The 114,118-nt window shown below is 62.1% G+C and carries 86 protein-coding genes, 1 tRNA gene, 1 pseudogene and 2 riboswitches (1 of these 90 only partly in view); of the genes and pseudogenes, 47 read left to right on the top strand and 41 right to left on the bottom strand.

Annotated elements, in window-relative coordinates:
• Positions 1-124 precede the first annotated feature (124 nt).
• Positions 125-801 (bottom strand): annotated as a pseudogene (locus KQ659_RS20490) (IS1595 family transposase).
• A 218-nt stretch (positions 802-1,019) separates the two neighbouring features.
• On the opposite strand from KQ659_RS20490, the gene KQ659_RS20485 reads away from it, so the two are divergent.
• The gene (locus tag KQ659_RS20485) at positions 1,020-1,592 is read left to right on the top strand and encodes a fasciclin domain-containing protein (protein WP_216690804.1); all 573 of its coding nucleotides are present in this window, start codon (positions 1,020-1,022) and stop codon (positions 1,590-1,592) included.
• Between the two features lie 82 nt (positions 1,593-1,674).
• On the opposite strand, the gene KQ659_RS20480 is transcribed toward KQ659_RS20485, so the two are convergent.
• Complete coding sequence (locus KQ659_RS20480; protein ID WP_216679380.1) at positions 1,675-2,829, bottom strand: DnaJ domain-containing protein; 1,155 nt, start codon at positions 2,827-2,829, stop codon at positions 1,675-1,677.
• A gap of 132 nt (positions 2,830-2,961) precedes the next feature.
• Between KQ659_RS20480 and KQ659_RS20475 the strand changes: the two genes are divergently transcribed.
• The 3 genes from KQ659_RS20475 to KQ659_RS20465 are packed head-to-tail and all read left to right on the top strand — an operon-like array spanning position 2,962 to position 4,963.
• Positions 2,962-3,339, top strand: a complete 378-nt coding sequence (locus tag KQ659_RS20475; protein ID WP_216690483.1) for a phage holin family protein — start codon at positions 2,962-2,964, stop codon at positions 3,337-3,339.
• Positions 3,340-3,351: 12 nt separating this feature from the next.
• Entirely contained in the window at positions 3,352-4,206 is an 855-nt protein-coding gene (locus KQ659_RS20470; protein WP_216690484.1) for a hypothetical protein, read from the top strand.
• Positions 4,178-4,963, top strand: coding sequence for a geranylgeranylglyceryl/heptaprenylglyceryl phosphate synthase (locus KQ659_RS20465; RefSeq protein ID WP_216679383.1), 786 nt, complete (start codon positions 4,178-4,180; stop codon positions 4,961-4,963). Before KQ659_RS20470 ends, KQ659_RS20465 begins: the two co-directional genes overlap by 29 nt.
• A gap of 72 nt (positions 4,964-5,035) precedes the next feature.
• On the opposite strand, the gene KQ659_RS20460 is transcribed toward KQ659_RS20465, so the two are convergent.
• Positions 5,036-5,111, bottom strand: a tRNA-Thr gene (locus tag KQ659_RS20460).
• A gap of 304 nt (positions 5,112-5,415) precedes the next feature.
• Here KQ659_RS20460 and KQ659_RS20455 point away from each other — a divergent pair.
• The 3 genes from KQ659_RS20455 (at position 5,416) to KQ659_RS20445 (ending at position 9,353) form a co-directional block, all read left to right on the top strand.
• Positions 5,416-5,682 (top strand): DUF4834 family protein, encoded by a 267-nt coding sequence (locus KQ659_RS20455; protein ID WP_216679384.1) that lies wholly within the window; start codon positions 5,416-5,418, stop codon positions 5,680-5,682.
• A 126-nt stretch (positions 5,683-5,808) separates the two neighbouring features.
• Entirely contained in the window at positions 5,809-8,349 is a 2,541-nt protein-coding gene (locus KQ659_RS20450; RefSeq protein WP_216690485.1) for a YfhO family protein, read from the top strand.
• 83 nt (positions 8,350-8,432) lie between these two features.
• Entirely contained in the window at positions 8,433-9,353 is a 921-nt protein-coding gene (locus KQ659_RS20445) for a 1-aminocyclopropane-1-carboxylate deaminase/D-cysteine desulfhydrase (protein ID WP_216690486.1), read from the top strand.
• On the opposite strand, the gene KQ659_RS20440 is transcribed toward KQ659_RS20445, so the two are convergent.
• Positions 9,350-10,600, bottom strand: a complete 1,251-nt coding sequence (locus KQ659_RS20440; protein ID WP_216690487.1) for a hypothetical protein — start codon at positions 10,598-10,600, stop codon at positions 9,350-9,352. The two genes, KQ659_RS20445 and KQ659_RS20440, sit on opposite strands and share 4 nt — an antisense overlap.
• A gap of 106 nt (positions 10,601-10,706) precedes the next feature.
• On the opposite strand from KQ659_RS20440, the gene KQ659_RS20435 reads away from it, so the two are divergent.
• Positions 10,707-11,324: a DUF4230 domain-containing protein gene (locus tag KQ659_RS20435; protein ID WP_226915707.1), complete on the top strand. Its 618-nt coding sequence runs from the start codon at positions 10,707-10,709 to the stop codon at positions 11,322-11,324.
• A gap of 126 nt (positions 11,325-11,450) precedes the next feature.
• Here the strand turns inward: KQ659_RS20435 and KQ659_RS20430 are convergent, their stop codons facing one another.
• Positions 11,451-11,957, bottom strand: coding sequence for a regulatory protein RecX (locus KQ659_RS20430; RefSeq protein ID WP_216679388.1), 507 nt, complete (start codon positions 11,955-11,957; stop codon positions 11,451-11,453).
• A 191-nt stretch (positions 11,958-12,148) separates the two neighbouring features.
• On the opposite strand from KQ659_RS20430, the gene KQ659_RS20425 reads away from it, so the two are divergent.
• Positions 12,149-14,797 (top strand): DUF5686 and carboxypeptidase regulatory-like domain-containing protein, encoded by a 2,649-nt coding sequence (locus tag KQ659_RS20425; protein ID WP_216690488.1) that lies wholly within the window; start codon positions 12,149-12,151, stop codon positions 14,795-14,797.
• Between the two features lie 181 nt (positions 14,798-14,978).
• On the opposite strand, the gene KQ659_RS20420 is transcribed toward KQ659_RS20425, so the two are convergent.
• Together KQ659_RS20420 and KQ659_RS20415 are read right to left on the bottom strand one after the other, a co-directional pair.
• Complete coding sequence (locus KQ659_RS20420; RefSeq protein ID WP_216690489.1) at positions 14,979-16,418, bottom strand: amidohydrolase family protein; 1,440 nt, start codon at positions 16,416-16,418, stop codon at positions 14,979-14,981.
• Between the two features lie 29 nt (positions 16,419-16,447).
• On the bottom strand, positions 16,448-16,966 hold the full coding sequence (locus KQ659_RS20415) for a sensor histidine kinase (protein ID WP_216690490.1): 519 nt from the start codon (positions 16,964-16,966) through the stop codon (positions 16,448-16,450).
• 29 nt (positions 16,967-16,995) lie between these two features.
• On the opposite strand from KQ659_RS20415, the gene KQ659_RS20410 reads away from it, so the two are divergent.
• On the top strand, positions 16,996-17,340 hold the full coding sequence (locus tag KQ659_RS20410) for a hypothetical protein (protein ID WP_216690491.1): 345 nt from the start codon (positions 16,996-16,998) through the stop codon (positions 17,338-17,340).
• On the opposite strand, the gene KQ659_RS20405 is transcribed toward KQ659_RS20410, so the two are convergent.
• The 5 genes from KQ659_RS20405 to KQ659_RS20385 form a co-directional block, all read right to left on the bottom strand.
• Positions 17,258-17,791, bottom strand: a complete 534-nt coding sequence (locus tag KQ659_RS20405; protein ID WP_216690492.1) for a hypothetical protein — start codon at positions 17,789-17,791, stop codon at positions 17,258-17,260. The genes KQ659_RS20410 and KQ659_RS20405 overlap by 83 nt on opposite strands.
• Positions 17,792-17,952: 161 nt before the next feature.
• Entirely contained in the window at positions 17,953-18,237 is a 285-nt protein-coding gene (locus KQ659_RS20400) for a tetratricopeptide repeat protein (RefSeq protein ID WP_216690493.1), read from the bottom strand.
• A 376-nt stretch (positions 18,238-18,613) separates the two neighbouring features.
• A complete protein-coding gene (locus KQ659_RS20395) occupies positions 18,614-19,540 on the bottom strand; it encodes a hydrogen peroxide-inducible genes activator (protein WP_216679394.1) in 927 nt (308 codons plus the stop codon).
• A gap of 295 nt (positions 19,541-19,835) precedes the next feature.
• A complete protein-coding gene (locus KQ659_RS20390; protein WP_216679395.1) occupies positions 19,836-21,293 on the bottom strand; it encodes a M16 family metallopeptidase in 1,458 nt (485 codons plus the stop codon).
• A 22-nt stretch (positions 21,294-21,315) separates the two neighbouring features.
• The gene (locus KQ659_RS20385) at positions 21,316-22,758 is read right to left on the bottom strand and encodes a M16 family metallopeptidase (RefSeq protein WP_216679396.1); all 1,443 of its coding nucleotides are present in this window, start codon (positions 22,756-22,758) and stop codon (positions 21,316-21,318) included.
• Positions 22,759-23,001: 243 nt separating this feature from the next.
• On the opposite strand from KQ659_RS20385, the gene alr reads away from it, so the two are divergent.
• Positions 23,002-25,632: an alanine racemase gene (gene alr, locus KQ659_RS20380; RefSeq protein WP_216679397.1), complete on the top strand. Its 2,631-nt coding sequence runs from the start codon at positions 23,002-23,004 to the stop codon at positions 25,630-25,632.
• Positions 25,633-25,906: 274 nt separating this feature from the next.
• Entirely contained in the window at positions 25,907-27,277 is a 1,371-nt protein-coding gene (locus KQ659_RS20375; RefSeq protein WP_216679398.1) for an alpha/beta hydrolase family protein, read from the top strand.
• 326 nt (positions 27,278-27,603) lie between these two features.
• On the opposite strand, the gene KQ659_RS20370 is transcribed toward KQ659_RS20375, so the two are convergent.
• Positions 27,604-28,503 (bottom strand): carboxypeptidase-like regulatory domain-containing protein, encoded by a 900-nt coding sequence (locus KQ659_RS20370; RefSeq protein WP_216679399.1) that lies wholly within the window; start codon positions 28,501-28,503, stop codon positions 27,604-27,606.
• A gap of 300 nt (positions 28,504-28,803) precedes the next feature.
• On the opposite strand from KQ659_RS20370, the gene KQ659_RS20365 reads away from it, so the two are divergent.
• Both KQ659_RS20365 and KQ659_RS20360 read left to right on the top strand, forming a co-directional pair.
• Positions 28,804-29,421, top strand: a complete 618-nt coding sequence (locus KQ659_RS20365) for an OmpA family protein (protein WP_216679400.1) — start codon at positions 28,804-28,806, stop codon at positions 29,419-29,421.
• Positions 29,422-30,156: 735 nt separating this feature from the next.
• Entirely contained in the window at positions 30,157-31,395 is a 1,239-nt protein-coding gene (locus KQ659_RS20360; RefSeq protein WP_216690494.1) for an alpha/beta hydrolase family protein, read from the top strand.
• 164 nt (positions 31,396-31,559) lie between these two features.
• Here the strand turns inward: KQ659_RS20360 and KQ659_RS20355 are convergent, their stop codons facing one another.
• Entirely contained in the window at positions 31,560-32,459 is a 900-nt protein-coding gene (locus KQ659_RS20355) for a carboxypeptidase-like regulatory domain-containing protein (protein ID WP_216679402.1), read from the bottom strand.
• Positions 32,460-32,680: 221 nt separating this feature from the next.
• Between KQ659_RS20355 and KQ659_RS20350 the strand changes: the two genes are divergently transcribed.
• The 6 genes from KQ659_RS20350 (at position 32,681) to KQ659_RS20325 (ending at position 38,227) form a co-directional block, all read left to right on the top strand.
• The gene (locus tag KQ659_RS20350) at positions 32,681-32,959 is read left to right on the top strand and encodes a FeoA family protein (RefSeq protein WP_226915708.1); all 279 of its coding nucleotides are present in this window, start codon (positions 32,681-32,683) and stop codon (positions 32,957-32,959) included.
• Between the two features lie 10 nt (positions 32,960-32,969).
• Entirely contained in the window at positions 32,970-35,129 is a 2,160-nt protein-coding gene (gene feoB / locus KQ659_RS20345) for a ferrous iron transport protein B (RefSeq protein ID WP_216685675.1), read from the top strand.
• Positions 35,130-35,204: 75 nt separating this feature from the next.
• Positions 35,205-35,393, top strand: coding sequence for a hypothetical protein (locus KQ659_RS20340; protein ID WP_216679404.1), 189 nt, complete (start codon positions 35,205-35,207; stop codon positions 35,391-35,393).
• Between the two features lie 229 nt (positions 35,394-35,622).
• Positions 35,623-36,072 (top strand): IS5 family transposase, encoded by a 450-nt coding sequence (locus KQ659_RS20335; RefSeq protein ID WP_216690495.1) that lies wholly within the window; start codon positions 35,623-35,625, stop codon positions 36,070-36,072.
• Positions 36,073-36,325: 253 nt separating this feature from the next.
• Positions 36,326-36,739: an ATP-binding protein gene (locus KQ659_RS20330; protein ID WP_216679406.1), complete on the top strand. Its 414-nt coding sequence runs from the start codon at positions 36,326-36,328 to the stop codon at positions 36,737-36,739.
• A 126-nt stretch (positions 36,740-36,865) separates the two neighbouring features.
• Entirely contained in the window at positions 36,866-38,227 is a 1,362-nt protein-coding gene (locus tag KQ659_RS20325; protein ID WP_216679407.1) for an ammonium transporter, read from the top strand.
• A 117-nt stretch (positions 38,228-38,344) separates the two neighbouring features.
• Here KQ659_RS20325 and KQ659_RS20320 read toward each other — a convergent pair whose 3' ends face one another.
• Positions 38,345-39,055 carry an SAM-dependent methyltransferase gene (locus tag KQ659_RS20320; RefSeq protein ID WP_216685678.1) on the bottom strand — a complete coding sequence of 237 codons (711 nt, stop codon included), beginning with the start codon at positions 39,053-39,055 and terminating at the stop codon, positions 38,345-38,347.
• 133 nt (positions 39,056-39,188) lie between these two features.
• Entirely contained in the window at positions 39,189-39,971 is a 783-nt protein-coding gene (locus tag KQ659_RS20315; protein WP_216679409.1) for an alpha/beta fold hydrolase, read from the bottom strand.
• Between the two features lie 72 nt (positions 39,972-40,043).
• Between KQ659_RS20315 and KQ659_RS20310 the strand changes: the two genes are divergently transcribed.
• The 4 genes from KQ659_RS20310 (at position 40,044) to arfB (ending at position 43,997) form a co-directional block, all read left to right on the top strand.
• A complete protein-coding gene (locus tag KQ659_RS20310) occupies positions 40,044-41,528 on the top strand; it encodes a carbohydrate porin (protein ID WP_226930070.1) in 1,485 nt (494 codons plus the stop codon).
• 117 nt (positions 41,529-41,645) lie between these two features.
• On the top strand, positions 41,646-42,377 hold the full coding sequence (locus KQ659_RS20305) for a head GIN domain-containing protein (protein ID WP_216679410.1): 732 nt from the start codon (positions 41,646-41,648) through the stop codon (positions 42,375-42,377).
• A 183-nt stretch (positions 42,378-42,560) separates the two neighbouring features.
• Positions 42,561-43,511 (top strand): 3-oxoacyl-ACP synthase III family protein, encoded by a 951-nt coding sequence (locus tag KQ659_RS20300; protein ID WP_168672644.1) that lies wholly within the window; start codon positions 42,561-42,563, stop codon positions 43,509-43,511.
• 81 nt (positions 43,512-43,592) lie between these two features.
• Positions 43,593-43,997, top strand: coding sequence for an alternative ribosome rescue aminoacyl-tRNA hydrolase ArfB (gene arfB, locus KQ659_RS20295; protein ID WP_216679411.1), 405 nt, complete (start codon positions 43,593-43,595; stop codon positions 43,995-43,997).
• A gap of 107 nt (positions 43,998-44,104) precedes the next feature.
• On the opposite strand, the gene mgtE is transcribed toward arfB, so the two are convergent.
• Entirely contained in the window at positions 44,105-45,481 is a 1,377-nt protein-coding gene (mgtE, locus tag KQ659_RS20290; RefSeq protein WP_168672642.1) for a magnesium transporter, read from the bottom strand.
• A gap of 288 nt (positions 45,482-45,769) precedes the next feature.
• Here mgtE and KQ659_RS20285 point away from each other — a divergent pair, with 288 nt between their 5' ends.
• Positions 45,770-46,594 carry a cyanophycinase gene (locus KQ659_RS20285; protein WP_216690496.1) on the top strand — a complete coding sequence of 275 codons (825 nt, stop codon included), beginning with the start codon at positions 45,770-45,772 and terminating at the stop codon, positions 46,592-46,594.
• Positions 46,595-46,677: 83 nt separating this feature from the next.
• Here the strand turns inward: KQ659_RS20285 and KQ659_RS21960 are convergent, their stop codons facing one another.
• Together KQ659_RS21960 and KQ659_RS20275 are read right to left on the bottom strand one after the other, a co-directional pair.
• The gene (locus tag KQ659_RS21960) at positions 46,678-47,697 is read right to left on the bottom strand and encodes a T9SS type B sorting domain-containing protein (RefSeq protein ID WP_216690497.1); all 1,020 of its coding nucleotides are present in this window, start codon (positions 47,695-47,697) and stop codon (positions 46,678-46,680) included.
• Entirely contained in the window at positions 47,673-50,207 is a 2,535-nt protein-coding gene (locus KQ659_RS20275) for a DUF7948 domain-containing protein (RefSeq protein ID WP_216690498.1), read from the bottom strand. Before KQ659_RS20275 ends, KQ659_RS21960 begins: the two co-directional genes overlap by 25 nt.
• Positions 50,208-50,416: 209 nt before the next feature.
• Here KQ659_RS20275 and KQ659_RS20270 point away from each other — a divergent pair, with 209 nt between their 5' ends.
• The 3 genes from KQ659_RS20270 (at position 50,417) to KQ659_RS20260 (ending at position 54,356) form a co-directional block, all read left to right on the top strand.
• On the top strand, positions 50,417-51,634 hold the full coding sequence (locus KQ659_RS20270) for an endonuclease/exonuclease/phosphatase family protein (protein WP_216690499.1): 1,218 nt from the start codon (positions 50,417-50,419) through the stop codon (positions 51,632-51,634).
• A 57-nt stretch (positions 51,635-51,691) separates the two neighbouring features.
• Positions 51,692-53,212 carry a cysteine--tRNA ligase gene (gene cysS, locus KQ659_RS20265; RefSeq protein ID WP_216690500.1) on the top strand — a complete coding sequence of 507 codons (1,521 nt, stop codon included), beginning with the start codon at positions 51,692-51,694 and terminating at the stop codon, positions 53,210-53,212.
• Positions 53,213-53,330: 118 nt separating this feature from the next.
• Positions 53,331-54,356 carry a M28 family peptidase gene (locus KQ659_RS20260; protein ID WP_216690501.1) on the top strand — a complete coding sequence of 342 codons (1,026 nt, stop codon included), beginning with the start codon at positions 53,331-53,333 and terminating at the stop codon, positions 54,354-54,356.
• 106 nt (positions 54,357-54,462) lie between these two features.
• Here KQ659_RS20260 and KQ659_RS20255 read toward each other — a convergent pair whose 3' ends face one another.
• On the bottom strand, positions 54,463-55,374 hold the full coding sequence (locus KQ659_RS20255; protein WP_216690502.1) for a S66 peptidase family protein: 912 nt from the start codon (positions 55,372-55,374) through the stop codon (positions 54,463-54,465).
• Positions 55,375-55,528: 154 nt separating this feature from the next.
• Here KQ659_RS20255 and KQ659_RS20250 point away from each other — a divergent pair, with 154 nt between their 5' ends.
• The gene (locus tag KQ659_RS20250) at positions 55,529-56,773 is read left to right on the top strand and encodes an alpha/beta hydrolase (protein ID WP_216685689.1); all 1,245 of its coding nucleotides are present in this window, start codon (positions 55,529-55,531) and stop codon (positions 56,771-56,773) included.
• Positions 56,774-56,877: 104 nt separating this feature from the next.
• Here KQ659_RS20250 and KQ659_RS20245 read toward each other — a convergent pair whose 3' ends face one another.
• The 5 genes from KQ659_RS20245 to KQ659_RS20225 form a co-directional block, all read right to left on the bottom strand.
• Positions 56,878-58,146, bottom strand: coding sequence for a homoserine dehydrogenase (locus KQ659_RS20245; protein ID WP_216679422.1), 1,269 nt, complete (start codon positions 58,144-58,146; stop codon positions 56,878-56,880).
• A 146-nt stretch (positions 58,147-58,292) separates the two neighbouring features.
• Positions 58,293-59,321, bottom strand: coding sequence for a homoserine O-acetyltransferase family protein (locus KQ659_RS20240; protein ID WP_216685691.1), 1,029 nt, complete (start codon positions 59,319-59,321; stop codon positions 58,293-58,295).
• Between the two features lie 143 nt (positions 59,322-59,464).
• A complete protein-coding gene (locus KQ659_RS20235) occupies positions 59,465-60,844 on the bottom strand; it encodes an O-acetylhomoserine aminocarboxypropyltransferase/cysteine synthase family protein (RefSeq protein ID WP_216690503.1) in 1,380 nt (459 codons plus the stop codon).
• 52 nt (positions 60,845-60,896) lie between these two features.
• On the bottom strand, positions 60,897-61,562 hold the full coding sequence (locus KQ659_RS20230; protein WP_216690504.1) for a peroxiredoxin-like family protein: 666 nt from the start codon (positions 61,560-61,562) through the stop codon (positions 60,897-60,899).
• Positions 61,563-61,931: 369 nt separating this feature from the next.
• Positions 61,932-62,047: riboswitch (SAM riboswitch) on the bottom strand.
• Between the two features lie 267 nt (positions 62,048-62,314).
• Entirely contained in the window at positions 62,315-62,596 is a 282-nt protein-coding gene (locus tag KQ659_RS20225; RefSeq protein ID WP_216679426.1) for a LysM peptidoglycan-binding domain-containing protein, read from the bottom strand.
• Positions 62,597-62,796: 200 nt separating this feature from the next.
• On the opposite strand from KQ659_RS20225, the gene KQ659_RS20220 reads away from it, so the two are divergent.
• Positions 62,797-63,216, top strand: coding sequence for a hypothetical protein (locus tag KQ659_RS20220; protein ID WP_216679427.1), 420 nt, complete (start codon positions 62,797-62,799; stop codon positions 63,214-63,216).
• A 175-nt stretch (positions 63,217-63,391) separates the two neighbouring features.
• On the opposite strand, the gene KQ659_RS20215 is transcribed toward KQ659_RS20220, so the two are convergent.
• Together KQ659_RS20215 and KQ659_RS20210 are read right to left on the bottom strand one after the other, a co-directional pair.
• Positions 63,392-64,471 carry a lysylphosphatidylglycerol synthase transmembrane domain-containing protein gene (locus tag KQ659_RS20215; protein ID WP_216679428.1) on the bottom strand — a complete coding sequence of 360 codons (1,080 nt, stop codon included), beginning with the start codon at positions 64,469-64,471 and terminating at the stop codon, positions 63,392-63,394.
• Positions 64,472-64,612: 141 nt separating this feature from the next.
• A complete protein-coding gene (locus KQ659_RS20210; RefSeq protein WP_216690505.1) occupies positions 64,613-67,561 on the bottom strand; it encodes a TonB-dependent receptor domain-containing protein in 2,949 nt (982 codons plus the stop codon).
• A gap of 313 nt (positions 67,562-67,874) precedes the next feature.
• On the opposite strand from KQ659_RS20210, the gene dxs reads away from it, so the two are divergent.
• Positions 67,875-69,821, top strand: a complete 1,947-nt coding sequence (gene dxs / locus KQ659_RS20205) for a 1-deoxy-D-xylulose-5-phosphate synthase (protein WP_216690506.1) — start codon at positions 67,875-67,877, stop codon at positions 69,819-69,821.
• 61 nt (positions 69,822-69,882) lie between these two features.
• Here dxs and KQ659_RS20200 read toward each other — a convergent pair whose 3' ends face one another.
• From KQ659_RS20200 to KQ659_RS20190, 3 genes are all read right to left on the bottom strand, one after another.
• A complete protein-coding gene (locus KQ659_RS20200; RefSeq protein WP_226930068.1) occupies positions 69,883-70,422 on the bottom strand; it encodes a hypothetical protein in 540 nt (179 codons plus the stop codon).
• Positions 70,419-71,660, bottom strand: a complete 1,242-nt coding sequence (locus KQ659_RS20195; RefSeq protein WP_216690508.1) for an AAA family ATPase — start codon at positions 71,658-71,660, stop codon at positions 70,419-70,421. Before KQ659_RS20195 ends, KQ659_RS20200 begins: the two co-directional genes overlap by 4 nt.
• A gap of 98 nt (positions 71,661-71,758) precedes the next feature.
• On the bottom strand, positions 71,759-74,581 hold the full coding sequence (locus KQ659_RS20190; protein WP_216690509.1) for a bifunctional transaldolase/phosoglucose isomerase: 2,823 nt from the start codon (positions 74,579-74,581) through the stop codon (positions 71,759-71,761).
• A 260-nt stretch (positions 74,582-74,841) separates the two neighbouring features.
• Between KQ659_RS20190 and KQ659_RS20185 the strand changes: the two genes are divergently transcribed.
• Entirely contained in the window at positions 74,842-75,861 is a 1,020-nt protein-coding gene (locus KQ659_RS20185; protein ID WP_216685700.1) for a LacI family DNA-binding transcriptional regulator, read from the top strand.
• A gap of 40 nt (positions 75,862-75,901) precedes the next feature.
• The gene (locus KQ659_RS20180; protein WP_216690510.1) at positions 75,902-76,669 is read left to right on the top strand and encodes an alpha/beta fold hydrolase; all 768 of its coding nucleotides are present in this window, start codon (positions 75,902-75,904) and stop codon (positions 76,667-76,669) included.
• A gap of 3 nt (positions 76,670-76,672) precedes the next feature.
• Here the strand turns inward: KQ659_RS20180 and KQ659_RS21955 are convergent, their stop codons facing one another.
• On the bottom strand, positions 76,673-77,488 hold the full coding sequence (locus tag KQ659_RS21955) for an energy transducer TonB (protein ID WP_216690511.1): 816 nt from the start codon (positions 77,486-77,488) through the stop codon (positions 76,673-76,675).
• 201 nt (positions 77,489-77,689) lie between these two features.
• Here KQ659_RS21955 and KQ659_RS20170 point away from each other — a divergent pair, with 201 nt between their 5' ends.
• Entirely contained in the window at positions 77,690-78,544 is an 855-nt protein-coding gene (locus KQ659_RS20170) for a hypothetical protein (RefSeq protein WP_226930067.1), read from the top strand.
• A gap of 60 nt (positions 78,545-78,604) precedes the next feature.
• On the opposite strand, the gene KQ659_RS20165 is transcribed toward KQ659_RS20170, so the two are convergent.
• Positions 78,605-79,822, bottom strand: a complete 1,218-nt coding sequence (locus tag KQ659_RS20165; RefSeq protein WP_216690512.1) for a DUF1501 domain-containing protein — start codon at positions 79,820-79,822, stop codon at positions 78,605-78,607.
• 204 nt (positions 79,823-80,026) lie between these two features.
• A complete protein-coding gene (locus KQ659_RS20160; RefSeq protein WP_216690513.1) occupies positions 80,027-81,598 on the bottom strand; it encodes a DUF1800 domain-containing protein in 1,572 nt (523 codons plus the stop codon).
• 143 nt (positions 81,599-81,741) lie between these two features.
• Between KQ659_RS20160 and KQ659_RS20155 the strand changes: the two genes are divergently transcribed.
• Positions 81,742-82,986, top strand: coding sequence for an aspartyl protease family protein (locus tag KQ659_RS20155; RefSeq protein WP_216690514.1), 1,245 nt, complete (start codon positions 81,742-81,744; stop codon positions 82,984-82,986).
• A 134-nt stretch (positions 82,987-83,120) separates the two neighbouring features.
• Here the strand turns inward: KQ659_RS20155 and KQ659_RS20150 are convergent, their stop codons facing one another.
• Positions 83,121-85,718, bottom strand: coding sequence for a lamin tail domain-containing protein (locus KQ659_RS20150; protein ID WP_216690515.1), 2,598 nt, complete (start codon positions 85,716-85,718; stop codon positions 83,121-83,123).
• A gap of 120 nt (positions 85,719-85,838) precedes the next feature.
• Between KQ659_RS20150 and KQ659_RS20145 the strand changes: the two genes are divergently transcribed.
• From KQ659_RS20145 to KQ659_RS20135, 3 genes are all read left to right on the top strand, one after another.
• A complete protein-coding gene (locus KQ659_RS20145) occupies positions 85,839-86,837 on the top strand; it encodes an aspartate-semialdehyde dehydrogenase (RefSeq protein ID WP_216690516.1) in 999 nt (332 codons plus the stop codon).
• Positions 86,838-86,956: 119 nt separating this feature from the next.
• The gene (locus tag KQ659_RS20140) at positions 86,957-88,909 is read left to right on the top strand and encodes a carboxypeptidase-like regulatory domain-containing protein (protein ID WP_216690517.1); all 1,953 of its coding nucleotides are present in this window, start codon (positions 86,957-86,959) and stop codon (positions 88,907-88,909) included.
• 59 nt (positions 88,910-88,968) lie between these two features.
• Positions 88,969-89,577, top strand: a complete 609-nt coding sequence (locus KQ659_RS20135; protein ID WP_216679443.1) for a DNA-3-methyladenine glycosylase — start codon at positions 88,969-88,971, stop codon at positions 89,575-89,577.
• A 4-nt stretch (positions 89,578-89,581) separates the two neighbouring features.
• Here the strand turns inward: KQ659_RS20135 and KQ659_RS20130 are convergent, their stop codons facing one another.
• Positions 89,582-90,040: a GNAT family N-acetyltransferase gene (locus KQ659_RS20130; RefSeq protein ID WP_216685707.1), complete on the bottom strand. Its 459-nt coding sequence runs from the start codon at positions 90,038-90,040 to the stop codon at positions 89,582-89,584.
• A gap of 136 nt (positions 90,041-90,176) precedes the next feature.
• On the opposite strand from KQ659_RS20130, the gene KQ659_RS20125 reads away from it, so the two are divergent.
• Entirely contained in the window at positions 90,177-91,580 is a 1,404-nt protein-coding gene (locus KQ659_RS20125) for a PQQ-dependent sugar dehydrogenase (protein WP_216690518.1), read from the top strand.
• Positions 91,581-91,875: 295 nt separating this feature from the next.
• Here the strand turns inward: KQ659_RS20125 and KQ659_RS20120 are convergent, their stop codons facing one another.
• Positions 91,876-96,609 (bottom strand): beta strand repeat-containing protein, encoded by a 4,734-nt coding sequence (locus KQ659_RS20120; RefSeq protein ID WP_216690519.1) that lies wholly within the window; start codon positions 96,607-96,609, stop codon positions 91,876-91,878.
• 904 nt (positions 96,610-97,513) lie between these two features.
• Between KQ659_RS20120 and KQ659_RS20115 the strand changes: the two genes are divergently transcribed.
• Positions 97,514-100,132: a gliding motility-associated C-terminal domain-containing protein gene (locus tag KQ659_RS20115; protein WP_216679447.1), complete on the top strand. Its 2,619-nt coding sequence runs from the start codon at positions 97,514-97,516 to the stop codon at positions 100,130-100,132.
• 102 nt (positions 100,133-100,234) lie between these two features.
• On the opposite strand, the gene KQ659_RS20110 is transcribed toward KQ659_RS20115, so the two are convergent.
• Positions 100,235-101,230 (bottom strand): cation diffusion facilitator family transporter, encoded by a 996-nt coding sequence (locus tag KQ659_RS20110; protein WP_216679448.1) that lies wholly within the window; start codon positions 101,228-101,230, stop codon positions 100,235-100,237.
• Positions 101,231-101,504: 274 nt separating this feature from the next.
• Between KQ659_RS20110 and KQ659_RS20105 the strand changes: the two genes are divergently transcribed.
• The 4 genes from KQ659_RS20105 (at position 101,505) to KQ659_RS20090 (ending at position 107,527) form a co-directional block, all read left to right on the top strand.
• Positions 101,505-102,866, top strand: coding sequence for an Nramp family divalent metal transporter (locus KQ659_RS20105; protein ID WP_216685711.1), 1,362 nt, complete (start codon positions 101,505-101,507; stop codon positions 102,864-102,866).
• A 165-nt stretch (positions 102,867-103,031) separates the two neighbouring features.
• Positions 103,032-103,859 (top strand): transporter, encoded by an 828-nt coding sequence (locus KQ659_RS20100; protein WP_216679450.1) that lies wholly within the window; start codon positions 103,032-103,034, stop codon positions 103,857-103,859.
• A 158-nt stretch (positions 103,860-104,017) separates the two neighbouring features.
• Positions 104,018-104,232, top strand: a riboswitch (cobalamin riboswitch).
• Between the two features lie 220 nt (positions 104,233-104,452).
• Positions 104,453-106,381 carry a TonB-dependent receptor plug domain-containing protein gene (locus KQ659_RS20095; RefSeq protein ID WP_216690520.1) on the top strand — a complete coding sequence of 643 codons (1,929 nt, stop codon included), beginning with the start codon at positions 104,453-104,455 and terminating at the stop codon, positions 106,379-106,381.
• Between the two features lie 42 nt (positions 106,382-106,423).
• On the top strand, positions 106,424-107,527 hold the full coding sequence (locus tag KQ659_RS20090; protein WP_216679452.1) for a DUF5074 domain-containing protein: 1,104 nt from the start codon (positions 106,424-106,426) through the stop codon (positions 107,525-107,527).
• Between the two features lie 126 nt (positions 107,528-107,653).
• Here KQ659_RS20090 and KQ659_RS20085 read toward each other — a convergent pair whose 3' ends face one another.
• Entirely contained in the window at positions 107,654-107,926 is a 273-nt protein-coding gene (locus KQ659_RS20085; RefSeq protein WP_216679453.1) for a hypothetical protein, read from the bottom strand.
• A 167-nt stretch (positions 107,927-108,093) separates the two neighbouring features.
• Here KQ659_RS20085 and KQ659_RS20080 point away from each other — a divergent pair, with 167 nt between their 5' ends.
• The 3 genes from KQ659_RS20080 (at position 108,094) to KQ659_RS20070 (ending at position 112,208) form a co-directional block, all read left to right on the top strand.
• Positions 108,094-108,690: a thioredoxin family protein gene (locus KQ659_RS20080; RefSeq protein WP_216679454.1), complete on the top strand. Its 597-nt coding sequence runs from the start codon at positions 108,094-108,096 to the stop codon at positions 108,688-108,690.
• Positions 108,691-109,109: 419 nt separating this feature from the next.
• Complete coding sequence (locus tag KQ659_RS20075) at positions 109,110-109,682, top strand: helix-turn-helix domain-containing protein (RefSeq protein WP_216679455.1); 573 nt, start codon at positions 109,110-109,112, stop codon at positions 109,680-109,682.
• A gap of 216 nt (positions 109,683-109,898) precedes the next feature.
• Positions 109,899-112,208, top strand: coding sequence for a B12-binding domain-containing radical SAM protein (locus KQ659_RS20070; RefSeq protein ID WP_216679456.1), 2,310 nt, complete (start codon positions 109,899-109,901; stop codon positions 112,206-112,208).
• A gap of 149 nt (positions 112,209-112,357) precedes the next feature.
• Here KQ659_RS20070 and KQ659_RS20065 read toward each other — a convergent pair whose 3' ends face one another.
• The 3 genes in view from KQ659_RS20065 to KQ659_RS20055 are tightly spaced (at most 29 nt apart) and all read right to left on the bottom strand, a layout consistent with a single transcriptional unit that may run on beyond the window.
• Complete coding sequence (locus tag KQ659_RS20065) at positions 112,358-113,410, bottom strand: hypothetical protein (RefSeq protein ID WP_216685716.1); 1,053 nt, start codon at positions 113,408-113,410, stop codon at positions 112,358-112,360.
• 24 nt (positions 113,411-113,434) lie between these two features.
• On the bottom strand, positions 113,435-113,980 hold the full coding sequence (locus tag KQ659_RS20060; protein ID WP_216679458.1) for a GNAT family N-acetyltransferase: 546 nt from the start codon (positions 113,978-113,980) through the stop codon (positions 113,435-113,437).
• A 29-nt stretch (positions 113,981-114,009) separates the two neighbouring features.
• Positions 114,010-114,118, bottom strand: partial view of a hypothetical protein gene (locus KQ659_RS20055; protein WP_216679459.1) — the 3' portion only. It continues 161 nt past the right edge of the window; only the last 109 of its 270 coding nucleotides appear in the window; its start codon lies off the right edge, out of view; the stop codon is at positions 114,010-114,012.

Raw genomic sequence — 114,118 nt, 5'->3', positions numbered from 1 at the left:
GATGATGCAGAAAGAGTTTATACTGGGTTGTTACCATTTGTCAAATACTTTCCATGCTTGATAATGGTGATTACGCCGAAGCTAACAATGTTGAATAGGTATGGGGCTTAGGAAGCAAACAGATTTATAGGGGCTGTTGGCAAAGTGATTTAAGGGGCAATTTATAGCGGTTCCCGTAGCGATGATTGAAGCGAAATCCAGACACTTTCAAATGCAGTAAGAAGGTGTGCCTGGGCACGCCCTTGAACTGCTGGAGGCGGGCTTTGGTGAAGCTCCAGAAGGACTCGATGCCGTTGATGAGCGAGGCGCCTTGCACGAATTCGTCTTGGCCATGGCGGACGCGGAAGTGGCGGTCAAAGCCCACGTCTACCAGCCCATCATAACCGCGCCAGCCATCGGTGTTGACCATCGCGGCTACGTCGATTTTACCGCGTATGATGGCCTGCAAGGTCTTTTTCGAGCAGTCGGGCACGATTTCCGTGATACCTGCCTACCGCGTTTAAACAGGCCGAAGACGATGGTTTTGCCGCTGGCTCCGCGCCCGCGTTTGCCGCGCACCCGGCGCGTACCGAAGTAGCTCTCGTCAAGTTCGACCGCTCCGTCGAGTTCGGCCGGCGCGGGGCTCCAGGTCAGGAGTCGGTGGCGCAACAGCAGGTAGAGGTCATTGACGGCCCGCACGCTCAGGTCCATGAGGCGGGCCGTATCCGAGGCCGTCAAATCCAAGGCAAACAGGCGCAGCAAGTAGCGAAATTTGACCTCCGAAATTTTGCTGCACTTATAATAGCGGTTAGCTGATTGCATAACAGTGAGTTATGCCCCATTTTTTGAATTTTGCTTCCTAAGCCCCTAAGTATTTGCGCTATGCGTGGCTACTAGCATGAACAAGTCATTTATAATCGCTGACATAAATCAGCGTTGGACGATTTTTCTAGTAAAACTTATCGGCGATGCAATCCGCTGGGCGAAGGAATGGCGTAGGTGATGCATCAATCAAAAAAACTAACCATTTCTTTATACCGATGAAAAAGTCTTTGTTCTCCCTTGCCTTGGTTACTTTCCTCAGCGCTGCTGCTGTTACCAATGTTTCGGCCCAAACTAAAAAAATGCCCGGTACCGTAATGGTAGGTGGTGCGGCTATGTACCCCACGAAAAACATCGTGGAAAATGCAGTTAACTCGAAAGACCACACGACGCTGGTGGCTGCTGTGAAAGCCGCAGGCCTAGTTGAAACGCTAAGCAGCGCTGGTCCTTTCACCGTATTTGCTCCTACTAACGAAGCCTTCAACAAACTACCTGCTGGCACGGTAGAAACGCTGGTGAAGCCTGAGAATAAGGCTACGCTGACCAAAATTCTGACCTACCACGTTGTGGCTGGCCGTATGACTGCCGCTGACCTCAAGAAAGCCATCAAGGCTGGTGGTGGCAAGGCTACGCTGAAGACGGTGAGCGGTGGTACTCTTACGGCGATGATTAAAGGCAAAACCATCGAGTTGAAGGACGAAAAAGGCGGCATATCGACTGTGACTATCGCAGACGTAATGCAGAGCAACGGCGTTATCCACGTAGTGAACACGGTGTTGATGCCCCAGTAAGGCTTTCTGAGCTTTTGAATGCAACTTCGGCAACCGCCGCTGGCTTTGGCCGGCGGCGGTTGTTTGCGTAGTGGGGATGGGGCTAACGGCAGGCGGCCTTGGCGGTTCGGGCGTATTCGTAACCCAACTGCAGAGCGCGGCGATAGAACTCGCAGGCGGCGGTGGAATCGTTGGTGTGAGCAGCCAGCTTGCCGAGCAGGAAGTGGGTGCGGCCATCGGTGGGATTGGCCTGGAGCACTCGGAAGTAGTCGGAACGGGCTTCGGGGTAGCGGGCGAGGGCGGCGAAGGCCACGCCACGCAATTGGGTGTAATGCCAGGGGGCTTTGCGCCCGGCGCGTTGGTATTGGCTCAGGCCAGTGGTGAAATCGGCTACGGCTAGGGCTGGCTGGTGCAGGTCGAGCAGGCGGGTTTCGCCCCGGGCGAGGTAGACGGTGCTGCGGGTGCTGTCGAGGGCCAGGGAGCGGGTGTAATTGAAGTCGGCGGTGCGAGCGCGGCCGAGGGTGGCCTCGCAGCGGCCCAGCTGGTAGAGCAGGTCGGCGGTGAGGCGACGGGATTGGGGCTGCTGGAGTGCGGCCTGGAAGTCGGCGCGTGCGGCGCGTGCATCGTGGAGGTGAAAACGCGCCAGCTCGCCGCGCCGTCGCAGGGCGGGCGCATAGTCGGGGCGGAAGTGCAGCGTTTCGTCCAGGTAGCTGGATGCTGCCGACCAATCGCCGCGCACGTAGGCTCGCAGCCCATCGGCGTAGTTGCTGGTGGCGGAGACGTGGTCCATGGTCACTTTTACGGCCATGGCAAACAGCACAATTCCCGCGATGAAAAGCAGGGTGAAAAGCCAGTCGCGCCGATTGAAGGAAGGACGCTGGTGCGGAATGCGCTGGTAGTGCCGCTCGCGGCTGCCAGCGGGAGGACGGGTGCGGAGCGGGGCGGGGGGAGGCATGGGTACGCCGTAGACGTGCTGCGACACGGGCCGCTGCTGCTGCTGGCGCTGGGCTTCGGCGGCGCGGCGGGCTGCCTGGGTTAGCTGGAAGTCGTAGGTGGCCCGTCGGGCAGGGTCACCGAGGATGCCATAGGCCACGGCAACGGCTTTAAACTGCTCCTCATAGCGCACATCGCCGCCGTGCTTATCGGGATGGTAGCGCACCACCAACTGCCGGTAGGCGCGCTTGATATCGGCGGCCGGGGCGGTGGGGGCAACTCCAAGAACTTGGTAATGATTCTGACTCACGCTAACGGCAAACACAAAGGTGGGGGCAAAAGTCAGCCACGCGCCGAAATTTTCCGTAGAACCGGTACGGTCGGATGCTTTTTTTCTTGTTAAATCAATGAAACAGCCGGGCTCATTTTTTCTTGTGTCACCCCTTTTTCGCGCCGCATGTTTAACGACGACGATACTTCCAAAACCCCTCGCAACGACAGCTTGATTGGTAATCTAACGGGCTACCTCGATACCCGCATCGACCTGGTTCGGCTGGAAATACAGCAAAAAGTATCCACTATTTTTGTGGGCACTATTCACGGCGCTACCCTGGCCATTCTGGGGTTGTTGTTTGTAATCTTTGTGAGCGTATTTGCCGGATTGGCGCTCAATTCCGCGCTAAATAGTTCTTACTGGGGCTTTGGTATCGTAGCTGGCTTCTACTTGGTACTGATGGTGCTGGTGCTGGTGGGCGTTGATAAAACGGCCTTCCAAGGTCTTGCCAACAAGGTGCTCAAGGACACCATTTACAAATCTGATAAACGCCAAGCCTAAGCCGACCTTCTTATGAGTGAGTTGCAAAACCCCCTGTTCGACGAGCAAAAAGAATTTCTCGAACGCAAAAAACTGGAGTATGAGCGCGCCTTGCGCGGCGACGTGGACCACATCAAGGAGCAATCGGTGGTGGTGGGCAAGGTGGCGCTGGTATGTGCCGGCCTGGCCGGTGGCGTATGGCTCATCACGAAGCTGATTGGCGGCAAGAAGCGCAAGCGTGCTCAGCAGAAGTACGTGGCCGACCATAGCGAGGCCGATAACGACTACGAGTTTGGTGCCGACTATTATTCCAACAGCAAAAGCAAGAAGGATAAGAAGGGCAAAAAAGGTGATAACCTGGCGCACAAGTCCGCAGAAGAATCGGCCCGTGCTTTTGTGCAATACCAGCAGTACGCCCACGAAGCCGATGACCTGGGCTTTGGCTCCACGGCTTCGCATCCGGACGAGAATCCGTCGGAGACGGCTGCTGCCGCGCCCTTTGTCGCGGGTTCGACTTACGCGGATGAGAAGTTTGAGGAAGACCCGTTTCAGGATTTGCCTTACGACGACAGCCGCCGGCTGCCTGCCTCGCAGGCTTTCGACGAGTCCGCACCGGCTGGCTGCGCTAAAAAATCCCGCTCGCGCATAGTGGGCTCGGTATTTCAGGCATTTCTGCAGTCTGATACCGGTAAGGTATTGGTGGCTCAGGCGGCGGCTGTAGCCCTGGCCATGGTGACGAAAAAAGTAGGCGAGTTTTTCCCGGCGGACAAAAATGCCGACCTTGCGACTTCTCCCGGCTACGGCACAGCCGAAACGGGGGCTTCTCCCGTCGCCTCGTCTGCTCCTTCTGATTCCTCGGATGCGTCTAACCCTTCTAAGTCTTTATGATGCGCTGCGTGCCCGGCAGCAGCATGGCCGCAAAGCGCTGGCCGTATTGCTCGACCCGGACAACCTGGATGAAACCAGCCTGTTGCACCTGCTCGGCCTGAGTGAGGCGCATCCGGTCGATTACTTTTTTGTGGGGGGCAGCCTGGTGCTTAGTTCGCACCAAGCTGCCCTTATCACGTTAATCAAGGCCCATTCTGATGTGCCGGTGCTGCTGTTTCCCAGCCACAGCATGCACCTCGATGGCCCGGCCGATGGCTTGCTGCTGCTCTCGCTCATCTCGGGCCGCAACCCTGATTTTTTGATTGGCCAGCACGTGGTGGCCGCGCCGCGCCTCAAGGCCAGCGGCTTGCAACTGCTGTCGACGGGCTATATGCTGGTCGATTCGGGCCGGCCTACCACGGCTTCCTACATGAGTGGTACCGCACCCATGCCGCACAATAAGCCGGGTATCGCGGCCTGCACGGCACTGGCTGGCGAGCAGCTGGGGCTGAAGCTGATGTATCTCGACGGTGGCAGCGGGGCTCAAAACCCGGTATCCGGTGCGATGATTGCGGCCGTGCGCGAAGCCGTGAGTGCGCCCCTCATTGTGGGTGGCGGGCTGAACTCAGGCGAGAGATTGTATGCAGCCCTGGCAGCCGGGGCCGACGTGGTGGTGGTGGGCAACCATATTGAGGCCAACCCGGAGTTTCTGGCCGAGGCGGTGGGCGTGGTCGCTTCGTTCAACCAAGTGGCGGCTTCGCAGCGCGTTTTCCAATAACTGCGCGGCAGATGGCTTTGCTCCAAATAAAAAGGCCCTGAAATCGCAATGCGGTTTCAGGGCCTTTTTATTTGGAGCCGCTTATTGGACTCGAACCAACGACCTGCTCATTACGAATGAGCTGCTCTACCAACTGAGCTAAAGCGGCTTGTTCCCGACCAACGGTTTATCGGATGGGGCTGCAAAGATAGGCAATAGGCCGGAAGCCACGCAACCACAACTGGAGAAAAATTTAGCAACCGAACCCGGGGCCGTGCGTTTGCATTAGGAAACAGTCTTTCCTGCTTCCCCCGAAATCACTGCGCTCACCTACCGCTGGTCTGGCTGGTACTGTTGCCCTCGCGCTGCGGAACCGATAAGCCGGAGCGGGCCGTTTATGTAAAGCAAAAGTGCCGAGTGCACGTCAGCAGGCGCTGACCGTACTTTGTGGCGGCGTTTACGTTTCCAGCTATATGAAATTTTGGCTCATATTCATTCTGATTTTTTTCGCGGTTCGATACCTGCTGCCCATTGTGCTGCGGCTGGCGCTAAGCGGCTTTGTGCGCAAGCAGATGCGCAACGGAGGCTTTGTGGTGCCGCCCCAGGCACGGCCCGATAGCAGCCCTAATGCCCAGCCCGGCGAAGTGCGGGTGGACTATGTGCCGCCCGTGGCAGAACAGGGCAAACAACCACACGACTTTAAGGGTGGGGAATACATTGATTTTGAGGAAGTAAAGTAGGGTAGGGTCAATTTCAGGAAGATTGGAGTGGCCTTGGGATTTGGGGATTGACTCCGGGACGTTAGCGGCTACGGGTGGTTCTACTGTACCTTCGGGCACGTTTTCATTTTCCCCAAAATTGCCCTGATGGCTGTTGTTGCTTCTGCTCCTTCTGTTTCGTCCGCGCCGTGGTGGCAGCGGGCTGTGCCGCATGTGCTGGCGGTGTTGTTTTTCGTGGTGCTTGCCTGCGCGTATTTCGCGCCCATCATGTTCGATGGCAAAACCCTGGCTCAGCACGATATTACCCAGTTCCAGGGGGGGGCGCACGAGGCGCAGGAGTACGCTAAAGCCATGGGCAAAGAGGCTTTATGGACCAATTCCATGTTCTCGGGTATGCCCACGTACCTTATCAGCCTGCACTTTCCGGGCGACTGGTCCGGGTATTTGCAGAAGGCCATGACGCTGGGCCTACCCGCCGTGGTAGCCAACCTGTTTCTGGCGCTGCTCTGCGGCTACATTTTGCTGGTGGCGCTGGGCGTGCGGCCGCTCATTGCGGTGGCGGGCGCGGTGGCGCTGGGCTTTTCGAGCTACAACCTGGCCATTCTGGCCGCTGGCCACAACACTAAGAGCCTGGCCCTGGCCTACGCGCCGCTGGTGCTGGGCGGCCTGCTCGTGACGTACCGCCGCGATAAGTGGCTGGGAGCCGCGCTTTTTGCCGTGGGCCTCACGCTGAACGTGCACGTCAACCACCTTCAGATTACGTACTACCTGCTGCTGCTGGTGGCTATTTTCGGCATTATCGAGTTGGTATCGGCGGTGCGGGCGGGCCGCCTGCCCGATTTTGCCAAGCGCACGGCGCTGCTGGCGCTGGGCGCGGCGCTGGCTGTAGGCGTGAGTTTCGGCCGCCTCTACACCACCGCCGAATATAGCAAATACAGCAACCGGGGCCCGAGTGAGTTGAAGTCGGCCGCGCCTACTGCGCCCGGCCAGGCCCCGGCCGCCAACCCGGAGGACGCCGGCTCGGGCGTGGACCGCGACTACGCGTTCCAGTACAGCTACGGTGTGGGCGAAACTATTACTCTCCTGATTCCCAATTTCTACGGCGGGGCCAGCTCCATGCCGCTCGGCACCGATTCTAACCTGGCCAAAGCAGGCCTGCCGCAGGAATATTTGGGTTCGATGCCCACCTACTGGGGCCAGCAGAGCTACACGGCCGGGCCGGTGTATATGGGCGCGGTGGTATGCTTTCTGTTCATTCTGGGGCTGTTTGTGGTGGAAAAGCGTACGCGCTACTGGCTGCTGGCGGGCACGGTGCTGTCCATTTTACTGGCCTGGGGTAAGAACTTTGAAACGTTTAACTACCTGATTTTTGACCTGCTGCCGGGCTACAATAAGTTTCGGGCCGTGAGCATGGCGCTGGTGATTGCGCAGCTGGCCATGCCCATTCTGGGTGCGCTGGCCTTGAGCCGCATCCTGCGGCCCCGGCCGGCCGCTGCGCCCACGCTACCGGGTACCAAAGCGCCCCTTTCGGCCGAGGCTTCGGCATTATTGCCCAAGGTGCTGTATGCCGGCGCTATCGCGGCCGGGTTGTGCGTGCTGGCTTATCTGGCCAGCTTCAGCTTCGATTTTGCCGCGCCCGTGGATGGGGAGCTGACCAAGCAGGGTTTCACGCCGCAGCTGCTGGGCGCGCTGCGCGCCGACCGCGCCGATTTGCTCCGCAACGACGTGTGGCGTGGGCTGCTCTTTATTGGGGCGGCGTTAGGCGTGCTGTATTTCCACCTGAAAGGACAACTGAAAGTGGTGCCGGCGGCGGCCATTATGGTGGTGCTGGTGCTGGTGGATTTGTGGGGCGTGGATAAGCGCTACCTCGGCGACAATAAATTTCAGCGCGAAACCATTGCCGAGGAATTCCAGCTCAGCCCGGCCGACCAGCTGATTTTGCAGGATAAGGACCTGAGCTACCGCGTGCTCAACGTGCAAAATCCCTTCAACGAAGCCCAGACTTCATACTTCCACAAGAGCATTGGTGGCTACCACGGGGCCAAGCTGCGCCGCTACCAGGACCTTATCGAACGCCAGATTTCAAACAATAACCAGCAGGTGCTCAATATGCTGAACATGCGCTACCTCATCACCGGTGACGCCAAGCAGCCAGTGCAGCGCAACCCCGGCGCGCTGGGCAATGCCTGGTTTGTGAGCGAAGTGCAGCCCGTGGCCAGCCCCGATGCCGAGATGGCGGCCCTCAGTACCCTGAGCCCGGCCACCGAAGCGGTGGTGGATGCCAGCAAATTTCCGCAGCAAAAAGCCGCGACCTACGACATTGCCGGCTCCAGCATCGCTCTCACCAACTATAGCCCCGACGAGCTGAAATACCGCTACAATGCTACGCAGGCCGGCCTGGTGGTGTTCTCCGAAATCTATTACGCCGATGGCTGGCAGGCTTTCATCGATGGCAAGCCGGTGCCGCACATTCGGGCCGATTACGTGCTGCGGGCCCTACAGGTGCCGGCCGGCGCGCACACCATTGAGTTCAAGTTTGAGCCGAGGTCTTACGCCGTGGGCAATGCGGTGTCGTTGGTGGCCAGCATTGCGCTGCTGCTGGTGCTGGTGGGCACGGGCGTGTACGTAGCACGCCGTCGCGAGCGCAGCGGCGACGAGCTGCTGAACGACGCGCCGGTGCTGGCGTAGCTTCTGCTTTGTGCAAAATCAGGGAAAGGGGATGGGGGAACGGTTGTTTCTTTGGTCCCCTTTCTCGTTTTACCGCCGTCCCGATGCTGCCTACATCCCTTCTTCAGCTGCTCGATGAGCCGGTAGCCAACGCCCACGGCGTGCGCCTGCTGCTGTGGCGCGACGACCTGGTGAACCCGGACCTGCCCGGCAACAAGGCCCGCAAGCTCAAGTACAATCTGGCGGCGGCCCGTGTGCAGGGCCACCACACGCTGCTCACTTTTGGCGGGGCTTATTCCAACCACATTGCGGCCGTGGCGGCGGCCGGCCGGCTGCTGGGCTTCCGCACCATCGGCTTGATTCGGGGCGATGAGCCGGCGGCGGGGTCCACGCTCAACCCCACGCTGGTCCGGGCCGCCGCCGATGGCATGGCCCTGCACTACCTCGACCGCACGGCCTACCGCCGCCGGGCCGAGCCGGAGTTTATGGCGGAGCAGCTGGCCCGCTTTGGCCCGGCCTACGTGCTGCCCGAGGGGGGAACTAATGCGCTGGCCCTGCCCGGCTGCGCCGAGCTGGTGGCCGAGATTCGACAGCAGGTTGATTTTGATGCGCTGGCCGTAGCCGTGGGTACCGGCGGTACCCTGGCGGGCCTGCTCACCGGCCTGGCTGGCCAGCAGCACGCCGTGGGCGTGGCGGCCCTGAAAAACGGCGGTTTTTTACGCACGGAAATTGATGCGCTGACCCAGGCGACGGCTGGACAGGCTTTCGATAATTATTCGCTTCAGACCGATTATCACTTCGGCGGCTACGCCAAGTATTCGGTCGAGCTGCTGGCGTTTATTCAGCAGTTTCAGGTGCAGCACGGCGTGCTGCTCGACCCGATTTATACCGGCAAGCTGCTGTTTGGGGTGCTGCATTTGGTGGGGAAGGGTTATTTCCGGCGGGGTAGTACGGTGGTGGCTATTCACACCGGCGGGCAGCAGGCCTGGGCGGGCTGGGAAGAGCGGTTTGGGGCGCGAGGCTAGGGCCTAGCCAGCAGCGGACCGGATTTGGCAACCGTTCTTACAGGCCAAAGCCGCTGTAGTTCCAGCGCGGCCAGTACAAAAATTAAGGGCAGCACCGGGGCCAGGAAGCGCACGTCGTAGTCATCGACCGTGAGCATGACAACGCCGGCCTGTAGCAACGGCACACCTACCAGAAAGGCCCGGGCCGGCAGCCATACCCGCGCCTGGCGCGCTCCGCGAAACGCCAGGTAGTACAGTGGCCAGAGCACCAGTACGCTGATGAGCCGGTGCGCCAGCGAATAATATGGCTTGACACTGCTGAAGAATACCAGCAGCTTGCCGGCCATCAGGCGGGCCAGAAAGCCCGGGTTGTGGGCCGCAAAGTGGAGCACTCGAGACATCTGACCCAGGCCAGCTGGGGGCAACACTAACGGAGTGCTTGGGTGGATAGCCCACACCGGCGTAGCAAACATGAGCTCGCCGCGCAAATACGTTTCGACGATAAAAAAGCTGACCAGCTGATAATTAAGCCACCACACTGCCAATGGGGTAGCCAGCACCGCTCCGGCTACCACCAGCCAGAATAGCCGGCGGCGCTGACTGTAGAGCGAGGCCAGCCCAGCCAGAACGGCTGCGCCGGTTACCACAAAGCCATTGGGCCGTACCAGGGCCGTGAGCAACAGCAGGATGATGAGCGTAACCCAGGCTTGCCAGCCCCCATTGCGTACTTGCACAAAGGCCCAGAAGGAGAGGACCGATAAGCTGATGAATAGTGATTCGGTGAGCAGGTAGCTGTTGAACTGCTGCACGTCGGGCCACAGAATAAACAAGCCGGTTGCCAGCGCGGCCGCACCGCGCCGGCCGGCCAGTAGCTGCCGCAATGCTTGGTACAGGGCCCTGGCGGCTACGCCCGAAACAGCCAGCTGCCCCAGCACAATGCCCCACCACCCCGCGTGCAGCCGCAGCCACACGCTTTGGAACCAGGGATATAGGATGTAACGCTGGTTGTGCTCGTACTGAAAATTACCGATGCCGTTGTTGGCAATGGTCGTGGGGGCCGTGCCCGGTTCGATTTTATAGTAGCCGTGCTCGGCCAGGTTGGCGGCGTATTCGAGGTAGCGGGCGCTGTCGTTGGCGTAGTGCGGGCCGTGATAGCGCAGCAGGAAAGCCACTTGCACCATCAGCCAGAGGGCCAGCAACAGCCAGCCGTGCCCGCGCCACAGGCGTGGGCCAAGGCCCGGGGCGGGGGGAGAGGAAGAAAGAGTCACCGGCCAAAGCTACACTGTGGCTGCCACAACCCCGGATAAGCAGTAGCTTTTGGCAATTCGCTCGTACAAGTAGATGCTAATCCTAACACCTATGCTGCCCCGCCTCATGCGTCGCCTCTTGCCCCTGTTGTTTCTGCTTGCCCTCGGCTGGTTTCTCTGGAAGAAAATAGGCCCCACCCTCGCCGACCTCAACCCGCTGAATACCGAGCCCAAAGTCACCGTGACGCACAACACGGTTCTCACCCAGGTAGAGGCCCTGGGCAAGCTGGAGTTGGTGCGCTACAAGTTCAAGGACATTGTGGAGTACCGCCGGGCCAGCCGCTACCCGCTGCTGCCCGATGCCAAAGTGGCCCTCGTGGTGGGCGGCGAAGCCGTGGGCTGCCTCGACCTGCGCAAAATCCGCCCGCAGGATGTCGTGTTTGAGGGCGACTCCATTGTGCGCGTGGTGCTGCCTGCGCCGGAGCTGTGCTCCTTCCAGGTGAACCACGACCAAAGCCGCGTATTCAGTACCGAAAACGGCTTTTTTCAGGATGCCGACCTTGTGGACCAGGGCTACAAATACGCCGAAAAGCAGGTCCGCAATGCCGCCCTGCAATCAGGCATCCTGGCCGAAACCCAGCGCAACGCCGAGCAGATTCTCGTGCCCATGCTGCGTACGCTCACCGGGCGGCGGGTGATAATCGGGCAGCAATTGGTGATGCCAAGAGTGGGGCCGAAGCAGTAGAACGGTCATGCTGAGCGCAGCCGAGGCATCTCGCATGGAGTAGTAACTCAATTGATAGAATAGGTTAGTGATGGCACGCGAGATGCCTCGGCTGCGCTCGGCATGACCGTTCCGGAACGCTCTATGCTACTCATCGTCTTCCGGCGCTTTGCCCAGCTCATCGAGCGCCATTTTTATCAGGTCCTGCTCGTAGCCTTTGCCGGTGAGGTACTGCGAGATTTTCATGCGGCGCACGCGTGGGTTTTTCTCCTTTTCCTGGCGGTCCTTTTTCTCCATCACGTCCACCAGGTTCTGGTAGTATTCTTCGCCATCAATCTCCTTCAGGCCCGATTTGATGCAGTATTCGCTGATGCCTTTCTGCTTCAGCTCCTGTATGATGCGGCGGCGGCCCCACTTCTTGTTTCGGTAGTGGCCGCGCACGAACGACTGGGCAAACCGCTCCTCGTCCAGTAGCTTTTCGCGGCTCAGGCGGATGATGATTTCGCCGGCTTCGTCCTCGTCGAGGCCGTAGGATTTTAGCTTTTGCTCGACTTCTTTCTGGTTGCGCTCCTGGTAGGCGCAGAAGGCGGCGATTTTTTGCAGGGCCTCGCCGGGCGTGTACTGCTTGGGGGCTTTATCGGAATTTTTGAACATGAGGGGCAGGGTTTCGGGCGGCAAGTAATGGAAAACAACGCGCCGGGCGGTTCGTTACCAATTCCGGTACTGATTATTACGCGCTGCCATCGGCCGGGCGGCACAATGTCAGGCAACCTTTGGGCCCTCCGCATGCATCAGTTGCGGGCGGGGCGTACCTTGGGGGTGCCTTTTTTCTGCCCATCGATTTTATGTTGCAAATTTCTTTACGCTGGTTACTTCTTGCGCTGCTGCTGATTGCCGCGCCATTTCTCAGCTGCGCCGGCGTAATCCGGGGCACAGTGAGCGGGGCCAACAAGGCGGGCCTGGCCTTTGCCAATGTGGCTGTGCGCGGCGCGGCCACTAGCACGGGGGCCAACGAGCAGGGCCAGTTCCTGCTGCGGCTGCCGGCTGGACAGTACGATTTGGTGTTCCAGTATGTGGGCTACAAGCAGCATATTGAGCCGGTGCGCGTGCCGGGCGGTGACTCTACGCTCACCGTCAACATCACGCTCCAGCCCGAGGCCTACAGCTTGGGCGAGGTACTGGTGAAATCCTCCGACCGCGACCCGGCTTATGCCATCATCCAGGAGGCGCAGCAGTGGCGGGCCTACCACAAGCGCGAGGTGGCCGCCTACCGCGCCCGCATCTACATCAAAGCCCTGGGCCGCATCAACGAGACGCCGGCCAAAATTATGGGCTTGTTTAAGCTGGGGCCGGATATTAAGAAAGGTATTTTTTACCTGTCCGAAACCCTGTCCGATTTCAGCTTCACGCAGCCCAACATCGTGAAGGAGCGCATGTTGTCGAGCCGCATCAGCGGCGACTCGCGGGGCATTAGCTTCAACCGGGCCAGCGCGGGGCGCAACCTGACTTTCTATGAAAACCTGATAAACCCCGGGTTTTCGGAGCGCGGCTTTGTGTCGCCCATTGCGGGCAATGCCATGCTGTTCTACAAGTACGAGCTGGTGGGCAGTACCCCACAGGGCGGAGTGCTGGTGCACAAAATACGGGTGCTGCCGCGCCGCCGCACTGACCCCGTTTTTGCGGGCTACATCTACATCGTGGACGGCTCGTGGCGCATTCACTCCGTCGATTTGCACCTCGATAAGGATGCCCAGCTCGACTATGTAGACGAACTGCACCTGGCCCAGCAGTACGCGCCCGCGCCGGGCAATGCCAACGTCTGGCTTATTCAGTCGCAGCAGGTTACAGCCAACTTATCGGGCTTGGGTTTTAAGGGTTCGGGCTACATCACGGCCGTGCTTTCCAACTATGCCAACGTGGTGCCTACCTACCCCACGCCGCCCGCGCCCAAAGCCGCGCCGCCCGTGATAGTCGAGGGCAAAAACGCCGCCCCCGTGGGCCAGGAAACCGCCGCTCAAATCCGCAAACGCAAGCCCGACCTGCGCGGCCTCAATGCCCAGGTGCGCAAAAAAGTGAAGCAGGCCGCGCGCGATTCCCTCAAAAACGACATCTTCGCCCAGATGCCGCGCGGCCAGGTGCAGCTGGTAGAAAAAGGCGTGAACGAGCGCGACTTGGCCTATTGGGACGCCGTGCGCCCGGTGCCCCTCACGGCCGAGGAAACGAAGGATTACCAGGTGAAGGACAGCACCGAAGTCCTCCGCCGCTCGCGCCCTTACCAGGACTCGATGGACCGCAAGCGCAACGAGTTCGAGCCCATCAACCTGCTGATGGGCGGCTACACGTACGTCAACAGCTTCAAGAAGACGTCGTTCTACGTGCTGCCGGTATCGCGTATTTTCCAGTACAACACCGTGGAAGGCGCCGTGCTCAACGCCCAGGCTACCTTCCGGAAGCGTACCGACGACCGACGGAATTTCAGCATCACACCGGTGCTGCGCTACGGTTTCAGCAGCAACGAGCTGAATCCCAGTTTAGACGCTAGCTGGCAGCTGCACCCGGCCCGCCGCCAGCAAATCGGCCTGAAAGCCGGCCGTACCATCGAGAATTTCGACAAGAATTCGCAGGTGACGCCGCTCATCAACACGCTCTACACGCTGTTTGATAACCGCAACTACGCCAAGCTTTACCGCCGCGACGGGGCCGAGCTGAGCTACCTGACGGAGCCGGTGAACGGCCTGACCCTGCTCACCACCGCCGCCTACTTCGATCGCCATGAGCTGTACAACACCACCGACCGGCTTATCTACGACGTGCCCGGCCGCGCCTTCACCCCCAACCGGCCCGTGAGCGACGAGCTGGCGGATACCGGCTTTGGCCGCAGCCGCATTCTTAACGTGGCGCTCTCGGCTGATTTCAAGCCCGGCCAGCGCTACATCAGCCGGCCCGATGGCAAGTTCAACCTCGGCTCAAAGTGGCCTACCTTCAACGTGCAGGGCCGCCTGGCCGTGCCGCACGCGCTGGGGGCCGATGTGCGCTACCTGCTGCTGCAAGCCGGCGTGCGCGACAATGTGCCGCTGGGCCTGTTGGGTGCCAGCAGCTTCCGCGTGAGCGTGGGCGGCTTCGTGGGCAAGCAGGAGGGGATGACTTTCATCGACTACCGCCATTTCTCCGGCAACCAAACCCTGCTCGCTGGCAATTTCAGCGAGTTCCAGCTGCTGGATTACTACCGCTTCAGCACCAACAATACCTACCTCGAAGCTCACTACGACCACCACTTCAACGGCTTCATCTTCAACAAAGTCCCGCTCTTTCGCAAGCTGAAATGGCAGGAAGTAGTTTCGTTCAACTACCTCACTACCGCCCAGGCCGGCCACTACGTGGAGCTGGGCGCGGGCGTGGAGCACATCTTCAAAGTGCTGCGGGTTGATTTTTATACGGCCCTGCAAAGCGGCCAGCGGCTGGGTACGGGGTTTCGGATAGGGGTGGGTTTCTAGACCACTGATTAGCACGGATTTCAGCGGATTTCACGGATTTTGTAGTCGATTGCTACGACTATAATCGCTCCGAAATAGGGTGCGGGGTGCTAATAAATCCAGCCAAACGGAAACCAAAGCTATACTGGGATTCGACTACAAAATCCGCGAAATCCGCTAAAATCCGTGCTAATCAGTGGTCCTATTTATTACGGATGGCGCGCATCATACTGGCCAGCGTGGCGGCCGGGTAGGCCTTGCCACGGGAAATCACGGCGTCGATTTTTTTGATGTTGCTGATGTCTTCCAGCGGGTTGGCGGTCAGGAGCACCAGGTCGGCGTCTTTGCCGGGGGCGATGGCGACGGTTTGTCCGGCCACGCCCATAAAGCGGGCTCCGTTGAGGGTGGCAGCCTGCAGCGCCTGCAGCGGCGTGAGGCCGGCTTTCACCAGCAAAATTACCTCTTCCTGAAGCGAGGCGCCGGGGTAGATGAACGAATTGAACGGGCCGCTATCGGAGCCGGCCAGCAGGGTTACGCCGGCGGCTTGCATGGTCGGAATCATGCTTATAAATTTGGTTTCCAGCTTCCGGCTGAAATTCTGGCTGGCCAGCGGCTGCGTGCGGGCACTGGCGAGGCGGCGCTGGTAGGTAGCCTGAATCTTTGGGTCGATGTAGGCCAGCAGGGAGTCGCGGGCGTGGTCGTTTTCGGGCAGTTCCGTCAGCGTCTTGCCGATGTAGAGCGTGGGCACGGCAGCCGTGTGGCGCTTGGCCATGAGGGCGAAGATGCGGGCCGCCGCTGCCGGGCTATACGTGTCGTACACGGCCGGCAGCATGGCGAACAGGCCCAGCGGCTTGCTGGTGCCCAAGCTGTTGCGCACCAGCGTGGTGAGGCTGTCCTCCTTGCCGGAGCAGGCCTTGAACACGTAGTACAGGTGCTCGGTGGCATCGAGGCCGCGCTGCACGGCGTCGCTCAGCTTCACGGAGTAGGGCATGTGGCCGGTGGTTTTCATCCCGCGCCGCTGCGCCAGCCGGATGGTTTCGAGGTAGGCCGCGCCCGAAATCTTGCTGTCGTAAATCTTCACGTAGTCCACCTTCAACCGTTGCAGCGAGTCGAGCGCCTTGCGAATCTGGCCCTTGGTTTCCACTTCCAACGAGCCCGGCCAGTAGGCCCCCGGCCCATCAATCTTGGGGCCCGACGTGAAGATGCGCGGCCCGGCCAGGTGGCCCGCATCCATGTCGCGCCGCCACTGGAAGATGCTGGGCGTGAGGTCGCCGCCCGCGTCGCGCACCGTGGTGATGCCGTGGGCCAGAAACAGGGTCAGGCTTTTTTTATTGGCGGCGGCCAGGCTGTCGCCGCCTCGGAAGTGCACGTGCATGTCCCACAGGCCCGGTATCAGGTAGCGGCCGTTGCCGTTCACGTACTGTTTGGCGGCGTAGCTGTCCTTATCGGCCAGCCCCACACTTACTATTTTGTCCTTCGCGATGGCCACCACCTGGTTGGGTGTGAGCTGGCCCGTGCGTACATCCACAATGGTTACGTGGTTGATAACCACGTCGTAAATCTCCAGCTTGGTGGGGCGGCGGGCGCAGGTGGTTAGCAGCACGGCCGCCAGTAAACCAAAAATAACTCGGGATGATTTCATGCGGGCAATGACAAGCGGTGCCGGCAAAGTTAGGCGGGTAAACGTACCGTGAACCGAGTGAACTCTCCTTCCTCCGTTTCGACGGTCAGCGTGCCCTGGTGGCCCTTCGTGATAATGTCGTATGCCAGCGACAACCCCAGGCCCGTGTCTTCGCCAGCAGGCTTGGTGGTGAAGAATGGCTGAAACACCCGTTCCGCTACACTGGCCGGGATGCCAAAGCCGTTGTCGTACACTTCTATCGTTACCGAGTCGCCCTCGCGCCGCGTCTGCACGCTCATCTGGGGCTGAAAGCCGGGGCCACTGGCCTGCTGGTGTTGCCGCACCGCATAAAAAGCATTCGCAAACAAATTCAGCTTGGTCCGGCCCAGCTCCTGCGGCACGGCGGCCACGGTGCCCACTGCCGGGTCGAAATGAACTTCGAGCTCCACGGCGTGCGTGAGCTGTCGGCCCGGCGCACCCTGGTAGGCCAGGCGTAGGTACTCGGCCACCAGGGCGTTGAGGTCGGTGGACACGGGCTGCCGGGGGCCGGGGCGGGCATGGGCCAGCATATCGGCAATGATGGCCGAGCTCGCTGCCCGTGCGCGCTTATTTCGTGCAGATTCTGCTTCAGGCCGTCCAGTATCTGTTGCTCCAGGCCGGCAGTGGGCGTGGTAGTGTCGTGGTCGAGCAGGCCCACGCTCACATCGGCAAACTTGCGCATGAAGGCCAGCGGGTTCTGCAGCTTATTGGCAATGCCCGCCGAAAGCTCGCCCACGAAGGCCCATTTCTCGGCCGCCACCAGCTGCGCCTGAACGGCGCGCACTTCGGTCAGCGCCTCGTCCAGGGCATTCCGCTGGGCTTCAATCTGGGCGTTGCGCTCGTTCAGCAGGCGGTTGGCGCGGCGATGGCGGCGGTTGGCCCAGCCCAGCAAGCGCCACCGTGAGCAGCACTACCAGCAGGCTGAGGAAGCCGCTGCGCTGGTAATTAGCAGTTTGCTGCTGTTGCAGGGCCCGTTGCCGCAGTAGCTGCCCGGTGAAGGCCAGCAGCTCCAGCTGTTGAAACTTCTTGGGGCCATAGAGGCTGTCGCGTGCTGCCCCGGCCAGGCTCTGGTAATGAAAGGCACTGTCTGGCCGGTGGCGGGCCTGGTACAGCCGCGCCAGCAGCGCCCCGGCATTCATCACCGTAAGGCGGTACGACACGGCTTGGGCATTGCGCAGCGCGTGGCGGGCGGGCAGCAGGCTCGGATCGGGCTGGTGCAGCTGCTCAAACAGCAGGGCCATGTGGTAGTGCGCCATGGCGCGGTTGCGCAAGTCGTTGGTGGCCTGGGTTTCGTGCAGCGCCCGGCGGTAGTGGGCAAATGTTTCGGGGGAGTGGCCCAGGCGGGCCTGCACCATGCCCATGTTGCGCAACCTCCGGCCACGGCCAGCTGGGCCCGGAGGTTGCGGGCAATGAGCGTTTCGGCCCGCTACTGCAGGGCCAGAGCCGAGTCGAGCTGGTTGAGCTTCTCGTAGCAGCTGCCCAGGTTGGTGCGGGTGCCCGCCACCCACGGCAGCCGCTACAGGCGGCGGTACAGCACCTCCGAAGCACGGTAGTGCTCAATGGCCTCCGGGTACTGGCGCAGGTCGAGGCTGATGTTGCCCAGGCCGTTCAGGGTGGATGCTTCGCCTTCCGGGTTGTGGCTTTGGCAGCTGAGCTGGAGGGCAATCTGCTGGTTGGCGTAGGCCTTGGGCAGCTCGCCGCGTTCGCGCAGCACCATGCCAATCACGCCTTGGGCCCGGCCACGGCCTTTGTTGAAGTTGAGCTGCCGTGCCAGCTGCCAGGCCTTCTGGGCCAGGTACATTGTCGAGTCGGGCTTCTAGGCCCGGTAGGTGTGGCCCAGCTCCAGTAGTAGCAGCACCCGGGCCGAGTCGGGGGTGGGGGGGCAGCACGCGCCGCAGGCTATCGGTAGCCGGGCTTTGGGCGCGTGCCTTTAGCCCCCAGCCACTAAGGAATAACCAATATGAGTAGCAGCAGGCGTGCGGCTGAGGCAGGCATTGAAAGAACGGAAAGTAGGAAGCGGAAAGATGGAAGTGCTTGCAAAAACCAGGCGTAATAGGAACGTCACCCAGGCTTGCTAATTGCAGACAGGTACGTAAAATAAGATATTCGGCTTGCTGGCTACACGGCAAACAAACCAACATAATGGTGCTAATGGATAAAAAACGGAACCAGTCCGGCTACCGCCAGCGCACCTTTTCACCCGATTCCCGGGCATGTAGCCGGGCCGGTACACTGGCCAGAATAAGGCCGCGCAATACCGTAAGCAGCTGCGTTCGCACAAAGCCGTGATGCACCACCAGGCTCACCTCGCGCACCGGTTCCGGGGCCACGAACCGTTTTAGGAGCCGATTGGTTTCCACCTCTTCCAATACGGCCAGCTCTGGCACCAGGGTGTAGCCGCCCTGCCGGCGCACCAGCTCTTGCAGCGTTTCAATCGAGCCGCTTTCGTAGGCGATGGTCCCGGTGGGGGAGGCCGCGCCACACAGGTTTACCACCTGGCTGCGGAAGCAGTGGCCCTGCTGCATCAGCCAGAGGCCGGGTTGCTGGAGGTCGGCGGGTTGCACAGTGGCGTGGGCGGCCAGTGGGTGGTTTTCGGAAGCGAGTAGCAGGAAGGGCTCATCGACGACCGGCAGCTCGCGTAGCTGCCGGTCGTCGAGGGGCGTCACGAGCAGGCCCACGTCCAGCCGGTGGTCTTTCAGCTGCTGCATAATTTCTTCGGAGCGCAGCTCCTCAATGTGCACCCGCAGGCTGGGGTAAGCCGTGGTGAGGCCCCCCAGGAAGCGCGGTACCAGGTACGGGGCCAGCGTGGGGATGACGCCCAGGTGCAGCTCGCCCACTATTTCGCCCTTTTCTACCTGCACCAGCTCGCGCAGCTGCTGGGCCTCGCGCAGTACACGCCGGGCCTGGGCAATGACTTTGGCCCCCACGGCGGTGGGTTCGGCCCCGCGCTGGGTGCGGTCGAAGAGCAGCACGCCCAGTTCTTCCTCCAGCTTTTGCACCTGCACGCTGAGGGCGGGCTGGCTCACGCAGCTTTTCTCGGCGGCGAGGCCAAACTGGCGGTGAGTATCGAGGGCTACGAGGTAGGTGAGCTGTTGCAGGTTCATGCTTCAAATATAACCTGCGATTATAAAAATATGAATTAAATCATTTTAAATTATGGGTAGAGCGGCAGGATATTTTTATAAAGCGCATTGTTCTGGCGTTTTCACCCCCCACCCACTCTGCCACGCAAGAAATCAGAGCAGCTTTCAGGTCAGTGTATGGGGTGTGCAGACGCGACAATTCGCGTCTCCTCGCGTGGGAGTCGGGCAGCGAGGAGACGCGAAGTATCGCATCTCTACATCTCATAGAGCTGCTTCGGTAGGCTCAGTATGGCGTTTCTTCGTGCTTCGCCCTCAATTACAGTGGTTTCTTGCGCTCAGCCTGAAACTTCTTCAGCTGCGGGTCAATCTGCTTTTTGTCGCCTACCACCACAATGGTCATGGCTTCGGGGCGCATGTATTTGCGGGCGGTTTCGCTTACCTGCTGGGGCGTCACGGCGTTGATGTTCCTGACCTGCTCGGTGAGGTAGGTTTCGGGCAGGCCGTGCAGGTCGAGGGTATTGAGCTGGCCGATGATGCCGCCGGGGGTAGAGTTGCGCAGCACAAACATGCCGCCCTCGTAGTTCTGGATGCCCTGCAGCTCCTCGGCGGTGGGCGGCGTTTTTTGCAGGCGCTCCACTTCGCTCATTATTTCGCGCAGCGAATTATAGGTGTCGGCGGTGGTCACGTCGGCGTTTTCGGTCCAGTTGCCGGTACGGTAGTGGGTTTCCACGTAGCTGTAGGGCGAGTAAGTGTAGCCCTTGTCCTCCCGGATGTTGCGCGTGATGCGCGAGCCAAACGAGCCGCCGAGCAGCGAGTTCATCACCCGCAGCCGAATAAAATCGGGGTTGGAGGGGTCCACGGCCGGCAGTCCCACCACAATGGTCGACTGCGGCGCGCTGGGCCGGTCCAGAGTCAGCACGTCGCCCTTGGTCAGCGGCTTGGCAATTTCGATGCGCGGGGCCGGCCCCTGCGGGAAATCCTTCCAGGCGCTGCCGATGGCCTGGCGCAGGGCCGGGGCATCAAACCGCCCCGCCACGTAAACGCTGGTGCGCTGGCCGCCAAACTGGTTTTTGTAGAAGCTCTGCACCTGCTCCAGGGTCAGGGCGTCGAGCTGGGCATCGGTGGGCAGGGGGCGGCCGTAGGGGTGGCTGCCGTAAATGGCGGCCGAGTACTTCTGGCGGGCCTGGGTACCGGGATAGGAGCGGGCCAGGTTCATCTGGCGCTTCAGGTCGGTTTTGAGGCGGGGTAGCTCCGAGGCGGGCAGGGCCGGGTGCAGCACCACATCGGCCATGAGCGCGGCCAGCTGCGGCGCATACTCGCTCAGGCAGGAGGCCCACAGCGTGGTTTGGTCGAGGCCGGCCGAAATGCTGAGCGTGCCGCCCATGCGGGCCACTTGCTCGGCCAGCTGGGTAGCCGACCGGCTGGCCGTGCCTTCCTGCAGGAGCTTGGCCAGCAGGTCGGCCACCGCCACTTCATTGGCGGCTTCGTGCACGTTGCCGGCCTGAATGGCCACCATCATCGTCACCTTGGGCACCTGACCGTAGGGCACCAGCCGGGCCTTCAGGCTATTGTCGAGGGTGAATTCTTCCTTGGCGGGCAGGGCAAAGTCGCGCGGGGCGCTGCCTTCGGGCGGGCTTTCCTTGGGTGCTGCCGGCGTGGCGGCGGCGGCGGGCCGGGCCGGTATTTTGGACTTGGCTTTCGGCTTCTGGGCCTGGGCATCTACGGTGGTAGCAACGAGGGCGGCACCGAGTAGCCCGATAATCAGCTTGTTCATGGCGAAAAAGTAGGAGTCAGGGCTAGCTCTTGGCCAGCGGATTGACGGTGATAATGGTCCGGTTGCCGGGCCGCAGGTACTCGCGAATGGTCTTCTGCATCAGCTCGGGCGTCACCTTGCGGAACTCGTCCTCGATGCGGTTGATGCGCGCCGGGTCGTTGTCGAACAGCGCAAACGCGGCCAGTAGGTCGGCCCGCCCAAAGTTGTCGGACCCGCTCAGCTGGTCGTAAAAAGCGGAGCGGATTTTCACCATCGCCAGGTCCAGCGTGGCCTGGTCGATGCCCGTTTTGGCCAGGCGGCTGATTTCTTGGTCGAGCACGCTCACCACCGAGTCGGCCTGCACGCTGGGGTCGTAGATAATGCTGCCCATCCACAGCATCGGGCCATTGTAGTTGAACTGGTTGCCGAGGTCGGAATTGATACCGCCGCTCACGCCGTCGGAGTAGCCGCGCTTCTGCACCAGGGCCTGGTAGAGGCGGCTGTCGTTGCCCTGGAGCAAAATCTGGTCGAGCATTATCAGGGCGTAGTATTCGGGCGTGTTGCGCTCGGGCATGTGGTAGGCGAAGGCCAGCGCGGGCTTGCTGGCCAGCTTGTCGTCCTTCGAAAACCGCTGCTCCTGCTCCTGGCGCGGCTCGGTGAGGTCGGGCTTGGGCGGCGGCGTGGCGCTGGGGATGTTGCCGTAGTATTTCTCCACCCAGGCCTTTGCTTCGGCGGGCTCAAAATCGCCCACCACGGCCAGCACGGCATTGTTGGGGGCGTAGTAAGTTTTGAAAAATGCCTTGGTGTCGGCCAGGTTAGCGGCGTCCAGGTCCTTCAGGTCGCCGTAGAAATTGTGGGCGTTGTTCCAGTTTTTGTTGGCCTTCTGGGGCATGTCGAGCCACGGAAAGCCGCCGTAGGGCTGGTTGAGCACGTTCACGCGCACCTCGCTTTTCACTACCCCTTGCTGGTTGGTCAGGTTGCCTTGGTTGATGGCCAGGCCGCGCATCCGGTCGGCTTCGGCCCACAAAATGGTTTCGAGCTTATTGCTCGGCACCACCTCGAAATAGTTGGTGAAGTCGAAGCGAGTGGAGCCGTTCAGTGCCCCGCCGTTCTTCTGAATCAGCTGAATAAATTCGGCCTTGCCCAGGTTCTGCGAGCCCTGAAACATCAGGTGCTCAAACAAGTGCGCGAAGCCCGTGCGGTTGCGCGGCTCCGTCCGGAAGCCCACCGCGTAGTACGCCGCCACCGTGGCCGTGGGCGCGGTGTGGTCGGGCGAGAGCACCACCCGCAGCCCGTTCGGCAGGGTGTAGTATTCCACCGGAATCTCGAAAGCCGGCCCGGCGGGTGCGGGCGTGGCCGCCATGGGCGCCGCCGGGCTGGCCGGCGCCGTGACCACGGAAGTGGCCTGCTGGCTGCACGCGCCCAGCGCCAGCGCTACGGCCGGCCCCCACAGTAAGCTGTGGCGAAGTTCAGGTAACTGTCTCATCGGCAAAAAGGTGTAAAATGGAAGAACATGTATTCGATTTACAAAATATTGGGCAATACCCCGGCCGCGTAGGCGCTAAGCCCCTGCGAATAGCCTCCGTAACTCAGATGCGCCGACGTGCGCCACGGTTGCCTCCGGCCCGGCCCGCGCCGTTTTTGCTTGCCCTCACCCAAATGCGAGCCGTTCGATAGTAAACAGTTCCGTGAAAGGCCGCGCCGTTTTTTGCCGGACCTTTGCGCCATCATGTCTTTCCCCCCCTTCCTCGACCTGCCCGCCCGCGTTTCCGGCCACCTACGGCAGGCGCCCGCTGATGCCTCGGCCACCGTGCGCCACCTGCTGCTCGATAGCCGTCGGGCCGACCTGCCCGTTGGGGCGGCCTTCTTCGCCCTGCGCGGTCCCAGCCACGATGGCCACCGCTACCTGCCCGACCTCTACGCCCAGGGCGTGCGCCTGTTTTTCGTGGAGGAAAATACCGCCCTGCCCGGTGGCCTCGCCGCCTACCCCGAGGCTGGGATTATGGAAGTTGCCAGTCCGCTGGCCGCTTTGCAGGCGCTGGCGGCCGCCCACCGGGCGCAGTTTACAGCCTCAGTTATAGGCATCACCGGCTCCAACGGCAAAACCATTGTGAAGGAATGGCTGGCCCAACTGCTGAGCCCCGACGAGGATATTTGCCGCTCGCCGCGCTCCTACAATTCGCAGGTGGGCGTGCCGCTCAGCGTGTGGGAGCTGAACCCCGAGCGCCACACGCTGGGGATTTTTGAAGCCGGCATATCCGAAGTAGGAGAGATGGCCCGGCTGGCCCGCATCATTCGGCCCACCGAAGGAATTTTCACCAACCTCGGCACGGCTCACGACGCCGGTTTTGCCTCTGAGGAGCAGAAGCTGCTGGAAAAACTGACGTTGTTCCAAGGTGCTGATTTTCAGCTGCTGTTTTACTGTGCCGACCAGTTCCTGGTGCGGGCCGCCGTGGCGGCGCGGCAGCTCCTGGGCTTTAGCTGGACGCGCCAGCCCACACTGCCCGCCGACGTACGCTTCACCACCGAGGCTAGCAGCCCCGCCAATACCACCCGCCTGCGCGCCGAATACCCTGCTACCGGCCTCACTGCTGAATTCACGCTGCCCTTCGCCGATGAGCCGTCCATCGAAAACGCATTGCATTGCCTGGCCGTGCTTCTGCACCGGCAGGTAGAGCCGGCCGAGATTCAGCGCCGACTGCTGCGCCTGCACCCGGTAGCCATGCGCCTGGAAATGAAGCTCGGCCGCCACGATTCCTACCTGCTCGACGATACCTATAATAACGACCTCGCCGGCCTGGCCCTGGCCCTCAATGCCCTGGCCCGGCAGAGCCGCCCCGGTCGCCGCACCCTCATTATCAGCGATGTGCTCGAATCCGGCCTGAGCAGCGCGGAGCTGTACGCCCGCGTGGCCGCCCTGCTGCCAGCGGCGGGCGTGAGCCGGCTGATAGGCATTGGGGAGGAGATTTCGAGGGAATTAAAAATTATAAATTATAAATTAAAAATTGAGTCTGAAGCCACTCCATCTGGCTCCGATGCTTCGACAGACCCGGCTTCATTTTTAACTTCCAATTCTCAATTTTTAATTCAAACCTACCCTACCACCGAGGCCTTTCTTGCCCAGCTGAATTCTACGGATTTCGCCCACGAAACCATCCTTATTAAAGGGGCGCGGCGCTTTGGGTTCGAGCGTATTGTGGCCGCTTTGCAGGCCCAGCAGCACGGCACCGTGCTCGAAGTCAACCTCGACGCCCTCAGCCACAACCTGCAGTACTACCGCCGCCAGCTGAGCCCCGGCACCAGGCTCATGGTGATGGTGAAGGCCTTTGCTTACGGCGCGGGCTCCTACGAAGTAGCCAGCTTGCTTGAGTTTCAGCGCGCCGACTACCTGGCCGTGGCCTACGCCGACGAAGGCATCGCTCTGCGCGAAGCCGGCATCAGCCTGCCCATCATGGTGATGAACGCCGCCCCGGACAGCTTCGAAATACTGCGCCGCTACCGCCTGGAACCCGAAATCTACTCCCTGGAGATGCTGGACGAGTACTTGGCCACCTTCGATATTCCCGCCGAAAGCCCACTCCCCACTCCCCACTCCCCACTCCCCACCCCCAAAATCCACCTCAAGCTCGATACCGGTATGCGCCGCCTTGGCTTCGACGAAGCCGACCTGCCTGCCCTGGCTGCCCGCCTGCGCCAGCACGCCGCCCGCCTGCCCGTGGCCAGCATGATGACCCACCTCGCCGCCGCCGATGAGTCCGGCCACGACGACTTTACCCACGAGCAGCTGGCCGCCTTCCGCCGCATGACCATCACCCTGGAGGCCGCCCTGGGCCACTCCGTGCTCAAGCACGCCCTGAACTCGGCCGGCATCCTGCGCTTCCCGGCGGCGCAGTTCAACATGGTGCGCCTCGGCATCGGCCTCTACGGTGTGGATGCCAGCAATACCGCCGACCTCGCCGCCCTGCGCCCCGTGAGCCAGCTGCGCACCACCATTTCCCAGATTAAGACCCTGCCCGCCGGCACCACCGTGGGCTACGGCCGCCGGGGCACCGCCGCTGCCGCCGAGCGCCGCATTGCCACGCTGGCCATTGGCTACGCCGACGGCTACGACCGCCGCTTTGGCAATGGCGCGGGCACGGTGCTCATCCACGGCCAGGCGGCCCCGCTGGTGGGCTCGGTGTGCATGGATATGTGCATGGTAGATGTAACGAATATCCCGGCCGCGCGGGCCGGCGATGTGGCCGTAATTTTTGGCGAAGGACTGCCGCTGCCGGAGTTGGCCGCCCGCATCGGCACCATTGCCTACGAGCTGCTCACCAGCGTAAGCGAGCGGGTGAAGCGGGTATTTGTGAGCGAATAAACGGGGAGCGTTGCCCGCTTGCTGCTTTTTCCAATGTGAGGCAGGCTGCCGGATTCATTCGATAAGTTTCCCTGTTCAACGCCAAAACAAGTAATTTTTTTGCTCAGCAGGGCGCGCGCGTAATGTTGGCAAGGTATTTATTTTGCTACTTTATAGCTGGTGTAATGTGCCCGGGATACCTTTGGGGTGGCCCAGAGCTTTGTGACGCTCTTTAAGTAATATGAAAACCAATACGTTCTGTTCCCTTCGCTTATTCTGCAGCGTCCTTCTCTGCTTGGTACTGGCGGTTTCTGCGCACGCCACTTCCCATGCCCAACCGGCCCCGGTAGCGGTGGCCGACGTGCCGCCCCTCGACGGCTTTTGGAAGGGCCCGCTAAAAGTGCCCGGCGGCCAGCTCGAAGTCATTTTTCGCTTTGTGAAACTCGCTGGCGGTGAATACTACTGCACCCTCGACGTGCCGCTCCAGAAGGTGAGCCGCATGAGCGTGAAAACCGAAATCAAAGGCGATACCGTGCGCCTGTATGCCGAGGAAGCCGCCACCCGCTTCGTGGGCCGCGTCTCGGCCGATGGCAAGCAGATGGCCGGTACCTGGCAGTCGCCCGGCTTCAAAGTGCCGATGACGCTCACCTTCAGCGCAATGCCGGCCATGAATGCCAAAAACGTGCGCCTCACGCCGCCCTACCGCGAGGAAGAAGCCACGTTCAGCAACCTGACGGTGAACGCCCGCCTCAGCGGTATGCTCACCATTCCGGCCGGGCCGGGGCCGTTTCCGGCGGTGGTGCTGCTCAGCGATAGCGGCCCGCACGACCGCGACGGCACCGTGGGCGACTTCGCCCCCCTGGGCCAGCTCGCCGACTACCTCACCCGTCGGGGCGTGGCCGTGCTGCGCTTCGACGACCGGGGCGTGGGCAAGTCCGGCGGCACCCCCGCCGTGACCACCGCCGACCTGGTGAGCGATGCCCAGGCCGGCCTCAATTTCCTGCGTACCCGCCCCGAAATCGACCTTTCGCACCTGGGCCTGGTGGGCCACGGCGAGGGCGGCAACGTGGCCCTGCTGGCGGCGGCTCAGCCCTTGCCTCCTGCGTTTGTGGTCACGCTGGCCGCCTATGGCCTACCCGGCCGCGACATTGTGGTGCAGCAGCAAGCCACCACGCTACGTACCCTGGGCACCGATGCGTCGCAGATTGAGGCGGCTACCAAGCGCCAGCAGGCCATGCTCGAAATCATCCGGCAGACCACCGACAATGCCCAGGCCCAGGCCATTGTGGCCAACATGCTGAAGCAGAACAATGCCGCCATCGACAATGCCACGGCCCAGGCCAGCGCTGCCGAAATGACTTCGGCCCGCTACCGCTACTTCCTGGCGTTCAACCCGCTTGAAAAGCTGTCGGCCGTCAACTGCCCCGTATTGCTGCTCAACGGCACCTCCGACCTCACTATCAACGCCGATGCCAATATGGCGGTCCTCACCAAGGGCTTGAAAAACAACAAGAACATCACGGCCAAGAAGCTGGTGGGCGTCAATCACCTCTTTCAGCCCGACCCAAGCAAGTGGCCGATTGTCAACGGCCAGCTCCAGCCCAACTTCTCGCCTGAAGCCGAGGAAACCATCCGGGAATGGATTGTGGCGCAGGCCAAAAAGTAAATCACTGATTAGCGCGGATTAACCGTGATTCCACTGATTGAATGACTCGCCCGATAACGAAATGGAGAGTAGGTAGCCAAGCATAAGTAACCGTATGCGATTCGGGCCTGCCGGTCCGGCTGCCCCAGGCAGTCCGACCGGCAGGCCCGATTGCGTTCTCACGGCAACCGGTCGGACCGCCTGGGGCGGTCCGACCGGAGCATACGAGTGGTTTTGCACAAGCATTATCCCAACAAAAAAAGCCCGACTTAAGCCGGGCTTTTTTTGTTGGGATAATGCTTGTGCAAAACCAGTGAAATCACGGTTAATCCGCGGCAATCAGTGATTTACTTAATCATGTCCACTTCGGCCTTAATCATGGCGTTGTAGCGGCGGCCCTGGCCGTTGGCCAGCGTCAGCAGGTTCCAGCCCTTGCCGATGGTGTAGCTCCAGGTGCGGCTTTCCTTGTATTCGAAGGTGGGACGCATAATCTGGCCGTAGGGCGTGTAGTTGTCCATGAAGTTGGTGGTGTAGAACTTGTCGCCGCCCACAATCCACTCCATGGCCACGAAAAAGCCTTCTTCCGGCGCCGGAATGTTGTAGGTGCTCAGGTCGATGGTGTACCACTCGCCACCCCGGGCGGCCGAAACCACTACGTTTTCGGTGAGCAGGTCGGTGTTGGGGGCGTTGTAGTTGCCGTCGGCTTTATAGATGCGGACGCGGAAGGGCTCCCGCGGGAAGCCGTTTTCGCCGATGTAGAAGGACACGGTACGCACGTTGCCCAGCTTCTTCTGCTTGTCGTTCTTCACGAAGAAAGCGTACTGCGAACCCGGCAGGCCCTGAATCATGCCCTCGCCGGGGTTGTTCGACTTCGAGCCCAGCTCCAGGTTTTTGAGCTTGCCGCCCTTCACGGTCACGTTGGACAGTTCAATCACGCGCTTTTTCAGCTCGATGATGAGGTCTTCGGTGCTGCCGCGCTTAATGAACACGGCGCTGCGCTCGTAGCCGAGCGTCATCACGATGAGGGAGTCCTGGCTGGTTTTTTCGAGGCCGGCCAGCTGAAAATAGCCGTATTCGTTTGTGAGTGCCCCGGTACCCTCTTCACGCAGGCCAATGGAGGCGAACGGAACCGGGTCTTTGGTTTTGGCATCCACGACGCGGCCCGTAATGCGATTTTCTTGCGCCCAGCTTAGCGCTGGCAACAGCAACAGAAAGGCTAAAGCGAGAAAAGGTATGCGTTTCATCATCGCCAAAAATAATTATAATGGATGGTAGTCTGGCAAATTTACAAATTTTGCACCACTCCCGTAGCATCCTCGCTAATACAGGACACATAATGGCGCGCTATACGCAGATTTTTTCCCCCTGAGTAACAGCAGAAGACGGATTTTATTGCTCTACAATACCATCAGACCCTACTAGCTGGGGTTTGTGCAAGCGCGTGCTTAATGCGGTCAGGCAGTAGGAAAATAAAAAAAATTAACATTATCGGATACTTTCCCGTATTGAGACCGGAACTATTTTCCGGAACTTGTCTACCTCATTTCATGAAAAAATCCTTCTTTTTCCTGTTGGCAGCAACGGTGCTGCTGGCTAGCTGCGAAACAAAACGTTCTGATACCAAAGACCAGCTCAGCGAAGCCGGTCAGGACACGGCCGTGATGGCCCGCGATGGGAAAACGGCGGCTGATATGGCCAGCGATGCAGGTGCCGCCATCGATAATACCTGGGACATGGGCAAAGCCAAGCTCGCCGATGTAAAATTCAAGGAAATCACGCTGCCCGGCGTATCGGTGCGTGGCGACAGCACCTATAATGTTTATAGCGTGGACGAAACGGTGCTCTTTGATACCGACAAAGCCGAAATCAAGCCCACTGCTGCCGAGGCCCTGAAGCAAATCACCGGTTCTATCGGACAGCGCTACAAGACCAGCCAGGTGCGTGTGATGGGCTTTGCCGACTCGCGCGGCAGCAAAGACTACAACAAAGACCTGAGCGCGCAGCGCGCTGAGGCCGTGAAGAACTACCTGGTAGCCAACGGCGATATTACCGCCAATCGCGTGAGCGTGGAGCCGATGGGCGAAACTATGCCCGTGGCTTCGAATGCTACGCCCAGCGGCCGCCAGGAAAACCGGCGGGTAGAAATCGCGGTGCGTACCAAGTAAGCAGCCCCGACTATACTGCCAAAAAGCCCTCGCAGCATGCTGCGAGGGCTTTTTGTGTGCCAGCCTGGCCCCCTTTGCGTAGGTCCCTTGTCCGGCTGGCAGGCTTGCAGCCAGCCGGACAAGGGGTGCCAAAGAATCGTGGCGTTTCCTGCACTGCTACACGGCTACTTCGCAGCGGGGGAGGGAGGTAGTAGAATTCCAGGCAAGGGTGGATATGAGCAGCTCGGCGCAATAGCGGGGCGTAGTGCCCCATTATTCCGATTGCCTCTACCTGGAGGAATGGTAATACAGTGCAAATATTTATCTGTTATTTTGTATTGGTGCTTTAAGCATTCAAGTTTCAATACTGAGTAAATGAGTTTATTATATACGGTATGCTACTGCTTATCTTTCGGGGCCATAAGTCGAGCAGGTTGAACGCATATAAATTTTGAGGACTGAATCCAGCCTGCCAGGGTGCTTTTTTATTTTGGACCTGACGCTTTTTTTAAAACCTAAAATGTCCTGTGAGACAATGGGGGCCCATGACTCCATTTATATGCGTTCAACCTGTAAGTCGAGTTAAGTTTTTATAGAATGAGGAGAAGTTTACTATGCGTTCTTCTACTGTTTGGAATAACGAATACCGTTTTGGGCCGGGCCACTGCCCAAGCTCCGCATGACCACTTGCCCCTGGGAGGATTGTGGAAGGGTAAGCTTCCTGTGTTGGGAGGCAACCTGGATTTAACCATTAGTGTGATTCCGCTGGCGGGTGGCAAGTACTTCGCCGCCCTCGACGTGCCCGCCCAGAAGGTGAGCCGCATGGTGACCGAAGTGACCGTGCGCGGCGACTCGGTGCTGCTGTACATGCCGGCGGCTGGCAGTCGCTACGCTGCCCGTCTCGATTCGGTGAGGCGCGAGCTGAACGGGGTCTGGACGCAGGCAGGGGTGAAATCGTCGGTGCGGCTGCTGCATTCGCCCATGCCCTCGGTTACGGGCCAGGGCACGCGCCTGGCCCCGCCCTACCGCGAAGAAGAAGTGGTATTTAATAATCCCACGGCCCGCCTGAATTTTGCCGGTATGCTCACCATACCCGCCGGCCCGGGGCCTTTCCCGGCCGTAGTGATGGTGAGCGACCTGGGTGCGCAGGACCGCGACGGTACCATGGGCAACTACCACCTGATGGGTTCATTGGCCGACTACCTCACCCGCCGGGGCGTGGCCGTGCTGCGCTACGACGACCGGGGCGTGGGCCAGAGCGGCGGCAGCACCAGTACCGCCACCACGGCCATGCTGGTGAGCGACGTGCAGGCGGCGCTGAACTTTTTGCGGGCGCGCCTGGAAATCAACATCAACCGCATTGGGGTGCTGGGGCACGGCGAAGGGGCCAACGTGGCGCTGCTGGCGGCTTCCCAGCCGCTGCCGCCGGCCTTTGTGGTATCGCTGGCGGGCTACGGCCTGCCCGGCGAGCAAACCCTGCTGCAACAGCTGGTTGACGAACAACGGGCCCGAAAAGTGGCTCCGCTGGAAATACAGGCGGCCTACGAGCGGAAGCGAACGATGTACGACATCATCCGGCAAACCAATCCGCCGCAGGCGCTGGCCATTGTGAGCAATATGCTGCGGCAGGACCAGCCCACGCTGGAGCCGCTGGCGGCGCAGGCCGCGGCCGCCCAGCTGCTCACGCCCTGGAGGCGGTACTTCCTGGCCTTCGACCCCCTGGCGGAGCTCGACCAGGTGCACTGCCCCGTGCTGCTGCTCGGCGGTACCGATGATGCCGAAGCCCCGGCCGACCTCCACCTGGCGGCCCTGGAAAAAGAACTCAAAAGCGTGAACCACAACGTGACGGTGAAGCGCCTGCCGGGCGTGAACCACCTGTTTCAGCCTTCCAAAACCGAGTGGACGCTGATGAACGGGGAGATGAAGCCGCTGTTTTCGCCCGTAGCCCAGGAAACCATCCGGGAATGGCTGGTGGGGCTGGAGGTGAAGAAATAAATCACTGATTAGCGCGGATTAACCGTGATTGCGCTGATTGGGTGATTCGCCCGATAACGAAATGGATACCAACAAAAAAAGCCTGGCAATCGCCGGGCTTTTTTATTAGCAGGTCACCAAAAAGAAATCAGCGCAATCACGGTTAATCCGCGGCAATCAGTGATTTACTTAATCATGTCTACTTCGGCCTTAATCATGGCATTGTAGCGCAGGCCCTGGCTATTGGCGGCTGTGATGAGGCTCCAGCCCTTGCCGATGGAGTAATTCCAGGTGCGGCTTTCCTTGAACTCGAAGGTGGGGCGCATAATCTGGCCGTAGGGCGTGTAGTCGTCCATAAAGTTGGTAGCGAAGAACTTATCGCCGCTCACTACCCATTCCATGGCTACGAAAAAGCCTTCCTCGGGGGCCATGATGTTGTAGGGCGTGAGGTCGACGGTGTACCACTGGCCGCCTTGTGGGGCCGAAACCACTACGTTTTCGGTGAGTAGATCGGTGTTGGGGGCGTTGTAGTTGCCATCGGCCTTGTAGAGGCGCACGCGAAAGGGCTCGCGCGGGAAACCGTTTTCGCCGATGTAGAAGGACACGGTGCGCACGTTGCCGAGGCGTTTCTGCTTGTCGTTCTTCACGAAGAAAGCGTACTGCGCGCCCGGCAGGCCCTGAATCATGCCCTCGCCCGGGTCGTTGGAACGGGCCCCCAGGCCAAGGTTCTTCACCTTGCCGGCCTTCACCACCACGTTGCTGAGCTCGACGGCCCGCTTGGGTACCTCGATGGTGAGGCTGGGCAGGGCGACGCCCCGCTTCACGAGCACGGCGCGCCGGGCGTAGCCCAGCGCTACCACGATGAGGGAGTCGTCGGTATTCTTGGTGGGAGCGGGCACGATGAACTGGCCGTGCTCGTTGCTAAGGGCACCAATTTGCTCGCTTTTCAGGCCGATGGACGTGAATGGCAGCGGCTCCTTGGTGTCTTTATCAACGATTACCCCCTTTATCTGAATTTGCTGTCCCCAACTGGAAGTTGCAGCTAGGGCTAATAATAGTGCTATAAGTGGTAGGCGTGTGGACATAGGAGGCGGTATATTCCGAACAAAATTGCAAATTCCTGCGCCGAAAGTTATCAGAAATTATTAGCAGATGCAACCGAATAATCCAAATCACTGTCCGGAAGGGCTTGCGGGAGACGTAAAGGGATAGTTGGCCGCCAAAAAAAGGCACTGGGCCGAAAAGCTTTTAGTAGCGTACCTTTGTTTGTATTCTTTCTAAATAAGGTTCAGCCCGTTCAACGCCCGTGTCATTATTTCGTCGTTCCCCGCAAAAGGCCGTTATCAGTACGGCTACCCGGCGCACTGCCAAAGACCTGCGCTTGGGCGAAACCGGCACCATCTGCTGCCTTGAAGACCCCGAAATGGCCCTTAAGTTGCTGGAAATGGGGTGTGTGCCGGGCGTGCAGGTACGCCTGAGCGGTCGGGCTCCTTTGGGCGACCCGCTCATGCTGGTGCTTGGCGACCAGGAGTATACGCTGTCGGTTAGGGCCAGTGAGGCGGCTACCATTTTGCTAAAGGAGTAGCAGATGCGCGATGGCCGTAACAGCAAGTAGTTCAGCAACAACAGCGTCGCAAACCGGCCCCGAGGCCGATGCCCGGCCCCTGCGCATTGCTCTTATCGGCAATCCGAACAGCGGCAAAACTTCGCTTTTCAATCAGCTTACCGGCCTCAACCAGAAGGTGGGCAACTTTCCCGGCGTAACCGTGGACCGCAAAACTGGCGTGGCCCAGCTCACGCCCACCCAGCGGGCCGAGATTATCGACCTGCCGGGCACGTACTCGCTCTACCCCAAGAGCCTGGATGAGAAGGTGATTACCGATTTGCTCTACGACAAGGCGGCCGATAACTACCCCGATTTCGTGGTGGTGACGGTGGACGCCAACAACCTGCGCCGCAGCCTGCTGCTGTTCACGCAGCTCGGCGATTTGGGGCTGCCAGCCGTGCTGGCCCTTAATATGATGGACGTGGCCGAGCGCCATGGCGTAAACATCGATTTGCCGGCGCTGGAGCGGGAGCTGGGCGTGCCCATTATTCCGATGAATGCGCGGAAGGGCATTGGCGTGGCCGCCCTAAAAATTGTGATGGCCCAGCGGCTGGACGCGCCGCCGGTGGGCTTCTGGCAGCCCGATGAGCAGCTGCTGCCGCTGGTGCGCCAGCTTCGCTACTACTTTAATCTGCACAACGACTACCTGGCGCTGCACTACGCCCAGCAGTACCGCCAGATTAGCTTTCTGAGCGCCGAAGAAAAAGCCCACATCCAGGAGCTGGTGCAGCAGGCGGGGTTTGATGCCACTACCGCGCAGGCGGCGGAAACCATTAGCCGCTACGCCCGCATCAACGAGATTCTGCTGGAGACGGTGACGGTGGTGCGCACGGAGAAGCGCGAGCCGATAAGCAACCGCATTGATAAGGTGCTGACCCATCGGGTGGGCGGCTACCTCATTTTTTTGGGTATTCTGTTCCTGCTGTTCCAGGCCATTTTTGCCTGGGCACAGTACCCCATGGACTGGATTGACCAGGGCATTTCGGGGCTGAGTGCGGTTATTCAGGCCAACTTTTCGGGGCCGCTGGTGCGCTTGCTCACCGAGGGCGTGCTGGCCGGGCTGGGCGGCGTGCTGGTGTTCATTCCGCAGATTGCGCTGCTGTTTGGCTTCCTGGCCATATTGGAGGAAACGGGCTACATGGCCCGCGTTACCTTTTTGATGGACAAGCTGATGCGGCCATTTGGATTGAGCGGCAAGAGTGTGGTGCCGCTGATTTCGGGGCTGGCCTGCGCGGTGCCGGCCATTATGGGGGCGCGCACCATTGAGAGCTGGAAGGACCGGATGATTACGATTTTCGTGACGCCGCTCATGTCGTGCTCGGCGCGCATTCCGGTGTACACGGTGCTGGTGGCACTGGTGGTGCCGGACCAGGCCGCGTGGGGCATTTTCAATCTGCGCGGCGTGGCCCTGATGTCGCTGTACCTGCTCGGGTTGTTCTCGGCGCTGGGCTCGGCCTGGGCGCTGAAGAAGCTGCTGAAGGCGCGGGAACGGAGCTACTTCATCATGGAATTCCCGGTATACCAGTGGCCGCGCTGGAAGAACGTGGCGCTTACCATCTACCAGAAGGTGAAGGCATTTGTGTTACAGGCGGGCCGGGTGATTATGGCTATATCGGTGCTGCTGTGGGTGCTGGCCAGCTATGGGCCGGGCCAGCAGCAGGCCACGGCCGAAGCGCAGGCGCGCCGGGAAGCAACTACGAAAGGCTGGGATGCCGCCGAAACCAGCCGCCAGGTAGCCTCGGCGCGGCTGGAAACGTCCTACGCCGGCAAGTTCGGCCATGTGCTGGAGCCGGCCATCCGCCCGCTGGGCTACGACTGGAAAATAGGTATCGCGCTGCTCACCTCGTTTGCGGCTCGGGAGGTATTCGTGGGCACGATTTCGACTATTTACAGCGTGGGGCAGGATGCCGACATGGGCACGCTGCAACAGAAGCTCAGCGCTGAGAAAGACGCCAACGGCCAGCCGTTTTTCACGCCGGCACGGGCGTTTTCGCTGCTGGTGTTCTACGTATTCGCCATGCAGTGCATGAGCACGCTGGCCGTGACCTACCGCGAAACCAAGAGCTGGCGCTGGCCGCTGGCGCAATTGATTTATATGACGGGGCTGGCCTACGCGGCGGCGTTCGTGGTGTACCAGGTGCTGGCGTAGTTTCGGAGTACAGTTCCGGAAAAGCGGCACTAAAGCTAACTTTTTGGATGGAGCCGGGTTGGGCTAAAAGCAGCCATGGCCAAGCGTAACTCGCCCAACGACATCCAGGAAATCGACGACCTCAACCGGCTAGGCGAAATAGTGGTGGACAAGCGCAACGGCAAGCGGGCCGATGCCAAGAAGAGTCGGCGCAACCGCCACTATGAGAAGCAGTTTATCAAAGAGGCGCTGAAGGACGACCTGTACGGGAGGGATGTGGAATAGGGTGGCATTGCCCTGCTCTCATGCCATCGGGCAGTGATAAGGCGCCCATCTATTACATCGTGACTGTCCGGTTTGCGCGCAGGTGTTCAGAAATGGACACCTGTTTTATTTGTCAGCGAATCGAATTAATTAACAAAAATTTGAAAATCAACTGATTAAATAAATGGCACGCGGCTTGGCAACAGATAGGAAAACCTCCCTTCCTGCTGCACGAAAATGGACAGAGCCATTGCCGATTCAATTCAAATCCAACGCCGCCGCCGCCGAGCGCTTGGGCCGCAGCCGTGGCGGCATCGGCACCAAAATCCACGCCTGCGTCGAGTCGCTGGGCAACGCCGTGCGCCTGATTGCCACCGGCGGGCAAGCCGGCGACAGCCCGCAGGCCCTGCCGCTGCTGGCGGACCTGGCGCCGGGCAAGGTGCTGGCCGACACGGCCTACGACAGCGATGAAACCCGCGCCTATTGCGCCGAAAAGGGCATCGAAGCCGTCATTCCCCGCCACCCCGGCCGGACTCAACCCCTTCCGATGGACGAGGAAACCTACCGCGACCGCAACAAAGTCGAGCGCTTTTTTGGCCGCCTCAAGCAGTGCCGCCGCCTGGCCACCCGCTACGAGAAAACCGTCGTCTCCTTCCTGGCCTTCTGGCATATTGGGGCAATGATAGATTGGATTAGATAAATATATAATTGCTAAATTATCTTCACGCTCTAGTATGGTTAGTAGTAGCCCGGAAAGGGAGTGTGATTTGGCGTGTTTACCCGTTTTCATGTCGTGGGCGAACTTGTTGCAGGCCGCGACGTGGGCTGCGCTGCTGAGGATTTGCGCTACCAGAGCGGGCGTGATGATGCCAATTTGAGCCAGCAGCCGGCCGGCGTTATCCACCTGATGCTGCTGAAGGCCAGCCGGAGCAACCGCACCCCAGTTCACCGATGTGTGCGCCCTGCTGCGCGCCACTGCCCGCCTGCTGCAGCCCCAAAGCGCCGAGCGCCGCATCCGGTGGCACCTCAATTTGCCCGCCGAGCCGCTCATCATCAGCCTCGATGCCCAGCAGCTGGAGCAAGCCCTGCTGAACGTGGCCAAAAATGCCCTCGAAGCCATCGGCCAGGACGGCAACATCTGGGTGAGCGCCACGCTCAGCCCGCCCACGCTCACCATCGAAAACGACGGCCCCGCCCTCACGCCCGAAGTGCGGCAGCGCCTGTTCACACCCTTCTTCAGCACCAAGCGCGACGGGCAGGGCATCGGCCTCACGCTGGTGCGCGATGTGCTGCTGGCCCACGGCTTTCGTTTTCGGCTCGATACCAATGCCGCCGGCCGCACTGGCTTTAACATTAATTTTAAATAATGACCCCCTCATAATGAAGGTGTTTTTTGAAATAAATGACACTTTTACACAATAATGCCTTCGATAAATAGGGGGTTGATTCAAATTGTCACTTAACTTCGCTAAGTGGAAAAATCACACCCTGCTATGACTCGTAAGCAACTTATCGCTACCGCCTGCCTGGGCCTGCTGCTATTGGTAGCCGGCATCGCGGCCTTCCTGCCGCAAAATCACCCCGATGCTCAGCCCAACGCCTTCGAACCCGCCGACCTGGCCTGGATGCTCACCGCCTCCGGCCTCGTGCTGCTGATGACGCCCGGCCTGGCCTTCTTCTACGGTGGCATGGTGAGCAAGCGCAACGTTATTTCCACCATGCTCCAGAGCTTTATCGCGCTGGGCGTCATCTCCTTGCTGTGGTACGTGGTGGGCTTTTCGCTGGCGTTTGGCGATAGCATCGGCGGCGTTATCGGCAATCCGCTCACGTTCTTCATGTTCAACAACGTGGGCACGGCCCCGCATCCGCGCCTGGCCCCCAACCTGCCGCTGGTACTGTTCGCAGCCTTCCAGTTGAAGTTCGCCATCATTACCCCGGCCCTCATCAGCGGGGCGTTTGCCGAGCGCATTCGGTTTTGGGGCTACCTGTTGTTCATGTGCCTGTTCAGCCTGCTCATCTACTGCCCGCTGGCCCACTGGACCTGGCACCCCGACGGCTTCCTGATGAAGTGGGGCGTGCTCGATTTCGCGGGCGGCACGGTGGTGCACATCTCGGCGGGCTTCGCGGCGCTGGCGGGCGCGCTGGCCCTGGGCCGCCGCCACTCGCACCGCGAAGGCCATACTCATGTGCCCCCCAATGTGCCGTTCATCCTCATTGGCACGGGTTTGCTGTGGTTTGGCTGGTTTGGATTTAATGCCGGTTCGGCGCTGGCGGCCAATGCCACGGCGGTGCAGGCCTTTTTCACCACGCACCTGGCCTCGGCCGCCGCCATGCTCACCTGGATGATGATTGAAGCCGTGCGCGGGCAGCGGCCCTCGGCGGCGGGCGCGGCCATTGGGGCCGTGGTGGGCCTGGTGGCCATCACGCCGGCGGCGGGCTACGTGAGCTACGGCCCGGCGCTGTTCATCGGCGTCGTTTCGGCCGCCATCAGCGCCGGTGCGGTCGATTTGAAGAACCGCACCACGCTCGACGATACCCTCGATGTATTTCCCTGCCACGGCGTGGGCGGCATCGTGGGCATGATTCTGACGGCCATTTTCGCCAAGGAAGGCGGCCTGGCCACCACTGGTTCCTGGACGCTGCTGCTGCACCACCTCGGCGCGCTGGCCTTCATCTCGGTGTTCACCTTCGGTGGCTCTTACCTGCTCTATAAGGTAACCAACGTCCTCATTCCCATTCGAGTAAATGCCGCCCACGAAGCCGACGGCCTCGACCTGAGCCAGCACGGCGAAACCGTATTGCCCGCCCCCCACGAAGCCCTGCCCGTCGAGCCAATGCTGATGATGCGGGCATAGGCGTAACAGCTATAACACGCTTGTCATCCTGAGCGCAGCGAAGGACCTTATCACGCCAGAACAAGTCGTCCTAGCGTGATAAGGTCCTTCGCTGCGCTCAGGATGACAGAGTCCGTTCTACGTCCCCAGCACAAACACCGTCGGAATCTTGTGCAGCTCCGGGGCCGGTAGCCGCCGCCAGTCGCTCACCGGCAGCGTCTTGATAAACTCCCCCGCGCCCGTCACATCAGCCGCCACGCACAGGCGGGTACCGGGCTGCAAATGCGCCAGCAAATCGCTGAACAGCGACCCGTTCCGGTAGGGCGTTTCGATGAACAGTTGCGACTGTTGCCGCTGCTGCGCCTCCTTCTCCAAGGCCTTGATGGCCGCCACGCGCGGCGCTTTCTCAATGGGCAAATACCCGTGGAAAGCAAACTGCTGCCCGTTCAGCCCCGAAGCCATGAGCGCCAGCAGCAGCGACGACGGTCCCACCAGTGGCCGCACCCGCAGGCCCTGTCGGTGGGCCTCCCGCGCCAGCGCTGCGCCCGGGTCGGCAATGCCCGGGCAGCCCGCCTCGCTGAGAATGCCGGCATCAATTCCCTCCTTCACCAGCGGCGCGAGGGCGGCGCGCACTTCCGCATCGGTGCTGTCTTTGTCGATGACCACGAAGCGGATTTCCTCGATAACGCGGTGCGGGGCCACACTTTTCACGAAGCGGCGGGCCGTGCGGGCATTCTCCACCAGGAAGTAGGGGAGGGCCGCCACGGCGTCCACCACCTGCGGCGGCAGCACCTGCGGGGCCGTGTCATCGGCCAGCGGCGTGGGAATGAGAAAGAGGGTTCCGGACATAAAAAGTAGCTTGGACTCTGCGAGTCCGAGCGCGAGCGCAGCGAGCATCTCGCGAGAGGTTGATGGTTGGATGATTTTCAGCGCGAGGTGCTCGCTGCGCTCGTTGCTCGGACTCGCAGAGTCCAAGCTGCAATCAGCTCAGCGCGAATGTCTTCACCATTTCGAATACCTCTTCCGGCTTCTCGGCGTGCAGCCAGTGGCCGGCATCGACCACGGTCGCCACCTGCGAGTTGGGGAACAGCGCCGGAATATTCGTCAGCTTATCCTCGGCGGTGATGTAGTCCGACTTGCCGCCCCGAATGAACAGCGCGGGCTTCATAAATGGCGCGATGCCAATGGTTTCCTCTCCGATGGCGGCGAGCTGCGCGGCCAACACTTCCAGGTTGATGCGCCAGCCGAAGGTATTGTCTTCCTTGCGGTAGAGGTTTTTCAGTAAAAACTGCCGGGTGCCGAAGTTGGGCACGTACTTGGCCAGCGCGGCATCGGCCTCCTGGCGGTTGGTGCAGGTGGTGAAATCGACGGATTGCAGGCCGGCCACGATGTCGTCCTGGTGCTCCATGTTGGAGAAGCGCGGGGCGATGTCGACCACGATGAGCTTGGCCAGCCGCTCGGGATGGTCGAGGGCGAAGCGCATGGCCACTTTGCCGCCCATGCTGTGGCCCATAAGGGTGGTGTCGGGGCCGAGTTGCAGGTGGTCGAAGAGCGCCAGCACATCCTGCGCCATGAGGGCGTAGGTATGCTCAGGCGAGTGAAACGAGCGGCCGTGGTTGCGCAAATCCACGCTGATAACGCGCAGGTCGGTTTCGGTAGACCAGCGGCGGGCGAGGGTCTGCCAGTTGTCGAGGGTGCCAAACAGGCCGTGGAGGATAACCAGCGGGCGGCCCTGGCCCTGGTCGAGGTAATGAAGTAGCGGCATGGGGCAAAAGTAGGGCGTGGGGCCGCCGTAACCGTGCGCGCCGGTTAACTTCATCCTTTCCACATTTGAAATGTGGCACCTTTATCCCTATTTTATTCGGCCTTCTCAGGTTCTTTGGTTCTGAAACACCTCTTTCTTCCGCTCGCTGGGGCGCTGCTGCTGGCCGCGCCGGCCTTCGCTCAGGTCACGCCCCCCGGCTCTACCACTCCCGCCTCGCCGCCCAATGCCGCCTCGGCCCAGGAGCCCGCGCACCTTCCTAATCCGAACGACCCCGGGGCCCCGCGCAAATGGAGCCTGCACTTTCAGCAAACACTTGTAAACCAATGGCATAACGACCTGATTACGCCGTATGCGGGCGCCTTTAGCCTGGCCGACCGCGAATCGGCGAAGCTGTCGTTCACGAGCACGCTGTTTATTGGCCGGCGGCTGTGGAAGGGCGCGGCGGTGTACTTCAACCCCGAAGTGGCGGGCGGTACTGGCCTGAGCGGTGCGCGCGGCATCGCGGGCTTCACCAACGGCGAAACGTTCCGCATCGGCAACCCATCCCCCAATTTATACCTGGCCCGGCTGTACCTGCGCCAGGTGTTTGCGTTGGGCTCGGAAACCGATAAGGACGACGACGACCTCAACCAAGTGGCCGGCCCCACGCCCCGGCGCTACTTTGCCATCAACGTCGGCAAGTTCAGCACGGCTGATTTCTTCGACCAGAACAGCTACTCGCACGACCCGCGCACCCAGTTTCTGAATTGGAGTCTGATGAGCGCCGGCGGCTGGGACTACGCCGCCAACACCCGTGGCTATACCGTGGGCGGGGTTTTTGAGTACGTGACGCCCGGCTTTGCGGCCCGTTTTGCCACCACGATAATGCCCACCGAGGCCAATGGCCCCACGCTCAATTTCCACTACGGCACGGCCCACGCCGAAACCGTGGAGCTAACCAAAGTGTACCATCTCCGGGGCCGGCAGGGCACCATTCGGGCGCTGGGCTTCCGCAACGTGGCCGCGATGGCTACTTACAACACGGCCGTCCGGCTGGCCCAGCTCACCGGCGAGCAGCCCGACGTGACGCTGGTGCGCCGCGACGGCCACACCAAAATCGGTTTCGGCCTGAACGCGGAGCAGGAAATTGCCAAAAACGTGGGCCTGTTTGCCCGCGTGAGCTACAACGATGGCAAGAACGAAACCTGGGCCTTCACCGAAATCGACCAGAGTGCCAGCCTCGGCATTGTGAGCACCGGCGACCGCTGGCAGCGGCCCAACGACCGCGTTGGCGCGGCCATCGTCGTGAACGGCATCAGCCCCGAGCACCGCGCCTACCTGGCGGCCGGCGGCTACGGCTTCATGGTGGGCGACGGCCCCGGCACGGGCTACGTGCCCAACAATGGCGCCCTCAACTACGGCCTGGAGCAGATTGGCGAGGTGTACTATAGCTTCGCGCTGCCCATCTATCACGCATCAATTAGCCCTGATTATCAATTTGTTGTAAACCCTGGGTATAACCGCGACCGCAGCGGGCCGGTGCACGTAGTGGCCATTCGCCTGCACGTAGAGTTTTAGGAAAACGGAATAGAAAAAAAGGCAGAAAGAAATAACTTCGGGCAACCGCTGTAACGTTCGCAGCATCTGCTGGTAACCGGGTTCACTCACCTTTTCACCCTTTCCCCTTTTTTTCTCATGAAGAATTTTCGAATTACCTCAATGTGCGCCAGCCTGCTGGCCCTGGCCATGGGCACGCTCTCGTCCTTCACCGCGCCCCGGCCCCTGGCCGACCGCGAAACCCGCACAGTGGGCGCTTTCACCGAAATCAGCCTCGGCGGCTCGGCCCATGTGGTGGTGAAGCAGGGCAGCCCCCAAAGCGTGGTGGTGGAAGCCAGCAAGGAAGACCTGGCCGATTTTGAGACCGAAGTGAAAGGCAGCCAGTTGCGCCTGGGCTACCGCCAAAACGCGGGCAAGGGCATGTTCAACTACAAGAACCACGGCGCCGTGACGGTGTACGTGACCGTGCCCAGCCTCACGGCGCTGCGCGTAGGTGGCTCGGGCAAGCTGGAGCTAAACGGCCCGCTGGAAGCCGATGCCATGACACTGGCCGTGAGTGGCTCCGGCGATTTGCTGGTGCCGCAGCTGCGGGCCGGGCGCCTCGAAACGGCCGTGTCCGGCTCGGGCGATGTGACGGTGGGCGGCACCTGCCCCAGCAACGAAATCCGCATCAGCGGCTCGGGCAAAGTGCGGGCCCATGACCTGAAAACCGAAATCAGCCGCGCCCGCATCAGCGGCTCGGGCGATGCCCATGTGTATGCCAGCCGCACGGCCGAGGGGGCCATTTCTGGTTCGGGCAGCTTGTACGTGGCCGGCGGGGCCCAGCTTAGCAGCAACACGCACGGCAGCGGCCGGGTGACGAAGGAATAGCGTCAATGAGGAGTGAGGAGTTGAAATGGGAGCGTCCCTGATTTCAGCTCCTCACTCTTAACTAATACGGGCTTGCGGGTGTAAAATTCGGGCATATAACCATCCTGCGCCGACCGCCGGGGGATGCAGGCCGTACCTTTACCGGGCCGCCAATCGGCTTTGCGTTTCACCCAATACCACCCCGTGTATCTTCATCATGTGGCGGCCTACCTCCCGGAGGCCGTCGTCACCAATGCGCATTTCACTCGAATCAACGGCTTGGCCAGCGAGTGGATAATTGAGCGCACCGGCATCCAGGAGCGCCGCAAAGCGGCCCCCGGCGAGAATGCCAACACCATGGCCATTGCCGCCACCCGCGCCGCGCTGGCTGCCGCTCCCAGCTTTGCCCAGGCTAGTGTCGACCTTATCGTGGCCGGCACCTACACGCCGCACGATACTATTTTTACGGCCGCGCACGCCGTGCAGCGCGATTTGGGCATCAACGAAATCCCGACGGTGAGCATTTCTTCGGCCTGCTCGTCGCTGCTCAACGCCGTTGAAATTGTGGAAGGCTACTTTGCCATGGGCAAAGCCACCCGCGCCGTGGTGGTAGTAACCGAGCACAACACCGCCTACAACAACGAGGCCGACACCATGGCCGGCCACCTCTGGGGCGATGGCGCGGCGGCTCTGCTCATCAGCAAGGAGCGCATCAGCCCCGAGGACCTGCACATTGCTGAAGTCATCACCGGCGGCGCGGCTCCCGTAGGCAAAGCCGACGAGGCCGTGACCCTGAAACCGGTAGAAAAAGGCATCGTGATGCCCTTCGGCCGCGATGTGTTTCAGCAGGCCTGTACCTACATGGCCCGCGTCACCCAGACGCTGCTCGACAAGCACCACATCGCCACCCCCGACCTAACCTACCTCATCCCGCACCAGGCCAACCTGCGCATCTCGAAAAATGTGGCCAAGCAGCTTGGCATCGAGCTGGAGCGTACCGTGAACAACATCGAGCGCCTGGGTAACACCGGCTGCGCCGGCGCAGCCATCGGCTTGGCCGAAGTGTGGGACACGCTGAAGGGTGGCGATAAAGTGATTATCACCGTATTCGGCGGCGGGTACTCGTATGGCGCGATGCTCTTGAATAAGGGTTGAGTTTTGAGGGCTGAATGTTGAGTTTCGAATAACCTGACATATTCAACTCAACATTCAGCCCTCAAAACTCAACCCTTCATTATGCTCCCTCCCGCTACCGCCTTTCTGCCCGAAATTACCTTCCAGACCAGCCGGGCCAGCGGGCCGGGCGGGCAGAACGTGAACAAGGTGGAATCGCGGGTGGAGCTGCGCTGGCACCTGATGGATTCGCAGGTACTCACCGACCTCCAGAAGCAGCTGATACTGGAGAAGCTGGCCGGCCAGCTTACCACCGATGGCCTGCTGCTGCTAACCGCGCAGGACGACCGCAGCCAGCTCCGCAACAAGGAAATTGTGCTGGCGCGCTTCCACGAATTATTATTGAAAAGCCTGCGCCGGCCCAAGCCCCGCAAAGCCACCAAGCCCAGCAAAGGAGCCGTGCGCAAGCGCCTGGAGGGTAAAAAGATTCAGGGCGAGAAAAAGGCTAATAGGCGCAGGCTGGAGTAAAAGGTGAAATGGTGAGCTGGCGAACTGGTGAGTTTGTCGTTTCTGCGGCGCAGTTTACGCAAGCCGAACATCAAACTCACCAGTTCGCCAGCTCACCATTTCACCTTTTACAGCAGCGTGCCGCGCAGCAGCAGCAGGGCCACCGAGAAGTAGATAATCAGTCCCGTCACATCGACCAGCGTGGCCACGAAGGGCGCGGAGGACGTGGCTGGGTCCAGGCCCAGCTTCTTGAGCAGCAGCGGCAGCATGGAGCCCGCCAGCGAGCCCCACAGCACGATGCCCACCAGCGCAATGCCCACCGTGAGGGCCACCAGCGCCCAATGCTCGCCATAAATGGGCGTGATGCTCTGCCAAATGGCAATGCGCCCAAAGCCCACCAGGCCCAGAATCAGGCCCAGCGCCGAGCCGGTAATGAGCTCGCGCCGCAGCACCCGCCACCATTCGCCCAGCGTGAACTCGCCCAGCGCCATGGCTCGGATGATGAGCGACGTGGCCTGCGAGCCCGAATTGCCGCCCGAGCTGATGATGAGCGGCACAAACTGCACCAGCACGATGGCCTTCTGCAGCTCGCCCTCAAAAAACTGCATGGCCGAGGCCGTGAGCAGCTCGCCCAGAAACAGCACCACCAGCCAGCCGGCCCGCTTCTGCACCAGCGTCAGCAGCGGCATGGTGAGGTAGGGCTCATCGAGGGCTTCCGAGCCGCCGAGCTTCTGCATATCCTCGGTGTCTTCCTGCTCCCGAATGCTGAGGATGTCGTCAATGGTGACGATGCCGAGCAGGATGCCCTGGTCGCTTACCACGGGCAGGGCGTTGCGGTCGTTGCGCCGGAACACGTCGATGGCCTCTTCTTGGTCCTGCGTCACGGTGAGCTGCACGAAGCGGCGGTCCATGAGGTCGCGCACCCGGGCCGTGGGCGCGGCCAGCAGAAACTCCCGGATGCGGATGTCATCAATCAGGATGCCCTGCGCGTCGGTCACGTAGAGCATGCTCAGCGTTTCGGACTGCCCGCCGTGCTGCCGGATGAAGTCGAGTACCTGCTGCACCGTCCAGTTCTCGCGAATGGCAATGTAGTCGGGCGTCATCAGGCGGCCCACCGAGTATTCGGGGTAGCCCAGCAGCTGCAGGGTTACCTTGCGCTCTTCCTCGCTCAGGCTCTGCACGAGCTCGGCCACGAAGTTGGCGGGCAGGAATTCGAGCAGGGTGGTGCGGTCATCCGGCGACATCTCGTTGAGAATGTCGGCCATCTTATCCTGGGCCAGGTTGTCGAGGAAGTGCCGCTGCTCCTCCAGGTCGAGGTATTCGAACACCTCGGTGGCCAGCTTCAGGGGCAGCAGCCGGAAGATGATGAGCTGTTCCCGTTCCTCTTCCTCCTCGATAAGGGCCACCAGCTCCGCCGGCTGAAAGTCGCGGAGCACCTGTTTCAGCTTGAAAAATTCGCCCTCCTGAATCAGGGACGTGATGGTTTCCAGGGTATGCGGCTGCATGAAAAAGAGGGGAGGGGAGGTGCTTCGCTAGGCAAGCGGGGTTGATGGAGAGAATAAGCGTCACAAAAGTAGGCCGAACCGGATGGGAAATGGGTGCCGTAAGTTGAGAAAAGAACGTCAGGCAGAGCGCCGCATCTTGCCCGCAGTCACTCTGTCGATTGCGCGGCATTGCGCGGTAGCGATGCTTCGCTGCGCTCGGCATGACGTTCGAGGGCACGATGAAATCCTGCCGCCCGCCGCCCCCAAATCCCCGCCGCCGCCCCATCTTGCCGCCCCAAACCCGTATTTATGCCTGATGCTTCTCCCGTTGCCGCGCCCCTGGGCACGCTCGCCGTGCTCGGTGGCGGCGACGATGACCCCCTGCTGACCCTGCTGGCCGGCCTGCTGCCCGACCGCAACCTGCCCATTGAGGTGCTGACCACGGCTTCCCGCCGCCAGCCAGCCCGCACCGCCGCCGCCTACGCCCACTCCTGGAATCAGCTGGGCTGCCCCCACGTCCGGCACCTGCAAATAAACGAAGACCACCCCGCCGACGACCCCGCCACGCTCACGCGCCTGCGCCGGGCCGCGCTCGTTCTCATGAGCGGCGGCGACCAGGAGCGCCTCACCGATTTCCTGCTCGGTACCGAATTTCTAACCATTCTCAAGCAGAAATACCAGACCGAAGCCGGCTTTATCCTGGCCGGCACCAGCGCCGGGGCCTCCGCCGTGGCCGAGTATATGCTGGTGAACGGCCACGGCTGGCGCAGCCTGCTGGGCGGCCGCATCGAGGTGAAACCCGGCCTGAACCTGCTGCCCGGCGTGCTGCTCGACCAGCACTTTGCCGAGCGCGGGCGCTACGCACGCCTCATGCACGCCGTGCTGGCCCAACCGGCCCTGCTGGGCATCGGCCTGAGCGAGGAAACCGGTCTGCTCATCCGGTCCGGCCAGCCCGCCCAGGTATTCGGCGAGGAAGCTGTGGTGGTTATCGACGCGGCCCAGGCCACTCACAACAACCTGCCCGGCCTGCCCGATGGCGCGGTTATCAGCGGGCATGGCTTGCAGCTGCACGTGCTGGTAGCCGGCCAGGCAATTGACATTGCCGGCCGCAAAGTGCGGCCCGGTGGGGCGTAGTGCGAAGCGGTGCTTCGCAGCTCCGTGCCGCCGAAATCGGGGGGCTGCGCGCGGGAACGCGAAGCACCGCTTCGCACTACGTCCTAGCGGCGCACTTCTACCCAGCCTTTGGCGCGGCGGTCGTCGGCGTCGCGCAGCTGGTAGTAGTAGATGCCGTCGGGCAGGCCAGCGGCGTCCCAGTTGTTGTGGTAATTGTTGGTTTGGTACACGCGCTGGCCCCAGCGGGTGTACACTTCCAGCGATGCCGGCCGGCAGCTGAAGCGGGGCTGGAAGGCCTGGTTGGTGGCGTCGCCGTTGGGGGTGATGATGTTGGGCATGAACACGTCGCCCACTTCTACGGGCGAGAAGCCGGTGAGTACCTCGCAGTTACCGTAGCGGGCCGTGAGGGTAACGCGATACGTGCCGGGCTGGGTGTAGCGGTGGGTGGGCTCAGCAGCGGTGCTGGGCTCGCTGCCATCGCCAAAATCCCAGCGGTAGGTGGCATGCGGGGCCAGCAGCACCGGCGAGAGCGGGCAGTCGAACGGCGCGAGGCCGGCGTAGCGCGGCGCGGCGGCGCACTCCGGCAGGTTCAGGCCCACATCCTGCGATGATACGGGGGCCAGCACCACCGTGCGGGTGGCTGTGGCCTGGCAGGGGCCCTGCGTCACGGTGTAGATGAGCGGAAATACGCCGCCCCGGTTGCCGGTATTGGGCGGGGTGAAAAAGCCGCCGGCCGTGACGCCCGTGCCACTCCACACGCCGCCGGCCGGCGCGTAGCCGCGCAGCTGGAAGGGCTGCCGCAGGTCGGCGCACAGGGTGGTGTCGCGGCCGGGCGTGATGACGGGCAGGCGGTTCACCACCACCTGCTGGCTAAGGGTGCCGCAGCCCAGCGAATCGGTAATGCTGTAGGTGAGCGTGTGGGTGCCCGTGCCGGCCGCGGCTGGGTCGAAGCGGCTATTGCTCACGCCGGGTCCGCTGAAAGTGCCGCCGGCCGGCGTGGCCGCCAGGGTCACCGCCGCGCCCACTATGCACTGCGTAGGCACGGGCGCAAAGGTGGGCACCACCGGCGGGGCCACCACGTAGCGCACGCGGCGGGTGCTCAGGCAAATGCCGGCGGTGGCCACCGTATAGTTGAGGACGTAGTCCCCGGCCCCACGGCCGTGGGCACGAAGCGGTAGCCGCCGCCCACGGCCGCCTGCACGCCCGGCCCGGCCCACACGCCCCCGGCCGGGCTGCCAGCCAGGGCCACGGGGCCATTGTCGAGGCATAGGTAGCGGCTTGGGCCGGCGTCGGCCTGCAGTACTTCAAAATTCATTTTGAAGGCGCCGTTGTTGCAGTTCGAACTGCCGTTGCGCACGGTGTAGGTGCCCGCGCCCGGCGGCAGCGGGAAGCTCTGCGTGCTGCCGCAGCTGGCGCATACGGCCTGGTACACCACGCCGCGCTTATCGAAGCGCGAGGTGCCACCATCCACGTGCTCGGGCACGCCGTTCTGGCCGAAAAAGGTGGCGTACTCCAGCTTCGCCATGCCGGCCGAGAATTCGGCCAGGTAAAAATCGGAGCCGTCGGTGGTGGTCTGGAGGGCTCCGGCGGTGGTGGGCAGGCCGTTGGTGCTGCCGCCCAGGTAGCCGCCGCTCCGGCCGTTCACCTGCCCGCCCCAGCCGCTGACGTACACCCGCTCGCAGTCATCGACCAGAAAAGCCGTGGGTACCAGGTTGGGGCCGTTGGTATTGCTCCCGCTGCCAAACGCCTTGCTGTAGAGGCTGTTGGTGAGGTCTTTGTTCAGCTTTTGAATAAACTGCGTGCCGTTGGGCGTGGCGTAGAGGCCCAGTGTAGTGGGGTATTGTCCCAGCGTCTGGCCCAGTAGGTAGGCATCGCCATCGGCATCGAGCTGTAATAAAAAGGCTTGGTCGTAGGCACTGGTGCCCACGTAGCTGCTGCGTTCGAGGGTGCGGCCATCGGCGCTGATGCGGGCCACGAAGCCATCGGTGGCGCCGCCCTGGTAACTGCCTCGGAACGTGCCGGCCGTGACCGGGAAATCGCGCGAGGTGGTGCCGCCGCACACGTACACCCGTCCCTGGGCATCGCGCTGCATCGAGTAGGCAGCATCGGAACCGGTGCCGCCCAAAAAGCCGCCCCAGAGCATCACGTTCAGATTTGCCGATAATTTGCAGACCACCGCATCGGAGCCCGTGCCCGTAGCCAGGGTACCATTGAACCCGCCACTCTGGTTCGCCAATGGGAAATTGCGCGAGCTGGTGGAGGAGGCCACGTACACGTTGCCGGCGTCGTCGAGCAGCACATCGCCCCGGAAGCAGTCGCCGTAGTTGGCGGCCAGCGCAAAGCCGCTCGATACGCCGTCGTTGCCGCTGCCGCCGAGGTAGGTGCTGGCCAGCAGGCGGCTGCCATCGGCGCTGAAGCGGGTCACGACGAGGTCGGAGCCGTTGGGCATGTCGTACGGAAAGCCGTCGGTGAAAGGGTCGAGGGATGAGCCGCCCCCAAAGAAGCGCTGCCAGGCCCCCGTTGTGGTGGGATAGTTGGTTGACGAGGTGCTGCCCAGCACCACCAGCTCGTTCTGCGCGTTCACCACCAGGCTGTGCGGAAACTCGCTGCTGTTGCCGCCCAGGTAGGTGGCCCACACCCGAGCCGTCGCACCGCTCACGCTGGTGTTGTACTTGATAATGCCCATGTCCTCCACGCTGCTGAAGGCGGTGTAGAACGCGCCGGGCGTGGCCGGGTAGGTGCCGCCCAAATTGCTGGCCACAATGCCGCCCGAATACATATTGCCCGCGTTGTCATAAGTCGCGGTGAAGCCCCAGTTATCGGCCGTCGAGCCGGTGAGGGTGGAGAACTGGACCGTGGGGTCGATGGTCAGGGCGCGGGCGTGGTCGTAGGCGCCCAGGGCGAAGGTGAGGGTGCGGCCCGTGAGCACGTAGCGGCAGGCCACGGCCTGGCGCTGCCCGGCGGCATCGAGCTGCCAGGCCTGCGGGGCCAGCTCGGTAGTAGTGCCCACCGTGGTTTTAATAACGAGGTTGCCGGCCGCGTCCAGGCGCAGGGCGCTGGCCCCGTCGTAGCGCAGGGCCACGCGGGTGGGGTTGGCGCGGGGAGCCAGCAGCACATCGTATTCGAGCTGCTTACCAATATTTTCATACAGCGTCAGGTCGATTCCCGGCCACAGGTTGGTGTAGCGCAGCCGCCGAAACGCGCCCACGTGGCTGGCCCAGCGCCGGCTGTCGTTGCCGATGAAGTAGTTGCGCTCACCAGCCGTGGGTGTTTCGGCCGTGAGGCGGGCGCGGGCGTTGGCCTGCTCGAAGTGCACGGTGTAGGAGTGGGCCGCGATGCTGTCGGCTTTGGCCTTGCCGCCGCTGGGGCGGGGCGCGCCATCGTGGTGGTGCAGGGCGGCGGGGTCCAGGAAGGCGTAGGTGAGGGCAGTGGGCAGCACGAACAGCGTGCCGGCCGGCAGGGTAGCCTCGTAGCGCACGCGGCCATCCCACTGGCCTTTGTTCTGCACAAATTCGAGGCTGGAGCCGGTGGGGGCAGTGGCCGCGCCCCGTGCCGCCTGCGCCGGGCACGATAGGGCAGCACAACCTACTAAAGCCAGCACAAAGCGGCCCAACGAGCGGAGAGGTATCGGCATAGAAACGCCAGAGGCAGAAAGGAGTGGAAAGGCAAAGATTGGAAAAAAGCAGCGCCCGGCCCGCGCTGGGCGCGGGCTATGGCCGGAATGGCAATCGCGCAAAATTCGTGCGCGTCTTGTGTGTCGTGGGCATGCAGTGCGAAGCGCCGCTTCGCACCTACTCGAAGCGGGGGGTGGCCGTTATCTTTGCGGGCTCCGTTGCTTGTACCGTGCGCCGCTCTTTCGCTTTCAAATTCACGTTGCTGACCCTGGCCTGGCTGCTGCTGGCCATTGCCTGCGAGCAGGTGCCCGCGCGGGTATTTTGGCCAGTGGTGTTTGGGGCGCTCACCACGCCGGTGGCGCTGGTATGCACGTTTGTGCTGGCGCTATACTGGCTGCGGCGCAACTGGCGCGTGGCGGTGCTGCCTATTGTGGCGCTGGGCCTCACCTGGCCGCATGTGCAGCGCGGGCTGGCGCTGCACGCGCCGCTTAATCGCGCTTCGCTTAATGAAGAATTAGGGATGAAGAATGAGGAATTGGGGACGAAAAAGGCGGAGGTGGGCAAGAACAAAATTCCTCATTCCTCATTCTTCATTCCTCATTCAAACGAAGTAAGCCTACTGTCGGCCAACGTGCGCATTTTCAATGTGTATGCCCAGCTGCGCGACCCGGATTTTGCCTCGTCCAAGGGCTTTGTGCGGTGGCTGGCCACCAGCCCCGCCGATGTGCTCTGCCTGCAGGAATACTACAACGAGCCGCTGGGCAACAGCGCCGAGGCCAAGGTGTTCCACACCGAAGAGCGGCTGGGCCGCAGCAGTGGCCGCCACGCATTTGTGTCGCCCAGCCTCACCAATGCCATTGGGGCAGAGTTTGGGCTGGCTATTTTCTCGCGCTTTGCCATTGTGCGGCGCGGCACCATTGCCTTCGGCAAGCTCTCCCAAAACCACGCCATGTGGGCCGACCTGGCCCGCCCCGCCAGCCGCACCGGCACGGGCCGGCCCGATACCATTCGCGTGTTCAACCTGCACCTGCAAAGCATGAGCATGGCCGAAAGCGACATCACCACCGCCACCACCAGCCGCGCCGGCCTGCGCCAAAAAGCTCCCAACCTGCTGCGCCGCTTCCGCAATGGGGCCGTGGCCCGGGGCACGCAGGTCGATACTGTGCTAGCCCGCGTGGCCCGTTCGCCCTACCCCGTGCTGCTGGCCGGCGACACCAATGACCTGCCCTATTCCTACGTCTACGACCAACTGGCCGACCATATGCAGAACGCCTGGGCCACCGTGGGCTTCGGCATCGGGGCCACGTATAATGGCAAGCTGCCCGGCCTGCGCATCGACCAGCAGTTTGCCAGCAAGCAGTGGCAGGTGCTGGGCTGTAAGGTGCATCGGGAAATCAAGTGGAGCGACCATTTCCCGGTCGAAGGGCTTTATCGGTTAATGGAGTAGTACGATAACTCCCCTCCTTGGTAAGGAGGGGAGTTATCCTCCCGCTACCTTTGCACCATGTCGCTTCAGCTTTATAACACGCTTACCCGCAAGAAAGAAGAATTTCAGCCCGTGCACGCGCCCCAGGTGGGCGTGTACCTGTGCGGCCCCACCGTATACAGCGAAGCCCACCTGGGCAACGCCCGTGGCCCGGTGGTGTTCGACGTGCTCACGCGCTACCTGCGCCACCTGCAGTACCAGGTGCGCTACGTGCGCAATATCACCGACGTAGGCCACCTCGAAAGCGACGCCGATACCGGCGAGGACAAGATGGAAAAGGCCGCCCGCGCCGCCCGCATCGAGCCCATGCAGGTGGCCCAGCACTTCACCAACCGCTACCGCCAGCACATGCTGGGCCTGGGCTGCCTGCCGCCCGATATCGAGCCCCAGGCCAGCGGCCACATCATCGAGCAGATTCAGGTGATTGAGGAAATCATCGCCAATGGCCTGGCCTACGAAGTCAATGGCTCCGTTTATTTCGACGTGCCGAAGTACGACGAGGAAGGCAAGCGCTACGGCAAGCTCTCGAACCGCAGCATTGAAGACCAGCTAGCCGGCACCCGCGCCAACCTCGAAGGCCAGAGTGAGAAGCGCAGCCCCCTCGATTTTGCCCTCTGGAAGAAGGCCTCGCCCGAGCACATCATGCGCTGGCCCTCGCCCTGGGGCGAGGGCTTTCCCGGCTGGCACCTGGAGTGCTCGGCCATGAGCCGCAAGTACCTCGGCGAGCTGAGTGACATTCACGGCGGCGGCCTCGACCTCATGTTCCCGCACCACGAATGCGAGATTGCGCAGAGCCAGGGCAGCCACTCGCATTCCGACGAGGCCCGCTTCTGGGTGCACAACAACATGATAACCGTGAACGGCACCAAGATGAGCAAGAGCGTGGGCAACTTCGTGTTGCTGGGCGATATGTTCAAGGGGCCCACTGGGCCGCTGGCCTTCGGCTACTCGCCCATGGTGGTGCGCTTCTTCCTGCTGCAGGCCCACTACCGCTCGCCGGTTGATGTGAGCGACGATGCCCTGCAAGCCGCCCGTAAAGGCTACCGCAAGCTGATGAACGGCCTGCGCCTGCTGGATAAGCTTAGTGGTGAAATGGTGAGTAGTGAATTAGTGAGTGATGAGGCGAATGATAAACTCGCTAATTCACCAGCTCACCAGCTCACTACATTGGCCGCTAAGCCCGCCGATTTTCTCGACGACGACCTGAACACGCCCCGCGCCATGGCTGCGCTGTTCGACCTGCTCAAGCGCTTCAATACGCTGGCTGCCAACCCCGCCGCGCTGGCCGAAGTAGGCGCCGAGGCCTTCGCCCAGGCCGCCGCCACCTACCGCACCATGGTGCAGGACGTGCTGGGCCTGAGCGACGAGCCCCGCGCCAACGTGGAGCAATTGCTGGAGCTCACCCTCGGCTTCTACTCCGAAGCCAAAGCCGACAAAGCCTACGACAAAGTGGACGTTATCCGGGCCGCCCTCAAAAACCAGGGCATCGTGATAAAAGACACCAAAGCCGGTGTGGAGTGGGCGTATAGCGAGGAATAAAATCTGTCAGGCTGAGTGCAGCGAAGCATCTTATCACGCCTGCGCCGGTTGAGTTACTAACCTACACGACCCCGGGCGCGATAAGGTCCTTCGCTGCGCTCAGGATGACAGTTAAAACATGAATTTTCGCTCCCTTCGCCTTCCCCTCGCCGCCCTGGCCGGCCTCTTCCTGCTCACCGGCTGCCCCGATAAAAAGGCCGCCGAAACCGTGGGTAGCGCCCCGGCCGAAGTCAAGCTGCCCAAAGCTCCGGTGTTCAACGCCGACTCGGCCTACGCCTTCACGGCGAAGCAGGTAAGCTTCGGGCCGCGCGTGCCCAACTCCAAGGCCCATATTGCCACCGGCAACTGGCTGGTAGCCAAGCTGAAAAGCTACGGCCTGAAGGTGATGGAGCAACCCTTCGAGGCCATGACCTTTGACGGTACCAACATCCACGCCCGCAACATCATTGCGCAGTACCAGCCCACGGCGGCTCGGCGCGTGGCCATCTTCGGCCACTGGGACACCCGGCCCTTTGCCGATGCCGATAAGGTGAAGAAAAACGCCTCCATGGACGGCGCCTCTGACGGGGCCAGCGCTGTGGCCGTGGCCCTCGAAATGGCCCGCCAGCTCAGCCAGCAGCCCGACTCGCTGGCCCCCAACGTAGGCGTCGACTTCATTTTCTTTGATGCCGAGGACTGGGGTCACGACGACACCACCCAGGCCGGCCTCAAGGACCAACTGGCTGGCAGCGGCACCGATTCGTGGTGCCTGGGCTCGCAATACTGGGCCAAAAATCTGCTGCCCGCCGGCTACAAGGCCGAGTACGGCGTGCTCCTGGACATGGTGGGGGCGAAGAACGGCAAGTTTACCCGCGAGGAAACCTCGCGCACCAACGCCCGCGCCGCCCTCGACAAAATCTGGGGCGTGGCCTCGCAGCTGGGCTATTCCGATTACTTCCGCTACGAGGACACCGGCGGCATCACCGACGACCATGTCTACACGAATCGGGCCGGCATTCCCACCATCGACATCTACCACTACAACTCGCCCACCGACTACTTCCCCGCCTACCACCACGCCACCACCGACAACATGGCCATCATCGACCGCAACACGATGAAAGCCGTGGGCCAGACCATGTTGCAGGCCTTGTACGTGGACTAAAGCCGTTTTGCTGGTAGCTAAAAGTAGCGCGTAAAAAAAGGGGGAGGGCCAGACGGCCCGCCCCCTTTTTGTGCCCGGGTGGAAATGAAATGCAGGTTCTCCTGCGCTACGCATCAGCCGAGAGCCGGGCCCCCGTGCCGTTCACGGTCAGCGTTAACGTCTGCCCCACCACCAGGGCCAGGTTGTTGGCCTCGTGCCCCACGGGGAAGCCGTAGCCCACCGGGAAGTCGTAGAGGCGGGCATAGGAATTGATGATTTCGAGGGCCGTGCTGCCGAAGGGCACGGTATTGTCGCGCATGGCCGAAAAGTGGCCCACTACCAGCCCGGCCAACCCGGCCAGCTGCCCGCTGCGGTGCAGGTGCAGCAGCATCCGGTCGATGTGGTAGAGGTACTCGTCGAGGTCTTCCAGAAACAGGATGCGGCCCGCAAAGCCGGCCTGCGAGGCCGTGCCCGTGATGGTTTGCAGGAGGCTCAGGTTGCCGCCCACCAGCGCGCCGGTAGCAGTGCCGGGCCAGTTGAGGGCATGCGGAGCCACTTCGATGGGCTGAAAGGCTTCGCCGAACAACGCCCGTCGCAGGGTTTCCAGTGCCAGCTCGCCGCCGGCCTGATGGAACAGCACCGGCATTACGCCGTGGATGCTGGCGTAGCCCAGGGCCAGCAGGTGGGAGTTGAGCACCGTGATATCGGAGAAGCCCGTCACCCACTTGGGGTGGGCACGAAAGCCGGCGAAGTCCAGCCCGTCCACGATGCGGGCCGTGCCGTAGCCGCCCCGGGCGCACAGAATGGCCCGGATGGCCGGGTCGTCGAGCTGCTGCTGAAAATCACGGCGGCGCAGGTCGTCGTCGCCGGCAAACTGGTGGTGGTTGCCGCCAATGCTTTCGCCCAGCACCACCTTCAGTCCCCAGCTTCGGAGGGTGGCAATGGCGGGGGCCAGCTCAGCGGCCGAGATTTTGCGAGCCGGACTCACAATGGCGACGCGCTGACCGGCGCGCAGGGCGGGAGGGATGGAAATGGACATGACGGAGCGGGATTAAGCAGCCACAAATAACGCAGGCTGTATCTTCGGAACCAGCGCGGCCCCACCCGGCCACCCCAACGCCGGCTCGCCTGCCGGCGTTGATGCCCAAACCGGCCGCCGCTGTATTATCCGGCTACTATTTTCTCTTTTTGTGATGAAAATACTTTTTCTCTTCCTTGCCACCCTGCTGTTCACGGCCGCCCAGGCGGCCAGTGCCCAGGGCGTTATCGACACCACCGGCGGGCGCTACTACCGGCCGCTGTTCCCCAACGTGACCGTGGCTTCGGGCGTGGCCTTTGGCGCGGCCGTAAACTCGGTAGGCACCAACCAGGCGCTGCTTATGGATATTTACCAGCCCACCGGCGATGCGCTGGCCCGGCGGCCGGTTATCATCTTCGCCCACCAGGGCGGCTTCGTGACGGGCCTGCGCACCGATGCCTACATGGTAGACGTGTGCACAAAGTTTGCCCGCCTGGGCTACGTCACGGCCAGCATCGACTACCGGCTGCTGGACTTCAGCATCGTTCTCGGCGGTGGTTTCGATACCGTGAACATTGCCAAATCGGCCATTCGGGGGATGCAGGATTTGCGCGCCGCTGTGCGCTTCTTCCGCAAAGACGCGGCTACTGCCAACGCCTACCGCGTCAATCCCGGCTACATCATCGTGGGCGGCTCGTCGGCTGGGGCGTTTGCCGCGCTCGAAGTCGGTTACCTTGATAAAGCCCCCGAAGTGCCTGCTTACGTGGGTATTGTCGCCCTGGGCGGCGTGGAGGGCGTGAGCGGCAACCCAGGCTACAGCAGCCTGCCCCAAGCCGTGCTCAACCTGAGCGGAGCCACCGAAAGCCCCAATTACATCGAGGCCGGCAACGCGCCGCTGTGCAGCGTGCACGGCACCGCCGATGGCACCGTGCCCTACCTGCAAGGCCGGGTGGGCTCGTTCCTGCCGCCCAAGTACGTGTATGGCAGCGGCCGGCTCAATCCCCGCGCCACCGCCCTGGGCATTCGTAACACGCTGCGCACCTTGCGCGGTGCGGGCCACATTCCCTTCGAGACTAATGCGGCCTACGCCGACACGACCTTCCGCACCATCCGCGATTTTCTGCGGCCCGTGCTGGCCCTGCCCGGCCTGGTGGTGACGGCCGCCCAGGCCCCGGCCGCGCCCGCGCCCGCGCCCGCCGCCCAAGCCTATCCCAACCCCGCCGCCGACGCCATCCGCATCCTGCTGCCCGCCGCCTGGGCCAATATTGCCGAGGCTCAGCTGCTCGATGCCGCCGGGCGCGTGGTGCGTACCATCAGCCCCACCACCCCCACGCTGGACGTGCTACGGGGCACCCTCAAGGCCGGCATCTACCTGCTGAAATTCCCTGGCCAGGCGCCGGTTCGCATCGAGTTTCGCTGATTAACTCAAACCGCTTTGCGGCTAACAGGGTTTATCAATTTATTGATAAACAAATAGATATGAAATATTCCTGACGTTTCGGGGCTATTTGGTGTTTGGGAGAATTATGCCCCGGCCGTTGCCTCGGTGCGGGCCTGCACCGTTTGCACTGCCCCGCTCAGCGGCCGCACTGCGCCCCGCCGCGCCACGAACAGACCATTGGTCCTCAGCTCCTGGCGCCAGGCCCACAGCTGCTGGAGGGCTACCGGGCCGGTGGCATAAGGTCCGTTCGCGTCAGTTTGTAGGGCGGTGGCGGGCAGCTCCAGCCAGGTCAGCACCTCGCGCAGCACACCCACGTCGGCGTGGCGCAGGTAGGTATCTATTTCCAAGGCGTGGGTCAGCTGCGTTTCGGGGGCATCGGCCCGCTTGGCATAGCCGTAGCGGTAGCCGCGCCGCAGGGCCAGCACATCGGCCAGCACCGCCGAGCCGGTGGGATGCCCGCCCGCGCCGCGCCCGCGCAGAAACTGCGGGCCGGCGTATTCGGCGTCAATCACCACCCCATTAAACTCGCGCTCGACAGTAAATAACGGCGACTCCGGCCCCAGCAGCTGCGGCGTAACCAGCGCCGTGATGCGGCCATCCGGCAGGCGCTGCACGGCCGCTACTACTTTGATTTTCTGCCCCTGCGCCGCCGCGAAAGCAATATCCGCCGCGCTGATTCCTTCGATGCCCAAATTCACTACCTCCTCAGCTTCCAGAAAAACCCCATAGGCGTGGGCCGCCAGAATCACGGCCTTCGAGCGCGGGTCAAACGCGCCCATGTCCAGCGACGGGTCGGTTTCGGCGAAGCCTTTGGCCTGGGCCTCGGCCAGGGCTGTTGCGTAGTCAGTGCCTTCCTCGCTCATACGCGTCAGCACGTAGTTCGACGAGCCGTTGAAGATGCCCTGCACCGCCCGCAGCGGCTCGTGGCTGAAGTAGCCATCCAGCGTGCGAATGATGGGAATGCTGCCGCACACGGCCGCTTCGTACAGTAACGTGCCACCGAAATCCAGCTCCAGCTGCACCAGCTCGGGCAGGTGCCGGGCCAGCATGGCCTTGTTGGCCGTGGCCACGCGGCGGCCCTGGCGCAGGGCCGCGCTCACCAGCCGGAAAGCCTCGGCCGGGTCGTCGATGACTTCTACCAGCACGTCCAGCGTCGGGTCGGCCAGCAAGTCATCCGCTCGAAAGCTGAAGTGCCCGGCGGACAGCGTACGGGGCTTATCGGGGTTTTTCACGGCAATGCGGGCAATGGTCAGTCCCAGTTCCGGCTGCCGCTGCACGATGTCATAAAAGCCCTGTCCTACGCAGCCAAAGCCAATCAGGCCAATGCGCAGGGGTTGTTTCTCAACGTCCATTCTCAAAGGGAAAAAAATGCGTCATGCCGAGCGCCGCCGAGGCATCTCGCGTGTGGTAGCAATCCAATCATAAGAAAAGAATTGCTGCTGCACGCGAGATGCTTCGGCGGCGCTCAGCATGACGTTCTGATTGTTTTTAGAATTAGTTAATGCACGAACGTAGGCGCGTAAAACAGCTCCAGAAAGTGCGTGATGGCCGCCGTTTCCAGCAAAAAGCCGTCGTGGCCGTAGCGCGAGTCCAGCTCGGCATACATGGCCCCCGGAATGTGCGCCGCCAGCTCGCGCTGCTCGCTCAGCGGGAACAGCACATCCGACGTAATGCCCAGTACCAGCGTGCGCGCCCCAATGCGGGCCAGCGCCGCCGGCACCCCGCCCCGGTGGCGGCCGAGGTTATGGGTGTCCATGCTCCGGCTCAACGACACGTAGCTATAAGCGTCGAAGCGCGACACCAGCTTGTCGCCCTGGTAGCGCTGATAGGCGCTGGCGCGGTGCTGGCGTAGCAGCGCGTCGTTGTCGGGGTCGGTCTGGGTTTCGGCGTAGGCCTCGTAGCTGCGGTAGCTGAGCAGGGCCATGGCGCGGGCGGCGCGCAGGCCATCGTCGCCCCCGCCGGGCTGGCCGGCGGCATAGGTCGGGTCGGCCTCAATGGCCAGCCGCTGGGCCTCGTTAAAAGCAATTCCCCAGGCCGAATGCCGGGCGTTGGTAGCGATGACAATCAGATGGTCGAACAAATCGGGGCGCAGCACGGCCCATTCCAGCGCCTGCTGCCCACCCAAAGAGCCGCCAATCAGTGTGTTGATATCCGCCAGGTCCAGCTCCTCCCGCAGTGCCTCGTGCGCCGCCACCAGGTCCCGGATGCTGAGCAGCGGGAAGTGCTGGAAGCGCGCCCGGCCGGTGGCCGGGTCGGCATCGAGCGGGCCGGTAGTGCCGTAGCATGAGCCCAACACGTTGGCACACAAGATAAACCACTCCGAAGGGTCGTAGTGGCAGCCCGGCCCTACCAGGCCCGGCCACCAAGCCAGCACGTCGGCATTGGCCGTGAGGGCGTGGCACACCCACACCACATTGTCGCGTTCTTCGTTGAGTTGGCCCCAGGTCTGGTAGGATACATGCGCCCCGGTCAGGGTTTCGCCGCTTTCCAGCTTAAGGTCAGGGAGTTCAAATAGTTGGGTTGGCATAATTCAATTAAATAGCACAGCTTTAGAACCAGCGAATCGGCCCGGAACAATAGTTTCTCACTCCCATTTCTCCTCCCATCACGGAAGAGGCCCGGGCCGATGCACCAATTCTTTTTTAGTAGTTAAGCGTTAACCACTAACCACTATACTTCCAGCGGCTGGGCGTGCTCCAGCTCGGGCTCGCCCACTTCCTGACCTTCCGTCGGCAGGCTGGCCGTGTTGCCGATGGCATCGAAAGCCGCCTGCAAATCAGCCTTGATGTCGTCGAAATGCTCAATACCCACCGACAGGCGCAGCGAGGTCGGCGTCACGCCGGCGGCCAGCTGCTCGGCTTCGCTCATTTGCTGGTGCGTGGTGGCCGAGGGCTGGATGATGAGTGTCTTGGCATCGCCCACGTTGGCCAGGTGGCTGATGAGCTTGAGGCTGTCGATGAATTGCATAGCGTTTTCCTTGGTGCCCTTCACCCGGAACGAGAGCACGCCGCCGAAGCCACGCTTCAGGTATTTCTGGGCAATGGCGTGGTAGGGGCTGCTGGCCAGGCCGGGGTAGTTCACACTTTCTACCTGCGGGTGCTGCTCCAGCCAGGTCGCTACTTTCAGGGCGTTTTCTACCGTGCGGTCCACGCGCAGGCTCAGGGTTTCGAGGCCAATGAGCAGCTGCCAGGAGTTGAATGGGCTGATGGCCGGGCCAAAATCACGCAGCCCTTCTACCCGCGCCCGGATGATGAAGGCGATGTTGCCAAACGGGCTGTTTTTGCCAAATACGTCGTTGAATATCAGGCCGTGGTAGCCTTCGCTGGGCTCGGTAAACTGCGGAAACTTGCCGTTGCCGAAGTCGTATTTGCCGCTGTCCACAATCACGCCGCCCACGCTGGTGCCGTGCCCGCCAATCCACTTCGTGGCCGACTCCACCACAATGTGCGCGCCGTGCTCCAGGGGCCGGAACAGGTAGCCGCCCGCGCCAAAGGTGTTGTCCACAATCAGCGGTAAGTCATGCTTTTTGGCAATGGCCGCGATGGCGTCAAAATCGGGAACGCTGAAGCTGGGATTGCCGATGGTTTCGAGGTAAATGGCCTTGGTCTTCTCGTCGATGTGCTCCTCAAACGAAGCCGGGTTGTCGCCATCTGCGAAGCGGGCCTCAATGCCCAGGCGCTTGAAGGCCACCTTAAACTGGTTGTAGGTGCCGCCGTAGAGGTAGGCCGTGCTCACAAAGTTGTCGCCGGCTTGCAGGATGTTGTTCAGGGCAATGAACTGGGCCGCCTGCCCCGAGCCCGTGGCCAGGGCGGCAATGCCGCCTTCCAGCGCCGCCACGCGCTGCTCGAACACGTCGGTGGTGGGGTTCATCAGGCGGGTGTAAATGTTGCCAAACTCCTTCAGCGCAAACAAGTTCGCGCCATGCTCAGCGTTTTTGAAAACGTAGCTGGTGGTTTGGTACAGGGGTACGGCGCGGGCACCGGTGGTGGGGTCGGGCTGCTGGCCGGCGTGAAGCTGGAGGGTTTCGAAGTGTTGGGGCTGAACGGACATAATACTGAGGTTTTAAGCGTGAAGCGTTGAATATTTCAGGTTTTAATCAGGGCTATAGCCGGGCCAGTGCATCGAGCAGCACGGTCGGGTCGGGACGTTCCTTGAAGTTGGCCTCGGTGGCGGCCCACGCAATGCTGCCGTCCTGGGCAATAATAAAGGTGCCCGTCAGAGGCAATTCGCCACTGTCGTCGCCGTTGAACACGGCCAGGTCGATGCCCACGCCGTGCAGGGTGTGGTACACGGCATCGCCTACTTGGTAGGCCAGTCCGTATTGCTTGGCCACCGTATTGCCAGCATCGCTGAGCACCGGGAATTGCAGGTTTTTTTCCTCCGCCGTGAGGCTGGTCAGGTCCAGCGTTTGGGGCGAAATGGCCACCAGTGTGGCGTTATTCGCGGTAAAGTGGGCCAACGCCTGGTTGTAGGCCCGCAGCTGCACGTTGCAATATGGGCACCAGTTGCCCCGGTAAAACACCAGCACCACCGGCCCAATTGCCCGCAGGCTGGCGAGCGAAACCGGCTGCCCATTGGCGTCGGGGAGGGTGAAATCGGGCGCAACCTGGCCGGTGCGGAGGCTGTGCTGAACCAGACCAGCCGCGTGTACGGCTGCAATGCCGGCATCAATGGTTTGGCTGGCGGTAGCGGGCAGCACATTGGCCAGGTGTTGGGCAGTAGCAGCCAGTTCGGGCTGAATGGATGCAGGAGCGATGAGCGTAGGCATACGAAGTGGAATGAAAAAAAGGGATTTCTTCGTTAGGACCTGGCCGCCAGGGTCAATTTGCCTGGTGCGGTACGCAGCGAGCCGGCGGTAAGCAGGGCCGTTTTAGCCAATCAGCCGGCGTAGCCCATTGGCACGCCCGGACGCTACGGCATTCCCACGAAGAAGAAAAGGAGAGGGGGGGCTAAGCCGAAATCAGCTTAGCAACAACACGGGCAACAACAACACATTCGCATTCGCATTCGGGCGAGGCTGGCGACCTGATTGTGGCCGCAAGGGGCCGAAATAGCAAAACCCGAAACCACGGTGCGCAAAGCAGCCGGAGCATTCGGGTTGAAAAAAGCGGAACGAGAAGAATTTTCCATGGCACTCGAATCATCTGCCCCATCGTGGCCGAGGCCGCTAGTGGGTAGGAATTGGCACCTTTCGTTGAGCGAAGGTTGCCAGTGGGTCACGGAGCCTAGTCTCTCGCCACTTCTGTATAAAACTTGAAAACTGCCCACCGTTAGCGGGGAGTACCTGTTTGGTATCGGCAAATGTACGAGAGAATTTTTGGGATGAGCAAGTATTGCCTCGAAAATATTTTTCGGTTTCGGTTTTTTCAGACCGTCATGCAGAGCGCAGCGAAGCATGACGGTCTTTTTTCTTTGTTTCGAATTTCTTTGTTTCGAAGTCGTTCTTTCGATTCCTTCAAACGCAAAAAAGCCACCCTGAAACAGAGTGGCTTTTCTCACCTTTTTTCTGCAAAAAAGTACCTAGAGACTAGGTAGGGTCAACACCTGACCGATTTCAATCAGGTCGGGGTTGTTGCCGATGAGCGCCTTGTTGGCGTCGTATATCTGGTGCCACTTGGCGGCGTCGCCGTAGTGGTGCTTTGCAATTTTAGAAAGAGAGTCGCCGCTTACTACGGTGTACGTATCGCCGGTAGCATCCGGTTTGGCATTGCCAAAAAAATCGGTGCCGCCAGCCGCCGGCTTAGCTGCGGGCTCTACGGGCTTCTGGTCGCCTTTGTCGCTGATGAAATCGAAGAGTCCCATGGTTTCGGTGATTAAATGGAGAGATAGATTCTGCCGGAAACGCTTGCAGGCCGGAAACGCTTGCAGGCGGGCCGACGGGGTTGCTATACGGGCAAGCTTAGGCGGGGTTGCGCCCTAAACTCTTTTGCGTCTGCGTCGTAAGTCGACGAGTCCGCACCTTGCGCGTCATCTTCATTCTTTCACCATTACCCTTTGTGCACATGAAACTTCAGTCTCTTTTTTCGCTCCGTTACTTCGCCAGCCTGTTGCTGCTTGTGTCGCTCTTTGCCGCTTCCTGCAGCAACGACAAGGGCAAGGTGGAAGGCGTGAACATGCTGTACGGCACCGATAGCAAGGTGTGGAAAACCGCCAAGGAAACCGACACCAGCGGCGACAAAGTGAAGCAAACCGATGCTCAAAAACAGGAAGAACTGCGCATTTTCGCCAACGGCACCTACAACATGACCGGTGCCAGCGGAGCCGTGTCGGGCAAATACACGTTCGACCAGGCCGGCAAAACTATTACCATGACGCCCGACGGCGCGACCACCAGCAACACCTTCGCTGTGGAAACCCTCACCGACAAGAAACTCACCCTGAAGTCGGCCGACGGTGCCGCGCTGATGCTGGAAAAGGAGTAGATTACTCTGGATTCAACCCAACGAAAAGCCTCGAACCAGACTGGTTCGGGGCTTTTTTTATGATGAAGCTGTTTAGAAAGTCCCCGAACGGTCATGCAGAGCGCAGCGAAGCATGACCGTTCGGGGACCTTTTGCGACTTTCTAAACAACTCCGATATGAGCTACAACGCTCGCGTTACTGCTGTGCCGGCCGCTTCGCAAATACCCGCCCCACCCAGCGCGGCAAAAACACGCTGCCCAGCACCAGATACAGGTAATACGTGACCACCCGATACAGCAGCACCATGAAGCTGGTGAGCGTGGCCGTACCGATAAACTTGCCGAAAAACGTGGGAAACGCGCCCTCCACAATACCCGCCCCGCCCGGCGTGATGGCCAGCAGCAGCAGCACTTTGTAGGTGAGGTTGCGGGCGAAAATGAACAGGAACGTGTCCGTGTCCATCGGCACGAAGGCGGCGATGAGGCAGCCGATGACGAGGTAGCGGGCCGTCCAGACGAAGAAGGTGCTGCCCGCCGCCCGCCACCAGTAGATGGCCGGATTGCCGCGCAACTGGATGGACGCATCCATCATGCCCTGGCCGTGCTTGTAGGCCGAGCGCTGCCAGCGCCGCATCAGCCGGAACGAGAACAGCCGCACCAGCAGCCGCCGCACCGATTTCGGATTGACGAAAATGGCGTACAGCATCAGGCCCGCGTAGGCCGTAACGGCCACGTAGCTCACGACAAACGCCACGCGCAGCGTGGCGATAAAGGCGCCCTGCATGGCCTCGTGCGGGTAGAGCCCGGCCCCGGCGATGAGAACGACCAGCGGCACCATGATGACGTAGTACAGGTTGTCCATCAGGGCCGTAACCATGATGTAGGCCATGGACTTACCCAGCGGAATGCCTTCCTTGTTCAGAATGAACGAAGCCACCGCCGTGCCGCCCACCGCCGAGGGCAGCACGCAGGAGGCAAACTCCCAAATCATAATCACATCGAGGCTCTGGCGGTAGCTCAGCACCCGTTCGGTGATGTGCCGGATGCGGTAGATGTAGCCAAAATCGCGGCCCAGCAGTACCAGCAGCGTAACCAGCAGCCACGAGTAGCTGGCGTGGGCCAGGGGGGCCAAATCGCCGGGCTTGTAGCTGCGCCAGAACATGAACCCCACCACGCTCAGGCCAATCACGACGGGCAGAATGAGCCGCGAGGGCTGCAAGCGCTGCAAAAAATGCGCGTCGTCTTCGGGCAGGGGAGCGAGGGGTTTATCGGTCATCGAAGGAAATAAAGCAGCCGGGCAAAAGTAGGGAGTAGCCAGCCGACGACTGATTAAAAATGGATTAAGGAGATATGAAAAACGTCATGCTGCAACAAGCACAGCATGACGTTTTTCAGTATTAACCCTCTTAGCATTGTGCTAGGGCCGGCCGCCGGGGCTGCCGGCCGGTACGGTGCCGTTGGGCGTGCTGGTGCCGGGTGAGGGCGCATTGGCCGGCGCGTTGATGGGGTTGTTGGCCGGGGCCGGGGTTTGGCGATTGGTTGAGTCGGCGGGCTGGGCCGTGGTGGGGCGCAGGCCGGGGTAGCCGCCGGGGCGCTGGCCGGGCTGGGGACGGCTGGTGCTGTCGGTAGCGGGCTTGCCGGAAGTGCCGTCGGCGGGTGCGGTGCCGCGCTGCTGGCCGGGGTAGCCGCCGGGGCGGGCACCAGCGCCGGCCGGAGCCGCGCCAGGGTAGCCGCCGGGGCGGGCCGTGCCGGCGGGCGCGCCGGACGGGGCACCACCCGTTGGGCGAGCGCCACCACCACCGGATGCCCCGCCGCCGGGCGCGCCACCGCCGCCTATGTCACCGCCGCCTTCGCCGCCGCTTTTCAGGTCGTCGTTGTTGATGGTTTTGCCGCGGCGGGTGGGCGGGGCCACCGTCAGCTTGCCAATGCGGTAGCTCACGTTCACCTTAAAACTCATGTTGTGCAGCACGTTGCGGCTGGCCTGGTCGATGAGGGGCGACACCACGGTGTTGCGAATGGTGATGCTGGGCGTGAAGAAGTTCTCGGCCCCGAAGCCGATGCTACCGCGCTTCTCGGCAAAGTCGCGCTTCACGCTGAGGCTGTATACGCCGAAGCCACTCTGGGTGCCCTGCAGCTGCACTTGGTTGCCGCGATAGAACACGAAGGCCTGCAGGCCCCACACCGGCGTGAAATTATAGGAGCCAAACACGCGGCCGCTCATCACAAAGCCTTCGTTGTAGGCGTTGAAATTGCGGTCGGGCACGTTGTTGGTGAGGGTGATATAATAGGCATCGATGCCCGCGTTGAGGCTTAGTTTGCCGTTGTTGATGTTGGCGAACAGGCTGCCGCCATAGGAGTTCTGCTGGCCAATATTAGCGTAGCTGGTTTGCACGGTATCGGCACCCCGCACCGTGCGCAGCGCCTCAATGGAGCCCGTGGTATTGCGCATGAACGTGCTGAAGTTCAGGTTCAGGCGCTTGTAGGCGGTGCTGTAGCCCAGCTCGTAGTTGTTGGTGTATTCGGGAGCCAGCTTGGGGTTGCCAAAGCTGATATTCTTGGGGTTCTGCGCGTTCACGTTGGGGTTCAGGAACTGCAGCGACGGGCGCTGAATGCGGCGGTTGTACGCCAGCTTCAGCACGTTGCCGTTCGAGAGCTTGCGCGAGAGGTTCACGCTGGGCACCAGCACGTCGTAGTTGGGAATACTAACGGGCGTGGCCGAATTCGCAAAATCGGCGCTGATGGCCGTGTACTCGTAGCGCAGGCCGGGCTTCAGGGTGAAGCCCTTGGGCAGGCCCAGGGTATAGGCCACGTAGCCGGCCGTCACGTTCTGGCGGTAGGTGAAAATGTTGTTGGTCGACAGCCCCACCGACGGCACCACCTCGCCGCTGGCCCCGAAAGACGTAGTGGTATAGTCCGAATTCACGCGCCGCAGAATGTTCTTCGCGCCCATTTCCAGAATCTGGGTTTTGCTGATGGGGTTCTGATAATCAAGCTGAACGGTGTATTCCTCGTTGTAGCTGGGGTTGTCGTTCACGATGCTGGCCGGACTGTTGGGCAGCGTCGTGTTCAGAATGGAGTTGGTGTAGCTGTTGGTGCGGTCGTTGCGGCTGAACAGCGTGAGCAGGCTGATTTCGTGCTGCGGTTTGGCGAAGTTGTGGGTATAGTTCAGGCTGGCGTCCACGGTGCCCGACAGGTCTTTCGAGTAGGTGTCGCGCAGGTCGGTGCCGGAGGGCGTGCCGGTGGCGAAGGCTCCTTTGTAGCTGGTGCGCAGCAGGCCATCCTGGTAGTTGCGGCCGCTGCGGGTGCCGTAGGCCACCGAGGCCTGCAGGGAGTTGAACTTGTCGATGTCGTAGTCCCAGCCCAGCGTGTAGCGCCCGAAAATCTGCTGCAGGCGGGTATTGGCCGATTGCAGGGTGGTGGTAGCCTTGTCGTCGGCAAGGCTGCGCGTCACTTGCGTGTTCGAGAACTCGCCCGGTACGTTGTACTGCGCCCGCCCGAAGCCGCCCAGCGAAAAGCCCATTTTGCCCGTGCGCAGGCCGCCGTTCAAACTCAGGTTGCTGCTACGAACGCCAACGCTGGCGTCGATGCCCAGCGTGGCCCCGCGCAGGTTGTTCTGCTTGGTAATGATATTGATGATGCCGCCCGAACCCTCCGCGTCGTACTTGGCCGAGGGCGAGGTGATGACCTCCACCGTCTTAATCTGGTCGGCCGGAATCTGCTTCAGCGCATCGGCAATGCTGTTGGCCGCTATAGTCGAAGGCTTGTTGTTAATGAGGACTCTGATGTTGCTGGAGCCGCGCAGGCTCACGTTGCCATCCAAATCCACGCTCAGTAGCGGCACACGCTTGAGCACGTCGGTGGCGTCGCCGCCCCGGGCGGTCTGGTCGTTTTCGGCGTTGTACACCGTGCGGTCCACCCGCTCCTCGATAATGGCCTTCTGGCCCGTTACCACTACTTCGCCCAGCTTCTGGGCCGAGGTGCCGAGTGCCACCGTGCCCAGGCTAATCACGCCGCCGGCGGGCACTACTACGCCGGGGCGGTCTTCATTTTTGTAGCCCAGGAAGCTGATTTGCACCGTGTAAGTGCCGGCCGGAATGCCGGCCAGCACAAATTTACCGTCGTCGCCGGCCACGCCGCCGTTCACGGGTGCGCCGGCCGCGTCCAGCACCGCCACCGTGGCGTAGGAAATGGGCTTGCCGGTGGTGGCATCGGTCACGGTGCCGCTGATGCGGCCCGCTGCCGCGCGGGCCGGAGCCGCCGAAGCCGGGCGGGCACCCGTGGGCGGGCCTTGCTGCGCGAACGACAAATGACTGATTGCCAGTAAGCCGGAGAGTAATAAGGCAGTAGCCGGTAAGGTTCGTTTCATACAATTCATAACGGCCAAAGTGCCGTAATTGGGGCCGGAGGTTGCATCCTGCCGGTACTTTTGTTGTTTGTGAGGCGAGCTGATTGGTCGCTGTATCGCTATTCAGCGCTTGCGCATTACGTAAAGGTCTTTGCTGCCAGTATGTTTCCCGCCGGAAACTAGATTACTAAACCTCAAACCCCGACCAAACCCCCAATTCCATCGCGCCCAACAACCGCACTTCGCGCCGCGTCGTACCTTTATGCCAGCCCGATAATCTTTTAGCGGGTCAGGCGGTTAACTCTCCGTCACCCATTCCACCACGCCTGCCCCGATGATAGTTGAACCCGGCCCGCTGCTAGCGGCGATTGACTCGCCCGACGACCTCAAAAAGCTCGCCCCCGAGCAGTTAGTCCAGCTCAGCACCGAGCTGCGCAACTTTATAATCGATTCCGTTAGTATTTACGGCGGCCATTTTGGGGCCTCGCTGGGCGTGGTTGAGTTGACCGTGGCGCTGCACTACGTCTTCAATACGCCGCACGACCAGCTGATTTGGGATGTAGGCCACCAGGCCTACGGCCACAAAATTCTCACCGGTCGCCGCGAAAATTTCCCGACTAACCGCCGCTATAAGGGCATGTCGGGCTTCCCTAAGCGCAGCGAAAGCCCGTATGATGCCTTCGGCGTGGGGCACAGCAGCACCAGCATCGGGGCGGCGCTGGGCATGGCCGTGGCCTCGGACTACAAGGGTGAGTTCGACCGCCAGCACATCGCCGTAATCGGCGACGGGGCCATGACGGCGGGTATGAGCTTCGAGGCCATGAACCAGGCCGGCGTGCTCAACAATAACATGATTGTCGTGCTGAACGACAACTGCATGAGCATCGACCCCAACGTGGGCGCGCTCAAGGAGTACCTTACCGACATCACCACCTCCCGCACCTATAACAAGGTGCGCGACGAGCTCTGGAACGTGCTGGGCAAGCTCTCCAAATTCGGCCCCAACCCCCAGCAGATTGCCCGCAAAGTAGAGGCCGCTATGAAGGCGACCCTCATGAAGCAGAGCAACCTGTTTGAGGCGCTGAAATTCCGCTATTTCGGCCCCGTCGATGGCCACGACGTGCAGCACCTCGTCACCATCCTCAACGACCTGAAATCCATTCCCGGCCCCAAACTCCTGCACTGCGTGACGGTGAAGGGAAAGGGCTACGCGCTGGCCGAAAAAGACCAGACGCTATGGCACGCCCCAGGCCTGTTCGATAAAATCACGGGCGAGATTTACAAAAAGGTGCCCACTGCACCCCAGCCGCCCAAGTACCAGGACGTGTTTGGCCACACGCTGGTGGAACTGGCCGAGGCCAACGACAAAATCATGGGCGTGACACCGGCCATGCCCTCGGGCTCGTCGCTGAACATTATGATGGCCGCCATGCCCACCCGCGCCTTCGACGTGGGCATTGCCGAGCAGCACGCCGTCACGTTTTCGGCCGGTCTGGCTACGCAGGGGCTGATTCCGTTCTGCAACATCTACTCCTCGTTCATGCAGCGGGGCTACGACCAGGTGGTGCACGACGTGGCCCTACAAAACCTGCACGTCGTGTTCTGCCTCGACCGCGCCGGCTTTGCCGGGGCCGACGGCCCCACCCACCACGGCTGCTACGACCTGGCCTTCATGCGCTGCATCCCCAACATCGTGGTTTCGGCCCCGATGAACGAGCAGGAGCTGCGCAACCTGATGTACACCGCCACCCTACCCGAAAACGCCGGCCCCTTCAGCATCCGCTACCCGCGCGGCGAGGGTGTGATGCCCGCGTGGCGCACGCCGCTGCAGCGCGTGGCCATCGGCACGGGCCGCGTGGTGCGCGAAGGCGAAGAGGGCGGCGTGGCCATCCTCAGCATCGGCCACATCGGCAACTACGCCGTGAAAGCCACCGAGGCGCTGGCCGCCGAAGGCTTCTCGGTGGGTCACTACGACATGCGCTTCTGCAAGCCATTGGATGAGGAAATGCTGCGCGACGTGGCCCGCCGCTACCGCGCCATCGTGACCGTGGAGGACGGCTGCCTGCCCGGCGGCTTCGGCTCGGCCGTACTCGAATTCCTGGCCGACCACGGCTTCCAGCTGCCCGTCGTCCGCCTCGGCATCCCCGACCGCGTGGTGGAGCACGGCACCCAGGATGAACTCTATAAGGAGTGCGGCTTCGATGCCGCCGGCATTGCCCAGGCCGTGCGTGAGCTGGGAGCTAAAGTGACTGCTGACTCACTGGCGACTGTGCTGCAGTAGCTGAGTTTTTGAGACAAGGAGAAGCCCCCGTAGCTAGTGCTGCGGGGGCTTCTTCGTGTAACTATATAGTCCTTGACTTGGTGACTTTAAACTTCACCTTCAGCGTGGGGAAAGTCGTTTTCAATTTATCCTTGGCGGCCTGCATAGAAATCGTGTTGAGTGGGCGGGCAAGGCGGCGGCTCACGAAAGCAATAGCTTCTATTTGGGTTTCGTCCAGAAATATGCCGTGTTGCTCAAAGCGTCGGATAGTTGGAATCAGTTGCTTCAAAGCCTGCTGAATGCGTTCGGCAACTTTGGTTGTTCTGCCCACTGGCTGGCCGAGCTTGAACTCGATAAACGCAATGCTCTCGTTCCAGAATACGGCATAATCACACCGTTTGGGCGACTTCGAGGTTGGGTACAAGCAGCCATCAACCGCGATGGTATGAAAGTCGCGGCCGGTTGGATTTGTGATTTCAAAATCCAGGTCCTTATCGCGGGTTCCGGTACGGTACAACGCCACTTTTTGGTTAGGGCAGTCGAAGATGCGGCGAACCGTTCGGGTATGATGCACAATGCACTGCGAGCCATGTGGATAAGCCCGCGCTATCCGGTTCTTCATTTCTTGACCGGTTTAACTTTGGCAACTGCTTTTTTCTCCGGTACCCGCAGGTCCGTCAGGCGGTCAAACACGTCGGCAAACTCGCCGGATACTTCGTCCAACTGACTCTCACTCAACAGGCCTGTTTTAGAGTCGAAAATGCTTGTAGCGCCGCCCTTTGCCACGAAATAAGCGCTGAACTCCTCCGCTTTCAGCCAATATTTTTCAGGAATCAGCTTCGCTACTTTTTTGTGTTGGTACGGGAATAGCGTGGCTACTTTATTGGCATAAAGCGCGAGATTCAACGCTGATAGCACGTAAGGGCTGTGCGTGGTAATAGTGAGGTCGTTCTCGCCCTGCGTGCATTTCTCCAGCAGTGTGTACACCAAATCGCGCTGGGCCGTGGGGTACAGGTTCAACTCGGGCTCTTCAATAATGAAGCTCTGCGCCTGCTCAGTGTTGCGGCTCAGATGCTCCAGCAGCACCAGCAGCGGCGTGACGGATTGGATGCCGCTGGCGGTTTCGTAGAGCCGGAAAAGGGTTTCGCTTTCGGGGATTTTGATAAAATCCTTACCGTCGCTGTGAAGGTATTTGACGTTGAGAAAAGGAATATCTAATTCATGAACGTCTTTACGAGAAACAGAAAAGGCATTAGCGAAATCAAGAATGTCTTTAGGCAAACCAATATCATCTCTCAATAGACCAGCCCACGAATACTCAACAGAAGGGATGAAAACTCGGTTGCTTGTGAAATAAGTCGTGGTAATTACACCTTCTGTTAAAAGCTTTGAAATGCTATTATTCAAAGCATTTTGAATCGAGTCGAGGTCATTGCTAGCATCACTTGGCCCGTAAAGATTCTTCAGTAATTCTTCAACAGAGTTTCGTATATTCTCTTGTGATAGAGTGATTTTAGTTGAGCTTTGGCTCTCAGTAGTAGGAGAAATATTGCCAGATGGTTTAGTAGACTTGCCATTGTCAAAGTTTAAATCTGACAATAGTGTAAACTGTTTGTCATCATATCGCCAAGTAAATCTGGTGGCATCATTGAATGATTTCTCAAGTGAAAAATCATCGAAGAATTTTTTGCGTTTTTTTAGGCCAAATGTATTGAGTGCTCCATTCCGGAATATCGCCGCCAGCTTTGCCAGCGTGCTCTTGCCGCCGCCCGTGGGCCCGATGAAAACGGTCACGCGCTTGAAGTCCACGGTGGCGTCTTTGATGGGGCCGAAATTCTTGACAACTAGCTGCTCGTTCATGGGATTTTCAACAAAGGGACGGGCCCAAAAGTAACACGCGGCGGCCCCCGTTGCCGGGAACCGCCGCGTGGCAGGTGGTAGCCGAAGCTACACGGGGGTTACTTCAACTCCAGCGCGGCCAGCATGGTCTTCAGGCCGGCCTCGGCATCGGAGCCCAGGTTCACGCGCAGGGTGCGGCGGCCGTTGTCGAGCAGGGCCTGCAGGTCGCCGAGGGCCTGGGCATTCTTGAAGGTGCCGAAGGTGTAGGAGCGGCCGGGCAGGGCTAGGTCCTGCGGGTTGTCATCGGTGAACTGGATGAACAGGCCGGTGTTGGGGCCGCCCTTGTGGTACTGGCCGGTGCTGTGCAGGAAGCGCGGGCCGTAGCCCGAGGTAGTGGCAATGTGCAAAGCATTCTGCACACGCTGGCGCAGCTCCAGCAGGCTGGCGCTCACGGCGGGCGTTTCGGTCAGGTAGGCCTGCAGGCACATGAAATCGCCGGGCTTGGCTTGCGCGAAGAAGGCTTTCAGCACGCCGGCGGCACCTTCGCCGTGGGCGGCGGTGTAGTAGTCTACGCCGTTTTCGCTGGCGGCGGGCTTGTCGCCTTCAGGCAGCTGGCCGGTGGCTTCCACGGCCTTCATCAGCTTGTCGGTGGCCGTTTTGGCGGCCTGCACGTTGGGCTGGTCGAAGGGGTTGATTTGGAACACGGCACTGGCCACGGCCGTGGCCACTTCCCAGCGGTAGAACTCCTGGCCGAGGTCGAAAGCGTCCTTCATCAAGAGCGTGATGACGGGGTGGCCGGCAGCAGCCAGAGCCTCCAGCTTGGCGGTGTTGGCCTCGTCGCGCTGGCCCTTGTAGCCCACGTATACAAACACGCGGTCCTGGCCGTAGATGGCGGGCTCGCCCAGGGGCTCACCGGCCACGGGCAGGATGCCCTTGCCTTCCTTGCCGGTGCTTTCGGCGATGAGCTGCTCCAGCCACAGACCGAGGTCGTGCAGGGCATCGGGCACTACGATGGTGAGCTTGTCGCGGCCCTGCTGGGCCAGCACGCCCAGGGTAGTGCCGAATTCCAGGCCGGGGTTTTTGTCGGTAGCACCGTAGGCTCCGCAGGCGCGCATCATTAAAATGGCGCGCTCCAGAATCTCACCAATCGGCAGGCCGTAGAGGGCCGCCGGCACCAGGCCGAAGTAGGTGAGGGCCGAGAAACGGCCGCCCACTTCTGGGAAGTTGAGGAAGATGTGGCGGTAGTTGGCGGCCGTGGCATCGGTCACAAACTTGGAGCCCGGGTCGGTGATGGCCACGAAGTTTTCGCCGGCCTTGTCGCCTTTCAACTCCTTCACTTTGGCGTAGAAATAGTCGCCGAAGGCCAGCGGCTCGGCTGTAGTGCCGGACTTGCTGGCCACGATAAACAGGGTATCGGCCACCGGAATCGAGGCTTCGATGGCGCGCACCGCGCCGGGGTCGGTGGTGTCGAGTACCGACATCGGCAGGCCATTTTCGCCTTTTTCAAAAGCCGACTTGAATACGATGGGGGCCATGGTGCTGCCGCCCATGCCCATCACCACGACGTGCTTGAAGCCGGCGGCCTGCACCGAATGCACGAACTGCTCAATTTCGGTCACGCGGCCCACCATGGTTTCGGCCACGCGCAGCCAGCCCATGTAGCTGCGGATGCTGTGCTGGCCGGCTTCGTCGGCCGTCCACAGGTCGGCCTTTTTGTCCCAGAAGCCGGTTACGAAATCATTGGCCTTGAATTTGGCAATCTGGGCATCGATGTCAGCCTGGTATTTCCCCAGCTCCATTTTGGAGTCGTCTACCTGGTCTTCCACGGCTAGGGCGCGCTTCTTTTCGATGGACTGCATGAGCTTGGCGAAGGGCTCCTTGAATTTGGTCGCGCCGTCTTCTTCGAGGTGCTGGGTCAGCGCTTCGAGGTCGAGGCCGAGTTCCGGCAGGCTGCTTAGCGTCTGGCGGGCCTGGTCGAGGTTGTCTTCGATGGTCACGGCTACTTTGCCTTCTTTGCCGAAAAGGTCCAGCGTTTCCACTGGCACGGTGTTCACGGTGTGCGGGCCGATGAGGCCGTCCACGTAGCGCAGGTTGTCGTATTTGGGGTTTTTGTTGCCGGTGCTGGCCCACAGCAGGCGCTGCGTGGGGGCACCCTTGGCGGCCAGGTCCTCCCAGCGCGGGCCCGAGAAAATCTCCTTGTAAATCTGGTAAGCTTGTTTGGCGCTGGCCAGGGCCACTTCGCCCACGAGGCTTTCGGCCAGCTTGCCTTTCTCGCCGCCTTCAGCCGCGATTTTCTCCAGCATGGGGTCAATCAGCACGTCGATGCGGCTCAGAAAGAAGCTGGCCACCGAGTCGATGCGGGCCAGCGGCTTGCCGGCTTTGGCGCGGTCTTCGAGGCCGGCGATGAAGGCTTCAGCCACCAGCCGGTAGCGCTCCAGGCCGAAAATCAGGGTCACGTTCACGTTCACGCCTTCCGAAATGAGGCGGCGGATGGCGGGCAGGCCCTCCAGCGTGGCCGGCACTTTTATCATCACGTTGGGGCGGTCCACGGCTTTCCACAGGGCCAGGGCCTCGGCGATGGTGCCTTCGGTGTCGTTCACCAGTTCGGGCGATACTTCGAGGCTCACGTAGCCGTCGGAGCCGTGGTCGGGGCCGTCGTAGAGGGGGCGGAACAGGTCGGTGGCCGCCTGCACGTCGGACACGGCCAGGTTGGTGTAGATTTCGTCGGTGGTTTTGCCCTGCAAAGCCAGCGCCTTGATGGCCGAATCGTAGTCGGCGGTATCACCGATGGCCTTGGCGAAGATGGCCGGGTTGGAGGTCACGCCGCGCAGGGCTTCGTCGCTGATGCGGTGCTGGAGCTTGCCGTCGATGATGATGGGGCGGCTGATAAAGTCCAGCCACAGGCTTTGGTCGAACTGGCGGATGTCAACGAGAGGGTTCATAGAGTCGCAATTGGTTCAGAGGGGCCAAAGGTCCGGAAAGACGGGCGTTGTTGTACCGTTTCGGCCGGTGTAATTGGGGGATTGACGATAAAAAGTTACGTCCTTATACGGCGGGCGGACGGGTTTGCACCAGGCCGTCAGGCAATCGTTGCGGCACTTCTGCTAGCTTTACGCACTGCATTGCTATTTATCGCATCATTAAAATGGCTGGACGCCGCCCTTCTGCCAAACCATCTGACGCAGGCCACAGCTCGGTTTCCATGGCCGATTTGGCCCGGGAGCTGGGCGTGTCGATGACCACGATTTCGCGGGCGCTGAGTGACCATCATAGTATTGGGCCGGCCACCAAGCAGGCCGTGCTTAAGCTGGCCAAAAAGCTGAACTACCAGCCCAACCGCATGGCCTCGTCGCTGCGCAAGGGCACCAGTACGCTGCTCGGCGTGATTGTGCCCCACATCGAGGGGCGCTTCTTTGCCTCGGTGGTGCACGGCATCGAAACGGTGGCCAGCAAGGCCGGCTATAGCGTTATTATCTGCCAGTCGAGTGAAGACGTGGCCCAGGAGCGCAAGAACCTCGAAACGCTGCTCAGCGCGCAGGTGGCGGGTATTCTGGTGTCGGTTTCGCGCACCACGCTCGATTTGCGGCATTTTGATAAAGTGCTCAGGCGCGGGGTGCCGCTGGTGTTCTTCGACCGCCTGCTGGAGGGAGAAAACGTGAATGCCGTGGTGCTCAACGACCAGGATGGCGCCCTCCAGGCCACCCGCCACCTGCTGGAGCAGGGCTGCCGCCGCGTAGCGCACCTGGCCGGCCCGCAGCACATCAATATTTACCGCAACCGCCGCCAAGGCTACCTCAACGCCCTGCAAAGCCACGGCCTTGCCGCAGATGAAAGCCTGATTATCGACTGCGACATGACGCTGGAAGGCGGCCGGGCGTGCATGCAGACGCTCCTGGCCCTGCCCACCCCCCCGGATGCCGTGTTTGCGGCCGGCGACTCGGCCATTCTCGGCGCCCTCCAGGTGCTGAAAAGCCGGGGCCTGCGCGTGCCGCAGGATGTGGCCCTGGCCGGCTTCAGCAACGAGGACCTGACCATGGTGGCCGAGCCTAACCTCACCTCCGTGGACCAGCGCTGCGAGGAAATGGGCCAGGCGGCTTTTCGCCTCTTCACCGATTTGGTAGCGGCCGACGGCACGGCGTTTTCGCAGCGGCAGGTGGTGTTGCAGCCGCAGCTGTTCGTGCGGGAGTCGTCGGTGCGGCAGGCAGAACAGGGTGCAAAATAAATTGTAGAGGCGAAAAGGCCGGAACGTTACTTTTGCCCGTATGACTCCCGCCTCCACCCCGCCCACCATTGTTTTCCTCCATGGCTTTGCCGAAAGCCGGGAGGTGTGGACCGACTTCACCCGCGCCTTCCCCGACGGCTACCGCCTGCTGGCCCCCAACTTGCCCGGCCACGGCACCAATCTGGCCCCCGTGCCTGATTTTTCGATGGAAGCCCAGGCCCGCTATGTCATCGACTACCTTAACCAGAAAGGCTGCCCCGACCCGGTCTTGCTGGTGTGCCACAGCATGGGCGGCTACGTGGCCCTGGCCCTGGCCGAGCGCTGGCCCCAGCGCGTGGCCGGCCTGGCCCTCATCAACTCCACGGCCCTGGCCGATACCGATGAGAAGCGCCAGAACCGCGAGAAGAACATCAGCTTCGTGGAGCGCCACGGGGTGGGCAAGTTCATGGAATCGTTCGTGCGCCCGCTTTTCGCGCCCTCCAACCGCGACAAGCTGACCGACGCCCGCGGCCTGCTCGAGGAAATTGGCAAGGCCACTCCTGAAACCACCATCACCGGCGCATTGCGCGGCATGGCCGTCCGCCCCGAGCGCACTCAGGTGCTGGCCAAAGCCCCCTTTCCAGTGCTGCTGGTGGCCGGCAAGCACGACGTGGCTGTGCATTTCGACGATGCTGTTCGGCAGGCAGCCCTGCCGCCGGTTGGCGCGGCGCTGTTTCTGGAAGGCAGCGGGCACCTCTCGTACCTGGAGCAGCCCGAGGCCACGCGCCGGGCGGTGCTGGCGCTGGCGGCGGCGGTGTTTGGGCGGTAGGTTTTATTGAATTTTGAAGGTGATGGGCAATACGTAGCTCATCCTGACCGGCCGGCCATTCAGCTGCGCCGGCGTGGTGGCGGCCGGCAATTGCCCGATGGCCTGCCGCACTGTGGCATCAAGGGCATTGCCGGCTGAACCCAGGATTTCGGTGTGCTCAAGCGCGCCGGTTTCGCTCACCTCAAACGCGGCGTACACGGTGCCTTGCTGGTGGGCACGCAGGGCTTCGGGTGGGTACTTCACCGCCATTTGGGTGCACGCAACAAGGCCGCTGCCCGACGACTCGAACCGGGCGCGCCGCGCCGGGTCATTCAAAATTTTGTCGAAGTAAGAGTTGCGGCGAGTGGGCAAGGCTTGGGCCAGGGTACCGAACACCGGGTTTTGGTCGGCATAGGCATACGGCTGCGCGGCCAGGGGCGTGGTGAAATCCAGCACGAGGCTGATGCGGGCCGGCTGGTTTTTGGGTGACGCTTCGGGGTCGGGTGGGGCCGGCTGCCAGGCGGGCATGTGGGCTTCCAGGTAGTTTAGCGCCGTGGCGGTGGCTTCTACCAGCGGCTTGCTCAGCGGCTCGGGCGGGCGTACCATGGTGTAGTTGGTCGGCTGGCCATCGGCCTTCAGCTCGAACTGTACCAGCATGCGGCCCGCTGGCGTAGCGCCGGCCTGCCGCATGCTGCGGCCCATCAGGGCGCGCAGCGAGTCGGGGCCACCGGGAAAGCGCGGGCCGGCATAGGCCGCGGGTGGGGTTGGGGCCTGCGCCAGTACGGAGGCAGCCGGGGCCAGCAGCAAGGCTGCTGCCGCACAGATAAATATTTTTTTCACGGGAGTAAACGCGAGTAGATTCTGCGCGCTAAGCTACGGTGCAACGTGTCAGGATGCCTTTAAAACTTGCCAGCGGGCCCTGAGGCCGGACGTGTCGGGCACAGGGCCTCATCCTCAAGCTAAACAATTGGTAGACTTGCACCTTAACTTCGCGCCCTTTTATAGTGGAGCTTTATCGCGGAATTTATTTATTCATTTTCAATGAGATTATTATTCTTATTGTCGGGTCTATTGATGGGCCTGGGCGGGCCTCTTATTGCTCAGCCGCTGGCCCCTGTGGCCGACCCAATTACTACTGAGTCAGCGCCTATTGTTGCGCCCATCCCGCCCGAGCTAAAGCCTCATGGCAGCCTGTATTTCAGCTGGGGCTACAACCGCGACTGGTACACGCGCAGCGATATCCGCTTCAAAAACACGAAAACCGACAATTACGACTTCACGTTCGTGAACGCGCACGCCAGCGACAAGCCCGATTTTAAGGACTTCTGGCGGTTCAATTCCTGGACCATCCCGCAGTATGACATGACGCTGGGCTATCTGTTTCACGACAAGCACAACCTGGGCATCGAAGTGAGCTGGAACCACCTCAAATACGTGGTCGATGACAACCAGATTATCCACGTCACGGGCCAGATTCGGGGGCGCTACATTGACAAGGATACGCTGGTAACGCCCGATTTTGTGCACCTCCAGCACACCAACGGTAATAATTACCTCATGGTGAACCTGGTGAAACACAAGGTGCTGTGGCAGCAGCGCTACCTCAAGCTCAGCGCCGTGGGCAAGGTGGGGGCTGGCCCCATGATTTCCTACACCATCTCCACCGTGCTGGGCAACCACCAGGAGGGGCCGTTTCACTACCACGGCCTGGTGGTGGGCAGTAGCCTGGGCCTGAAGGCGGATATTTTCCGCTACTTCTTCCTGCAAACCGACTTGCAGGGTGCCTTCGCCGACTACACCAACACCTACCTCGGCGATGCCCGGCAGGGCCGTGCCACCCACGTTTTCGGGTCGCTGCAAGCCATCTGGGCCTTTGGGTTTAACATGCCACTGTAGGTTAGACTATGGTAGAACGTCATGCTTCGGCTGCGCTCAGCATGACGTTCTTTTTTCGTTCTACACCAGCCCGCTCATCCGCTCAAAACCCGCTCCCAGAATGGCGGTGTCATCGGCGCCGAGCCAGTCTTTGAGGATGCTGGCGTAGATGCTGCGGAAATCGACCTGGTGGCGCAGGTCGCCCTGGTCAAGGTTCAGGAGGTCGGGAGCATTGTTTATCACGCCTTTTTTCTGGAGGGCACCGCCGGCGAGGAACACGTTGTTGGCGGTGCCGTGGTCGGTGCCGTTGCTGGCGTTCTGGCCCACGCGCCGGCCAAACTCACTGAATACCAGTACCAACGTGTTGTTCCACTGGTCGTGCTGGCGCAGGTCGTCGGCTAGGGCAGCGAGGCCGTTGCCGAGGTCGGTGAAGAGGCGCTGCTGCTGCTCGTGCTGGCGAACATGGGTATCAAAACCGTTCAGGGCCAGGTAGTACACCCGCGATTCGACGCCGGAGTTGATGAGCTCGGCGGTGGTTTTCAGGTTTTTGCCGAAGTCGGAGTTCGGGTACGTCACGGCCGATTTGTAGATTTTGGACTTGTCGTACAGGTAATCGGCTGAGGACGCCGTTTCGGCCAGCGTCTTATACAGGTAATCAACCTGCTCCTGGTGGGCGGGCGCGGTTTCCTTGCTCACCTTGGCCAGCAAGCGGTTCTGACTGATTTGGTGGAATTTATCCGGGTTTTTCAGGGCCAGGCCCTTGCGCTGGCCGCCTTTGAGGGCGAGGCTCAGCGTGTCGTCGATTTCGAGGGCGTTGTAGGGCCGCTGGCAGTCGGGGCAGTTGGAGTCGAGGTAGCGGCCCAGCCAGCCGGTGCTCACCACCTGGTCGGAGCCCGAGCCCGATTGCCAGATGTCCATCGAGCGGAAGTGCGAGCGGTCGGGGTTGGGGTAGCCCACCGAGTTCAGCACGGCCAGCTGGCCCTGGTCGTACAGGCCTTTCAGGCCTTTCAGGGCCGGGTGCAGGCCCAGGTCTTTATCCAGCGCCAGAATCCCCTCGGCTTCTTTGATGCCCAGCGTGGGCCGGGCCTTGTAATACAGTTCGTTGCGGTAGGGGATGACGGTATTCAGCCCATCATTGCCCCCGCCGAGCTGCACCACGATGAGGCGGCGCGCCCCGGTGGCATCGCGCAGGCCGGCAAGGCCTGGCCCCCGGTCCAGCGCGTGCAGAAACTTGGGTATCAGCAGCAAGGTGCTGGCTAAAGCGGATGTGCGGAGGAATTCGCGGCGGGTGGAAGCCATAGCTCTATTGGTAAGGGTTGAGAGAACATCAAACTCCCCTCCTTAAAAAAGGAGGGGACGTTTCAGCGAAGCTGAAACTGGGGTGGTTGAAGTCGTTGAACGACTCGCGGCCGAACTGTTCGCCCATCGTTCAACGACTTTACCACCCCCGTCCGAGCCTGCGGCTCGAACACCCCCTCCTTAAAAAAGGAGGGGAGTTTCACCTTACGCCAGCTGGTATTCGGGCAGGCTCAGCAGGTTCATTAAGGTGGCGCGCAGTGCCTCGGTCGGCTCTTTTTGCTGGGCGGCCTGTTGCACCAATTGCAGGTTTTCGGGCCGAATGCTGGCCTGGAGCAGGAAGCCGCTGAGCTTCTCGGGCTGCTGGGCAGTAGGCGTAGCCCCCAGCAGCAGCTGGAGCGGACCCAGGGGCAGGTGGGCACCCGCGCCGGGCCGCACGGTGCGCTCGGCCTTGGTCTGGTTCGGGGCGATATCGTTTTCGTCCTGCTTCAGGGCCACGGCAAACTCGGCGTTTTTGAACAGGATGGCCGGCAGCTGCAGGCGCAGCAGCAGCGACGACGAATCAATCCAGTTGCGGCCGCCGGGCCAGCCGGCCACGTTGGGCGGCTGAAACAGGTTTTGGCCCAGGGCGCGCTGGTAGCCCAGCAGCGGCTGCGCGTTGTCCACCTTCACGTTCAGGGTGCGGCGAATGCCGGCCAGCAGCTCCACCGGGCTCTTGATGTGGGTGCCCATATTGGCCGGTTCGTAGAACCAGTCGGCCGAAAACAGGCGCTCCATAAGGTCGGCAATGTCGTAGCCGCTTTTGCGGAAGGCCACGGCCAGCGGCTCGATGTGCGCCGGGTTGGGCACGTCGTTCACGAAGAAACGGTAGAGCTTGGTGGTCAGGAACGTAGCGGCGGCGGGCTGGGCCAGAATGTGCGTTAGCACGTCCTCGCCGGTCAGGTTGCCGGTTTTGCCCAGGAAGGTTTTGGGGCCGGTATCGTGCTCCCGCTGCTGAAACCGGAAGTTGCCCTGCCTGTCGTAGCCCCAGCCGGTAAAGGCGCGGGCGGCCTCTTTCACGTCGGTTTCGGTGTAGTTGCCGTGCCCGAGGGTGAACAGCTCCATCACCTCGCGGGCGAAGTTTTCGTTGGGATGCTCCTTGCGGTTTTGCTGGTTGTTGAGGAACTGGAGCATGGCCGGCTCCCGGCTCACGGCCAGCAGCAGGTCGGGGAATTTGCCCAGGGCGTACTGCCGGGTGGTGTTGTGCAGGCTGAGCGCGGCATCGGGCTGGCGCACGCGGCAGGCAAAATGCCCGTGCCAGAACAGCGTCATTTTCTCGCGCAGCTGCGCCGGCGAGCTGGCCATGCGCTCCATCCAGGCCGTGCTCATGTTATTAAAAGCATCGCGAATGCCTTCGTTCTGCATCTTGCGCTGGGCGGGCGTGAGGTCGGCGCGGCGCAGGCGGGGCACGCCGGCCGCAATGGTGCCGCCCTTGAAGGCCGCGCGGGGCCGCATGAGGGCCACGGGCGCTGCCGGCGCACCGGGGGGCGCGGGCAGGTCAGGCTTGATTACCATGCCGTTAGGCACGGGGTTGTTTTTGGTCGAGGCCGGGTCGGTCATCACCATGCCCTGCGGGTTGGTGTAGCTCAGGGTGGGGCCGGCGAGGGGCTCGTAGTGCTCCGAATCGAGAAGCAGCTGGCGCAGGGCTTTGCGCGGACTGAGGCCGGCGGCCACGTCCTGCGGGCGCGGGCCGAAGCCGGCGCGCCAGTAGAGATGCTGCAATTGCTGGGTGCTGTTCATACCGGTAAGACGCCGGGCCGGGCACGGGGTTTAAGCCGGCCCGGCACTTGCCGGCGCAACTCCGGCGGCGGTAGGCTGGTCATTGGCACGCGCTACTGGCAGCTATTGCGTCCCAACGGTGTTGCCCAAAACAGGTATTCCCGATGAAAAAACTTTTCCTGACCGGCTGCTTCTATCTATGCTTTCTGGCTGCCGCGCTGGCCCAGGTGGCTACTGGCGTGGCGCCCCTCGACCAGCTGGTGGCCGCCATCAATGCCAAATCGGTGGAGCCCCTGCAGCCCTACCTCACGCCCGAAACCCGCCTCGGCAGCCTGCCGCCGGCCTACACGGCGCGGGTGCTGGCCCAGCTCATCCCGCAGTTTGGGCCTGTCGAAGGTTTCCGGGTGGTGCGCCAGACCGCCGAAGGGGCCAACACGCGCTACATGTGCGCCATTACCCGCAAGGGGGCCGATAAGGAATACGATTTCCTGCTGACGCCCGCCGGCACGTTTGCCGAGCTGAACCTGGCCCAGGCCAGTCTGAAAAAGATTGATACTGCCTTCAAGCCCGAAGACCTGACCACGCCGCCCAGCCTCGACGTACCCGTGCGCATCAGCCACGACCTGCTGCTGGTGGAAGCCGAGGCCGATGGCCGCCGGGGCTGGTTTTTTCTCGATTCGGGGGCGCCGGCCCTTATGCTGAATAAAAAGACGTTTCCGCCGGCCGCTACCGAAACCACGCTTGCTGTGAACGGGGCCAAGGGCGTGAACGGGGCCGTGAGCGGTATGTCGTACCACCTCACCAAAACGTTTGACTGGAGTGGTATCCACTTCGAAAACAAAGACGTAGCCACGCTCGACCTGACCGGCCTCGAACAGCAGACCGGCGTGGAGCTGCTGGGCATTATCGGCTTCAACCTGCTGAATCCGTACGCCCTGACCCTGGACTACCGCGCCCAAAAGGTGCTGCTGCGCAAGCCCGCCACCCCCGATGCCCTGCCCGCGCCGCTCATGCGCGTGCCCTTCACGCTACGGGGCCACCTGCCCGTGGTGGCCATGACGGCCAACGGCCAGACCTTTCAGATGGGAATCGACTGCGGGGCGCAGAACAACCTGCTCGACCAGCAGTTCGAGGCGGCGTTTGCCAAAAAACTGCGCAAGCCGGAAAAAAGCACCCTGCACGGCGGCGATGGCGCGCTGCGCACCGTGACCAGCGGCCAGCTGGCCGATGTGCGCCTAGCCGGCCCGCTGCCCTTCCGCAACCAGCAAACCGTATTCTCCGACATCTCTCAGTTCAACCAAAACCCCGATAAAACGCCCTTGCAGGGCTTGCTGGGCTACCCGCTGCTCAGCCAGTACCGCACCACGATTGACTACGTGAACAAGCAGCTGGAATTTCGGAAGTGGTAGGCTGCTGTTTAGAGGCTTCCAAGCAGGTAGTCAGTAATAAGTAGTCAGTAATCAGACTCCATCTATCTAAAAACCAGTCTATTGATTCCTGTCTGACTACCGATTGTTGATGACTGACTACTTAGGCATCCGGCTTAAAACCGTGCGCCCAGCACCACCGTTTTCTTGTATTCGCGCTTCTCGCCACTGGTGGGGCGGAAGAGCTCGACCAAGAGAATATAGTACCCCACGGCCGCCTTGTGGCCTTTCTCGTCGGTGCCGTCCCACTGAATGAAGCCGTTGGTGGGCAGGGTTTCGTTGCGGGTGAGGTGGCGGGTGAGGCGGCCCAGGGCGTCGTACACCGTTACGCTGGCGGCGTAGCCGGGGGCGTCGAGGTGGTAGTTGAGGGTGGCAAAATCCTGCTGGCCGTCGTCGTCGGGGGTGAAGACTTCGGGCGTTATGGTTAGCTCCTGGTCGCCGCCGGCTTCGTCCTGGGCCTGCGAGTTGTGCCGGCCGGGCGTGGCATAGCCCGCCGCGCTGGCCGCCGAATGGAAGTTGCTGCCCAGCGTAGGCCCATTGGTGCGAATGCGCTCCAGCGACACGCCATCCTGGGTGGCCAGTAGGCTCAGATGCAGCGCTTTGCTATACACAAACCGGTCGATTTCGAAACCTTTGCCGTCGGCCAAAAATGCCGTGCCCACATCAGCAAAGGTGGGCAGGCTGGCCGTCTGAACCAGATTGGCCGCGTCGCTGCTGGTGGGGTACTGCGTGATGATGATGGCCAGGCTGCTACTGAACGCCAGCAGCTGTCCCGGTGCCAGCACCAGCGGCCCGGTGCTGAGCACGGTGGTACTGGCGGTACCATCCGGTTTCACGCTCCCGATTTGCCAGCCCTGCAAATCGATAAATTTGTTGCTGCGGTTGATGATTTCCACAAACCGCACCGCGCTCACGCGAGGGTTGAACAATAGCTCGTTTATTACCACCTCACCGCTCACGGCCGTTTCGGGCAGGGCGAAGGTGGCGGGCTGCAACACGCCGCTGGCATTGCCGACGCAGTCGGTGGCCGTTTGCACGGTGAGGACGCTGGGGCGGCTGGGGAGCAGCGCGGTGGCCAACGTGAGGTCGACCTGCCGGAAATCGGGCCCCACGGGCGCGGCCCGTGTGATGGCCGGGCCCGGCGTGGCCAGCGCGTAGCGGCCCACGGTGGCGGCGGTGGCGCTATCGAGCTTTTCGGAGAAATAGGCCCGCACGGTGTTCGCGTTCAGGGCGATGGCGCGGAGCAGGGTGGGGGCCAGGGCATCGGCATTGGCGGCGCGTACCGAGTTGGCGCGGCCGGGGGTGCCGCCGCTGGCGTTGGTGCTGGCCGTCCAGTTGCCGGCCCCCGCGCAGAAGTTGTTGGTGTCAATCATTTCCAGGCTCCAGCCGCCGTCCTTTTTCACCGCGTCGCGGTACCAGGTGTCGGAATATGCCACCTCAAATAGCGTGCGGCCGTCGCGCCCACGCAGGATGAGCTGGTCGCCGCCATTGTTGAGCGAAGGGAAATTGGTGGGCCCATACACTTTGCCGTACTGCGTGAACTGGCTGATGCGGGTGCTGCCGCACACAATGGCATACTGGCCGGGCAGGAGCTTGGCCGTATCGGCGAAGGCGGCGAAGGTGGTGCTGCTGGTTTTGCCCAGGCGCACGCCGCGCAGGCTCAGGGTTTTGGTGGTGCTGCGGTTGTAAATTTCCAGGTATTCGGAGAGCGGCAGGCCTATCTGGGGCGTTTCATCGGCAAAAATCTCGCTGATAATCAGGTCGCCGAAGGCCGGAGCGGCGGGCAGCGACGTGAAGGCGGCTGTGAGCGGCCCGCCCGCAACGTTGCCGTACAGGTCGGCCACGTTGCGGGCCTCCAGCACGTCCTGAGCCGCAAAATCGGCGGCGAAGGCCAGGCGCACCACGGCCGGGTTGGTAGCCGAGAGCTGCGCCGAAACCGGCACCGCGCCGCTTTGCAGGCGGTAGTTGGCGGGCAGGCCGGCGCTGGCGGCGGCCACGGCTTCGTTGAAAACCACGTCTACCTGCCGGGCATCGGCGGGCACGGCGCGGGCGAGGAGCGGGGGCGTGGCATCGGTCACCACAAAGTCATCGAAGTAAAAATTGCGGTTGTTGGTGGAGGAATAATTCAGGAATACGCCCACGGCTACGCTGCGCTGATAGGTGGCATCGAAGGGCTGAGCCGCCTCGGCCACGAAGGTGCGTCCGCCGATGAGGTCGCGCTCCAGGGTCCACTGGTTGGCCGTGGTACGGGTTACGCGAACGCGCACCAGGTTGTTGGTCGTAGACAGGCTGTTGAGCGCACCGTCGATGACCGGTACGGCCGTGCGGGTGGAGTCTTTGCGGAAGAGACTGACTTTGCCGCCGGTGCCGCCAAGGCGCACAAAGTAGCCGGAGTTGCTGGTCGCCCTGAGGTCGGCCTGCGAGGTGATAAGCCACACATCGGCATAATTGCCCGAAGTGGTGACTACCCGCAGATTAGCCCAGAACTCCCAAACCGTGCCGATAGTGGCCTGGCAAGGGGTGCTGAGGGCAATCTGCGTGGTGGTGACGGCCGGGCCGTTGCTTTGCAGCACCTGCGCATTTACCTGGAAGCTGGCCGCGTCGCCGGTCCAGGTGGGGTTGGCGGTGAAGTTGCCGTCGCTGAAATTATCGGCCAGCTGCGCGTGGGCGAAAGCGGGCAGCAGTAGGAGCAAGAAGTAAAGGTGTTTCAGCAATGGAGTGCAGAAGATGATGAGGCCGGCAAAATGCAGATGCGGCGTCTAAAGTAATTGATTTCTGGCGACATTTGTAGTTGTGCGCTCATTGGCGCGCCTTTTTATTTTTCTGCTTTTTCCATGAAAATTGCTGTTGTGGGTGCCACCGGCCTGGTGGGCACCGAGCTGTTGAAAGTATTGGCCGAGCGCCAGTTTCCCCTCACCGAGCTGCTGCCCGTGGCTTCGGCCAAATCGGTGGGCCAGTTTATCGAGTTTCAGGGCAAAAAATACTCCGTGGTGAGCATGGACGACGCCATTGCGGCCCGGCCCGACATTGCCATTTTCTCGGCCGGCGGCTCCGTTAGCAAGGAGCATGCGCCGCGCTTTGCCGCCGTGGGCACTACCGTTATCGATAACTCCTCGGCCTGGCGCATGGACCCCACCAAGAAGCTGGTGGTGCCCGAGCTGAATGCCGACACCCTCACGCCGGAGGATAAAATCATTGCCAATCCCAACTGCTCAACCATTCAGATGGTGGTGGCGTTGAATGACTTGCACCGGAAATACAAGGTGCGTCGCATCGTGGTGAGCACCTACCAGAGCGTGACCGGCACCGGTAAAAAAGCCGTGGACCAGCTCCTCGAAGAGCGCGCCGGCCAAACCGCCAGCAACCCCGCCTACCCGCACCCCATCGACCTGAACGTGCTGCCCCACATCGACGTGTTCGAGCCCAGCGGCTACACCAAGGAGGAGCTGAAAATGGTAGACGAAACCAAGAAAATCATGGGCGACGACAGCATCCGCGTCACGGCCACCTGCGTGCGCATCCCGGTGATGGGCGGGCATTCGGAATCCCTCAACGTGGAGTTTGCCGAGGAGTTTGACATGGCCGAGGTGCGCGAAATTCTCGCCAACACCGCCGGCGTAGAGCTGGTGGACGACCCTGCCACCAACTCTTACCCCATGCCCAAAGACAGCCACGGCAAAGACGCCGTGCTGGTGGGCCGTCTGCGCCGCGACGAAACCCAACCCAAAACCCTCAATATGTGGGTGGTAGCCGACAACCTTCGCAAAGGGGCCGCCACCAACGCCGTGCAGATTGCCGAGTACCTGCTGAGCCAACAGGTGCCGGCGAAGTAGCGGTAGAAACGTTGCAGAGACGCACCTTTGCGTCTTGTCGTTGAACGACGCACGCGAAAAGCGCGGGCAAAACCGTTCAGTGACGAGACGCAAAGACGCGTCTCTACCGCATTCAGCCCATGCCCGTTTTGAAGCGACATTTTCTATTGCTGTGGCTGGTGCTGCTGGCCGGTTCGGTGCAGGCGCAAATGGTGCTGCGTGGCAGGGTGCTCGATGCCGAAACCCACCAGCCCGTCCCCAACGCCCAGGTGGGCGTGGCTGATAACCGCATCGGAACCAATACCAACGACGCCGGCCGCTTTGCGCTGAGCATCCCGCCGGCCTACGCCGGGGAAAAGTTGACGGTGGCCCTGCTGGGCTACAAAAGCTGCCACCAAATGCTACCGCCGCTGCCGGGGCCGGAGCTGATTATCGAGCTGAAAATCAGCCCGGCCACGCTAGGCGAGGTGCAGGTCACCGGCTCGGTATTGGGCATTGTGCGGGAGGCCGTAGCGCGTATTCCGCGCAACTACCCGGTGCGGCCCACGCAGCTCACGGGCTTCTACCGGGAGTCGGATAATGACAGCCTGGGGCGGCCGCGCTACCTGGTGGAAGGGCTGCTGACGGTGTACAAAGCGCCGTATCCGCAACGCACCAGTACGGGCGAAGTGCAGATTCGGCAGTCGCGCCGGGTCGATTTGCGCTCGGATAAGCTGGTGCGAATTGACTGGGCTGGCGGGCCGTTTATTGCGCACCTGGCGGATTTCGTGCACCGGCGGGCGCAGTTTATCGACCCCGCCCACTTTCGGGACTACGACTACCGCCTCGCGCCCGGCAGCAGCTACCAGGACCGGCCGGTGTACGTGGTCACCTTCGCGCCCAAAGCGGGCAACCGCCGCGCCGATTTTGCGGGCCGGATGTACATCGACCAGGATTCCTACGCCTTTCTGGGGGCCGAGTGGCGCTACACGTCCGCCGGCCTCCGGCACTCCACCAACCTGGCCGACTCGCGTGCCCTGCGCGTGTCCTACCAGCCCTACGCCGGCCGCTGGCATCTCAAAACCGTGTGGTGGCAAACCCGGGCCCGCCTGCCCATCGGCCCACCGCTCAATTACTTCGGCGAATTCCTGGCCACGGCCATCGATACGGCCCAAACGGTCCGGCCCGGCTACCTGGAGCGCGCGCAGTACCACGACGTATTTCTGCGCAATGCCGTGGCTTACGACTCGGCCTTCTGGCGGGGCCACACCACGCTGCTACCTCCCGAAACCCTGCGGCAAGCCCTGCTCGACCAGCAGCGCCAGCACCGGGCCGACTCGCTGTTCCGGCCGGTGGCCGCCGGCGATTCAACTTCGGCTAAAGACGCGCCGCAGACGCTGTTTGGGAAGTTTCTGAGCCGCTTCCGCTACGGGGGCATGGTGGGGGCATGGCCGCTGTCGGTAGCGGCGGCGGGCCTGGCGGTGGCGTATGCGCCGGATGGGTACGGGTTTGGTTTTCAGGCTGATAATTCGGTGAAAGCGCAGTCGTTTTCTGTTTATTCGCAGTTTGAATATCAGTTTGAGTTAACCCATGAGCTGGCCGTGCGCCTGGCCACGCAGCGCCTGTACGGGCAGTTCCGCGCCGATGGCTGGGCGGCCGGGCTGAGCTACCAGCGCAACTTCAGGCCCCGGCACCGCCCGCTCTACGGCCGCGCCGGCCTGGCCTACACCCGCCAGACCGCCGGCCGCGACCTGGGCACCTTCGTCAACCCCGATGCGGGCCTGCGCGTGGCCGGCACCCACCTCAGGGCCGATGAGCTCAGCGCCCAGCTGCAAGTCGTGACCGAGGCCCTGCAGCCCAGCCTGGGTTTGGGCCTGGAGCTCAGCCACAAGCTGGAACTGGTGGCCGATGCCAGCTACCTGCTGCCGCTGCGCACCCGCACCCGTCTGCAGCTGGCCGAGGAAAGCGGTTTTTTCCTGACCCGAAGCGCCGCCGCCATCGATTTGCCCCACCCCGACGTAAGCCTGCGCACCAACGACCAGCCCACCGCTGCCCTGCCGTGGCAGCCCCGGCCCTGGTTGTTCAGCCTCGGGCTGCTGTACCGCTTGCGGTGAGGCCGTAATGCGAAGCGCCGCTTCGCACTACACCCGGGTACGCGCCACTACTCTCCATTATGCCCCAAAAACTCCCCACCGCCTTCTTCCAGCGCCCCGATGTGATGGCCATTGCCCGCGACCTGCTGGGCAAGCACCTCTACACCCACATTGATGGGGTGCTGACGGCCGGCCGCATCGTCGAAACTGAGGCCTACCGGCACGAGGGCGACCAGTCCCTCACGCTGCACTTGCAGCGCAAGCGCCACCAGGCGCAGGGCCTGCACGTGCCCGGCGGTCACGCCTACATCTACACCGTTTATAACCGCCACGCGCTGTTCAACATTGCCACGCACGATGCCCAGCACCCCGACGCGGTGCTCATTCGCGCCATCGAGCCGCTCATTGGCGTGGAGGAAATGCTGCGCCGCCGGGGGCTGGCCAAGCCCGTGCGCGCCCTCACCGCCGGGCCGGGCGTGCTGAGCCAGGCGCTGGGCATCATGCCTGCCCTCACCGGCCAGCCGGTTACCGGGGACATTATCTGGTTTGAAGACCACGGCGAAGCGGTGGCCGAAGCCGATATATTGGCCAGTGCTCGGGTAGGCTTGGCCTATGCCGGGGCCGAAGCGGCTGGGCTGCCGTGGCGCTTCCGGTTGGAAGATAGCAAGTGGACCAGCCCGGCGAAATAGCGGGCTACGGTGCCGGGTACGGGTTAGGGTGCTTGATTTCGAGCCATCTGTCCGGCCGGTCCAGCGGCTCGTAGCCGAAGCGCTGGTAGAGGGTGTGGGCGTCGAAGGTAGCGAGCAGGTGGCGGCGCAGGTTTTGCAGTTCGGGGTGGGCCAGCATCTGCTCCACCAGCCACTTGGCGAGGCCGTGGCCCCGGAACTCGGGCAGCACAAATACGTCGCAGAGCCAGGCAAACGTGGCCCTGTCCGTCACCACGCGGCAGAAACCGGCCTGACGGCCATCGGGGGCGTAGAGGCCGAAATTGAGCGAGTTGGCCACGGCGCGCTCCACGGTGGCGCGCGGAATGTGCTTGGCCCAGTACGATTCTTCGCTCAGCCAGCGGTGAATGGCAGCGAGGTCGAGCCGGGCGGGGTCGGTGCTGAGGGTGTAGCCGGTGGGGTGGGTGGCGGTGAAAAATTCGGCCATGCTGGAAGTCGGTAAATGGTGCTGCAAGCTACAAAATCCGGCTGCGGGCCGGGCCGGCGGCATCCGGTTACGGCCGGGTTTCGTTATCTTTTGATAAACAACCGATTTATCCGTTCATCCCCTCCTGCCTATTGCCATGAAACTTCTACGTAATGCGTTGCTGGCCCTGGGCACCCTGGGGCTGCCGCTCGCCGCCTGTGCCCAGGCCCCGGCCCTCACCACTTTCGCGGTAGGCACCACTACAGTCACGGCCTCGACCCTGGCCTCCAACCTAGCCACTATCTGGGAGCTGGTGTGGGGGCCCGATAATTTCATCTGGGTGACGGAGCGCAGCGGCCGCATCAGCCGCGTGAACCCGGCCACCGGGCAGGTGCTGCCGCTGCTCACCATTGCCGACGTGACCGAAAGCAACGAGAGCGGCCTGCTGGGCATGGCCATCGATGCTACGCCCACAGGGCAGCCGGCCGGTACCTACGGCGTATTTGTGGTGTACAACTACACCGACCAGGGCACCCTGAAGGAAAAGCTGGTGCGCTATTCCTACGCCAATGGCGCGCTGAGCAACCCCGTGGTGCTGCTCGGCAACATCGTGGCCACCACCAACCACAGCGGCTCGCGCCTGCTGCTGCTGCCCGACCGTACCCTGCTCATGACCACCGGCGATGCGCTGGTGGCCTCGGAGGCGCAGAACCGCACCTCGCTCAATGGCAAGATTCTGCGGCTGAATTTCGACGGTACCATTCCGGCTAACAACCCCACGGCCGGCAGCGCCATCTACACGCTCGGGCACCGCAACCCGCAGGGCCTGGTGCAGCTGCCCGATGGCCGCATCTACAGCTCGGAACACGGCCCCAACAATGACGATGAAATCAACAAGATAGAAGCCGGCCGCAACTACGGCTGGCCCAACGTGGAGGGCCTCTGCGACCTGCCCGCCGAAGCCACCTTCTGCACCGCCAACAACGTGCGCGAGCCCCTCACCGTCTGGACGCCCACCATTGCCCCGGCCGGCCTCACCTACTACGACCATCCGGCCATTTCCGGCTGGCGGGGCAGCCTGCTGCTGGCCGTGCTCAAAGACCACAAGCTCACCCAGCTGACGCTGGATGCGGCCGGCCTCACCATTCCCAGCCGCACCGATTTCCTCACCGGCTTTGGCCGGCTGCGGGCCATTTGCGTGTCGCCGGCCGGTAAGGTGTACATCGGCACCAGCAACCGCGACGGCCGGGGCACCCCTGCCGCCACCGATGACCGCATTCTGACCCTCGAAAATCGCGCCTACGTGCCTACGGCCACGCGCCCGGCTACCACCTTCGCCTTCGACCTGTTTCCCAACCCCGCCCACCGGCAGGCCACTGTGCGGCTGCCCGCGCCGGGTGGCCTGCTCACGCTCAGCGACCTGCTGGGCCGCCCCGTGTATTCCGTGCGCCCCACCGGCACCACCGCCACGCTGGACCTCGGCAGCCTGCGCCCCGGCACCTACCTGGTGCAGGCCGACGGCGCGGCTGGCCGCAGCACCCGCAAGCTGGTGGTGGAATAAATCTTTGAAAAACAATGTGTTGTGTAACCTTTGCTAAATACTTGTGCAGAAATGCTCGGCTACTCCGGTCTGACCGCTCTAGGCGGTCCGACCGGTTGTCGTGAGAACGAAACCGTGGGTTCGACCGGTTGTCGTGAGAACGAAACCGGGGGTGCTTCGACCGGTCGGACCGCCTAGGGCGGTCAGACCGGCGGGCTCGACCCAGATACGCTCACGGCTGCATGACTACCTGAATTCAACCAAAAAAAGGGCCGGCAAATTGCCGGCCCTTTTCGTTGCGGGGTAGTGCGGAAGGTTATTCCAGCACCACTTTGCGGGTCAGGACCTGGCCGGCCACCGTCACGCGGAGCGTGTAGAGGCCCGTGGCCAGGCCGTGGGTGCTCAGCGTTTGCTCGGCGGTGCCGCTCAAGGCTTTGGTCGCCACTACCTGGCCCAGGGCATTGAGTAGGGTTGCCTGGCCGGTTCCGCTTAGTCCACTCAGGCGTAGGGTGAGCTGGCCGGTGTTGCTGGGGTTGGGGTACACCAGCAGCGCGTCGGTATCGGCCTGGGCGCGGGTGGCGGTGGGCAGGCTCAGAATGCTGAAGGAGCCCGTTACGTCGGCGCTGCCGTAACCGCTCACGGCCACGTAGTAGCGCGTGCCCACCGTGAGGCCCGTCAGGTTCACGGGACCCACATTGAGGTTGTTGTTGGCAGCGGCCTGGCATTTCACGCTGGTGAACGGCCCGGCGGCACAGTCGGGGCTGGTGTACACGCGCACCATGCCAGCGGCCGTACCCGTGATGGTCAGGATGCGGGTCGTCGTCGTTGCCACAAAGGAGAACCATACATCCTTGGGCAGGGCCGCCGGCGAGCAGGCCGGTGTGATGATGCCGTTCTGGATGCTGGTGGTCGAGCCCACGTTCGAGCCGGTAACGGTGGTAGTGCCCAGGGCAACCGCACCGCAGGGCTCATCGTTGGCCGGCGCGGTGAGCGGCGTGGTAAAGCACGTCGGCCCCACGAAAGTGCTGCTGCCATTCACCGTGCCGCAGTTCTGGCGCACGTAGAAGCAGTAGTCGGTAGCCGCCTGCAGGCTGGTCAGCGCGTAGGTAGCGGCCGTGAGGCCGGTTACGCTGGTGCCGGTGCCCTGCGTGAAGCCCTGCACGCCGTATTCCAGCTCGTAGGTATTGCCGGCGGGCAGGCCGCCGGTGGGGGCCACCCAGCTGAGCGTAGCCGTAGTGTTGGTCACGTTAGTAGCCGAGGGGCCGCTGGGGGCCGCGCAGTTCGACGGCGCCGTGGCGCACACCGCAATCTGACCGGCGTTGGTGCTGCTATATGCCCAGGCGCGGATGTAGAGCACCTCGCCCGGCGTGCGGCCCGTGAGGGCCACCTGCGAGTACAGGCCGTTGGTATCGTCGTTGCAGCCAATCTCCGTCAGGTTGCCGCAGGTACCGGCGTACAGGCTGATAACCGTATCGGTGATGTTGCTGCCGGCGGTAGGGGCCACGGTTTTCACCGTTACCGACCCGTTCACGGGCACCGTCACTTTAAACCACACGTCCCGGTTCAGGGTAGTGGAGCAGCTTGGGGTGGGGGCTCCCGCCGAGGTGGTGGCGGCGGTGTTGTCGGCAGTAGTCTGGGTGATGCAGGTGCCAAACTGAATGGGCACGTTGAGCGCCCCGGCGCATTCATCATTCAGCGGGGCTACCGGCGGAGTGGTGAAGGTGAGCGTGGCGGCCGGCGAGGTCTGGCCCGCGCCGCAGTTGCTCACAATGGTAATCGTGTAGCTCGTGCCAGGCGTGAGGCCGGTCAGGCTCACCGGCGAAGTCGTGGCCGTCTGGGTCGTGGTGGTGCCGCCGGTAGGAGTCACCGTCACCGTGTAGGTGGTGGCGGCGGTGCCGGGCGTGAAGTTCACGGTGGCCGCTGTGGGCGTTAATCCGCTGGCAGATAGGCCTGTAACGGTGGGGCAGGCCAGGTAGGTGATGTTCACGTTATCCAGGCCGATATCGGTGGTTCCGAAGTCGCCCACGGCGCGCAGCCGGATAATGGTGGTGGCCGTGAGGCCCGTGCCGGGCAGATTCACCGTCTGGCGGGTCCAGGTACCGGCCTGGCCGATTCGGGCCAGCGCCGCGCTGAACGTGGTGCCGCCGTTGGTGCTCACAAACACGTTCAGCGAGTCGGTACCCGAGGTGTTGATGTAGTCGAAACTGAGCGCGGGCGTGCCTGCGGTGCCCGCCATGTTGGCAAATAAATCCAGGCTGCCCCGGGCGCGGCCCGAGACATTGTAGGAGTGGAAGCGGGCCGAGTGCAGGCTGGTGCCCGTGCCCAGCGGGCTGCCGGCGGGCGTGTAGGCGCCCGAGGCCGGGCCGGTCCAGGCGGCGCTGGCCCCGTCGTCGTCGCGGCGCCACGAGTTGTTGCCCGTCAGGGGCGTGTTGCGCCAGTTCACGGCCGGAATATCGTTGGTGCCGCACTGGCTGGTCCAGGCCGCTTCGAAGTCCTGGTTGTAGGGCGTCGTGTTGTTGATGAGCACATACGGGGCCGCCGCGCAGCTCGTGGTGAAGCTGGTGGTGGTGGCCATGGAAGTCGTGCTGCCGCTGCAGTTGCTCACAATGCTCACGGTGTAGGCCGTGTTGGCCGTCAGGCCCGTCAGCGTTATTGGGTTTGTTGAAGGAGCCGGGGTGATGGTGGTAGCCGTGCCGCCGGCCGGGGTCACGGTCACCGTGTAGGTGGTGGGGCCGGCGGGCGGCGTGAAATTCAGCACTGCGCCGGTGGCCGTCACGCCCGAAGCCGTGAGGTTGGTCACGGCCGCGCAGGCGATGTAGCTCACCCGCACGTTATCCACCCCAATGTCGGAGAAGCCAAAGTCACCCGTGCCGCGCAGGCGCACGATGGTGGTAGCCGTGAGGCTGGCCGGCAGCGATACCAGCTGATGCGCCCAGGTAGTGGTCGTATTCAGGCCCAGTAAGGCGGCGCTGAACGTGGTGCCGCCGTTGGTGCTCACAAATACCTTCAGCGAATCCGTGCCCGAGGTGTTGATGTAGTCAAACTCCAGCGTGGGCGTGCCCACTGTGCCGGCCATGTTCACGTACAGGTCCAACGTGCCCCGGGTACCGCTCGTGGCATCGTAGGAGTGGAAACGGGCCGAGTGCAGGCTGGTGCCCGTGCCCAGCGGGCTGCCGGCGGGTGTGTAGGTCCCTGAGGTACCGCTCCAGGCGGCGCTGGTGCCATCGTCGTCGCGGCGCCACGAGGTATTGCCCGTCAGGGGCGTCGTGCGCCAGTTCACGCCGGGAATCTCGCGCGTGCCGCACTGGCTCAGCCAGGTGGCTTCAAAGTCCTGGGTGTAGGGCGTGGTGTTGTTCACCGTAACATAAGGGGCCGCCAGGCAGCTTGTCGAGAACGTAACCACCGTGGGCTGCGAAGTCGAGCCGGCCCCGCAGTTGCCCACAATGCTCACGGTATAAGCCGTGCTGGGCGTTAGGCCCGTCAGCGTCAGGGGCGACGCCGTGATGGTCTGGGTCGTGGCCGTGCCGCCGGCCGGCGTCACCGTTACCGTGTAAGTAGTTGGGCCAGAGGCCGGCGTAAAGCTCACCGTGGCGCCCGTGGCCGTGATGCCGGTTGCCGTAGCAGCCGTCACGGCGGGGCAGGAAATGTAGCTCACGCGCACATTGTCCACCCCAATGTCGGTAATGCCAAAGTCGCTGGTGGCGCGCAGCCGGATAATGGTGGTGGCCGTGAGGCCGGTAGCGGGCAGGTTCACCGTCTGGCGGGTCCAGGCAGCGGCCGTGGTCAGGCCCAGCAGCACGGGGTTGAACGTGGTGCCGCCATTGGTACTCACAAATACCTTCAGCGAATCCGTGCCCGAGGTGTTGATGTAATCGAAGTTCAGCGTAGGCGTGCCCACCGTGCCGGCCATGTTCACGGCCAGGTCCAGGGTGCCCCGGGTGCCGCTGGTAGCATTATAGGAGTGGAAGCGGGCCGAGTGCAGGCTGGTGCCCGTGCCCAGCGGGCTGCCGGCGGGCGTGAACACCCCCGAGTTGCCGCTCCAGGCGGCACTGGTGCCGTCGTCGTCGCGGCGCCAAGCGTTGTTGCCCGTCAGGGGCAGGCTGCGCCAGTTGGCATCGGGCGCATCGCGGGTGGCGCACACGTTCAGCCAGGTGGCTTCAAAGTCCTGGGTGTAGGCCGTCGTGTTGTTCACGAGGGCATAAGGCGCGCTGGCGCAGCCCGTGAAGAAAGTAATGGCGTTGGCGGCCGAAGTCGAGCCCGTGCCGCAATTGCCCACAATGCTCACGGTGTAGCTCGTGCTGGCTGTCAGGCCCGTCAGCGCCAAGGGTGACGCCGTGATGGTCTGAGTGGTGGCCGTGCCGCCGGCCGGCGTCACCGTCACGGTGTAGGTGGTGGCCGACGAGGATGGCGTGAAAGCCACCGAAGCGCCCGTGGCCGTGATGCCCGAAACCGCGAGGTTGCTCACGCTCGGGCACGCCGCCGGCGCTCCAATGGTGAGCGTAAAGTCCTTGGTTTCGCCGCTGCCAAACGAGGTGCAGGCATCGGCCGCGCCGTTGGCATTGCCCGCGCCCCGGCTGCGAATACGCATGCCCGTAGTGCCCTGCACGGCCGTAGTGGGCACCAGCAGCGTAGCGCTCACCGGCGTGCCCGTGGGCGAGGCCGTGGCTATCTGGGTCCATTCGCTGGCTTCGTACACGAAATTGTGGTTGTAGTCAATCCACACCGATACAATGCTGCTGCCGGTCAGGGTCACGCTTAGCGTGTAGGGCACGCCCCCCGAGATAGCGCCCGTGTTGGTGCCGGTGGCCGGGTAGCTGGTGTAAGCCTGACCGCCGGTAGCGGCGCAGCTAAGCCCCGTCGCGTTAAGCGTAGTGCCCGACAAGCCCACGTCAGTAATATCGTTGCCGCCGCAGGAGCCGCCCAGGCCCGTTGCGCAGTAGGCCGTCGTCTGGGCCTGGGCCGGCCCGCTACCAAAGAGCAGTGCCGCGAGCAGCAGTACCCCCGCCTGCGGCCAGTGCCGCCTCGTGAAAGAACGTAGAAGTGTCGTCATAAGTAGGAGAGTAGGGTGAAGAGGAGAAAAATGGAGAAAAGGTGGGGAAATGCCGCAACTGCCAGCAGCCGCTCCTGCCGGTTTGGTGTCGTAATGTAGAAACAAAGCTCGAATGCTTGGCTACCTTACCTGCTTTTAACCATTTACTTACCGCGAAGGCAAATTGCTGCTGCCAGCTTCTTTCTAATAACTACTAGCCGAGCTATCAGAAAAATTATCTTTTCAGGGGTGTTAATATTCAAATAATATGGTTATTTATTATAAATATGTTCCTTAAATAAGGATGATATGTATTATTTCTGATTTTCAACTGTCATCGTAGCAAGGTGGGACTTCGTGCCCGTGCGTGCACCCGGTCAGTTGGCTTCGTACTTATTACTGAGCACCCTTGCCCGGCGCACTGGCTCGCCGCTACTACCCACAAGCGGGCAGGTTGAACGCATATAAAGGAGTTGTTTAGAAAGTCCCCGAACGGTCATGCAGCGCGCAGCGAAGCATGACCGTTCGGGGACCTTTTGTGACTTTCTAAACAACTCCAATGGAGGCCCATGACTCCATTTATATGCGTTCAACCTGACAAGCGGGGGAGTAACTGCTACACTTCAGAAACTTTCTACTTATGGATAGTTCTGCTGTGGCTTAGCAAATAGCGATTTGCGTAAGTCCCGTTAGCGTTGAGCTTACCCGGCGTGGGGCTGGCAGAATGGAAAGCTGAAAATAAGTTCATTTTTGGCTGAAAAAATATCGTTTGTGGCCCTTAATTTGCTATATGTGGTGATAGTTTTATGGCTTTTTTTGAACTCGCTCTTTCTGCCTGTATCTTGGTTCGCTGATTAGTCAGTACCCACCCGTTTTGTATTTTTTTACACCCAATACACCCCCCTCACCCCCTCTTTTTTCACCCATGAGAAAAACTTTACAATCTTTTATCCTCCTGCTCTTTGCGTGTAGCCTGCTGGGCGGGCTGCCGTCGGCGCGGGCTTCCCACTTGCTGGGTTGCGACATGACCTACACCTCGCTGGGCAACAACCAGTACCGGGTGAAATTCCGCCTCTACCGCGACTGTTCCGGTATTACGGCTTCGCCCTTCACACTCTCGTGCCGCAACGGTGGCTGCAACGCAACGGCAACGGTATCAGCTCCGCTCGTGCAGCAGGGCGTTCCATTGGCCGCCACGCCACTGTGCCCCAGCACGCCCAATTCCTGCGCCAACCCGTCGTCGCTCTATCCGCTCTACGACTTCACCAACTACGAAGCCACCGTGACGCTGCCCCCCGGCCAGTGGACGATGAGCACGAGCCAGGGCTCGCGCCCCACCATCGCCAACATCGTGGGCTCGCCCGACCTGTATGCCGAGGCTTACCTCGACAACCGCAGCAGCGGCACCACTACGGTGGCCAATACCTCGCCCCAGTTCGACCCGCAGGATATTCCGATTCAGTACGTGTGCGTGAACCAGCGCACCACCTTCGGCTTCTCGGCCATTGAGCCCGATGGCGACTCGCTGGTGTATGCCCTGGCCGCTCCGCTGGCTTCCTGCGGCACTCCCGTGGTCTATACCTCTTACCCGGGTGCCAACGCCGGCGGCGTATTCATCATCACCCGCAGCCCGCTGTGCATTCTGGAAATTCCCGGCCTCACGGGCGGCACGCTGTTTACGCCCCGGCTGCCCATTCCGGTAGCTACCGATACTACCGGGATTTGCCCCATCAAGCAGGGCGTGCCGTATTTCGGCCTCAACCAGTCGGCCCGCACGGTTACGTTCACGCCGAACGTGTACAGCCCGGCCACGTCGGCCGCCGATGGCCGCAACAAATATCAGGTAGTAGTGGAAGTGACCGAGTACCGCCGCGTCAACGGCGTGCGCCGCATTGTGGGCCGCGTGCGCCGCGAGGCCGTGCTCATCGTTATCAACTGCGGTGCCAACACCACGCCCAACCCGGTGCAGGCCACCAACCAGACGCCCAACTCCAACACCGGCACCATCAACACGGCCGATACCACCCAAATCAATGTGTATTCGTGCAACTACTCGCGCGTGCTGGTAAACTTCACCGACCCCGACAACCTGCGCACCCCCAGCGCGCACCAGCTCCTGACGGTAACCCTGCCCACGAACATCAACACCGACCCCAGCTACCTGGCTGCGGGCGATGTGGGCACGTTCACCCTGTCCGGTAACGGCACCGAGAACCCCCGCGGCGTCTTCTTCTTCCAGCCCTCGCCTTCGCAGGTGGGCCGCACCATCCGCATCAACGTGCGGGTGGAAGACAATGCGTGCCCGGTAAAGGGCCTGCAGAACCGGGTAATCGTCATTAAGGTCCTGCGGGGCAACTTCGCCTCGGCTGTGGCGGCCGTGGGCGGCTCCACGCTCCTGGGCTCGGCGGTAATCTGCCGGGGCAACTCGCTTTCGCTGCAAGGCCGCGTAATCCGGCCTGACTCGGTGCGCCGCCTGGCCACCAACACGACGCAGGCGCAGGTGTACACTTACCAGTGGACGGCTTCGGCCGGCGGCACCGGCCTGCCCGTCGTCACCAACGTGCAGAATATCGCGGTGAAGCCCACCGTCACCACGCGCTATTTCCTGAGCATTGCGCCTACGCTGGGCTTTGCACAGGGGGCCTGCGGCGATACTACCTCCATTCTGGTGCGGGTGGTGGCCCCGCCGGTAGCCCGCGTGGTTACCAACAATGCCTACATCTGCCCCGGCGGAACGGCCACGCTCCAGGCGTCGGCAACTACAACCGGCAGCCCCGTTGGCACGTACACCTACGCCTTCCGGGCGGCCAACGGCCTGGCTACCGCCGATTTGACGAAGGCGAACCCTACGGTAAATCCCACGGTAACCACCCGCTACTATGTAACGGCCTCGGGCAGCGCCCCCACGAGCTGTACGGATACGGCCTCGGTGCTGGTGCGTGTGCTGCCCGGCGTGGTAGCCAACTTCACCACCGCCGACTCGGTAGGCCTCAACGGCCAGCGCACCAACCGCCCGCCGGTAATCTTCACCTTCAAGGACGCCTCGACCATCACCGGCCTGCCGCAGGGCGCCGCCACCACCTACAAGTGGACCTACGAGCGGGTGCGCGACATTGCCAACAACCGGGTAACGGGCACGGAAACTGCTTTCGGCACAACTTCGGCCACGCCGGGCCCGCTGCAGCTGGGCATCGCCGGGTACTACCGCATCCGTCTCACCACGGTGGTGTCCATCGTCAACGGCGGGGTTACCACCACCTGTACGCCTTCGGTGAAGGAGCGTATCGTGCTGGTGCCTGATTTGCAGGTGCCCAACGTAATCACGCCCAACGGCGATGGCCAGAACGACTACTTCAAGGTTTCAACCGTTAGTACTACCACTAGCAAGATTGAGATTTTCAACCGCTGGGGCCGCAAGGTGTACGAGCAGGCCAGCTACGCCAATAACTGGGGGGGCGATAACCAGCCCGCCGGGGTCTACTACTACCTGCTCACGGCTTCCAACGGTGCGCAGACCAAAGGCTGGATTGAGGTAGTGCGCTAAACCTGCCTTCTCACCAGATGCACTAAAAAAGGGTGCCGCGATTGTCGCGGCACCCTTTTTTGTCGTGGCTAAGGCTGGTTTGCTTACTTCTACACCGCTTGTTCAGGCAGACTGCCCGAGGTGGTGCCGCTCGTTCTTCACGGCGTTCTGCACGGTCCAGGTCACTTCGTGCCGCAGGGGGAATTGCCGTACCGGGCAGGCGGGCATCAGGCACAGCGAGCAGGCGGCAAAGGTGCAAGGGTCGGCGTGCACGAACATTTCGACTTCCACCGCGAACCGCGCCTGGATGAGCTCCTCAATGTCGTGCAGCTCAGTGTGCACTTGCTCCAGGGTGAAGTAGTAGGGCATCTGCATGTGGCAGTCGATGTGCAGGTTGGCGCCGTAGCGCTGCACGCGCAGGTTGTGCACGTCAATCCACGAAGCCCGGCGCTGGACCTGGAGCTCGGCAATTACCTCGGCCACCACGGCGGTATCGGTCTCGTCCATCAGGCCCGATACGGCGTGGCGCAGCATCCGCCCGCCATTCACCAGAATGAAGCCGCCCAGCAGCAGTGCCGCGCCCGAGTCGAACCGCACGATGCCCGTGGCCGCCACCAGCACCAGCGCCCCCGACGAGACGATGGACGTGAGCGCATCAATGTAGAGGTGCTGCCCGTCGCCCACCAGTGCCACCGATTTCAGGCGCTTGCCGTTGCGGACCAGCAGCAGGCCCACGGCCAGGTTCACCACGGCGGTGCTGGCCAGCAGCGCCACGCCCCAGTCGGGCCGGGCCACGGGGTGGGGGTGCAGGAAGTGCCCGCTGGCGCTGTAAAGAATAAAGGCACCAGCCATGAAAATCAGCCCCCCTTCAAATCCCAGCGACAGGTTCTCAATTTTGCCGTGGCCGTAGGGATGGTTTTCATCCTTGGGCAGGCTGGACAGGTAGAGGCTATAGAGGGCAAAGCCACTGGTGGCCACGTTGATAATGCTCTCCAGCGCATCGGTGAGCACCGCCTGCGAGCGGGTGAGGTGGTAAGCGTAGAACTTGATGGCCACGAGCCCGATGCTAACCACGAGGGACAGCAAGCCGAGGCGGTACTTGGTTTGGGAGGACGTCATGCAGCGGGATTTTCGGTACAAAGGTCGGGCACCGGCCGCAAGCGGGGCGGCGTGCCCGGCGCGGGCTTCTATGCGGACACCCACCACCGCGGCTGCCGGGCAAAACCTAAACGATTCGGTAGCCGCCGCATTACGTAGTTAGCAAACGTTGCCACTGCCGCGAAAAATTGCCGCCTGATGGCAACTTTTTTACCGCAATGTTGTATTTAAGGCAGTCGAAAATTATTTTTAGGCTAATCTAAAAAGAGGCCCTTGCCCTTACCGATTGATTAACGTGCCTCCTTCTACATTAACTGATACCCAGCCAACCAACCCGGATGCCGGCTGGCGCCACCCCCGCCGGGCCAATTCGCTGAGCGAGGTGTATGCCAGCATCAAAGTGCCACCGGCCAATGCCTCGTTCTGGCGCAAGCTGATGGCCTTTTGGGGGCCGGGCCTGCTGGTAGCCGTGGGCTACATGGACCCCGGCAACTGGGCCACCGACCTGGCCGGTGGGGCCCGCTACGGCTATACGCTGCTGTCGGTGGTATTGATTTCCAACCTGTTCGCCATGCTGCTTCAGCACCTGGCGGCCAAGCTGGGCATTGTGACCGGGCGCGACCTGGCCCAGGCCTGCCGCGACCATTACTCGCGCCCCATCAGCCTGATGCTGTGGGTACTGTGCGAAATAGCCATCGCGGCCTGCGATTTGGCCGAAGTCATCGGTTCGGCCATTGCGCTCAACCTACTGTTTGGCCTGCCCATTGCCTGGGGCGTAGTCCTCACCACCCTGGATGTGCTGGTGGTGCTGTTCTTCCAGAACAAGGGCTTTCGCATTATCGAAAGCCTGGTGGCTGGGCTTATCGTGTTGATTTTCGGGTGCTTTCTCTACGAAATCATCGCCTCGCACCCCGACTGGCTGGCCCTGAGCAAAGGCTTGGTGCCGCGCCTCGAAGTAGTAACCAACCCGCAGATGCTCTACGTGGCCATTGGTATTCTGGGCGCTACCGTGATGCCGCACAACCTCTACCTGCACTCCAGTATCGTGCAAACGCGGGCCTTCCCGCAGGATGAGCCCGGCAAACGCTCGGCCATCAAGTTTGCCACCATCGACTCGACGCTGGCCCTGTTTCTGGCCTTTTTTGTGAACGCGGCCATCCTGGTTACGGCCGCCGCCGCCTTCCACGGCAAGGGCCACAACGACGTGGCCGACATTGCCGACGCCCACAAGCTGCTCACGCCGGTGCTGGGTGCGGGCGCGGCCAGCGCGGTATTCGCCATTGCGCTGCTGGCCTCGGGCCAGAACTCGACTCTGACCGGCACGCTGGCCGGCCAGATTGTGATGGAAGGTTTCCTCGATTTGAAGCTGAAGCCCTGGTTACGCCGGCTCATCACCCGCCTCATTGCGGTGGTGCCGGCCCTTGTGGTGGCCATTGTGTATGGCGAAAAAGGCACCGGGCAGCTGCTGGTGCTCAGCCAGGTCATTCTGTCGTTTCAGCTCAGCTTCGCGGTGGTGCCGCTGGTGCTGTTCACGGGCAGCCGGGCCAAAATGGGCGTGTTTGCCAACCGGCCGGTGGTGCAGGGCATTGCCTGGGCGGTCACTGGCATCATCATTTGCCTGAACGTGTTTTTGCTCTGGCAGACCTTTGCGGAATAGCGCTTTGGGGCGGGGAGCGCCTTGCGCGGCTGCCGGGTACGCCGGACGTAGGTCGTAGGGCCATTTCAGGAGCAAATCGCCCGTCCGGAGGAGCTTTGCGTATAGGCGGCCATGCCAATAATCAGTACCCTGCTTCGTCGCTGTATCTTTTGCCTGCTTCTGCTGGTGCCCGTAGCTGCGGCACTGGCCCAGGAAGGGATTAAAAACGACACAATTAAGGTCGATAAAAACCAGTTCAGCCTGTTTCGGCCCACGCCGCGCAAGTATATGCGCCCCATGGTGCCCGACCGCCCCGGCATCACCGAAAGCCCGTATTCGGTCGATGCGGGCCATTTTCAGTACGAGACCGATGCCCTGCGCCTGCTCACGCGCCGTGAGGGCACGGCCTACGGGCACGACTGGTACATCAACCACGCCCTCGCCAAAATCGGCCTCACCAACCGCACCGACCTGCAAGTCGGCCTCGATTCCTACACCGACACCCGCAACTACGACGATGCCGACCCCGGCCAGAGAACCGTAGCCAGGGGCCTCGGCGACCTAAACCTCCGGCTGAAGCACACGCTGGTGGGCGACGACAACAGCCGCTGGGCCCTGGGTCTGATTGGCTACGTCACCCTGCCCACCGGCGGCCCGCGCGGCGACGGGGCCGTGGAATACGGCGCGGTCCTGCCCGTGGTGTACCAGCTCACCAAGCCCTGGAGCATTGGCGGCCAGGTGGCCACGCAGGTGTACTGGGACCGCGAAACCCACTCGCGCTACCTGCAGCTCACGCCCACGTTCACCACTGACTATCAGTTTACCAAATTTGTGCAGGCCTTTGTAGAGCTGGTGGGCTACCGCGATGTGCGCCAGTCCTACTGGTTAAGCTCCATCAACACCGGGGTGCAGCTCGACGTGAGCGACAACGTGCAGCTCGATTTCGGTACCCACCTGCCCATCACCAATTCTGTGGACCGCGAATATTTCATCGGCATGAGCTTCCGGCGCTGAGATTGTAGCGTGGAAGCTGTTTGGAAAGTCAGCCCAAAATCGTTGTTCCGGTCTGACCGCCCTAGGCGGTCAGACCGGTTGCCGCGCGGACTCTGCTAGTCCGCGCGTCGTGAGGGCCGCCCCACCGGGACGCGGACTCGCCGAGTCCACGCTACGCGCTACCTTTGCCCCGTCAAGGTGCCAGACCCCAATCGCGGGGCGCGGCTGAAAAGGGAATCCGGTTCAATGCCGGAGCTGTCCCCGCAACTGTACGCTTCACATCGGGGCGGGCCATACATGCCACTGTTTACCTTTTGATTGTCAATTGGTTGGATGGGAAGGCGGCCCGCTCGGCGAAGCAAGCCAGGAGACCTGCCCGGACATTCACAGGTTCAGCATTCGCGGAGGACGAATGGAGAAAGAAAGCAGCGGCCGCCCCCGGGCAGCCACCTTACCTCTGTTTTTCGGCCTCGGTCTGGCGTTGGTTTTCTTCAATTGAAGAGAGCTTCCGGTAGATTTTGAATCGAATTTTCTTAATCGAAAATTTGATTCGGATGCGTTGTTTTTCACTCAGCCGGTTGGCGGTAGTTTGCGGATTACTGGCCGGAACCGGTGTGGCCCGCGCCCAACAGCCGCGCCCCGCGCCGCCCGATTCGGTCTGGCTCAGCCGGCGGCTGCACCGGCTGGCCGAGGTGAACGTGCGCGCCGTGGGCCCTGAGCAGTTTGCTGCCGGCAGCCGCCACTACGCCGCCGATTCGGCCACCCTAAGCCAGTATCGCGATGGTACCGTGGCCGAGCTGCTGCAGGACCGTACTCCGCTGTATATCAAAAGCTACGGGCCGGGTCAGCTGGCCTCCATCAGCATTCGGGGCACCTCGGCCCAGCAAACGGCCGTGCTCTGGAATGGCCTGAACATCATGCTGCCCACCTTGGGTCAGAACGATTTTGCCCTGCTGCCCGTGGGGGCCAATACCCGCCTGGCCGTGCAGCCCGGCCCGGCCGCTGCCCTCTACGGCAGCGGGGCCATCGGCGGGGCCGTGCTCCTGAACACCGCACCCGACTGGCAGCCCGGCCTGCGGGGCAGCGTGCAGGCCGATGCCGGCAGCTTTGGCCTGCGCGGCGGTAGCGCCGAGGTGAGCACCGCCAGCGCGGCCGTGGCCGTGCGCGTGGCCGCCAGCTACCGCCAGGCCCTCAACAACTACCCCTACATCACCCAGGAATTTGGCGGGCCGGTGCAGCGCACGCTGGCCGGGGCCGCCCTGCGCCACCAGTGGAGCCTGGCCCCTGAAGTAGCCCTGCGCCTGGGCTTGGCCGGCCAGCTCACCGCCAGCGCGTGGTTTACCGATACCGACCGGGAAGTGCAGCCGGGTGTCATCGGCCCCAACCGCCACGCCCGGCAGCTCGACCAAAGCCGCCGCCTGGTGCTCAGCTACCGCCACCAGGCCTCGGCGCGGGCGCAGTGGCTGGTGCGCGCCGCCGCGTTTGAGGACGTGCTGAACTACCACGACGACGGTATCACGAGCGACTCGCGGGTGCGCACCACCCAGGGCCAGGCCGAATACACGGCCGCCGTGGGCGCGCGCGGCTCCCTGCGCGTGGGGGCCGAGGTGCAGCACTTCAGCACCACTTTCCGCGAATACGCCAGCCCGCTGACCACCGAAAACCGCGCCGCCGCGTTCGCGCTGTTTCGCTACGACCCGCAGCCCCGCCTGCGCCTCACGGCCAACCTGCGCCAGGCCGCCCTGCCCCAGGGCAACCCCCTCACGCCCACCGTCGGCCTGGAATGGGACCTTTGGGCGAATGGCCCGGCCCCCGACTCACTCACCACATCACCATTTCACCAGCTCACCTTCAAGGCCAGCGCGGCCCGCAGCTACCGCGCCCCCACGCTTAACGAACGGTTTTTTAACCCCGGCGGCAACCCCAGCCTGCGCCCCGAAATCGGGCTGGGCTACGAAGCCGGCCTGCTGCATCGCACCCAACTTGCGCCCCGCACCACGCTGCAAACCGAGCTTACCGGCTACCGCCAACTAGTGGACGACTGGGTGCAGTGGACGCCCGGCCCCGAAGGCTACTGGCGGCCACGCAACCTGCGTCAGGTGCTCACGCAGGGCCTGGAGGCCAGCACGGCGCTCACGCTCCGGCGCGGGGCGCACCACCTGAGGGCGTGGGCGGCCTACGCCTTCACCCAGGCCCGCACCCGCCGTGCCACCCCCGACGACCCCGTGCCCGTGGGCCAGCCGCTGCCCTACGTGCCCACCCACACCGGCACCCTGAGCCTGGACTACGCCTGGCACGCCTGGCGTGTGGCCGCCGCCACCAGCACCACTAGCTACCGCTACATCGATGCCACTGCCCGGGCCTTCCTGCCCGGCTATGGCCTGCTGGGCGGCAGCGTGGGCTATGCGCTGCGCCTGCACGGCGCCGAAGCGCTGCTGCTGCTGCAAGGTAATAACCTTCTCAACCACGCCTATGAGAGCTACGAAGGCCGGCCGGCCCCGCCCCGCGCACTGAGCGTGAGCCTACGCCTGAGCTGGCGCTGATTTTCAAATTTCATCACTCATTTTTCTCCTTTTTGTTTTCTCATGCGTTTTTCTAACTATCTGATTGTTTCGGCACTGGCTTTGGTGAGCCTGGCCGGCTGTAGCCCCGACAAGGAGGTGACCGTGGCCCCATCGTCCGACAATAACAACGTGTTTGTGCTCAACGAAGGCGCTTATTCCTCCACTGGCACGGGTACGGTCACGTTGTTTAACAAAAGCACCAAGGCCGTAACCCCCGACTTGTTCGCGAGCGTGAACGGTGCGGGCCGCCGCCTGGGCAACGTGGTGCAGAGCATGGCCGTGCGCGACAAGCGCGGCTACATCGTGGTGAACGGGGCCAATAAAGTGGAAGTGGTGTCGCTGCCCGATTTCAAGTCGGTGGGCGTTATTACCGGGTTGAGAAATCCGCGCTACTTCCTGCCCATCAGCACCAGCCGCGCTTACGTGACGCAGTGGGGCAACTACAGCACGGTGCGGCCCGGCATCAAAATCGTGGATTTGATTACCAATAGCGTGGTCGATAGCATTGCCACCGGCGCCACGCCGGAGCGCCTGACTGTGGCCGGCGGTAAGGTATTCGTGGCCAACTCGGGCGACAACACTGTCACCGTCATCGACCCCACCACCAACCGCGTCACCAATACCCTGACCGTAGGCGATGCCCCCAATAGCTTCGCGCTCGATAAAAACAACCGCCTGTGGGTGCTCTGCGGCGGGTTCATAGCCTACAACGCCAACTACACCGTCGACTACGCGGCCACTACGCCGGGCAAGCTCGTCGGCCTCGACCCGGCCAATCCTGCGGTGGGGGCCACCTCGCGTACATTTGCCAGCAACCGCTACGCGCCCAACGACATTCATACTAACCCGGCCGGCGACCAGCTCTATTTCCGCGCCGCCGATGGCTACTCCTACCTGGGGGCCGTGGTGCGTCTGGGCATTGCCGATGCCGCTTTGCCGTCGCTCACGGGGACGCCGTTCATCGACGGGCTGTTTTACGGCCTGGGCATCGACCCGGTCGATGGCACCGTTTATACCGGCACGGGCACCTTCTCGGTCGATAAAATGACGCGCTACCAGCCCAACGGCACCAAAATCGACGAAACCGTGGTGGGCGCCGGCCCCAACGGCTTCGTGTTCTTCTAAGCTAAGGCGCTCAGCCGCCAGCTTTCCCGTTTCTTCTCCTTTCTTTCTGCAAATACTGAAAAAGGCCCGTTCCGAAAGGAATGGGCCTTTTTTGCGCGTCCTGGATTTGAAGCCGGCCGAATGAAACTAGTCGGCGATGCCGTCGTGGTTGCGGTCTTTGGCGTCGCCGGCGGCTTTGTAGAGCTCTTTGCCGGTGGGGCGGTTGGTGGTGTCGCGGCGCAGGCCAGCCGTGGCCGAGTCGCCGCCGGCTACGCCGTCGGTGCCGGCGGCGGGGCCTTTTTTATTGTAACCGCGCTCCACGTTGGTGTCACCCTCTTTGGTGCCCGAGCTGCAGGCGCTAAAAGTGGCGGTGAGGGCGCAGGCCACGGCGAGGGGGCGGAGGAAAGTTTTCAACGACATAAAAAAGCGAAGGTGAAGGATAAATAACGTATGATGGCGCAAGGTAGAAAAATAACCCGCCCGCCCGCAACCCGAACCACTGGGCGCGGGTACGGTTGTAGCGGAGCGGGCCAGCCGAAGGTTGCCCCAAACTGCGCGCTCCCGATTTATTTTTTTCCATTTGCCCGATGTCCAATCCGATTTCTGACTCCCTGCCGGCCCCGGTCTATACTTACCCCGAGTTTCGCACCCTGATGGCTACGCTGGTCGCCGAGCACCGCACCACCGGCCCCGAGCAGACGCCGGGCCTCATCCGCTACACCGACCAGAACCAGACGCACCTCGACAACGGCCAGGCCCGGCCCCTGCTTCCGGCCCTGCTTGAGAAGCTGCGCCAGCTGCCCCACCCCGAGCGCTGGCTGGTACTGGGCGAAGCCTGGTGCGGCGACACCGCCCACGCCCTGCCCATTCTGGCCCACCTGGCCGACGAAAGCCAGGGCCGCGTCACGCTGCACGTCGTGCTCCGTTCCGAACACCCCGAGCTGATGGCCACCCACCAGACCGACGGCAAAAACAGCATCCCCAAACTCATTCGCTACGACGCAGCCACCGGCACCGAACTCAGCACCTGGGGCCCGCGCCCGGCTGCTGCGCAAGTGCTGAGTCACCAGCTGCACAGTGATAAATCTTTGCACGTCAATCAGGTAGTAAAAGGCATGAATGCGTGGTATGAGGCCGATAATGGCCAGGCCATGCAGCAGGAATTGCTGGCACTGTTGGGCTAAGTGTGGGGTTCAACCAAAAATTCCCCTATTTTGCACCTCCCCAATTCCTAATCTATGCCTTTGCCACTGCGCCGTCGCCTTCAGAACCACGTTGCCGCCTGGCCCTGGCGGCGGGTGGGCGTGCTGGCCGGCGTTAGTCTGCTGTTGGCACTAATGCTGGTAGTTTATTTGTTTGGCATAAGCGACCATTTCTTTAGTCGACTTTTTTTTGCGTTTCTCGTATTGGTCTGGCTGCTGGCCGTTACGTTCCTGGTGGTGGTACCCTTCGTGAGTTGGGCCACCGCGCATTGGTTCGGACGCGGATGGGCCGAAATTTCGACGCCGGCCCCACGGCCCCGTCGAGCTGCTCCGGGCGCATCAGCAGCGCGTTCTATTTCTCCACCGGCTGCCTCGCGGCGGCCCGAAACACGTTAAAGCCCTTGAAAACCAACCTACTGCATATCAAAAATATGGTGTGCCCCCGGTGCGTAGAAGCCGTGCACAACCTGTTGGAGCGCGCTGGTTACAGCCCCAAAGCCGTAACGCTGGGCGTCGCTGAGCTCGACGAGAACACGCCCGCCGACCCCGAAGACCTGGCCCCGCTGCTGCAGGCCGCCGGCTTCGAGCTGCTGCGCGGCCGGGCTGAGCAGCTTACTGAACAAATCAAAGGCACCCTGGCCGAATACCTGGAGCACCTGCGCACGGCGCGCTCGCCGCTCACCACATCGGCTTTTCTGACCGACCGGTTTGCGGCCACCTACTCGCACCTGAGCAAGGTGTTTTCGCGCACCGCGCACCTCACCATCGAGAAATACCTCATCCGCCTCAAAATTGAGCGCGTGAAAGAAATGCTCAGCTACGGCGAGCTGACCCTGAACCAGATAGCCGACCAGATGCGCTACAGCTCCGGCCAGCACCTGAGCAACCAGTTCCGGCAGGTGACGGGCTACTCCGTAAGCGAGTTCCGCCGCCTCATGCTGCCCGAGCGCCTGTCGCTGGATGCGCTGGCGTAGGCCGTTGGCTTGATAAAAAAGCGCCGCCCTGGTCCAGGGCGGCGCTTTTTTGTAGCATACGCTTTGGCTTGTGCACGAGCGGAGCGAGTACAATGCGCCTCACTGTTCAACGCGTTTACTCGCTCCGCCGTGCACAAGCCAAAGCGTATGCCACATCTCCCCGACCTTTGTTCCTCAATTTGAACCCCGGGCCCCGCGACCGGGTTAGTCTCCACTGTGCCTACTGCTTCGCCCCGCATCCTGCTTCTCACGCCGCCGCTCACGCAGCTCAACACTCCGTACCCGGCCACGGCCTACATCAAGGGCTTTCTGGGGGGGCGCGGCTACGCTGTGACGCAGGCCGACATGGGCCTGCAACTGGTGCTGCGCCTGTTTTCGGAGGCCGGCTTGCGGCGGATTTTTCAGGCAATCGAAGCCGGTGGTTTCGACCTGAGCGACAATGCCACGCGCATGCTGCGCCTGCAAAACCGCTACCTGGCCACCATCGCCCCAGTCATCCGTTTTCTTCAGAATAAAGACCTCACGCTGGCCCCGCGCATCTGCCATGGCCGTTTCCTGCCCGAGGCCAGCCGCTTCGATAACGTGGCCGACCTCGAAACTGCCTTCGGCACCATGGGCCTCACGGACCAGGCCCGCCACCTGGCCACGCTTTACCTCGAAGACCTCGCCGACCTCATCAAGGAAACCGTGGGGCCGCACTTCGGCTTCTCGCGCTACGCCGAGAAGCTGGCCCTCTCCGCCACCAGCTTCGAGCCCCTGCACCAGGAGCTGACCGCCGCCCCCAACCTGCTCGACACCATGCTGCTGGAGGAGCTGGAGCCGCTGCTGGCCCGGGTGCAGCCCGATATGGTGGGCTTCACCGTGCCCTTCCCTGGCAACCTCTACGGCGCGTTGCGGCTGGCCAAGCACATCAAGCAAATCAGCCCCGCCACCGTGACCGTGATGGGCGGTGGCTACCCCAATACCGAGCTGCGCGAAATCAAAGAGCCGCGCTTTTTCGACTACATTGATTACCTGACGTTGGATGATGGCGAAGGCCCCTGGCTGCGGCTGCTGGAATATCTGGCGGGCCAGCAGCAACAAAAAGAACGTCATGCCGAGCGAAGCGAAGCATCTCGCGTGCCGTCACTAATCCTGTCGTCCAACGATGCGAGCGAGATGCTTCGCTTCGCTCTGCATGACGTTCAACCGGACCGTTCAAAACTCCAGCGCACCTTCCTGCGCGACGAAACTGGCGAAATCCAGTACATCAACCACCCCTTCCCCGACGTGCCGCATGCCGAGGTGGGCACGCCCGACTATTCGGATTTGCCCCTCACCGAGTACCTCTCGGTGCTGGAAGTGCTGAACCCCATGCACCGCCTCTGGAGCGACGGCCGCTGGAACAAGCTCACCGTGGCCCACGGCTGCTACTGGAAGCGCTGCTCGTTCTGCGATGTAACGCTGGACTACATTTCGCGCTACGAAACCGCGCCCAGCACCCTGCTGGTGGACCGCATCGAGCAAATCATCAACCAAACCGGCCAGACCGGCTTTCACTTCGTGGACGAGGCCGCACCGCCGCTGGCCCTGCGCGACCTGGCCGTGGAGCTGCTCAAGCGCCGGGTGCCCATCACCTGGTGGGGCAACATCCGGTTCGAAAAAACATTCTCGCCCGACCTCTGCCGGCTGCTGGCCGCCTCGGGCTGCATCGCCATCTCGGGCGGGCTGGAAGTGGCCTCGGATAGGTTGTTGGTCTTGATGGAAAAGGGCGTGACCATCGCCCAGGTGGCCCGCGTCACGGACGGCTTCACTCAGGCCGGCATCATGGTGCACGCCTACCTGATGTACGGCTTCCCCACCGAAACCGCGCAGGAAACCGTGGATAGCCTCGAAGTAGTGCGCCAGCTGTTCGCGGCCGGCGTGGTGCAAAGCGGCTACTGGCACCGCTTTTCGATGACTGCGCACTCGCCCGTGGGTAAAAATCCGGCGAAGTACCAGGTGGCGGCCATCGGCCCCGAGCCCGCCGGCTTTGCCTGGAACGACTTGTGGCACGACGACCCGCTGGGTACCGACCACGAAGCCTTCGGCCCCGGCCTGGCCAAGTCGCTCTACAACTACCTGCATGGCGTGGCCCTGGATGAGCCCCTGGCTCGCTGGTTCGATTTCAAAACCCCGAAAACGACGACCCCGCGCCACCTCATTCAGCAGGCCCTGCAAGCCCCCGATAAACCCGACTTCGCCCGGCAAAACCAGCGCCTGTTCTGGCTCGGCAACGCCCCCGAAATTCGCATCGAGCCCGGCAAAAAAGCCCCCCGCGCCGTGCTCACCTGCTACGAGCAGGCCGAGGATTTCGAGGTGAAAACCACCGAAGCCGCCGGCCGCTGGCTACACCAGCTCCTCACCCAGCTCAGTCAGGATTTTGACACCAAAGTGCTGCTGCGCGATGCTGTCGCCAGCTTTCCGAAATCAGAAGGCTCATTCGAAGCGTTTCTGCAAAGCCCGGCCTGGGCGCTGCTGCGCGAAAAGGGCCTGCTGTTGCTGTAGCCCAGTTTTCCGCGTGTGCCCGTATGCTCCGGTCGGACCGTCCTAGGCGGTCCGACCGGAGCATACGCTTAGCCACTTAAACGGCGCGGGGACGCGAACTACAGCGTGCGTGCTACTGTCCAGCCCGGTACACCAACATGTAAACCGCGCTACCGTCCGCGCAGCCACTCCACCACCTCGCTCGGCAGCCCCGGCCCAAACACCGGTCCCAAGCTGCCCGGTACCAATAAATCGGGGCCGGCGGTGCGGTACACCCGCACGGCCGTGCCGCGCCGCCCGCCCAGCGCGTTGCGCATGGCGGCCGACCGGGCAAGGGCCCCGGCCCCGCCATACAGGGTCAGCAGCGGCATTTTGCGGCTGCGCAGCTCCCGAAACGCGGCGCGGGCATTGGCATCCACCACGGTATTCTGGGCGATGAAGAAGGCGGCCCGGGGCGCGCCCGGGCCGGTGAGCAGCGAGGCCAGCGTGGCGGCCCGGCTTCCGGCGGCCCACATTCCGATGTTGGTGGTGTCGGCCCCACCGGTGCTGTGTAGCAGGCGCAGGGCCGCTTGCAGGCGTGGCGTTTCCTCGGCGGCCGTGGCCGAGTCGGCGGGCGGGAGCAGCAGCACGATGATGCCTTCGCGGGCCAGGGCATCAGCCCAGATAGCGGCCGTGGGAGCCGTTTCCGCATCGGGCAGCAGCACCAGCGCTGCGCCGGGCGTGTCGGTGTCGGCGGGGGCAAACAGCCAGGCCGAGCCAGTGGCCTGTGGCACTTCTTCGGTGCGGTAGGCGGTGGGCGTGGGCACGCCGCGCTTCACCAGTAGGGCAGTGGCTTTCGTGGAGTCCAGCATGAGCGTACCGCGCCAGAAATCGCCGTCCAGCGTCAGGGCCAGAGTTTGGCCGGGCCGGGCGGGCCGGCTGAGGCGCAGCTGGTTATTGCTGAAAACAATGGTGTCGGCCACGAAGCTGAGCGTGCCCGGAGCCGTAAACTCGGCTTCGTAGTGGCCGGGGCTGGGGTGGCGAATGTCGAGCGTGGCCCGTGCCCCGGCCTGCCCGGCCGCGCCGAGGCTGCCCTCGTAGTGCCCTACCGGCGGCGTGGCGGCTGCCGCCGCTTGCTCGTTTTGGGGCTGGCAGGCCGCCAGAAGCGCACCCACGCACAGGGCCAGCAATGCTCCGCTGTGGCGAAGGAAACGGCGGCTCGTCGGGTGCGTGGGGGCTGGCATAGGCATTCGCAAAAATAGACGCCTTTAGCGGCCGGCCATGCCCTTGCGCAAAATCAGGTCGGTCTGCACGTCCTGGCCCAGTCGGAACTCGTGCTGGCCCACTTCACGGAAGCCAAACCGCTGGTAGAAAGCCCGGGCCTTGTCGTTTTTCTCCCACACGCCCAGTACCACGGCCGAGCAGTGCAGTTGTTCAGCCAGGGCCAGAATGCCGCGCATCAGGGCCGCGCCCAAGCCGGTTCCCTGCCAGTCGTCGCGCACGTACAGGCGCTCGATTTCGAGGCGGCCGGCGGCGTCCTGGCCTTCGGGCAGGCCCAGGGCCGAATTATCGCGCAGCTTGGCGTAGCCCACCAGCTCGTTCTGCATGTGGGCCAGCAAAAAGGTGTTTTCGCGGTCCTGCAATTCGGCCAGCTGAATATCGGCCCCGAAGTTTTCGCCCAAGTACGCCGCCATATCCGCCGGGGTATTGGTAGCAGCGAAGGTGTCCTGAAAAGTTTGGCGGCCCAAATCGGCCAGTTGGGCGGCGGTGGCGGTATTGGCCTTGGCCAGCGAGATGCGCAGAGGAGATGACATGGCGCAAAGGTCGCGTTGCCGCCGCAGATTTAGAGTATTTCGTCGGCGTTGGGGTCCCGGTGCGTGCTGGTGCCGCGCCGCATCCGCAGGCCCCAGCGCATCAGGAACCCGCTGGCCAGCAGGGCTACCAGGTTCACT

The sequence above is a fragment of the Hymenobacter siberiensis genome, from assembly GCF_018967865.2.
Lineage (GTDB): Bacteria > Bacteroidota > Bacteroidia > Cytophagales > Hymenobacteraceae > Hymenobacter > Hymenobacter siberiensis.
This window is presented reverse-complemented; position numbering and strand designations above follow the sequence as displayed.

Bases quoted from the DNA above. Each gene is read 5' to 3' on its own strand.
- KQ659_RS20285 (WP_216690496.1), top strand. From the start codon at position 45,770: ATGCCTGATGCTTCTCCCGTTGCCGCGCCCCTGGGCACGCTCGCCGTG.
- KQ659_RS20125 (WP_216690518.1), top strand. From the start codon at position 90,177: ATGAAACTTCTACGTAATGCGTTGCTGGCCCTGGGCACCCTGGGGCTG.
- KQ659_RS20275 (WP_216690498.1), bottom strand. From the start codon at position 50,207: ATGCCGATACCTCTCCGCTCGTTGGGCCGCTTTGTGCTGGCTTTAGTA.
- KQ659_RS20235 (WP_216690503.1), bottom strand. From the start codon at position 60,844: ATGTCCGTTCAGCCCCAACACTTCGAAACCCTCCAGCTTCACGCCGGC.
- KQ659_RS20090 (WP_216679452.1), top strand. From the start codon at position 106,424: ATGCGTTTTTCTAACTATCTGATTGTTTCGGCACTGGCTTTGGTGAGC.
- KQ659_RS20085 (WP_216679453.1), bottom strand. From the start codon at position 107,926: ATGTCGTTGAAAACTTTCCTCCGCCCCCTCGCCGTGGCCTGCGCCCTC.
- KQ659_RS20485 (WP_216690804.1), top strand. From the start codon at position 1,020: ATGAAAAAGTCTTTGTTCTCCCTTGCCTTGGTTACTTTCCTCAGCGCT.
- KQ659_RS20315 (WP_216679409.1), bottom strand. From the start codon at position 39,971: ATGCCGCTACTTCATTACCTCGACCAGGGCCAGGGCCGCCCGCTGGTT.
- KQ659_RS20060 (WP_216679458.1), bottom strand. From the start codon at position 113,980: ATGTCATCTCCTCTGCGCATCTCGCTGGCCAAGGCCAATACCGCCACC.
- KQ659_RS20405 (WP_216690492.1), bottom strand. From the start codon at position 17,791: ATGGTGCAGGCCCGCCTGGGCCACTCCCCCGAAACATTTGCCCACTAC.
- KQ659_RS20185 (WP_216685700.1), top strand. From the start codon at position 74,842: ATGGCCGATTTGGCCCGGGAGCTGGGCGTGTCGATGACCACGATTTCG.
- cysS (WP_216690500.1), top strand. From the start codon at position 51,692: ATGTCGCTTCAGCTTTATAACACGCTTACCCGCAAGAAAGAAGAATTT.
- KQ659_RS20260 (WP_216690501.1), top strand. From the start codon at position 53,331: ATGAATTTTCGCTCCCTTCGCCTTCCCCTCGCCGCCCTGGCCGGCCTC.
- KQ659_RS20400 (WP_216690493.1), bottom strand. From the start codon at position 18,237: ATGTACCTGGCCCAGAAGGCCTGGCAGCTGGCACGGCAGCTCAACTTC.
- alr (WP_216679397.1), top strand. From the start codon at position 23,002: ATGTCTTTCCCCCCCTTCCTCGACCTGCCCGCCCGCGTTTCCGGCCAC.
- KQ659_RS20450 (WP_216690485.1), top strand. From the start codon at position 5,809: ATGGCTGTTGTTGCTTCTGCTCCTTCTGTTTCGTCCGCGCCGTGGTGG.
- KQ659_RS20215 (WP_216679428.1), bottom strand. From the start codon at position 64,471: ATGACCGATAAACCCCTCGCTCCCCTGCCCGAAGACGACGCGCATTTT.
- KQ659_RS20425 (WP_216690488.1), top strand. From the start codon at position 12,149: ATGTTGCAAATTTCTTTACGCTGGTTACTTCTTGCGCTGCTGCTGATT.
- KQ659_RS20220 (WP_216679427.1), top strand. From the start codon at position 62,797: ATGAAACTTCAGTCTCTTTTTTCGCTCCGTTACTTCGCCAGCCTGTTG.
- KQ659_RS20250 (WP_216685689.1), top strand. From the start codon at position 55,529: ATGAAAATACTTTTTCTCTTCCTTGCCACCCTGCTGTTCACGGCCGCC.
- KQ659_RS20385 (WP_216679396.1), bottom strand. From the start codon at position 22,758: ATGAGACAGTTACCTGAACTTCGCCACAGCTTACTGTGGGGGCCGGCC.
- KQ659_RS20320 (WP_216685678.1), bottom strand. From the start codon at position 39,055: ATGTCCGGAACCCTCTTTCTCATTCCCACGCCGCTGGCCGATGACACG.
- KQ659_RS20160 (WP_216690513.1), bottom strand. From the start codon at position 81,598: ATGAACAGCACCCAGCAATTGCAGCATCTCTACTGGCGCGCCGGCTTC.
- KQ659_RS20255 (WP_216690502.1), bottom strand. From the start codon at position 55,374: ATGTCCATTTCCATCCCTCCCGCCCTGCGCGCCGGTCAGCGCGTCGCC.
- KQ659_RS20415 (WP_216690490.1), bottom strand. From the start codon at position 16,966: ATGCTGGCCCATGCCCGCCCCGGCCCCCGGCAGCCCGTGTCCACCGAC.
- KQ659_RS20165 (WP_216690512.1), bottom strand. From the start codon at position 79,822: ATGGCTTCCACCCGCCGCGAATTCCTCCGCACATCCGCTTTAGCCAGC.
- KQ659_RS20470 (WP_216690484.1), top strand. From the start codon at position 3,352: ATGAGTGAGTTGCAAAACCCCCTGTTCGACGAGCAAAAAGAATTTCTC.
- KQ659_RS20200 (WP_226930068.1), bottom strand. From the start codon at position 70,422: ATGAAGAACCGGATAGCGCGGGCTTATCCACATGGCTCGCAGTGCATT.
- KQ659_RS20325 (WP_216679407.1), top strand. From the start codon at position 36,866: ATGACTCGTAAGCAACTTATCGCTACCGCCTGCCTGGGCCTGCTGCTA.
- feoB (WP_216685675.1), top strand. From the start codon at position 32,970: ATGGCCGTAACAGCAAGTAGTTCAGCAACAACAGCGTCGCAAACCGGC.
- mgtE (WP_168672642.1), bottom strand. From the start codon at position 45,481: ATGCAGCCGCATACCCTGGAAACCATCACGTCCCTGATTCAGGAGGGC.
- KQ659_RS20120 (WP_216690519.1), bottom strand. From the start codon at position 96,609: ATGACGACACTTCTACGTTCTTTCACGAGGCGGCACTGGCCGCAGGCG.
- KQ659_RS20155 (WP_216690514.1), top strand. From the start codon at position 81,742: ATGAAAAAACTTTTCCTGACCGGCTGCTTCTATCTATGCTTTCTGGCT.
- KQ659_RS20365 (WP_216679400.1), top strand. From the start codon at position 28,804: ATGAAAAAATCCTTCTTTTTCCTGTTGGCAGCAACGGTGCTGCTGGCT.
- KQ659_RS20465 (WP_216679383.1), top strand. From the start codon at position 4,178: ATGCGTCTAACCCTTCTAAGTCTTTATGATGCGCTGCGTGCCCGGCAG.
- KQ659_RS20135 (WP_216679443.1), top strand. From the start codon at position 88,969: ATGCCCCAAAAACTCCCCACCGCCTTCTTCCAGCGCCCCGATGTGATG.
- KQ659_RS20130 (WP_216685707.1), bottom strand. From the start codon at position 90,040: ATGGCCGAATTTTTCACCGCCACCCACCCCACCGGCTACACCCTCAGC.
- KQ659_RS20340 (WP_216679404.1), top strand. From the start codon at position 35,205: ATGGCCAAGCGTAACTCGCCCAACGACATCCAGGAAATCGACGACCTC.
- KQ659_RS20180 (WP_216690510.1), top strand. From the start codon at position 75,902: ATGACTCCCGCCTCCACCCCGCCCACCATTGTTTTCCTCCATGGCTTT.
- KQ659_RS20355 (WP_216679402.1), bottom strand. From the start codon at position 32,459: ATGTCCACACGCCTACCACTTATAGCACTATTATTAGCCCTAGCTGCA.
- KQ659_RS20230 (WP_216690504.1), bottom strand. From the start codon at position 61,562: ATGCCTACGCTCATCGCTCCTGCATCCATTCAGCCCGAACTGGCTGCT.
- KQ659_RS20240 (WP_216685691.1), bottom strand. From the start codon at position 59,321: ATGCCAACCCAACTATTTGAACTCCCTGACCTTAAGCTGGAAAGCGGC.
- arfB (WP_216679411.1), top strand. From the start codon at position 43,593: ATGCTCCCTCCCGCTACCGCCTTTCTGCCCGAAATTACCTTCCAGACC.
- KQ659_RS20195 (WP_216690508.1), bottom strand. From the start codon at position 71,660: ATGAACGAGCAGCTAGTTGTCAAGAATTTCGGCCCCATCAAAGACGCC.
- KQ659_RS20110 (WP_216679448.1), bottom strand. From the start codon at position 101,230: ATGACGTCCTCCCAAACCAAGTACCGCCTCGGCTTGCTGTCCCTCGTG.
- KQ659_RS20065 (WP_216685716.1), bottom strand. From the start codon at position 113,410: ATGCCAGCCCCCACGCACCCGACGAGCCGCCGTTTCCTTCGCCACAGC.
- KQ659_RS20115 (WP_216679447.1), top strand. From the start codon at position 97,514: ATGAGAAAAACTTTACAATCTTTTATCCTCCTGCTCTTTGCGTGTAGC.
- KQ659_RS20080 (WP_216679454.1), top strand. From the start codon at position 108,094: ATGTCCAATCCGATTTCTGACTCCCTGCCGGCCCCGGTCTATACTTAC.
- KQ659_RS20475 (WP_216690483.1), top strand. From the start codon at position 2,962: ATGTTTAACGACGACGATACTTCCAAAACCCCTCGCAACGACAGCTTG.
- KQ659_RS20210 (WP_216690505.1), bottom strand. From the start codon at position 67,561: ATGAAACGAACCTTACCGGCTACTGCCTTATTACTCTCCGGCTTACTG.
- KQ659_RS20225 (WP_216679426.1), bottom strand. From the start codon at position 62,596: ATGGGACTCTTCGATTTCATCAGCGACAAAGGCGACCAGAAGCCCGTA.
- KQ659_RS20455 (WP_216679384.1), top strand. From the start codon at position 5,416: ATGAAATTTTGGCTCATATTCATTCTGATTTTTTTCGCGGTTCGATAC.
- KQ659_RS20245 (WP_216679422.1), bottom strand. From the start codon at position 58,146: ATGGACGTTGAGAAACAACCCCTGCGCATTGGCCTGATTGGCTTTGGC.
- KQ659_RS20430 (WP_216679388.1), bottom strand. From the start codon at position 11,957: ATGTTCAAAAATTCCGATAAAGCCCCCAAGCAGTACACGCCCGGCGAG.
- KQ659_RS20170 (WP_226930067.1), top strand. From the start codon at position 77,690: ATGAGATTATTATTCTTATTGTCGGGTCTATTGATGGGCCTGGGCGGG.
- KQ659_RS20445 (WP_216690486.1), top strand. From the start codon at position 8,433: ATGCTGCCTACATCCCTTCTTCAGCTGCTCGATGAGCCGGTAGCCAAC.
- KQ659_RS20435 (WP_226915707.1), top strand. From the start codon at position 10,707: ATGCGTCGCCTCTTGCCCCTGTTGTTTCTGCTTGCCCTCGGCTGGTTT.
- KQ659_RS20420 (WP_216690489.1), bottom strand. From the start codon at position 16,418: ATGAAATCATCCCGAGTTATTTTTGGTTTACTGGCGGCCGTGCTGCTA.
- KQ659_RS20370 (WP_216679399.1), bottom strand. From the start codon at position 28,503: ATGATGAAACGCATACCTTTTCTCGCTTTAGCCTTTCTGTTGCTGTTG.
- dxs (WP_216690506.1), top strand. From the start codon at position 67,875: ATGATAGTTGAACCCGGCCCGCTGCTAGCGGCGATTGACTCGCCCGAC.
- KQ659_RS20395 (WP_216679394.1), bottom strand. From the start codon at position 19,540: ATGAACCTGCAACAGCTCACCTACCTCGTAGCCCTCGATACTCACCGC.
- KQ659_RS20140 (WP_216690517.1), top strand. From the start codon at position 86,957: ATGCCCGTTTTGAAGCGACATTTTCTATTGCTGTGGCTGGTGCTGCTG.
- KQ659_RS20145 (WP_216690516.1), top strand. From the start codon at position 85,839: ATGAAAATTGCTGTTGTGGGTGCCACCGGCCTGGTGGGCACCGAGCTG.
- KQ659_RS20305 (WP_216679410.1), top strand. From the start codon at position 41,646: ATGAAGAATTTTCGAATTACCTCAATGTGCGCCAGCCTGCTGGCCCTG.
- KQ659_RS20390 (WP_216679395.1), bottom strand. From the start codon at position 21,293: ATGAACAAGCTGATTATCGGGCTACTCGGTGCCGCCCTCGTTGCTACC.
- KQ659_RS20190 (WP_216690509.1), bottom strand. From the start codon at position 74,581: ATGAACCCTCTCGTTGACATCCGCCAGTTCGACCAAAGCCTGTGGCTG.